The organism is Roseivirga sp., assembly GCF_049099775.1.
Classification (GTDB): Bacteria; Bacteroidota; Bacteroidia; order Cytophagales; family Cyclobacteriaceae; genus Roseivirga.
This window is the reverse complement of sequence record NZ_JAGDZM010000005.1, coordinates 116,692-198,533: the sequence shown is the minus strand read 5'-3', so window position 1 is coordinate 198,533 and position 81,842 is coordinate 116,692. Positions and strand designations below refer to the sequence as shown.

The window sequence follows — 81,842 nt, the reverse complement described above, 5'->3', positions numbered from 1 at the left end:
TCTCGTAAATCAGGCCTAGTTCATAAATGTCTACAGGTATTTCTGGGTCGTAAACCGTTTTTATTGCGGCAACCACTTCATCTCTCAAGTTCTCTTTAATTCCTTCAGCCATAAGACTTTAAACTTTTAATTACTCTGACTTTCCCTTTTAGCAGAATAGGCCAGACCATATATTTTCATTTGTTTCATCATAGCACCTAGACCATTCGAGCGCTGCGTGCCAATGAAACGATTTAAGCCAATTTTCTCAATAAAAAACAAATCAGCATCAACTACTTCTTGTGGTGTTCTATTAGACAAAATTCTAACCAGAATACTTACTAGGCCTTTGGTAATTGCGGTATTACTATCCGCTGCAAAGGCAATTTTGTCACCGTCTATTTTTGCATCCAACCACACTTTCGATTGACAACCTTTGACAATGTTGTCTTCAGTTTTTAATGTCTCTGGCATTGTCGGCAATTGATTACCAAGTTCCATGATGTATTCGATAGTCATTTCTAAATTTCCATCGAGCATAGAAAATTCTTCGGCTATCTCATCTTGTATGTCATTGACTGACTGACTCATGGCTATTTGAATTTACTAATAATGACTTTTAGTGCTTCAACAAAAGCATCAATTTCCTCTTTGGTATTGTAAACCGAAAATGAGGCCCTTGCAGTTCCTTCTATACAGTAATGATCCATTAGAGGTTGAGTACAGTGGTGCCCAGTTCTAACAGCAATTCCTTTTGCATCGAGCCACATACCTAAATCGAAGTGATGAATTCCTTCTACCTCGAATGAAATAACGCTTACTTTTTCTTTGGCCGTTCCTACAATGCGAACACCTTCAATTTGATTGAGTTTTTCAGTGCCATAAGTAAGTAATTCATGTTCGTAGGCCGCAATATTTTCTTTTCCGAGCTCATCAATAAACTCTATGGCTTTTTTTAAGGCAATTACGTTTGCAATATCAGGTGTGCCTGCTTCAAACTTGTAAGGAATATCGTTATAGGTAGTCTTTCCAAAGGATACATCCTTAATCATTTCTCCACCGCCCTGATAAGGTGGCATTTTCTCTAAAATAGATCGTTTGCCATATAAAACTCCCAAACCAGTTGGTCCGTACATCTTATGAGCAGAGAAGGCAAAGAAATCGACATCTAAGTCACGTACATCAACATTTAAATGTGAAGTTGATTGTGCACCATCCACCAGAACTTTGGCTCCAACTTTATGTGCAGCTTGGGTTAAAATCTTTACTGGGTTTACCGTGCCCAATGTATTAGAAGCGTGGTTGAATGCTACGAGTTTTGTTTTGTCAGACATCAGTTTTAAAGCCTGCTCTATTACAATATCACCATTTGCGTCAATCGGCATTACTTGTAGCGTAGCACCTCTTTCTTCGCAAATCATTTGCCAAGGAACAATATTGGAATGATGCTCCATGGTTGATATTAAAACTTCATCACCCGAATTCAGGAACTTTCTACCCCATGAACTGGCCACTAGATTGATGCTTTCTGAAGTCCCTTTTGTGAAAATAATTTCCTCAGCCTCGTTTGCACCGATAAACTGCTGTACAGCTTTACGGGTTTCTTCAAATGCCGAAGTTGCACGTTCAGCTAGTGTGTGAACACCACGATGAATATTGGCATTATCATGCTCGTAATAATAAGAGAGCGCATCAATTACCCTTTTCGGTTTTTGATTAGTTGCCGCATTATCAAAATAGATCAGTGGCTTACCGTTGACTTCTTGATGAAGTACAGGAAACTCTGATCTAATTTTTTGAATGTCTAATGTTTGATGCTTTACTATGCTTGACAAGGTTACACCTCCAGTCTTTTTGAAATTATATCTTCAACATATCGTTGAAGTGCTTCAATCTCTAAGTTTTCAATAACATCACTAGCAAAAGCATTAAGTAAAATAGCCCTTGCGTGTTCTTTTCTGATGCCTCGTGCTTGTAAATAGAACAAAGCATCTTTATCAAGTTGACCTGTTGTACAACCATGGGAACACTTTACATCATCAGCCCAAATTTCAAGCTGTGGCTTAGTGTTAACTGTCGCATCGTTGGTCAAAAGTATATTCTTATTCGACTGGAAAGCGTTTGTTTTTTGTGCTTCCTGTCTTACAAATATTTTACCGTTAAAAACACCTTTTGATTTATCGTTTAAGATGCCTTTATAGAGCTCGTTAGAATAAGAATTAGGCTCAATGTGATCTACAACGGTATGGTTATCTACATGGGTTTTTCCATTCAGTAGGTAGAGACCATTCATATATGCTTCACATCCCTCTCCATTCAATTTGATTTCAAGGTTGTTACGAACCATGGCACCATCAAGGGCTATTGTGTTCGCCGTAAAAGTGCTGTCTCTTTCTTGAGCAACAGCAACGTTAGACATGTGATAAGCGCCCTTCGTATCGTTCTCAATCTTGAAATACTTGGCATTTGCATTTTTGTCAACGAAGATTTCATTTACCACATTGGTGAATGATTTCTCATCACCTATAGTATCAAATTTTTCTATGATGGTGACTTGCGCTGACTTGCCAACAACTACAACATTTCTAACATTGTATATGGATTGGTTTTGGCTACTGTCGCCTAGAAAATGTAGTGCTATAGGTTTGTCGATTACAGCATTGTCTTCTACTTGAATAAAGAATCCATTTTGACTAAATGCCGTGTTTAACGCTATAAAAGCATCTTTTTCAGCATCTGCTTGCTTGCCAAAGTAACCTGAAAGCGTTTCGGTGTTGTCTTTAGTAGCGGTTTCGAAAGTACTTACTGTTAAACCTTTCTCATCAATTTTATCAGATAAATCTGCAATAAACTGACCATTTATAAACACACAATTGTAGGCATCGAGGTTTTCAATTTTAACACTCGAAATTGAATCTGCACTTACAGAATTAGCTTTATCAGGTGTATTAAAATTGATGTTTTTCTCTATAGCCTTAGTGAAGTTCGTAAACTTATACTCTTCGTCTTTAGGTGCTGGAAATCCATTCCCTTTTAAAATTTCAAATGCGTTTCTTCTAACACTATGGATAGAAGATTTACTTTGACCATTTAACCCCTTTTCGAAGTCGTTGAATTGCTCAAGTAGCGCATCAATAATTGACTGGCCTGCTAATTTATCCATGTCTTAAACAGTTGCGTCAGCTTCTTCTTTAATCCAGTCGTATCCTTTCGCCTCAAGTTCAAGTGCTAAGCTCTTATCACCGGACTTCACGATTCGACCGTTATATAATACGTGCACATGATCTGGCACTATGTAATCCAATAATCTTTGGTAATGCGTCACTACAATCGTGGCATTGTCTTGAGATTTTAATGCATTGACACCATTGGCAACAATTTTCAAAGCGTCAATGTCAAGACCAGAATCAGTTTCATCCAGAATGGCCAATTTTGGTTCTAGCATTGCCATTTGAAAGATTTCATTTCTCTTCTTCTCTCCACCTGAGAATCCTTCATTCAAAGACCTGCTTAAAAGAGACTGATCAATTTCAACCAATTTCATTTTCTCTTTCATCAATTTCAAGAAAGAAACAGCGTCTAAAGCTTTTTCGCCATGATGCTCGCGTACCTGATTAATCGCTGTTTTCATGAAGTTGGTAGTCGATACGCCAGGAATTTCTACAGGATATTGAAATGCTAAGAAAACACCTTCTCTGGCCCTCTCATCAGCATCCATATCTAATAGGTCATTACCCAAGAAATCTACATTGCCACCAGTAACTTCGTAATCCTCTCTGCCAGCTAAAACAGATGCGAGTGTACTTTTACCAGAACCATTTGGTCCCATGATAGCGTGAACCTCTCCAGGTTTAACTTCAAGGTTAATACCTCTCAGTATTTCCTTTTCTTCAATTCTTGCTTGTAAATTTTTTATGCTTAGCATCGCGATTGTAATTTCTAATTTTTTGATTTTGACTTTCTGATTAGTGAAGAGTGGGGAGCCAATCTCACTAGTGCTAGGAAGATATTAACCTACAGATCCTTCAAGAGTTAAGGCTAACAATTTTTGAGCCTCTACGGCGAACTCCATTGGCAACTGGTTTAATACTTCTTTTGCATATCCATTGACGATCAGCGCAACAGCTGATTCTTCATCTATACCTCTTTGCTGGCAATAGAAGATCTGATCTTCGCCAATTTTGGAAGTCGTAGCTTCATGTTCTACATGAGCCGTTTGGTTTTCAATATCTATATAAGGGAAAGTATGTGCACCACATTTATTACCCATTAATAAGGAGTCGCATTGAGAGAAGTTACGGGCATTTTCAGCGCGTTTCATAACTTTTACTTGTCCTCGGTAACTGTTTTGTGAAAAGCCAGCCGATATGCCTTTGGAAACGATTCTAGACTTGGTGTTTTTACCAATGTGAATCATTTTAGTTCCTGTATCTGCTTGCTGATGATTATTAGTGACAGCTACAGAATAAAACTCGCCTTGAGAATTATCTCCTTTCAATATACATGAAGGGTATTTCCAAGTAACAGCTGATCCTGTTTCAACTTGTGTCCAAGAGATTTTAGAATTGTCTCCTTCGCAAATACCTCTTTTGGTTACAAAGTTGTAAATACCGCCTTTACCATCTTTATCACCAGGGTACCAGTTCTGAACCGTTGAATATTTTACTTCTGCATCTTTTGCAGTTTTAATTTCTACCACTGCCGCATGCAATTGATTTTCATCACGCTGAGGTGCTGTACAACCCTCTAAGTAGCTTACATAAGATCCTTCGTCCGCTACAATCAGCGTTCTTTCGAATTGACCTGTATTGGCAGCATTTATTCTGAAATAAGTAGAAAGCTCCATCGGACACCTTACTCCTTTAGGGATGTAAGCGAAGGAACCATCGGAAAAAACTGCTGAATTAAGTGCCGCAAAGTAGTTGTCTGTCACAGGCACTACAGTACCCATGTGTTTTTTTACCAGTTCTGGGTGTTCTTTCACCGCTTCAGAGAACGAGCAAAAAATGATTCCCAGTTTACCGAGTGTATCTTTAAAAGTAGTGGCTACCGATACCGAATCGATAACAGCATCTACTGCTACTCCTGTAAGTCTTTTTTGTTCTGTAAGTGAAATTCCTAACTTCTCGAATGTTGCTAGTAATTCTGGATCTACTTCATCTAATGATTTGGGAGATGCGCCTTTTTTAGGGGCAGAATAATAGATCAAATCTTGGTAGTCGACCTTTGGGTATTTGACGTTAGGCCATTCTGGCTCCTCCATCTTTAACCAAGCTCTATAGGCATCTAAACGCCAATTAAGCAACCATTCTGGCTCTTCTTTTTTTGCCGAAATAAATCGAACAATCTCTTCGCTCAAACCTTTCGGAGCTTCATCAGCCTCAAGGTCTACAGTCCAGCCAAATTCATACTCTTTATTTGTGAATTCCTCTAAAATCTGGTCGTCGGTACTCATTAATTCTTATTTAGAATGATTTCAAATACAAAGGTACAACCTAAAACCTTAACTAAAGGTTTCAGCTTTCTTTTTTATTATGAAAGGCGTTTAAAAGGCGCTAGTATTTGGTGAGTGATTTCACTCCTGAAGGCTTATGCTTCGGTTCATTGTTTCCTCTAAAATCACAAAAGTTTCAGTGCGTTCTATGCCATCTACTTTTTGGATTTTATCATGTAAAATATCCTTCAGGTGATCTGTGCTCTTGGCATAGATTCTAACGAACATGCTATAATTACCAGTGGTGTAATGAATGGAAGTTATTTCTGCAATTTTAGCCAGTTGAGCGGCTACCTTATCGTATAGCGAACTTTTAGAAAGGAAGATGCCAAGAAATGAGCCTACAGTATAACCGAGTGCAGTGAGGTTTAGATCAAGCGAAGCCCCTTTAACCACACCCATTTTTTCAAGCTTATTCATTCTTACATGAACTGTTCCGCTAGAGACGAAAGCCTTTTTGGCTACTTCTGTATAAGGCTTTTTCGCGTTATGCTGTAAAAGAGAGAGGATTTTTAAATCAACGTTGTCAATTTCGTAATTATCGGGCATATCTTAAGATATAAAATATTGAATTCATAACAAAAATACCTAATAATTAATTAATCACTAATTATTAGCTTATATACTTAACGATATTTTAAAGAATGCGTTAGTTCTATTACATTTGAAACAGTTTCAAACGAGAAACAATTGAATAAGAACATAATGTAGGGTGATGAAACAGGCAGCCATGCCCTCCTTTCCCGGGGGTGGAGAAATAGAAATAAATCTAAACTACCGTTATGACTAATCTCTCTTTGAAGGTTCGACTCCTTCTCCTACAGCAAGCGCAATCATTTTTTTCGAGAACTTCACATGTTGGAGTTCTCGTTTTTTTTGAGCGCTCCTATAAAGCCCTAGGTTTGAAAATATCGAACAAGAGGATGTCCTCTTCTTCAGATGTCTTTCGAATTAATAAACCGTTAGGGGTGACTATTATTGAATTCATATCATAGACTGCTGACTTTTCGAAAGTCTTTTCACCGATGTAATTGAATTCATCATCGTATATCATTATTGAGAAGTCGAGGCCTTCGTATTTGGCACCGTTTTGTACATTTCTGAATTCATTAATTGAGTAAGGTAGTTTAGCTATTCTGTAGATGAGTTGGTTATAAGGGTCGGATATAATAGAATGATATTTAGATGTTGTGAAATTGTATTCATGAAATTCATTTGAGGCATAGATTTCTGCATTAACCTTCTTACCGAAACCTTTTAGTATGCCTACTTTTGGGTTTTTTAATTCGATGTAATTGATGTTTAAGTCTTGATCAACGGTCATTATTCTATGGTCAAGTGGGTAGCTGATTAGTAAAGTTCCATCTTGAGTAACTGTATTTGACGCTCGAAAAGAGTTGGCGTCTCCGAGTAAGGAAACATTGTGCTCACCATAAAGCTTAAACTCTTTTGGGATTCTTTTAGTCTTTTTGGTCTTGTCTAAAGGCAGTACTAACAAAGGTGAAGGGCCGTTGGGATACCATGAAATACGGCTAGTGAATAAAATTTTGTTTTCACGAATGACTAGTGAGCAAAGCGTAGTAAATTCAGCCACAGGGTACTCAGGTCCAAGTGACTCGATAGGTGCCTTCCAATAATTACGAATTTCGGCTTTTGAGTTGATTAAAAAGATTTTTTCTTGAACAATAGAGTAGATGAAAATCGAGTCTGGGCTAATAATTTTAAAGTTCTTTGGCGATCCGTCCATATCAATTAAAGCATCAGGTCCGTAGGTGTTTAATTTAATGGTTTGGGTCAAAGCCTTCTGATCAAGGGAAAGAATTTTTATGGAGTTATCAGGTTGGTTATAGTGGGCCAAAAAGTTTTCCTCTAGATATCGGAAGTATTGAAACTGAGGGCTTCTTTGGACACTCATTTTGTCTAAAGGCAATTCAATTGTTTTGGTAAAAGCCAACGACAGTCGACCAGGTTCTTCAATTTTATTTTCAGGCTGATTTTGGCAGGATAAGACTAAAAGAAATAGTAGAAGTAAAGAATTGCGCATGGTGTGTTTTTTAGTTGAATATCGGTTTAATCATTTACACTTTTTACCGTTAGGATGGATTTTTGAATTTCTAATCAATTCGAGGGGTAGTTAGACTGAAATAGCATAGCAGATCTCCTGATTATCTCTAGGTTCTTTTATATTTGGTGTTAGCCAAATTTAACTTCATGAGTACTACCCCTTGGATCGAAAACTACCCGAAAGGTATTCCATCAGAAATCGAGGCAGGACAGCCTGAAAATTTACTAGAACTTTTCAATCAAGCCTTTAAAAGCTTTGGCAGCCGAGAGGCTTTTGAGAATATGGGGAAGGTCTTGACCTACCAGGAAATAAATCTTCAATCGGAGTTTTTTGCCGCTTATTTGCAAAATGAGGTAGGTGTAGAAAAAGGGGATAGAATTGCGATTCAGATGCCCAACTGCTTACAATACCCAATTGCCTTAATAGGTGCCCTCAAAGCAGGTTGTGTTGTGGTAAATACCAACCCACTGTACACGCCTCGTGAAATGGAACATCAGTTCAATGATGCCGGGGTAAAGGCCATCGTAATCATTGCCAATTTTGCGCATAGCCTAGAGGAGGTATTACCGAAAACTAAAATTGAGCATGTTATTATTACAGAACTTGGTGACTTACTTGGTGGTATGAAGGGTAAGTTGGTGAATTTCGTGGTGAAACGTGTGAAGAAAATGGTGCCATCTTATTCGCTTCCTACTGCTAAGAAATTTAATGCCGTGTTAAAGGCCGGTGCTCGCATGAAGTATACTAAGCCTAGTGTGAGTTCTTCAGACACAGCCTTTTTACAATATACGGGTGGAACAACGGGCGTTTCTAAAGGTGCAACGCTTTCTCACGGGAATGTGGTTTCCCATACCATGATAATTACCAACTGGTTTACCCCTTTATTAAAAGAAGGTCAGACAGAACTGATGATTACGGCTATCCCGTTATATCACATTTTTGCATTGAATGTGAACGGTACTTTCATGATGCATATTGGGGCTAAGAATGTGCTAATCACCAACCCGAGAGATATGCCTGGGTTTATCAAGGAATTGAAAAAGCACAAGTTTACACTCTTTACAGGTGTTAATACGCTATTCAATGGCTTACTAAACCAACCGAATTTCAATGAAGTAGATTGGAGTCATTTAAAAGGGTCGATTGGTGGTGGAATGGCCGTTCAAGATTTTGTGGCTAAGAAATGGGAAGAGCAAACAAATTCTCCTTTGGTTGAAGGGTACGGACTTTCAGAAACTGCACCTGTAGCGAGTTGTAATCCGTTGGACGGTACGCATCGCATGGGTACAATTGGCTTACCATTGCCATCTACTGCGTTGTCGATATGCAATGACGAGGGCGAGCACTTGGCGCAAGGCGAAGTAGGGGAGATCTGTATCAAAGGCCCCCAAGTAATGAGCGGATATTGGAACAAAGACAATGAAGGTGTCTTCTTTGAAGGCGGATGGTTCAGAACCGGAGATATTGGTGTGATGGAGCCTGATGGCTTCTTCAAAATTGTCGATCGGAAAAAGGATATGATCAACGTGTCAGGGTTCAATGTATTCCCTAATGAGGTTGAGAATGTAATTGCCGATCATGCAAAAGTTCTAGAAGTAGCTGTTATTGGTATTCCAGATAAGCGATCTACGGAGTGCGTAAAAGCCTTTGTAGTAAAAAGTGACGAATCTTTAACTGAAGACATGCTTAAGGCTTTTTGCGAAGAGGAACTAACGGGTTATAAAAAACCGAAGCACATTGAGTTTGTATCTGAATTGCCAAAATCAAATGTTGGTAAAATCTTGAGAAGAAAGTTGAAGGAAATGGAAGAAGAAAGAGCAAGCTCCGAGTAGAGGCTTGCTTTATATATAGACCGACCTTTAATGTTTAAGTGCTGCTTGAGGCTCAGAATATTTACTTATTGTGGCCTTATAAGATTTTATTTAAAACGCAGATGCTATTCTCTGGTCGTTTAGCCTGAATACTGTTCTCAATTGCATTCTAGTTTTTACGGTTTTTCCTCCCTGCTGACCAGGTGTCCAATTAGGACCTTCCATTAAAACTCTTAGTGCCTCATCGCCACAACCGGCACCAACGCTTCGGACTAGCTCGAAATCTGTTAGCTCTCCAGTTTCTTGCACGATAAACGACACGTAAACATTGCCTTCTATGCCCATTCTTTTAGCCTCTTCCGGGTATTTAAGATTCTCCTTTAAATACTTATGATAGGCTTTCATTCCTCCGGGAAACTCAGGGCTTTGCTCCACAACCATGAAAACCTGGTCACTGTCAGAATTATCGTCGGAAACTACCCCTGCCACCTGAATATCAGTGCCATCGGGTTTTACATAAAGGTCCTCATCGGCACAAGCTGCAACGAGAGCAATTACTAGTAGTAAGCTTAGTTTTTTCATTGTATGTTGTTTTTTAACTAATTTATTAAATGTAAAACTAATATATTAGTTAATTATCGAATAAAAAAGGGTGTTGATAGAAAACACCCTGATATTCAGTGAAATATATTCTATGTTTTGCATGTCTTTACGCCAAAAATGGCATAGATAGGGCAGAAACTTATTAGACTTGTCACTGTAAATATACCTGCCGCAACAAGGGCAACTGTTCCCCAAAGACTCGTAACAGTGCCGGTAGCATACAAGGCTACCAATGCCGCTACAATGATGACTCTTACTACGCGATCTGTAGTTCCCATATTCTTTTTCATAGCAATTATTTTATGTTCTCGATTAAAATTGAAATTCCGAAAATGATGACTGCGCAAACCAGACATACTAGCAATAGCTTGATTACTTTGCTTTTCATAAGTCAAATTTCTGCGATAAAGCGGGAGAAAACAGTGACTTAAGTCACATTAGAGAAATTTTTTCCTTTCGGTTTAAAATGAAGCCTTCATTATCGAGCTTTTTCAGAACCCTAGAGATTACTTCTCGCGCTGTGCCTAAATCATTGGCAATTTGTTGATGGGTGACATGGACAGTGTTGCTATCGCTTAGTCTTGCCTTTTCTTTGAGGTAGTTCAAAAGTCTTGTGTCCAAGTTGTCGAAAAAGACCGCATTTATGGTGGACAGCAGATCTGTGTAGCGCTGGTTAGCTAGTTGATGGAAAAGTTGATTGAATTCAGGCGATGTGCTTATCAAACTTTCTAGGGCCGTACTTGGGATTAACAAGGCTGAAGTTGGTTCTTCTACGATGGCATAAACGGTACTTGGGTTTTGATGAAGTGCATGTATGAAGGACATCATGCAGCTTTCGCCCGGTTTAATGTAATAGAGTAAAAGGTCTTTGTATTCTCCTCGCGTTACCACTTTTACAAGGCCGGAAAGTAAAATGGGAACGGACTTTACATATTGTTCCTCTTTCAAGACTTCAAAGCCAATGGGTAAGTCTACTAATTGCCCAACTTTTGCTAGTTCTTCAGCCAGCAGAGTAAGGTTTTTAGGAAGCTGATTTTGCAATCTCTCGATGTTGATTTCCACGGATCAGTCTATGAATAGTTCCATCAATTCGTACTGTAAACCGTTGTAGTTTAAAGGATCCATATTCCCAGTTATGGCTAAGACAGTTTGAGATGGTTGATGTATTAGGAAGAATGTAATTCCTCCAACTGATCCACCGCTGTGTCCATAAAATGTTTTTCCGCTTGGTCGTTTGAATGTTCTCCAACCGATGCCATAATTCGTAGCTTTGCCATCGGTTGTTGTCTGAGATTTTTGCCATTCCTCAATAGTCGATGCCTTTAAATAACCCGCTTCCATATGCGCCTGACCGAATTTACAAAGGTCTTCAGTAGTGCCCACAAAACCACCTCCAGCCCATTTGTAGCTATTGTCTACATACGGTGCTTCAACAACTTCACCATTTTGATACTGATAGAACTTAGTGCGGTTTTCAATTTTTCTATCAGCATGATCGGGCACCGTATTCGTCATACTAAGCGGCTCGAAAACTTCTGTTTGCACGACTGTTAGAAAACTTTTGGCCGTAAGGAAGCCGCCCTGTGGGGCTGCTGCGTTTTCCATGGCTGAAGAAATCAGATTCCAGCCATATGACGAGTAGGCATATTTAGTACCTGGTTTATTGATAAGCCGATCGTTTATAAAAATGACCAAACCATCTGAAACCGTCTCATACTTAACGTTGCTGTAGAATTCATTGCCCCTATAATGTCTAATTCCGGCAATATGTCCGGCTAACAAGCGAAGTGTTATCTGATGCTCTTTGTCTGGCCAAATCGGTACGTATCGTTCAATTGGAGCGTCTAAGTCAATTTTTCCATCATCGTATAACCGAGCCAATGCAGCGGCTGTGAGCGTCTTTGAAACACTACCTATCCTAAATTTTGTTTTTGAAGGCGACACTGGGATTTGATTTTCTAAGTCTGCAAAACCATAGCCTTTTGAATAGACTAATTCACCTTTCTGACTGATAGATATACTTAGCCCAGGAACTTTACTTTGATCAACAAAAGCTTGAAGTTTTTGGTTGGCTATCTCAGATTTCGATTGACCAAATAGTGCTAATGGTACACTTATGAGGATAATCAGGATAATTCTCTTCATGGTATTCCGTATTAATGACAGTTTCAATTTACAATCATTTTGCCATTATTGCTGCAATGATACTGGTAAGTTGGAATTTTAAGCAACGTCAAAAATCATCTCTACGACCTTTCTCTTAAGCTTAGTTTAGAGAACTCATTCCATTGAATGCTACAGGTACTTTATCATAGTCATACACTTTATTTAGTGTAGTGGTAAAGTTGTTATCTCCCATACTCATATCCACATCTGTCATGGTCATTTGACAAGGGTGTTCATAACCTGCGGCATGTGTAATTTCTAAAATTTCTTTCCGAAGGGTCTTTACATAGTTTGCAAACCGTTCTGACTTTAAGGTGGGATCAATCCCGTTTTGCAACCATCTCTTTTGCGTTGCTATGCCTGCTGGGCAGGTGTTGGTATGGCATACTTGGGCTTGAATACAACCAATGGACATCATGGCCTCGCGAGCTACGTTTATCACATCGGCACCCATGGCAAAGGCCATTAAAGCGCTCGAAGGGAACCCTAGTTTTCCAGAGGCAACAAATACTACACGATCGCAAAGTCCCTTTCTTTCAAATATTTTATACACCGCTGCAAAGCCATAGTTAAAGGGTAGCGCTACATGATTGGCAAAAGCGGGTGGGGCAGCTCCTGTTCCTCCTTCACCACCGTCGATCGTGATAAAGTCTGGACCCGTTTTACGTTCTATCATTAAATCCGTTAGCTCTTCCCACATTTCTAATTTTCCAACGGCTGATTTAAAACCGACAGGCAAACCAGTTTCATGGGCAATAGACTCAATAAAATCGAGCATTTCTGGAATGTTGGAAAAGGCCGTGTGACTGGAAGGGGAGAGCACATCCTCACCCATTTTTACGTGCCTAATTTCTGCGATTTCTTTGGTGATTTTAGAAGCAGGCAATACGCCACCTTTACCTGGTTTTGCGCCTTGCGACAGTTTGACCTCTATGGCTCGAATCCGATCATGTTGCTTAGTAAGGTTTACCATCTTTTCCATAGAAAAATTACCCTCTTCATCTCTAACGCCAAAATAGCCGGTGCCAAAATGAAAGACAATGTCTGAGCCATGCTGGTGATGTTTGGAAAGGGATCCTTCCCCGGTATTATGATAACAGTTGGCCTTGGCGGCTCCTTTATTTAAAGATTCTATGGCTTTAGCGGATAAGGACCCGTAACTCATGGCAGAAACATTGACAATCGATTGGGGTCGGAAAGGTCTCTTGCGACCATTGTAGGCACCCATTACTTTAGCACATGGCAAAAGGCTTTTGTCTTTTAAATTGAGGTGGTTTTTAGGTAACTTAAAAGGAATCATGGTTGGGTTAATGAAGATAAAACCCGGTGCGCTTTGATCTTGATCAGTACCAAAGCCTTGGTAGTTGTTTTCTTTCTTCGATGATGCGTAAATCCACGACCTTTGACTTCTGTTAAAAGGAAGCTCTTCTCTGTTATTAGCTACTATATATTGCCGAAGTTCTGGGCCAATCTTCTCCAACATAAACCTTAAATGACCGACTATTGGAAAGTTATGGCTTATGGCATGTTTGCGCTGAATGATATCGCGCAATGCTATAATCACTAAAATGGCGAGTACCCAAGCCCACCAAGGTATAGTTGCAAGAAATTCCATGAGACTAATTAGTTATCGGTTTGATGAACTACACTTAAAAAAAGATTAAGACAATATAGAGCATTCAAACACTAATACCTTCGAGAATAGTCAATGGTTGCGTTAAAACTGATCCGTTAAATTGGAATTAGTTTTTGTAGGTGTTTATAGACCTTTTGATTTCTCTTAAGTCCATTATTTGAATGCCAAGGATAGAAACAATACAGTAAGCCGTGAAATAGTAGAACCCTTCAAAAATTTCGGCTGAAATACTCTCTTCTGAGGAGGTAGCCAAATAAGCTAATAAAACGCCTACAACAAAAACATCGGCCATTGACCATTTGCCAATAGCAGCGATAAATTTATAAGTGTGAGTTCTATATCTCCATTTTTTTGCAGCCAATACTACTAAGAGGAGCAAGGCTTTTAGGATAGGGATTACTACAGAGAAAAGTAAAATAAGCGTAGCCACTAAATTGTTCTTGTTCTCAAACAATGCCCTGATTACCTCTACAACACTTTGTGTTCTTTCAAACAATTCAAAATCGCCAATCAGTGGAATTTTGGCAGCCACCCGAATGCTCAACATTGGTTCGGTAAGCCCGGGGTACAGACAAATGAGTGATCCAATAATCAGAATAAAGGCAATGATGTTTCTTGGGTTCATAAATAAGGATTCAATACGTTCATGACGCGAGAAGCGACTAAAATGTAACGTGAAAATAAAAAAAGACCACACAAGGCGGCCTTTTTAAGTAGATTTTATCTGTTAGTGCCAAACGAACACCAATCTTGTAGATCACTTCCAATAGGAGAGCCATCAGGTGGCGAAAGTGCATTTTGAATCTTTAAATCTCCCGGATTCTCGAAAAACCTCACGATCATATTCGAAATGTAAAACTTATGAGCTTCTTCTGCCCCGTTGGTTGTCATATCTGGAGACATCGCTGCGGCTACTCTCCTCAGAGCCTCGCTCACATCAAAGTTCTTAAGGCCTGAAATATTGGCTACCATCATACGTAAACCATGAGCTGCTTCTGCTCGAGCTTGAGCGCTAGCACTATTGCTATTATAGAGGTTCATCAGCCCATGCATGAGTTGTTTTTCGACAGATCTTTTCAGTTCTGCATGGTATCCGTTTTTGGTTTCTATATCATTGATTTCTTGCAAGAGCTTGTTAATGACATCAATTAGGCCTAACTGTTCGGAGTCGATTGCTTTTTGTTGAACCAAGCGTGTTGCACGTTGAGGGTTGAAGATAAAACTCATCACAGCACTAGCAATTGTTTCACCTGGCGCTACGGGATCGAAATTGACACCAGTTCTTGCTTTGAAAGTTTCTCTCGATCTACGATTTCCCGGAGGGCGTGGAGGTATCATGGCAATAACATGCTCAGGAAAGGCCAAATTTTCTGGTTTCAATACATTGATTAATGCATTTAGCGCCCCTTCTTGTTCTTCTAAAGGCACTACTTTTTGCTCTGGCTGAGCATCTCCTCTCAATTTGTAATTATAATAAGTACCACCAAGAACTTTTACAGCACCTTCCAATTGGTAGCGGTGAATCATATACATAGGTACAAGTACTTCTTCCAGTTTTGCCATAGGGGTGCCCATCGGAATATTCTTTTCGGAAATATTCTCAAGCACTTTTGTTCTCACTTCCATCAGATGATTCAGTTCATCGACAGGGCTTCCTCCATTGTCCCACAAATGGGCTTCTGGATGACTACTGCCAATCGGTCTGGAATCTGAGTCTGTAATAAAATAAAGTTGCTTCTCGATCTGGTCATTGATCAATGCATCAAGAGCTTCCTCTTCGTTAACCTTTTCAGGAAAATCTTGATATCCCCAAGTCACGGCTGCTTTATCCCAATCACCGATTCCAACATCGTAGGCATTGTCCAGTGAGATTTCACCATTCTTTAATTCTATTAGCGGATGGGGGTAGTCCATTACCGATGCTCTATCATTTACACTAGAAGCATAATTGTGCATTAAACCTATTGTATGGCCTACCTCATGTGCTGAAAGCTGTCTCAATCTAGCCAGTGCCATTTTCAATAAGGCCGGATCAGGAGTTGTTCCATTTTCATATGGCGTTAATAAACCTTGAGCTATCAGGAAATCTTGTCTTACCCTTAGTGAACCTAAACTAACATGCCCTTTAATGATTTCTCCAGTTCTAGGATCGGTAACAGAAGATCCATAAGACCAACCACGAGTTGATCGATGAACCCATTGGATTACATTGTAGCGCACATCTAGTGGGTCAGCGCCTTCTGGCATTTCTTCTACAATAAAGGCATTGCGATAACCAGCAGCCTCAAATGCTTGGTTCCACCATCTTGCGCCTTCTATTAGAGCTGATTTGATTGGTTCAGGAGCACCTCTATCTACATAATATCTGATCGGTTCAACAGGATCGCTAATTTTTGCATTTGGCTTCTTTTTCTCAAGTCTATGCCTTCTGCTGAATTGCTTTACGATGTTCTCCTGGATCGGCGTAGCATAATCCATAAAACTAATGGTGCCATATCCTGAGCGAGGATCAGCCTTACGGGTTTCATAATTAGCATCTGGGAGTTCGATGAATGAGTGATGCATACGAACAGTAACGGCACTTGAAGTAGGCGTTACACTTCGTATAAAACCACCAGATGCATTTCCTGTAAATGTAATTGTAGCCTCAAATTCTGAGTTTTGAGGAAAATTCTTAAGCATAGGAGGGTATATGGCCGACCTATTACTATCCATTCGGTAACTTCCTTGTCCCCTGAGTCTACCGGCAACGCCATGAGCGTCGCTTAACAGCATGGAAGTAATATCAATTAAAATTTTGCCATTGCTTTCAGCACCAACCTTAAAACCATGTAATACAGATTCGGCAAAAGCTTCTTTAACAGCCCTTCTTTCATCTGCATTATCAGAGACTGCACGATAGCTATAATTAGGTTGAACGAGCATTATTTTTGGCCCTACTCGTCTGAATTCCACTATTCTAGTACTGCCAAGTTGGCCTCTGTCCAGCCCAATGTCATTGGAGCCTATACCCGCAGACAGTGAGTTTACATAAAGAAATTCTTTGTTGAGTTCGTCAATCTCCAACCAGACTTTACCTGATTTTTCATCCCAATAATAGTCGAAGTAGCCCTCTTTTTTGACCATGCCTTTGGTCATACTGGAAATAGTTTTCTGAGCGAAAACAGTTGAGGCCATAAGACACAGTAGTGTCAGGGTAAGCGTTTTTCTGAGCATATCTCTATTTAATTATCATTTATCTGATGCCATCAATATAAGAACTCTTTGCAAAGAGGGCCATAGAATTATATTTGTAAGGTCACTTAATCAAAATTTAGACTTATGTTTTTAAGAAAATCCTCAATGCTGCTTGGCCTTATGTGTCTAGTGTCGGTAGCTTTTGGTCAGAAGAAGCCACTAACACATGATGTTTATGATGGCTGGAAAAGCCTTACATCGACTAGCTTGAGTAGCGATGGTGTATGGGCAGGTTACAGAATCAATCCACAGGTGGGCGATGCTGTGCTAGAACTCACTAATTTAAATACCAATGATAAAATAATTGTCGATCGTGTTTCACGATACAGCTTTTCTGCTGATGGTAAGTTTGTGGCAGCCGTAGTAAAGCCTGCTTATGACGATGTTCGAGCACTTAAGTTAAAAAAGACTGCAGCATCTAAGATGCCTAAAGATTCTCTTTATGTGATCAACTTGAGCTCTGGAGAGATGAATAAAATTGCAAGAGTAAAAAACTTTCAATTGCCAACTGAATCTGAAGAATGGATTGCCTTTTTACATGAGAAACCTTTAAAAGCGAAGAAAGCGCCTAAGAAGAAAGTGGAGGAAGCGCCAAAAGAAGAACCTGTAGTAGAAGGGAAGAAGAAAAAGAGAAGAAAAAAGAAAAAGAATAAAGAAGAGGAGTCAGAGCCTGAAAAGAAAGAACCTGAAGCGCCAAAGGAACCCAAAGATCCTCGCGCAAAGTCTAAAGGCACGGAGTTAGTACTTCACAACATGAAGACGGGAGAACAAAAGAGGTTCTCTGGTGTAATGGAGTATAGGCTTACAGAAGAAGGGAATAACCTCTTTTACGAATATGATAAAGTGGATTCTTTAAACCCTTCAGGTGTTTATGCTTACAACACGGCTAACGGAAATGTGGTTACACTAAGCGAAGGCATGACTGAATACAAGAAAATGTCTGCGGATAAGTCGGGTGAGCAAATCGCATTTTTTGCAAGTGCTAATACTAAAGATGATGATGACAAGTATTTCAGCTTGATGCATTGGAAGGAAGGCAATAGTAGCGCTTCTATTGTGGCTGATACTACAACTTCTGGAGTTCCAGAAAACTGGATGGTCAGTGATAATAGTAGAATCATTTTCTCTGAGTCTGGAAAGCGCGTTTATTTCGGTACAGCGCCACGACCATTTGAGTATGCATATGAAGCCGATACTACCTTATTAAAAGAAGATCGTCCTCAAGTGGACGTTTGGTCCTATAATGATCCCTATATCCAGCCGATGCAGAAACTTCAGGCGGGTAGAGAAAAGAACCGTACGTATGATGCCGTGATCAATACTGAAACAGGGAAAATGGTTCAGCTAGCAGGACCCGACCTCGAATCTATAACAATTGATTATAGAAACGATCGCGATTTTGTTTTGGCTATGAACGATCAGCCATACAGAACTCAACTTACATGGGATACTCAAATGCCGAGAGACTTTTACAAGATCAGCACTACCACAGGAGAGGCTGAGCTAATCATAAAAGGCGCTAAAGGTTTTCCTTCCCTTTCTCCTGGTGGAAACTATCTTACTTGGCATAATATCGAAGATGGACACTGGTATATGATGACTTTGTCTTCTGGCGAAATCAGGAATTTAACAGCTGGAATGGCAGTATCTTTCGCCAATGAGTTACATGATTCTCCTTCTTTAGCAGGGAGTTATGGTGGCCCAGGATGGTCTGACGATGATGAGTCATTTTTCCTTTACGATCGATATGATATTTGGAAGTTTACACCAAAAGGAAGTCCCGTTAATGTAACTAATGGCTATGGTAGAGACAACAAGATTACAATGCGCTACCAAAGATTAGATCGTGAGCAGCGAACAATCCCTACTAATGAAAAATCTGTTGTTTCGGCCTTCAATGAATGGACAAAGGCTTCTGGATTTATGACTGTGGATATGGGAGCATCTGCCAATCCAGAATTAGTAGTAATGGAAGATATGAGCATTTATGGGCTGACTAAAGCTAAAAATGCTGACCGCGTTTTAGTAAGAAAGTCTACCTATGAAGAGTATGGTGAACTTTATGCTGCAATTGATGTAAGCATGGCAGGTTTAAAGAAACTGACCAATGTTGGTGCTCAAGAAGAACCTTATACTTGGGGTACTGCAGAGCTAGTCGAGTTTGATAATACCTATGACGGTGAAACGATGCAGGCTATTCTTTATAAACCTGAGAATTTCGATCCGAATAAGAAATACCCAATGCTTGTGTATTTCTATGAAAGAAGATCTAATTCACTTCACAGTCACCCAAGCCCAGCGCCGAGTGCTAGTACGATTAATATACCTTACTATGTGAGTAATGATTATTTAGTCTTGGTTCCAGACATCAAGTATGAAGTAGGTTACCCAGGTCGAAGTGCCATGAACCACGTAGTGCCAGCCACAAAGGCTGTAATGGCTAAGGGATTTGTTGATGAAGACAATATGGCTATTCAAGGACAGAGTTGGGGAGGTTACCAAGTAGCTTACATGGTAACAAGAACAAATATGTATAAAGCAGCAGGTGCTGGCGCACCAGTTGTAAACATGACATCTGCGTATGGTGGTGTAAGATGGGCGAGCGGTATGAGTCGAATGTTCCAATATGAAAAAACACAAACAAGACTAGGTGCTACACTTTGGGATAGACAAGATTTATACATTGAAAACTCTCCATTATTCAAAGTGCCTGATATTGAAACGCCATTATTCATCATGCATAATGATGCCGATGGTGCTGTGCCTTGGTACCAAGGAATAGAATTCTATATGTCTTTAAGAAGGCTGCAGAAGCCTGCATGGATGGTGTCTTATAATAACGAAGCGCATAACTTAAGGCAGCGTAAAAACCGAAAAGATTTGTCTGTTAGAATGACACAGTTCTTTGATCATTACCTGAAAGGTGCACCAATGCCAGAATGGATGGCTTATGGGTTGCCTGCCACTTTGAAAGGAAGAACATTACGTTATGACCTTGTTGACGAAACAAAAGAAAAGGTAGATGAGGGTAGTAGCCTTAAACTTGAAAAAGGAAAAGGACAGAATAAGTAGCCTTATTTAAAACGATTAGAACGCCAGATTTAGAAATAAGTCTGGCGTTTTTGATTTAAGCGGACAGGGATAAAAAGACAGTTCAAGCATGTCGCCAAAAAGACCTTTTTAGTAGTAAGGATTACCTGGTTTGAATCTATTCTAAAGGGTAAGCGTTGCAGTGAGCAAACCCAGACTCATGAGAAGCTTTACCGCCTATTTTTTCAGTATTTCACTATTCTTTTTGACTCAAATTTCTTTCGGTCAATCTTCCGACCAGAAGGCACAGAACGTTGTCGATAAGGCCATAGAAGTGCATGGAGGAGATCTTTTCAAACAAGTCAAAGTTAGTTTTGGCTTTCGTGGCAAAAGTCACACAGTCGATCAGGACGAAAAAGGCTACATCTATGACAGAACTTTTGAAGAAGATGGTGATAGGATTAGGGATGTATTAGATAATGGTGTTTTCAAGCGTTTTGTTAATGGCGTAGATTCTGAGAAATCTGAACGCCAGTTGAGTCGTGCATTCGAAGATGTAAATGCCGTTTCTTACTTCGCTTTACTCCCTTATAAATTGAACGACCAAGCAGTTCTGAAAGCTTATATCGGGGAGGTTGAAATTAAAGGAGTTCTGTACCATAAAATCAAAGTCACATTTGCAGGTGAAGGCTCAGGAGACAGTCCTGACAATGTGTTTTACTATTGGTTTAATGTGGAAACAGGCTTTATGGATTACCTAGCTTACGACAAGGGAGGCAATAGATTCCGAGCAGCCTATAATCAAAGGGTGATAAATGGAATTCGATTCGCTGATTATATTAATTATTCTGGTGGAACATCTGCTTCGACAAGTATAGACGCATACGACAAACTCTATGATGCTGATAAGCTGAAGGAGCTTTCTCGAATTGTCCTAGATGACGTAGTTGTCGAGAAAAAGCACTAGTCTTCGTCGAAAAACCACATGTCGCACCTGTCTTGATTCCAATTCCTTAAGTCTTTTTCAAATTCATCTAAGAAAGAGTCAATGGCCGCTGTGCCAGTTACTTTATGCTGATTTTCTTTCAGTATAGGCATGGGTTTATTGGATGCTATCAATAGATGCGGAACTGTCATCCGTTCAAGTCTTTCTTTCCATCTTTCCGCATTAGCGTCTTTTGGCGGGTGGCTTATTAATATCATCCTTCAGGCTTTAATTCTTCCAAAAGTTCAGGGTGTTGTTTTACTAAGTCTTTCATCTGTTCTATGGTAAACTTAGGCGTAATGTGTTGTGGGCAGTTCCAATCAAATCCCTTGATATGCATTACGATAATACGATCTACTTTTGCTTTATAATTTGGATCGGAGACAATCTCTAATAGGTCCGGGTTTTTTTCTGGGTCAAGTATCTCCGTTTCGGCCCATATCTTCAATCGTGTTCTAGTAGAATAGTCTAACAGGATTAGTGCTGCTTTTTTAGTCGCATTAAGATTGCCTGTGCTTATATATTGCATATTTCCACTGAAGTCGGCATAGGCGAGGGCTTGGTTGTCTATTACCTTTAAAAAGCCAGTTGGTCCACCTCTAAATTGGACATAAGGCCAGCCATTTTCTCCTACAGTCGAAAGGTAAAAGCCATGCTGCTTATTGATGAAAGAAGTCTCTCTATGCGAAAGTTTAAACTGCTCTTTTTCTTCCATTCGTGCATAAGAAACCCTTGAACCTCGGATCTCCTGTTCTGCTTTAACGCTTTCTGTAAATGCGTATTTTGTAAAGTTTTGTGACATTGCCTCATTTTGTTTATCGACGTGTAAAAACAATGAAGCATTGAGAATGATTCAATTAGTCTATCCTTAGATCATGTTTAGAAAGAAGACCGCGCAGGTCGGTAGAGGATACTCTCATTTTACTAATTTGATTTATCTCAGGATCAATGTCATAGCCAAAAGCATTTCTTAAATCTGCTTTAGTAAGTACTGCGTTCTCAAAAGTAGCACCGGACAAGTCACAGTCATTAAATTTTGCTTCCGTTAGATCCGTTTCAACAAAGTCTACTTCTTTGACACTGCAATTATTAAAAACGGTCTGCTTTAAAATTAATTGATAGAAGGAAGAAAGGTCTAATTGACAAGAATTGAAGCCCATAGCCAAAAGAAATGTATTGCATTGGTCGAAATGAATTCCCAAGAGTTTACAATTATTGAATGATACTTCTTTCAGGCTGGTATGTAGAAGTTTAGCAGAAGACATGTCACAGTTAGCAAATTCACATTCCGTGAAACTATAATTTGAAAGTTCGACACCGGCAAAGTTGCAATTCCTGAAAACACAGTATTCGTAATCAGCTTTTTTTAGTTGCTCGGCCTTAAAATTGATTCCTTTAAATTCCTGTTCCTCAATAATTTCATTCATAATAAAATGGAAATAATTATTTGCTTATTCTAAAGTACCCAAAGAAGGGGACGTATTCACAATACGAGGCTAGATTTTATAAAGTTTCTAATGACTTGTCAGCTTGATTTATCCGTGGCTAAACGGCATATTTTTTTATGGTTAATCGTTGATTATTGGATTCGAAAAAAAGTCTGAAAAAAAGGTAACCCTTAGGCTATTAAGCCGTTAAAGAAAGTGTTGATAGTAATACTATTACTCATATAAGTAAGACAATTAAACAGAGGCATATATTCATAGTGTTAGTTTGGTAGAATAGAAGATTAATTTGCTTGAAACATCTTCAAAATTGCTTCAAAATAGAATTGTTAGTTTTTAGTTAAGTAGATAGAAAAAGAGAGCCTCGGCTCTCTTTTTTATTGTAATGAATAATAGGTATTTCCATTTATTGACTAAGTCTATGCATTATAGAAAAGCAAAATATTGCTTTTCTTAGTTCATCTCATCTCTTTTATTACCTTCGCGGCACATTGAATTATTAACCAGATTTAAACGAAAAAATCGTTAAAGAAAAATGAGTTACGTAGGTAAAAAATTCCCTAATCTTTCAGTAAACGCCATGAACGAAATGGGCGATACTATTCAGGTCAACGTATTAGAGGAGGCTGTTCAAAACAAGAAAAAAGTGTTGCTATTTTGGTACCCAAAAGACTTCACTTTTGTATGCCCAACTGAGCTTCATGCTTTCCAGGAAGCGCTTCCAGAGTTTGAGAAAAGAAACACAATTGTTATCGGTGCATCTTGTGATACGGCTGAAGTACACTTTGCTTGGTTGAACACTTCTAAAGATGACGGTGGAATCGAAGGTGTTACTTATAACCTACTTGCAGATACGAACAGAAACTTATCTAGAGTACTTGATATTCTTGATATTACTGAGGTTACGTATGATGAAGAAACTGGCCTAGACATGGTAGTTGGCGATAGTGTAACCTACAGAGCTACTTACCTAATCGACGAAACAGGAACAGTATTCCACGAAGGAATCAATCATATGCCAATCGGACGTAATGTGAATGAGTATATCAGACTTATTGATGCTATGAGTCATTTACAAGAGCACGGTGAGGTTTGTCCTGCAAACTGGGAAGAGGGTAAAGAGGCAATGAATGCCAACAGAGAAGCTACTGCTGCTTATTTGAGCAACAACTAAAAATAAAATTATGGTAACTGAGTTGAGTCAAGACAATTTACAAGAGATCATCGATAGTAATGATAAAGTAGTGGTTCAGTATTCGGCCTCTTGGTGTGGCAATTGTCGTATTATGAAGCCTAAGTTTAAAAAGCTCTCAAATGAAACAGAGCAGGCTACTTTTGTTTTAGTAGATGCGGAGAAATACCCAGACTCAAGAAAGTTGGCCGATGTTAGCAATTTGCCAACATTTGCTGCATTCGAGAAAGGACAATTCGTGAAGCAGGTACAGACTAACAAGTTTGAATCTTTAAAAAGTCTAGTCGATGAGGTTGCCGCTAATTAAACACCTGACTGACTTTGTTGAACAAAACGATCAGGACTACCTTTTGGAGACGCTCGAGACTTTAGAGAATTTAACAGAATCTGAAGCCCTGAAAGACGAGGAATTGGATGTGTTGGGAGAAATGATTTCGAATATGTATGGGGCTTTAGAAGTCCATTCCATGATGAAAGAAGGAACTCCAAAGAAAGAAGCACTCAACAGTTTTATGAAGCGCGTGATGGGCTCTGTCGATAAAGGATAGTACAAGCTGATTTAAATTAAAAAGCCCTTCTCGATATTCGAGAAGGGCTTTTTTGTTGCTTTAACGCGTTAGTCTTAAAGGTTGCCGCCTTTTTTTTCTTTTGCCTTTACCTCTATGATTTCAGGGAGAATCTTTTTTACTTCTTTTTCATCATTCAATTGAATATAGTGAGGATAATTAAAAGTTAGCCACTCACCTTCAGGCTTCACTGATTTGACCGTTGAGATGTCTAATTGATAGTCATACTTTCCAAAGTTTCGAGCGTTTTTACCCAATTTGGATTTAAGGTAGTGGTGCAAGTCTTCTAGCCTGTACTTTTTCAAGTCTTCATTTTCGATTTGTTTTCCATCTAGCCAAATTCGATACTTTTTAGTGTCTAAGAATTCATTCAATAGGCTTTGATCAATTTTCATTTTTACCGGCGCTGGTCGAAAGTATTCTGGATTAGATCCCTTTTTGAAAAAGACTTTTCTTTCCTCTTTCGTAAGTTCGGTAAAGTTTTTGGCGATAATTTTTCCATTCGCACCTTTATACCTAACTAATTTGACTAGGAAAGGGGGAGCGGGAAGACGCTGTTCATCTTTTTCGTCTTGAATTGGTAAAGTGGCTAGGGCCATTTTATTGGCGCTTGCCTTAATGTTCACCCAAGAGCCGTTGGTATTATTACCATTTTCAAATCCTATGTTCGTTGTTAGATTCACTTGAAAGGAGTAGTCTTTAGATACTTTTGCCCTACCTAAAAGTCTACTTTTAGTGAAATGGTGAAAGTCTTTTGGCGTGAAATTCTTGAGTTCAGCGTTTTTGATTTTTTTATTATCGAGCCATACCCCATAGACCTTTTCGTCTAAGAATTCGTTGAGTTCTGACTGGCTGATGGACTTTTTAGGGGTAGGCTCCATAAAATATTTGCCGCCTGATCCCGCCTTCCAAAACTGCTTTTTTTCTTCATCAGTGAGTTTATTGTAGACCTTTTCTATGGTTTCACCGATGTCATTTTTGAAGCTGACTTTAGCCTTGGTGGGTACAAGTTGTATGCTTTCAAAGTGACCAATAGTGTCTTTTACGTCAAGATTGATCAGTAATGGCTTCAGTATTTTCTTATACTTGATGTCTTTTTCTTGTTCTACTTCCACGTTGGTTTTCAAGTCTACCTTAATTTCAGCTTTATCCGAGTTATCAACTTTATCCTTTTGTACTTTTTTACCGTCTTGTACAATTTCTAAAGTTGGAGTTTCTACAATTTTTGCAACGGTATCAGTGACACCTAGCGCCATGAATGAGCCGAATATGATAAGCCCGGCTGCAACCGGTTTTATCAAAGACAGCATCTTGTTTGTGTTTTTAGTCATCATATTTAATCGTTTTTTAGTAAAACCATAATTTAAATTACTCGCGAAAGCAGGTGCGTTTAACATTTGCTTCTCGGTGTATTCCAATAGAATTTTCTGGTAATCATATGCCGATGTTTTTTGATTGATCACATAGGCATCAGCAAGGAATTCGTGGTTCAGTTTGATGGCTTTCTTGATAAAATAAACCATAGGGTTGAACCAAAAGGCACATTGTAACAGCTCTATAAGAATGATATCTATGCTATGTCTGTCTTTGATATGAAACTTCTCATGTTCAATTATTTCAAGTGGTAAGTTTCCTTGCTCAAACCGCTCTTTATTCGTGAACATGCAATTCAAGAAACTAAAAGAAGTAGACACATCTGATCTGAGTGCGATCTTGATCCCATGAGCAGGTTTAATATATGAGCCTCTTTTTAACCATAAGATTGCGACTATATTTCTAGAGAATCTCAGCAGAAATAGACCCGCTATAAGCAGATAGCCTGCCCAAAGTAGGTCATTTGATGAAATATCGAATCGAGCTGATGTCTCTTCATTAAGTGGTGTGATTGCTTGATATGGTAAGCTCGAAGCTTCTGCTATTTGGCTACTATAATCAGTGGTTTCAATAAATTCATCCCTGGGCACTTCAACGTAATGGGTGCGTACGGTGGTAACTGGTATTATCAGTGATAAAAAGAGAATGGCCAATAGGTAAAATCGATTGAACTTGAAGAGCCTGTCTTTTTGTAGCCCTAGGTGATAAAAAAGCAATAGAATTCCACTGCAGATTATGAATTTGATTAGATAGACAATCATTGCTTGCGGTTTTTAATTTGAGCATCTACTATCTTGCGTAACTCCTCCAGTTCTTCATCAGTTAAGTTTTCCTTAGATGTAAAGAAGGATGCGAACTGTGAAACTGAATCGTTGAAGAAGCTTTTCATTACGCCATCGAATTGCTTGGACGAGTAATCTTCTTTTTTGATAATAGGATAGTATTCACGAACACTACCGTACTTATTAAAACCAATGGCTCCTTTGTCTTGAAGTCTTTTAAGTAATGTGGCAATGGTTGTAGAAGCAGGCTTAGGATCCGGATAGGCTTCTACTAAGTCTTTCATAAATGCTTTTCCGAGTTGCCAAAGGTGCTGCATTACTTGTTCTTCTGATTTAGGTAAGTTCATTCTACTTTTGTCAATTATATTCTACAAATGTAGAATTAATATTTAAAACTACAACATTAGTTAATTAAAATCTTTGTTCAATATTCAGAAAATGCTGTTTAATGCTGTTGTTGACTGACTTTTTAGGACTAAAGGCACTTTCTAAAACGCATAAAAAAAGCCCAGTGACCAACTGGGCTTTTAAGAATATGCTTTCTCAGGCACTTAGTTGCCATTCGATTTTCTAGCAGTTCCAATTACAATATGATCGGTTGCTTCTGGGGCAGTTTGATAAACTACTCCTGGGAAATTGTGCGAACCTTGGCTGAAAGTACTTGCGCTAAGCTTCTTGATTTCTATTTCTTTTTTCAGTTGACTAATAGTTTTACTTCCTCTTGAGAATTCTTCAATCTGACTTTTTGAAACCTGAAGTCTTACTGCCTTTGGGAGTTTAGTCTTTCTGAATGAAGAACCGAAGTTGATATTGAAAATCACTACTTCGTCACTTTTTACACTTCTTAGTGTTCTACCGTAGGTAATCAAGCTTTCTTTTACCATGTCGATAAGCTTATCGAAACTTTCTTCTGCGAGTTTGTCGCTATCAGCTCTTTCCTTAGAAGCTTTAGTGCGTAGTGTTGATGTGTTTTCGCCAGCAACTGCATAACCGATCAAGTTGCCATAGCTTCCACGTATGTTTAGATCATACATCAAACCAAAACCTTCGAAGTAAGTCCAACCTGTTTTGCCACTTCGTCTGAAAGCACCTTCAAAATTTGATTGAAACAAGTCATCAAGAATTCCTGCCATTATTTTGGCGTCTTGCATTTCATTGTTCACTCGGTTTACAATGTCGAAGTCTACTTTTCTAGTTGCAGCTTCTAAAGATGACTTCCCACTCAAGTAGCTATTGATGGTTGAATAGTCTATTGAGCTAACCATTCTTTTTTGATCTAACCTACTTCCTCCTCTATAGACGATGTTCATACCATTGTGAATAGTGGTACTAGCACTTTGGTTCTTATCATCTTTCTTCAATGCATCATAATTCACATTTAGCATTACTTTTTCACCTGCTTTTAAATCACTGAGTATGCTACCATAGTTCACAAGAAAGTCACCTGATAGGGATTTTAACCTTGCTTCAGTTTCCTCATTGTTAGCATCATTGAGTTTACCGTCTACTACCACCGCTTCATTATTTGGACTTTTAGCTGCGGCTAGCTGTTCTACTAAAATAGTTTCAGTTGGACTGTTTCGGGAAGCGATGTTGAAAATGACGCCTTTACCAGGTACATACATACCTTTGGCACCTCTTGTAGAAGAATAAAAACTCCCCTTATTACCATTAAAGAGGCCATTAAGAACGTTTTGTAATATTATAATGTCACGTTCCATTTTTGGCAATTTGGAAAGATCTTGCTCTTCTCTTCCAAAAAAGTCTAGTGAGCCTGTCACGGTTTGGGCATCTTGTGCACTTACACTTATACTAAGTAGTAAGGCTATAGAGGCTAAAATCCACTTATTCATTGTTGTTTTTTTCATAATTCAGATACTTAATATTATTCCTTTTCAATTGTTATTTTTTCGTTGAACTGGTCAGCACTGAGCTTACCATTTTTTAAATCTTTTAAATCTTCCATTGCCCATTTCGCGATCAGTTTATAGGATCTTTTTTCTGACCCTTTAGCCGGTGGGAGTACTTTACCATTCTGGACTAATTCGTCATCTTTCACCTCAAAAATCACTCTGAACTGCTCATTGTCTGATAAGTGAGGCAAGTAACTGTTGAAGTCTTCTAGAAACTTTTCGAGTGCGGTTAAAAGCCTTTCCTGTTGAAGGTTAATTATGTCTTGGGAATAGAAAGTTTCCATCACCTTTGCATCTCCACTTCTGAAAACTCCACCTTGAGTATTCATGAGAATACTTGCATTTGGCGCGGATATCTTAAAAGTGATGCCTTCTCCTTCTTTGTGAGATACCTCCGTCTTCTTTATCTTGTTCATTAAAGGATCGCCGTCCCATTTTTTCAAAAAGTTATCTAACGTAACCTTTGAGATTTCCATGTCTCGTTTTACAGCGTCAAATGTCTGACCTGACACGTATCCACTGATTAGGAGGCAGATGGTAATTAATATATATTTTGAGTTTTTGACCATTCTATTTGTTGTTTGAATTATTCGCAATCACAGTGTTGACCTTTTCTTCCAATTCTGAGAGTGCACCTTCTAGCTGATATTGTTTTCCGATAGTTGCATCTTCTAAGTCAATAAAAGCAGCTTGGATACCTCTTAAATCTTCGATGCGCTGCGATTCTATATTGTTTGAAAAGTTGACAACTATTTCTCTTAGAATGTCTCGATAATCGCCACTGAGCTTGTCATTTAATCCAACCATTTGATTCAAAAGAGTCTCTTTTTCGGACTCGAAGATTTCTCTAATCAGTCCTTCACTGTCATTATTTGCTCGAAGGGTCTCAAATTTTATGTTGAGACTATCTTTATTTGCTTGTAAGCCTGTTTCTACAAATTCTGAAATAGAAATGTTGTTATCATTGATCATACTAGCTACCTGTTCTTCGCTCAAACCTTTTTGAACTTCTCCATAGCCGATGTAAAAGCCTTCACTATCATAATTAATTTTAAAACCAGATAGCCAGCCGAAAGTCATAATTAGTAGGAGTGTAGCAGCAATGGCAGCGTATTTTCTCCAATAGAGCCATTCTTCGTTGCGCGCAGGAGACATAAATGCGAGCTGACCTGGAATTTCTTCATCGTCAAGTTCATTTAAAAGTACCCTTGTGTCACTTAATCCAGCTAACCTGTTTTTCTCTTCGGGGTTGGATGCTAGGTAAGCTTCCACCTGAAAAGATTGGTCTTGATCGAGCTCACCGTATAGGTAAGCGATCAATGTTTCGTCGGTAGGTTTATATTTCATATTGCACCGTTTCTCTATTAACATTCCACTGATCTAGTAGCTTTTTAAGGCTACCCAATGCGTAGTAAAGCCTCGACTTTACTGTGTTTTCCGAAATCTCCATGATTTCAGCAATTTCTCTGATTTTAAGGCCTTCGTATTCTTTCATTATTACCACCATACGCTGTTCTTCTGGTAGAGTAGCAAGGGCCTTTTTTAGAACAGTTTTTAGCTCTTTGCTTCCGTAAACTTGTTCTGGATTTTCATGAGTACTCCGGCTCACCGTATTTTCAATGTCCTTGTTATCGTGTTGACCTTGAACTTTCATGAATGGAAATACCCAACGCTTTTGCTGTTTCCTTACTTCTTCATGACAATAGTTTGCGGCTATTCGATAAAGCCAAGACTTGAACAGAGCATCTTCTTTTAACTTCCTCAGATTCTTATTCATAGAAATGAAGGTTTTCTGAGTTACTTCCATGGCCAAGTCATAGTCATTGAAGTATTTATAGCTGAAGTTGTAAATCCTTTTCTGCCATTGTTTTACCAATTGGTTCATAGCCAGCACATCTCCGGACTTGGCTGCATTTACTAAGAAATTGGTATGTGGCATCAAGTTGACTTCCTTCATTAGTTTTCCGTTCCGGGTTTATGATGTTAGGGGACTGAAAAAAGTTTGAAGAAAGGTAAGAAAAGAAAAATGATCTTAGTTTTTGAGTTTATTAACGATGCGTCTTGCCTCTTCAATAACATCTTGAGGGAAGCCATTGACTTGAAGAATTTTTATGGCGTTGGTCTTTTGAAGGCCACCAGTTTTGATTTTATAATCAAAAACGATTTCCCCATTTTCAATTTGTTCTGAAAAGTGATAGGTATCGAACTCATCTTTCAAGAGATCTGAAAGCTCAAGATCATGGGAGGCCACAAACACCATATTGCCTTGTTGTGCCAGACGGCTTAAAACGGCTTTTCCAGAAGCAATTCTTTCTAATGTATTAGTTCCTTTAAAAAGCTCGTCAAGTAAGAATAGATTTGGGGTTGATTGCTCACTGGCTTCTATAAGCTTTTTAATGGCGGTAACTTCTTGGAAATAGTAGCTGGTATCGGTCATTAAATCATCTGCAATCCTAATGGCTGATGATACGTGCATTTTAGGCATAGTAAACTCTTCCGCAAAACAGATGTTCAGGGATTGGCCAATAATGGCGTTTATGCCTAGTGTGCGTATAAATGTAGATTTACCCGACATGTTTGAACCTGTCAGTAAGATGGACTTATTATTGGAGTTTAGCGAATTGTCTATGGGTTGAGGTATTAGGGGGTGATATCCCTTAACCATATTCAACGAGCTTGTTTCATCTGTCAATTGAAGTTGGCAGTTAGCGTCAACAGAATTTCTTATGCTCTCGATATTGATGCAGAGATCTAACTCCCCTACATATTTAAATAGCTCATGAATATGTTCTTTTTGACTTTCTAGTTTTTTAAGAATTCTAAAGAGAAGCAAAGGTTCTATCACAAATAATGCCTTCATTAATTCCAACAGGTAGTCAGCCAGTTCTCCAACATCAGATTTAGGTGCTGGATTGAACTTGAAAATAGATATCAGTGATTTTATTTTTTCAATTTCCGCAATTGCCCTACTGATCTTTGGATCATTTTCGCCAATGAAATCCGAGGTGTTTTTTACCACATTTACAAGTGTGATTAGTTCTGGTAGGGACACTGCATATTGATACAGATTCTTTTTATTCCAATAGTGGATAATGAAGTTCCCCATCAGAAGAAATACCAGCACAATCCAAAGAAATGGAAAGAAGAATGCGCTAATAAAGGTAGTAGCACTAATTATTCCCGATAACTTGATCAGCCAGAACCAATTTGGTTTTTGAATTTGATCTTCAAGAAAGAGGGATGTGATGTAATGTGTTTCGTAATCTGATAATTTCGAAAGCGCAACGATACATTGCTCTTTTGTTTCAAGATTGCCTTTCAGTTGTTGAATTCGTTTTTCTCTTCTTATGGTTTGACTGTTGTCCTTCGGGATAATTTGAAATGTACTATAAAGGTATTGCTGTCCTATTTTAGAGATGCTCCTATCTAGAAACATAAAAACTTCATCAAAGTCTAGGTCATTGTAAGTGGCATCAGAGATTCGAAAATCTCCCTCGGTATTTTTAGTAGCTGAAGCATATTTTTTAATGATGTCGAAGTTAAAAACCTCCTTTTTTAGCTGGGCATAATGCTCCAGAAGTTCTGCCTTTCTTTTCTTCGCCCGATTAAACATCATGCTACTTTGCGTACTAGATAACTGATCTTTGGATTAGATCTACAGGAGGAATAATGATCGGTTGTTATGTAGCTTGAACGTTTTGAACCCATGACGAGTCTGCTTACTATCGTCGATTTTGGGATAGAACTTTACGACTAGCCATGTCATATTTTCGTCCTGCCCTTAGTAAATGGAAGCGTTCTTGGCCTGCCTTATTCTTAACATATTGGTTTTGTTTTTGGTCCCAATGTGTACCATCGTAAATCAATGCATAACTTTGTCCTATTACTTCGAATTGATTTCCATTTACCAATATAGCCGTGTTTTCGTCAAGCGAAATACCAAGTAGTTTTGGGTAGACGTCTAGCACTTCAAACATATCGAACTGCCTGTTTCGAGCTAGGGTGTGCTGATCAATCGCTATGTTTTTAACAAAGCCAAATCCTTCTTCATGATCGCCAACCATAATTGTATTAGTCTTACTATCTCCACGGGCAAGATAGGATCCTTGTATTGTTGCTCCAGCTGAACTACCACCAATAACACCACCTCTTGCTAATAGGGCAAAGAGGTTCTTTTGAACACGGGTATTGAGATATGAATCCGCAAAACGCCATTGTCTTCCACCGGGCAACCATACGCCAGTGGCATTATTCAAAATATCTGCAAACTCTTTAGTATCGGCCTCTTTCGGGTCAATTGTGTGCAGAATGGATACTTTTTTTGCGCCTCTGGCTTTCCAAGACGATATGAGTCGGTCTTCGATATTCTTCGATATTTCCATTCCGCTGGCTGTAGGTATTACCACAATATGAGCGTCGTTGCCCCCAGCAAGTTCAATAAACTTAGCAAAAACTGCCGGATCCCTGAGGGCACCACCTGCAATTATTAAGTGACCTTTTTCAGGTCCTGTAGTGGTTTGTGCAGACAGACTAATGCTAATGATTAGTGCAATTGATAATAAAAGTGATTTCATTTTTTGATGAGTTTGGCAACATCTTCGATCATTAGTTCTACCCATTCGGTATACATGATACCGGAAGGATGTAATTGATCATTTGCGACTAATTCTGGACGTTTTTTTGCTTTTCGTGAGATTGGGGTAATGTTAAAATACTTCACTTTATAACGTTTGCTGATTTTCTTACCTATACGATTATAAATGTCGATTTCCTTTCGAATAATGTCTTCCTTTTCTTGGCCGAAGGGGGTTTTACCGTAATCTGGAATAGAAACTACAAAAACATGATCTTTATTTCCGCCTGCTAAATCGATAGCTGTTTTTAATAGTTTCTCGAAATCAGATTCATAGTCAGCTAATGGCCTATCTTGATATTGATTATTTACACCAATAAGAAGGGAAACCATATCGTATGAGGAGGCGAGGTTGAAATCATCAATGATAGCTTTCTTTAAATCATCCGTTCGCCAGCCTGTTTTGGCTATTATTTTTGGGGACTTTACGTTTAGCCCCATTTCAGTCAATTTCTTGGCTAATTGTACTGGCCATCTATCATTTTCCGACACGCTTTCTCCAATAGTGTAAGAATCGCCAAGCGCTAAAAATGTCTTTGAGTTGTCGTTTTGGGCCATAGTTCTAAATGGAATTATACTTAGTGCTAATCCAATGAAAAGCGTTTTTAAGTATTGCATAGCTCGTTATAAGTTGCTTTAATTTAATCAGTTAACTCTCTTAAATCAACTGGAACAACTCTCGATACACCTTGTTCTATCATTGTAATGCCATAGATGATATCGGTTGCTGCCATTGTACGTTTGTTATGTGTAACGATAATGAACTGCGATTCGGTTGAAAACTTTTGTATGATGTTGTTAAACTTATCAATATTTGCATCATCCAGCGGTGCATCTACTTCATCGAAAATACAGAATGGTGCCGGTTTAAGCAGATATATGGCAAAGAGGAGCGAGGTAGCCGTTAATGTTTTTTCTCCACCAGAAAGTTGATTAATGGTAAGTGGCCGCTTTCCTTTTGGCTTGGCCATAATCTCAATGGGAGACTCTAAAGGTCTATCAGGATCAACAAGTTTAAGATCACAATCATCTTCTTCAGTAAAAAGAGATCTGAAAACATTGATGAAGTTAGTTTTAATGTTGTCGAAGGCTTCTAGGAACGTTTCTTTGGCAACAGCGTCAATTTCCTCAATTGTATCGAGCAGAGATGTTTTGGCGGAAGTTAAATCATCTCGTTGTTCGGAAATAAAGGTATGGCGTTGCTTTATCTCGTCATAAGCTTCCATAGCCATAGGGTTAACTGGCCCCATTCTCTCTATTTTCTCCCTAAGTCTTAAAACCTGTGTTTCTAATTCTTCTACCGTTTTGTCAGACGATTCTGTTTCTTCAGTTTTTAATAGCTCATCCAAATCGACATTAAATTCGACCGAAAGTCTTTCTTTGACTGAACTGAGTTCAAGCTTAGTTTCATTGAGCTTGTTTTGAAGCTCCATCATCAAGGTGTCAGAATGCTCACGCTTTCTCTGTAGTTCTCTCAGTGTTTTGTCTGATACATCTATTTCACCTCGCTGAGCATAATATTCCTTTTCGGCCTCATTTACCCCTTTTTCAATCGTCTCCTTTTCATCATACATTCCAATGAGTTCATCCTCATTAGATTCTGAATTGGTGATAAGCTTTTTGATTTCGCCTTCATTTGCTTCAAGTTCAGCTTGATTCTTTTCTATCCTTGCTTTACTGCCCTCGAAAGCAGTTTGTTTGTAGCTTATTTCTTGCGTAACAGCATTTACTCTACTTTGCTTCTGATGAAAGAGTATATTCCTTTCATTGAATGATTGCGATTTTACCGAAAGCTGTTCGTTTTCAAGTTTTGCTTTCGCTTCTAGCTCACCGATTGTGGCTTCTATCTTGGCGAAAGCTACCTGTTCTTCTCCGACTTCAGGAACGAGTTGATCTAAAGAGTTGCTAAGCTTTTCAATATTCGCTAGAATATCCTCTTTTCTATTGGCTCTGCTGGTAAGCATTTGTGCCAACTGTTCTTTTTTTGTTTTTAGTGATATATATTCTTCGTTGACTTTTCCAAAATCTGATTGAAGCTGCTCTATTTCAGATTTGAAAGTATCTGATTTTAGCCTTGCTAATTCTTGCTGCCTTTGGTCAAGCCGATCTTTTATATCAACAGACTTTGTTTCGAGCGATTTAATATCTTTCTCGAGCTTTTCTAAGTTTTTAGCTCGGCCAATTCGTTTTCCTTCAAACAAGCCAACTGATCCACCTGAAACACTAAACTTGCGCTTAGTATACTTGCCAGTTTCTGTAATGAAAACGGCTTCGTTATCCATTGGGATCTCGCCAGGACCACCGTTAATGATAAATACATTTTCCAGAATGTGGCCGATGAGTTTTCTATACTTCGGCTCAAATTCAACGATTTCAGTAGCCGGAGTTGCATTCTCAAATAGCTTCGGTTCAAGTGGTTCGTATTTTTCTAAGGCATCTAAAACGAAGAAATTAGCCTTCCCTTTTGAGGCGTCACTAAGAATGTTAACTGCCTCAAAAGCCTGTCGCTCTGTATCGACAATGTAGTAGTTCATGTAATTTTCGAGATAGTTCTCGATTGTTACACGGTACTTTTCATCACAAGTGATAATATCAGAAAGTAGAGGAGCTGTTTTATTCCAATTGGCTTTCTTTTTAAGGAATTTGATCGCCTCAGGAAAGCCTTCTAAATTTTCAACTAAAGATTTTGTAAGATTGAATTCATTCCTTCTCGAATCGAGTTTTCTGCTCACAGTAGTTAGTTCATCTCGAATGATATCTATCGTTTCTGTCGTTTTCTGAACCGCATTGGTGTGTTTTTCCTCTTGGGCTTTTCTTGTTTCTAAGGCCTTCTTTTTTTCTTGAAGCTCTTTTTCAACGGAAGCAAGCTTTTCATCAAACTGTGCTAGCGTTTCAGATTGCTCAGAGGTGTCAGATTCCGTTTTGGAAAACTCACTCTTAAGTGTTTCCAGCTGAATCTGTTTAATCTCTATTTCTTTTTTGAGTGTATAAAGGCGTTCTCTTTTTTCTGTAAAACTTTGCCTGTTTCCTTCAAAAGCTTCTTGCGCTTCTTGGGCTAAGGCTTTTTGTTCGTTATAAATCTTTTCAAGAGAATTTACCTCTTTTGTAATCGTAGCTAATTCTTTATCGGCCTGTTCTAATTCGTTTCTTAGGCTGTCTAGACTAAAAGAAGCACGCTCATTGCTCTTTTTATCAGATTCAAGTTGTTGTCGTAAGTTGTCACTTTTGTCTTCTAAGAAAGTGAGCCGTTCATTCTTGATTTTTCTATCACTTTCGAACTGTCGTATTTTATTCACATGTTCGTTAAGGGACTTTTGTCGCGATGCGAGTAGCTTTTCTTTTGTAATCAGATCAGTCTTACCTTTTTCAATGTTCGCTTCTTGGTTTGCGATCATTTGACTGATTTCTATTTTTAGATCGGCCTCTTTTTTAATATTACCTTCAATACTTTTGAATTTGGCGGATTTTTCGGAAACGGCGCTACGAGAAAGTGCAATGCTTTCAACTTTATATTCTTCTTTAAGCTTGTAATAGCGTTCCGCTTGTCTGGCCTGTTTTTCTAAAGATTTAAGGTTCTTTTCGATTTCAAATAGCAAATCTTCAACACGATCTAAATCATCGTCGGTATCCTTGAGCTTTTTTAAGGTTTCCTTTTTTCTGGTTTTGAATTTTGAAATACCTGCAGCTTCTTCAAAAAGCGATCTTCTCGAATTGTCTTTATCGTTTAAAAGATCATCTACCATTCTCAATTCAATAATGGCATAGCTATTAGAGGCTATTCCAGTATCCATAAAGAGGTTATTGATGTCTTTAAGTCTACAGCTTACTCCATTGAGTAAATATTCACTTTCTCCTGATCGGTAATAGCGTCTAGTAATAGTGACTTCTGTGTATTCTGTTGGGAGTAGGTTTTTCGTGTTGTTGAATGTTAGCGAAACTTCAGCCAATTGTGTGGGCTTCCTTTTCTTAGTGCCATTGAAAATGATGTTTTCCATTTTCTCAGACCGTAGCATTCTTGTTTTTTGCTCACCAAGCACCCATCTTATCGCATCTACCACGTTGGATTTGCCACATCCGTTAGGGCCAACAATACCCGTAATTCCCTCATCAAAATTGATAACGACTTTGTCACCGAAGCTTTTAAATCCTTTTATCTCAAGTTTGGTAAGCTGCATTAATGAGGTCTGCTAAAAAATGGGTGTAGCTAGCAAAATTAGAATTAATTCTTAGATTTGCTAATGTCATGGAGTTCGATTTCACTACCATTCTATATGTTGTTTTCGGGATTATTTATTTTGTTTTCACCAACATGAATAAGAACAAAAAGAAAGCCCGTCAGCAATCAGCTGAACCAAGGGATTTCGATGGGCCAGAGACTGTAGGACCACCACCAATAAAACGAAATCCTACGTTCGAAGAATTGCTTGAAGAGTTCACAGGGAATAAGCCGAAAGAAGAGCCAAAGCCAATTCCAGTCCCAGTTCCGAAACTTAAAGAAGTTATTCAGTCTAAATCATATCCTGATCGTCTTCCAAAGGTCATAGAAGTAGAACCTAAATCAAATGAGCATGAGCTTGATAGTTTTACTGTTGCTGAAGAGTATGAGGTGGTAGAGGAAGAACGAGAGGATTACGCTGCTATGTTTTCTGATCTTGATGGTGCTAAGAGAGCATTTATTGCCTCAGAAATTTTCCAAAGAAAGTATTAAGATCTTTTGAATTCAATTGGAAGCTTTACTCTCGCTTCGGTTGGTTGGCCGTCGATCATGGCCGGTTTCCACTTTCCAGTTCTAGCAAGGGCATTTAAAACTTCTTTTTCACAGTCGTAACCTACTTTGCTATCAAATTTTAAGTCTTCAATAGTACCCTTAGTATTTACTGTAAAAGAAACTAAGACTTCGCCTTCTATGTTGGCCGCAATTGCTTTCTGAGGATAAAGGATACTTTCTTCTAAAGACGCAATGCCTTCTAATGGAAGAGGGGACTCGTCCTCGCCAGAAATTAAGTGATTTTCGATGGTAACGTTTTTGATCTTTACGTTACTAGGGATTTTAGCTTCAAAAGAAAAAATAAAGAACAAAATAGCAATAAGAGGAAGTGGCAATAAAAGCTTGAAGAAATTTACTTTCTTCTTACTAGTTAACATATTCACTCTTTTCACTGTCTGATTTTTTCCGAAGTAACTTCCGTACTCAAGACCCATTTTTCTAAAAACTGTCTTAACCAAAAGTTGGGTATAAAGTGCACTACCAGTTTTAGCAGCAACCTTTCGATCTGCTAAATATTCATGACACTCTTCTAATAATATTTTGAATAGGTATAAGAATGGATTAAACCAAAAAATAATCTTTAGTACCTCAATAAACATTATATCATAAGAGTGTTTCTCTCGAATGTGAACCTTCTCATGGGCAAGAATTTGAGTTTTTTCACGCTCTGTAAGGTCTAATGTGTTATCCCAAAAAAGGTAATTGAAAAAGGAGAAAGTCGGCATAGATCCGTCGGTATTGACATGGAAATATGAACCTTTGATTTTGTATCGGGTATTATGCCTTTTGAACCAAACAATCTCTTTGAATGACCTGATTCTGAGTAATAATTTGAAAATTCCTAAGGCTACGCCGATGATATATAGGGCTAGAATTATCTCCCACCAAAGTAAGAAAGGTCTTTCCGATTGAGCAGTTATGGTATAGGAATAAGCCTTATTGGCTTCAATTATAGGTTCACTACCTACTTCATTGCCAACTTGGTGTATTGAATTTAATACTGATGGGGTAGTAGCTGGGTTGTAATCTATTTCTATTAAAGGAAAAGCGACAGCAAAAAGTACCGCAGCCAGTAAATAGAATCTATTGTACCTGAAGCTTTTCTCTTTTCTAAGTAAAAAGTAATAAGCCAGGTACAGAATAGCCAGACAAGTCGCAGATTCTAATGCATAGATCAACGACTCGTTTAACCTTTCTAATAATTCTATGGTTGGATGCTTTCCCATATGTCTGTTAGACTACTTGTCTTCGTCTTTAAGATCATCTCCTACATGCTCCATAAGCGATTGAAAGTCCGTCATATCCATATCGTTCTCCTTAGCGAAAAATGAGACAAGTTTCTGGAATGATCCTCCGAAATACCCTCCAATGAAATTCTTCAGGTAAAAATTGCTGTAAGATGTTTTATCTACTATAGGGAAGTACTCGTGAGTTTTTCCATATGCTTTATATCCGACGAAACCCTTTTTCTCTAAAATTCGGATGATAGTAGAAACGGTATTGTAAGCAGGTTTTGGTTCTGGAATTTTAGCTAATACATCTTTAACAAACCCTTTTTCGATTTGCCACAAGATTTGCATTACCTGTTCTTCCGCTTTAGTCAATTCCTTCATATTCCTAATTTTAATTCTTATCAATCAATGATACAACTATCTGGCTAGTTTTCAAACTAACCTGTTAGTTTATTTTGAATTTTACCCTAATATTGAGTCAGTGCAAACGAGATGATATTAGCACCCATGCGCAAAGCATTTTGTCTAACTTCTTCCGGATCGTTATGGATTCTTTTGTCTTCCCAACCATTGCCCAAATCGGACTCATAAGAGTAATAACACAATAGTCTACCTTCATAAATCAGGCCAAAACCTTGTGGTGGTTTGTTATCATGCTCATGAATTTTGGGAAGCCCTTTTTCGAACTTGAATTTTTGGTTGTAAATGGGATGATCTATTGGTAATTCTACAAATTCAAGCTCAGGAAACACCTTTTTCATTTCAAGCCTGATATAAGCATCAAGTCCATAATTGTCATCTATATGGAGAAAACCTCCTGAGACTAGATAGTTTCTTAGATTTTCAGCTTCGGAACTACTGAAAACAACATTCCCATGCCCTGTCATATAAATGAAAGAATAATCAAAGAGTTCGGGACTACCGACTTCTACCACTGCGTCTTCTTCATCGAAAGATGTTCTTAAGTACTGATTGCAGAACTTAGCAAGGTTCGGTAAGGCTGTTTTGTTGGCATACCAATCGCCGCCTCCGTTATATCTTAACTTGGCCATCTTGAGCTTCTCGCTCTGTCCAACAACGGTTAGCGAAGTAAAAAGCAAAAGGAATATAACTAGACTCTTATACCTCATGATTTAAAATGAAATTCAACATATGAATTGGAACGACAGTTAACCTTTTCAAGTTTATAATTTTATCAATGTTAATAAAGTATATTTTTACCAAGTGACCTCAGAATCTTTTCAATTGTTTACCGATCGTTTAAGCGATAGGCTTCGCGAACCACTTCCTGGTCGCTATGCTCAAGAACTGATGGCGCCTAGGCCCATTAGCGAAAGTCGTTTTAAAGAAAATCCTGCACAACCAGCTCGGCCGGGAGGGGTTATGGTGCTGCTTTATCCAAAAGATGGAGATATTTATCTACCACTGATGAAAAGACCGGTGTATGAAGGTGCTCATAGCGGTCAAGTTAGTTTTCCTGGTGGCAAGGTAGAAAAGCAGGATAAAAACTTAGTAGATACGGCTCTGCGCGAAACACACGAAGAGATAGGGGTATTACCTCATGATATTCAAGTGATAGGACAGCTTTCTGAGTTGTTTATCATCGCTAGTAATTTTAAGGTTTTTCCTACCGTAGGTATTCTAAAAAATGAACCTGATTTTATACCTGACGAAAGAGAGGTGGATAGAGTGCTACTTCCAAATTTGAGTCATCTGAAAGATTCAAACAACCGTGGTATGAAAACCATGAAATTTCCTCCTTACACAATTAACTCACCTTATTTCGATGTGGAAGGGGAAATTGTTTGGGGTGCCACAGCAATGATTCTTTCTGAATTGATTCATATTGTTGAAGATCTTGGAAGCTGAAATACTAAACTCACTTCTTTGTTTGAGGAACAGCGGTCAGTTTCTGAAAGAGTTCTTCAGGGTCGAATGGTTTATGTACAAAATCAACATAGCCTGATTCCTTGTACTCAATTTCAAAATCGAGTGGATTATGAGCACTCATGGCAATAATAGGAGTTTGCTTGTTCTTAGAAGTTTTGGAGATTTTAATCGCCGTATCAAAACCGTTCATGGGCCTCATTTCTAAATCTGTAAGAATCAAATCGAATGCATTCTCTTCACAAATCTTGAGCGCATCTATGCCATTATCTACTTCCGTGAATTCACCATTCCATATTTGAAGCAGCCTTTTCAAAACCAAACGATTCATATGATTGTCGTCAATCACTAAAATGTTTAAGCCCTTGAGGTCTTTATCTCGATCTTTTTGCTGGAGATCAATCATTTGAAACTCTGGACCTAGGCCAAAGTCAATATCAAATTCAAAACAGGAACCTTCAGTTTCTTTACTATTCAGCTCAATGGTACTCCCCATCATTTTCAACAAATTCTTCACAATGGATAACCCTAGTCCTGTGCCACCATATTCTCTGGTTACTTCATTACTAGCTTGTTCAAAATCTTCAAAAATAGATTTAAGCTTATCTTCAGGAATACCAATCCCTGTATCGGAAATGGAGAAAGATACAGTTGAAATATCATCTTTAATGCCGGCGAGGGAGGCTTTAATATGAACATAGCCTTCCCCAGTGAACTTAATAGCATTAGAGATCAGGTTAGTAAGAATCTGAGTAAGTCTGGTTGGATCACCAAGCAATCGGTCTGGCAAATGCTCTCCAATTTCAATTCGAAGTTCGATGCCTTTATTGTTAGCCTTATACTTAAATAATTCACCGAGATTTCTTAAGAGATCGATTAAGGAGAATTCAATATGTTCTAGCCTTAATTTACCCGCCTCCATTTTGTTATGATCAAGAATATCATTGACTAAAGAATGCAGGCCTTCCGCTGAAAACTTGAGCGCATCAATGTATTCATTCATTTCATCGTCTTTATTATCCATTTCCATGATATGGGAAAGACTGATGATAGCATTTAAAGGCGTACGTATTTCATGGCTCATTACAGAAAGGAAATCGGATTTTTCCTTGGTGGCTTTTTCTGCTACTCTATGAGCTTTTTCAAGTGCTACGTTTTGTTTCTTTATCTGCTGAGTTCTATCCGCCACTATTTCTTCTAACTCCTGATTGGCGTTAAGTTGGAATTCCTCATTCTTCGTCATCTGAAGAATTAATGAACGTTGGGTAATGTTATGATCTTCAAATTGACGCTTGAGTTTGTGACTTACGCCAAGGCTAAAGATTGCTATTTCAAATAGCATTCCTATTTGAACTATAATTGGTAGGTCATGCGATGGCGCTGAAAGTTGCTTCGCCAGAAAGAACAGCAATGAGGCAACAAAAAACAGAGTTCCATAGGCATAGTATTTGGCAATAATATTCTTGCTTAGGCCTGCCTGAACCATAAACGCCACGGCTAACAAGATAAAGAGCAATAAGGTAACTCTGGTTCCTAATAGACTATGATAAAAGTCTCTAGTTATCACCAAAAAGATAGACCCAATTACAAAAAGTATAACTGCTAAAGGGGAGAGTTTTCTGAAAAGAAGATCCCATTTTGGAAGTTCTGTTTTGGTGCTTAAAAAGTGTCGAGTAAAAGTTATATATGCAGCAGCGCTTAACAATGGAAGAAGCCATAAAACAGGAATGGGGTCTACAAAACTAGGTAGGAAATAAAATTCAATGAGACCATGCAGATGAGAAAAGTAAATGAGGTTGACAAATGTGTAAAGCCCGAAGTATAAAAAGACACGTTCTTTTGTAAACCCATAAATAAAAAGGGCCACAATTGAGAATATCAGTAAAACACCAGAAAAAACACCTTGAAAGAGGTTATCGTTTTCAAATTTTACATTCCACTCTTTAATTGGGACAAGCTGTAAACTTATATTGATCGGCGAATTATCGGTTGACTCAATTTTTACGAACAGGTGAACCGTTTTTTCTTTTGGTATTGTTACTTTGACCCTTGTTTGATGACCTCTTTTAATATCTCTAGATGCAATATTGAAATGATAGCCAGTCTTTTTAATGTCCGTTAACTCATTATCAACTATCGTATAATAAGTCTCCTTTGAATTAATACCACCTTTAATTACATACTCAAGGTCTGTATTAAATTGACTTTTTAGCTGAATATAAGCCCAATATGAAGCGTTGCGATCAAAACGCCGAATCTTATTTAATTCAATATAGTCGTCAGTAGAAAGGTCTTTGATTTTATCAATATCTAACGAATTTGAAGCATCCTTGAAGACAAGAATTTTACCTTGCTCTATTTCAGTCTGCTTTGCATCCGATAAATACTGAATGTTCTTGTAAAAACTCTGCTGCCCAAAAATAGGGAAGGTTCCGAGTGAGAGTATTAGAAAAAAGAGTAGTCTATTCCGGTGCATTATGGCACTTTTCAGAGTGAAATTTCAGCATTTTTAGCCTTTTAGCAAATCATAAATGAAAATTGCTTTTAAAAAGCTGGAGGACACAGCTGAAAATTGAGATTTAAAGATCATCTAAATAGTTACACTTGCGCAAAATTTATTGCATCGCTAGACCAAGGCGTACTATTCATAATAGCTTCAATTACTTTGGCAGGATCGCTAAAAACTGTCCAAATGGGTCTGTGTTTTTCGCTTAGAAAGCCTTCAGAAATCGCTCTATCGAGCATTTTTAGCAAGTCGTCGTAGTAACCATCCAAATTTAGGATAAGGATTGGTTTAGTGAAAATTCCTAAACGTTTTAGTGTGATGGCCTCCATAAGCTCTTCGAAAGTACCACAACCACCCGGGAGGGTAATTAAAGCATCTACACCAACCATAAACTGCTTTTTTCTTTCGTGCATATCGGCAGTAAATATGAACTCATTAACGTCTTTATGGTGGAACTCAACCTCTTTCATGAAATGAGGCATTATGCCAATGATTCTTCCTTTTTCTTCTAGAACGGTATCGGCCAATGTGCCCATTAACCCCCTGGCACCGCCCCCATAAACCACAGTAGTGTTATTCTTGACTAACGCTCTGGCGATAGTTTGAGTGGCCTCGAAGTACTTTTCATCAATTTTATCACTCGATGCACAGTAAATGCATACTTTTTTGATTCTCTGCATGGTAGGAAACATTCAGTTGAGTAGTTATGAAGCTAGTTAAAAATGTTTGAAAAATTGCTTTTGCCACTAAAATGAATCTCTCTATTCCTAAGGTTGATTTTTTTATATCTTGATGGCGATAAACTCCTTAACCATGAAAAATAATCGCATTACTATTTTACTACTCTTTGTGCTTTTTGTCTTCCCATTTGAAGCATTGTCGCAAGGAACCATGCTCCTGAGGCAACCAACCGTTTCAAATAGCCAAATAGCCTTTGTCTATGCCAATGATTTATGGATAGTTGATAAAGAAGGAGGAAGTGCTAGAAGGCTAACGTCTAACAATGGTGCTGAAACAAGTCCGCATTTCTCAAAAGACGGTACTATGATTGCTTTTTCAGGCCAGTATGATGGTAACACAGATGTTTTTGTGGTACCTGCAGCCGGTGGAGAACCTAAGAGACTAACATGGCATCCTTCTGCCGATAATGTAACAGGCTGGACACCAAAAGGTGAGGTCTTATTTAGTTCAGGACGCAAAAGTCATCCGACAAAAGAATCGAAGTTTTATAGTGTGTCAACAGATGGAGGCCACCCAACAGAATTAGTTATACCAAGAGCAGTAGATGGTCAGTTATCGGCTGATGGTAGACATATGGCCTATCAACAAATTTCATTCTGGGACCCAGAGTGGAGGAATCATAGAGGAGGTCAGGCTAAGCCAATTTGGATTGTTGATATGAAAAACCATAACCTGATAGAAACGCCTCAAACTGATGGAGAAAGACAAACAAGTCCGGTATGGTTAGGAGATAAGGTTTACTATCTATCTGAAAGAGACTATGCGAACAATGTTTGGAGTTTCGATCCCAAAACAAAAACGGAAAAGCAAGAGACGTTTCATGCCGATTTTGATGTAAAGAATATAGATGCAGGTGGCGGAAGTATAGTGTACGAACAAGGAGGTCATCTGCACCTGTTAAATCCAAATTCGGGTAATACAAAGCAATTGAACATTACGGTAGCTGGGGATATGAACTGGGGAAGACCTCGATGGGTGAACGCATCAGCGAGACAACTTCAAAATGCCCAGATATCGCCAACAGGAAAGAGAGCTATTTTCGAATTTAGAGGCGATGTTTTTACGGTACCAAAAAAAGAAGGGAATTGGAGAAATCTGACAAACTCAAGCAGCAGTGCAGAAAGAAGCCCTCTTTGGTCTCCAAAAGGAGATAAAGTAGCTTGGTTTTCTGATCAATCAGGAGAATATGAATTGATGATTACTGATCAAATCGCGTCAGAGGCACCGAAGGCCATATCTCTGCCTAGTAAGAATTTCTATTTCAGGCCACAATGGTCGCCAGATGGTAATTTTATAGCCTATACCGATACTGATTATGTCCTCTGGTATGTAAATGTCAATTCCGGAGAAGTTAAAAAGGTAGAATCAGACTTATTCGCTCACCCGAATCGTTCATTAAATCCAGAATGGTCGCCAGATAGCAAATGGATTGCATACGTGCGACAACAAGAAAATCAGTTTAAATCCGTCAAAGTACATCATATAGAAACTGGAGAAACACATCAGTTAACTGATCATATGGCCGATGCTATCTCTCCTGTATGGGACGAAAGTGGCGAGTATTTGTATTTCTTGGCCAGTACTGATTATGGAATGGCGAGTGGTTGGCTCGATATGAGCTCTTTCAATATGCCCGTGACTCGAGTCCCCTATTTGATTGTATTAAGCGAGAATGGAAAATCACCATTTTTACCAAAAAGCGATGAGGAAGAGACAAAAGACAAGGAGAATAAAAAAACTGACCAAGTAGTTGTCAATATTGATGTCGATGGAATCCAAAATAGAATCATACCTATTAGAGTTCCCGCAAGAAATTACACACAAATGATGCCCGCTCAAAAAGGCCAGTTTTTCTACACCGAAGCCGTACCAAATGTTGGCACTAAACTTTGGAGATATAGCATTAGCGAATCTAAAGCCATTCCGTTTTTGCCAAGTATAAGCTCAGGTATAGTATCGGCTGACCGTAAAAACCTTTTATACAATAGCGGAGGAAATTGGGGGATTATTTCAACTTCAGGAGGCCCTAAAAAGGCTGGCGACGGTAGGTTAAATGTTAGCGGAATAAGAGTAAAAGTTGATCCAAAAAAAGAAGCCAAACAAATTCTGAAAGAAGGCTGGCGATATATGCGTGACTTCCTCTACGTAGACAATACCCACGGTGCGCCATGGGATGACGTATGGGAATGGTATTCACCATGGGTAGACCATGTAAGACATCGTTCCGACTTAAACTATATCGTAGATATTATCAGTGGAGAAATAGCGGTAGGGCATTCTTATGTTTCAGGTGGAGATTACCCAAGGCTCACCAGTGATAGAGTAGGCCTTTTAGGAGCCGATATCGCTAAAACTAAAAATGGGTTTAGAATAGCTAAAGTTTATACTGCTGAAAGCTGGAACCCTAACTTAACCGCTCCACTAGCTGTACCAGGAATAAACGTTAAAACAGGAGACTACATTCTAGAAATTGACGGAGAGACCGTCTCAACTGATCGAAATTTCTATAGTTATTTCGAAGGAACAGCCAACAGGCAAGTGAGGCTTTTGGTAAACGACAAGCCAAAAATGGATGGTGCCAGAAGTATTGTAGTAAGAGCAATTGGAAGTGAAAATGGACTTAGACAGCGCGAATGGATCGAAAGTAACCGGAGATTAGTCGATAAGCTCTCTGATGGCAAGTTGGCCTATGTCTATGTGCCGAATACTGGAAACGGAGGCTACACCTCTTTTAATCGATATTACTTTACACAACAACACAAGAAAGGTGCTGTAATAGATGAACGAAACAATGGTGGAGGATCCGCGGCCGATCATATGGTTGATGTAATGTCACGAGAATTACATGGGTATTTCAATAGTAGAATAGAAGGTAATACTCCTTTCCCATCTCCGGGTGCAGGAATTTGGGGGCCTAAAGTGATGATAATAAATGAAAGAGCAGGTTCTGGAGGAGATCTTTTGCCATTTATGTTCAAACAGATGAAAATCGGGCCATTAATTGGTACTAAGACTTGGGGTGGACTTGTTGGTACTTGGGATACACCTCCATTTATCGATAATGGTAGAATGGTAGCCCCAAGAGGTGGTTTCTATAATATTGACGGTGAATGGGATGTTGAGGGACTAGGCGTAGCGCCAGATATTGAAGTCGAACAATTGCCGAAATTGGTTGTCTCGGGTAAAGATCCACAGTTAGAAGCTGCTATCAAAGAGGCTTTAAGGTTATTAGAATCACAGGAAGTAGTACTGAAGCCAGAACCTAAAGCACCGATTCGATGGAAAAGACCTGTGAAAAAAGGCAACTAAGTTTGCAATGAATTCGCGTAAGTGCTTACGTATTTATAAATAAAAGCCTATTTTAATGCTGATAGAGTGACTTTTTTAAAAAACTACCCCGATAGGGTAGGTTGTACCCCATATATTTTTTGGATTTTTGTATTGAAATAAAACTGTTGTAAAAGCAGTCTCAAAGATCATAGCAGGGGAGTCATTAGTCAGTAGTGTCAGTCAGAAAAACACTTCCCTCAATAAGGCCTCCAAGAAGTGGAGGCCTTTTATTTAATACGCTTAGTATATATGTTTAAACATATACTTTGTGTCCCCATTCTAAGTGGCTATATTGTGTTTTAACCAAAACCTGATTCTACTTAGTAGTGAATAATCCATTATTCGCGTTCGAGCTCAATATCAACCAATTTGTCAAAGGAACGCTTATTCTAGTGTTTACCCTTTTGGCCAATTTTTCTGCCTCGGCTTTTCAAGGTCAGCAAGGCGTAGAAATCAAAGAGATTGGTTCCCCCTTTATCAAAAACTATTTACATACGGATTATGGTGCGCATGAGCAGAGTTATAGAATTGCCCAAAATCAAAACGGCCTGCTTTACTTCACCAATGTTACCGGTGTCATAGAATTTGATGGAAAGCAATGGGCAGTAGATGGAAATCTCTCAGACGATTCGTTTAGAGGTATATCTATCGCCGAAAATGGAAGAATATATACGGCTAGTAAAAGCTTGCTAGGATACCTTGAAGCTGATTCAATTGGTCTTTTACAATTCCATTCTCTAAACGAACTTCTACCGGTTGACGAACAAAGGTCAACTGACATTTGGGATGTCCAAATCGTAGATGATAAAGTAATTTATAGATCAACATTCGAACTGCTCATTTATAACACAACCACTGAAACCTTCAATTCAATTAAAGGTGAAGAACGTTATGGGCAATCTGATGTTATTGATGGTCAATATTACGTTCATGGTTCTGTGTCAGGCCTGATGGTTTTTAAGGGAGATCGATTAGAAATTCTACCTAATTCGGCAGAACTCAAGAAATATACTTTTCGAAAAATTCTTAAGTTTTCCGATAATGAACTGCTTTTAGTTTCGCAGAACAATGGGCTTTTAAAGTACGATTTTAACTCCGTATCAGCTTGGAATACAGAAGTAACGAATTTTTTAAAAGATAAAAAAGCGTTTTCAGGAGAGCGAATAGGACATAACTATTTTGCCTTTGGTACCATAACAGGTGGCGTAGTTATCATAGATAAAAGTGGTAAACTCATTCAAAAGTTCGATGAAAGTACTGGCCTACCGAGTAATGCCCTTGTTCAAGATGTTTTTCATGATAAAGATGGAAACCTTTGGATCGCTCAGCACGGTTCAATATCTCATCTTATAATCAACACCCCTTTTACAGTTATTGACGGTAGGCAAGGCGTAGAAGGCTATGTGCTCTATACTCAGAAATGGCGCGGTAAAACTTACGTTTCTACAGCCACTGGTTTGGTAGAAAAAAGCGATAATAGTCCTTGGCAGAGCCTAAAAGATGGTTATAAACCGTTTACTCCGGTTTGGGACTCAAACGAGCGTGTATGGATGACGTTAAAACATAAGGATGATTTTTTTGCAGCAGGAAACTCAGGTCTTGTACAGATAATGGATACAGGTGTAAAGCCCCTTTATCGAGGCGAACGCCTTTGGGCCGCTGTTGCCCTTAAGAATTCAAACTACATGGTGTTAGGCAGTATTGCTGGTAACCTATTTACATTTCAGAAGAAGAATGGGGAATGGCAGTTTAACGGAAAAATTAAGGGCTTTAATAAGCAAATGGATTTCTTGGAACAAACTGAAGGTGGAGACATTTGGATGACCGATTCGGGCACTGGTGTTTTTAAAATTCACTTAAATGAAAGGAAAGACAGTGTTTTATCAGTCAAGACATATGGAATAGAGGAAGGCTTACCTCAGCAAGAAAAAAATAGAGTCTTTAGACATAGAAGAGGTCTATATTTCGCGACCGCCAACGGCATATATACTTATAATAGATCTTTAGATAGATTTGAAAGTACTGGTCAATTCAATCCTTTGCTAAAAGATCAGTACGTATTCCGATTTATAGAAATGGCGAATGGGGATATATTTACCTCACTTAATCCTGGAGGTAAAGCCATTCTAAAAAAAGGAACGGAAGGTTATTCAATTCAATATTCTCCTTTCGAAAAAATTTCCAGCCATAATTCAGAATATGTAACAGGGTTGGGCGGTAATGATGTTTGGATAGCTGGATCAGGCATTAGACATTTTGATTGGGATTTTAATCAAGCAAAAGCAAAAGACTTTAAAGCATTAATTAGAACCGTAAAAGTTACTACTAAAGGGGATTCCTTGATTTATGCTGGTTTGGAAAATCAACCTACTGTCAATCTAGGTTCTAGAGAAAACGCCCTTCACTTTGAGTATACTTCAAATTATTATGAAGAGATAGAAAAACTAGACTTTGAAAGCTATTTAGAAGGAACCGAAGATACTTGGGCACCATGGACCAGCAAGGCAGATAGGAACTATACCAATCTGCCGTCTGGTGATTACACGTTTCATGTTAGGGCAAGAAATCTTTATGGCCAATTAAGTGAAGAAGCCAAGTTCACCTTCACTATAGCTACACCATGGTACCTTACCTATTGGGCCTTAGCTTTTTACCTTATATTCTTAGTGCTAATTATTTGGTTTATTGTAAGACTGAATATCAAGCGCTTAGAAAATGAGAAAGTTAAACTTGAGCAGATTGTAAATGAACGGACCGAAGAGATTAGGAATCAAAAAGACCAAGCCGAACAAGATAAAGAGCTCATTCAAAAACAAGCCGATCGTCTTAAGGAATTAGATAAAGTAAAGTCTAGGTTCTTTGCCAATATTTCGCATGAATTAAGAACGCCTCTTACCCTTATCAATGCCCCGCTAGAATCGTTAGTGAATAGTGGTAAAATCGACAATGAGGAAGTAAAAGAAACCCTAATTGTTGCCAAGAAAAACGGTATTAACCTTTTATCTCTAGTAGAAGAGATATTGGATTTGGCGAAGCTGGATGCCGGTAAATTATCTTTGGTTGAAAACCCAGTTCGCCTTCATGAGTTTATGGGCGACATGCTCAAAGAGTATAGTGCTACGGCCAAAGCGAGGAATATAGCTTTCGAATTTGATTTTGAACCTTCAGATGACCTTACACTCGTATTAGATGAGAAAAAATCGGGGAAAATCATTCGAAACCTCCTATCGAATGCATTAAAATTCACGCAGACTAAAATAATTGTAAAGGTTAAGGAAAATCACGGTGCTGATGGAATTGAAGTGCTGGTGGAAGATGATGGGGTCGGAATAGATATTAGTGATCTACCGCATATTTTTGATCGCTATTATCAGTCAGAGTTACCAGGGAAGAAAGCAGAAGGTGGCACTGGTATTGGTCTAGCTTTAGCAAAAGAGCTGGCAGAACTACAAAAAGGGGAACTGATAGTAGAGAGTAAATTAGAGCAAGGGTCAAAATTCACCTTCCGTTTCCCTAAGAAAGAAGCTAAGCCTGAGCACATAAAGCCGCTGATAAGCACAGATAATGAAGGCTTAGATATTGCTCTTAATGATGTGCTTTCAAAATACGCTGAGGTTTTTTCTGTTGACAAACCAGTCTTGCTGATCACTGAAGATCATCCAGATATGAGAAACTTCGTTGCCCAAACACTTAAACCATATTTTGAGATATTGACTGCGGAAAATGGAAAAGTGGCGTTACATCAGTTGAAAACTAATGAAGTAGATATAGTGATTTCTGACGTGATGATGCCTGAAATGGACGGATTTGAGTTACTGGCTGCTATAAAAGCTGATAAAACATTACATCATGTATCAGTGGTGATGTTAACGGCAAGGGCGGAAATGGAAGACAGACTCCATGCCCTTACACTTGGCATCGATGATTATTTGACTAAGCCTTTTAGTTCGGCCGTATTCTTAGCAAGAATAAAGAACATACTAGAAAACAGAATTAAAGTAATAAGAGCTTTTAAAGAGCTCAATAAAGTGGTTGACGATAACGCCGTTGATTTCGTGAATGACATGTCAGAAGAATATGGCTTGTCGAACCGTGAATTAGAGGTAATGCAATTAATTGCTAAGCGCTATACCAATGCTGAAATTGCAGAAAAACTCTATGTATCAAATAATACAGTGAAATTCCATTTGAAAAATCTATATAACAAGATTGGCGTGAAAAACAGAGCTGAAGTGCTCGGCTTTTTAGAGGTCAACTAACTCAATTATCAAGCAGCCTTTCCAATTCAAACTATATATACCCAAAATTAGGTATTGATGGTCGGGATAATTTACATGAACTTTGTTTTCCTTAGTTACTAAGGCGTTAATAGGTTTAGTCTATTATTGAAAAAGAAGAAATCTGGAGAGGTGATTTGCGAAAAATCTTTCTTCGGTGTTTAGGTGAATGTGGACCTTCTGTTTGGCAGAGGGTCTACTTTTTTATAGTCCATTTGGTCACTTACGTTTTGAATCCATAGTCCATCCTTTTTGGTATCTTGTTAATTGAATGGACCAAATGATTACCTTGTTAGCGGCTTTTATCGCTTTGCTATGGTCAAGGAAAGCGAAAAAGAGTACAACACTTTGGGCAACGGTGTTATTAGCTATCAGCAGTGCTGTGGACTATTTACCGTTTCTAAAAGAATATGATGTTGGCTATTACCTTTTTGCGTTTTTTTCGGTTTTCGCTGGAATAGAAAGTCAAAATAGCTTAAGACTCAATAAAGCACATAGGCTATTATTTGCCGCAACGCCATTAGTCATTGCCTTCTTCTTGCTCATTCAGTTAATAGCACTACCATACTACATTCCAAAATATCCATTTGCCATTATTTACATTTTGGCCCTTTTATATTTCTGGTTTTCTTCTAGACGAAAGATATTTAGCCGTTTTGGAATACTTGTAGTCTGGCTGGCCTTAGCAATGAAATGGCTATTGCCAGTTCTGCGTTGACTTGAAGTTTATTTTTTAAGAATCCTTTTCACTAACGGCCCGAGTGTTAAGCCTTGGCCAATAATAGAGAACACTACTATTACATAAGTTACGGTTAGGAAAAGCTCGCGTTCCATCTCTGGCTGAAGCGAAAGTGCAAGTGCAATAGAAATCCCACCTCTTATTCCGCCCCATGTCATGATTAAATTTGTTTTTGGGATAAACTCCAACTTCTTCTTGAACAAATAGATAGGTCCTGCTAAGGCAATGTATCTGGCCAAAAGACTAATAGGAATAGCCAAAAGGCCAAGTAGAATAAATTCCCCACTATTGTCTACGATCAGCAGTTCAAGGCCAATTAGAACGAAAAGAATGGCGTTCAGAAGAACATCAATAAGCTCCCAAAACTTATTCACATAATTGTGCGTGGTTTCCGACCAAGCAATCTCAGGAGACTTGTTTCCGATGAAAATTCCAGCAACGACAACGGCCAAAGGACCTGAGAAGTGGAAATAGCTTGCCACACCATAGATGCCCATTACTAAAGCAAGTGTAATCATTACTTCAGTCTCATAATGATCGATCGATTTCATGAGTTTAAAACCAACCCACCCTAATAAAAAGCCCAGTGCAATGCCACCGAAAACTTCTTCAAAAAAGAGTAAGCCAACTTCTTGTGCTTCTACTGAAGCAATTCCTTTCTGAGCAATCGATAGGATCACTAGAAATATGACAACGCCTACACCATCGTTAAATAGCGACTCGCCAACGATTTTAATCTCCAGTTTTTTAGGCGCATTAGCATCCTTCAATATGCCGAGAACCGCTATAGGGTCGGTAGGAGAGATCAACGCTCCAAAAAGCAGGCAATAGATGAATTCTATTTCATGACCGACAAGTTGAGCAGTATAATAAAACATACCACCTACTAAGAATGTGGAGATTAGAACTCCAATTGTAGAGAACATTAAAATAGGAGCCTTATGTTTAGCCAGTCCATCGAGTTTGGTATGTAAAGCCCCTGCAAAGAGCAAGAAACTGAGCATTACCTCGAGTAAGGCAGTCTTGAAATCTATGGATTCTATGAGCAGTTTAGCTTCATCGAGAATTCGATGTTCAAATTGCCCAAAACCGATAATGATCAACGTAAAACAGATCGCAATGATCATTAATCCAATGGTAAATGGAAGCTTTAAAAACTTAGTATTTACAAAGGCAAAAAGTGCCGATAGCACTATTAAAATGGTAATGATAGTAAAGATGTCCATAGACTAACTGTCAATTTCTACAGATCAAAAATAATCTGATTCTGTAATTTAATGTCGATTTAAGTACTTATTTATTTGGTCTTAGAATTGTAATCTAAACGTAGACCCTGCACCACTTTCGGATTTAACAGTGAGGTCTCCTTTATGCTTTTTCATTATTTGTTTCGAAAGGCTTAAGCCAATGCCCGATCCTTGTTCTTTTGTAGAATAAAAAGGCACGAAAATTTCCTCCTGTTTGTCAATGTCTATTCCAGTACCATTGTCTATAACTTCAATCATTTGACTTGTACCATCTTCACGAGCTCTAATTTCTATTACCCCATTTTCAGTAGTTTCTAATGCATGCCTTGCATTAGTTATCAAATTGATCAGGACTTGTTCGATGAGTTTTCGATCCATATTGATTATTAAAAACTCTGGGCAAGAAATAGTAATTGCGACAGCAGATTTTTCTGCTTCCGACTTTAAAAGCATAGCAATTTCTTCAAGCACGCCTTTCACTTTTACTTCTTCTAATTCAAGCGCTTTGATTCTTGTAAGTCTTCTATAGTCGTCTACAAAATGTAAAAGTCCTTCGCTTCGCTTTTGGATCGTTTTCATAGAGAACCTAAGGTCCTCTAAAGTTTCCTCCGTAATCTCTGAAAGTGGTAGCGGTACGCCTTCTTTCTCGGTTAGCATAAGCATGGTTTCCGTCAGTGAGGTCACTGGCGTAACTGAGTTCATTATTTCATGTGTAAGCACTCTGATTAACTTATGCCAAGCCTCAATCTCCTTTTGCTCAATCTCGCTCTTGATATCCTGAAAAGTAACGATGGTATAGCGGTAACCCAGTATTTTTAATCTATTAACCTGAGCCGAAACTTGGAGCCTTTCATCTTTTATACTCAACTCAATTAATTGTTTTTCGCCGTCGTCCATATGCTCAATTTCCTGTGCAAAATGGGGTAGTAGTTGTTCGAATTGCTTCCAATAGTTTGGCGTCGAAATTTTTAGCATTTCCTGAGCACCTTCGTTCATTAACTCAACTGAATACTCTTCTTTTATAGCTATTACCCCAACTTTTATGTTGTCGACTATTACTTTAAGGAATCTAAATTGAGCTTCTTTTTCTACGCTTACTTTCTTAAAAGCTTCTATTATTTCCACGAACGCTTCTTGAAGTTCTTTGAATGATTTTCCTCTTTTTCCACCCTTAAAGGAGATAGAAAAATCAGAATAGCGAATGGCTAGCAGTAGCTTGGCAAGTTCCCTATTGGTATGAGTAACAAAACGAATAAGTTCTGAAACCTGAAGAATGATGACCCCTAAAAGAATTATCTGGTTGAAGAAAAGCTCTGTTCTGGCAAAAATGAATGCCAATGCAGTTAAACTGAGCATCAGAAGTATAATTCTGATGATGACAAGTAAGGCGAACCGCTTAGATACCATAATAACTATTCCTTAAAGTCCGTATTTCTGAAGTCTTCTATATAATGCGAGCCTATCTAGCCCTAGCGCTTTGGCTGCTCTGGTAACATTTCCATTGTTTTGATCTAAAGCTTTTAGAATAAGCCTTTTCTCCATTTCTGTAAGGTTTAAAGTCTCTTCGGTATTTGCCTCGTTACTATTAGATGTTTGGAGTAAGAAGTCATTCGAAGTCAGCTTATTATCATCGGAAAGAATAATTGCTCTTTCAATAGCATGTTGTAACTCTCTGATATTACCCGGCCAATTATATCTTTTTAGCTTGTTGAGGGTTGCAGTATCTATACGCATATTGGGCTTCTTGTATTTTTTTCCATACATAGCCATAAAGTGCTTCACCAAAAGCTCCATATCTTCTTTGCGCTCAACTAATGAAGGCATTCGGAGTTCCACCGTATTAATTCTATAGAGAAGATCTTGTCGGAAGGTACCCTCTTTTACCATTTCATAAAGTGGCATGTTGGTAGCACATACAAGCCGAATGTCTATAGAAACTTCTTTGTTGGAACCTACACGGCTAACTTTCCTTTGCTGAAGTACCGACAGTAGTTTTGCTTGTAAAGGCAAAGAAAGGTTTCCAATTTCATCTAGGAAGAGCGTTCCGCCAGAAGCAACTTCAAACCTTCCTGGCTTATCCTCTTTAGCATCAGTAAACGCCCCTTTTTTATGACCAAAAAGCTCACTTTCGAAAAGGGTTTCGCTTATCGCACCTAGGTCAACATTTATGAACACTTCGCTAGCACGATTTGACTGCCGGTGTAAGGCCCTTGCGGCCAGTTCTTTTCCGGTTCCGTTTTCTCCTAAAACCAGAACATTAGCATCTGTTGGGCCAACTTTTTTCAAAAGCGAGAATACCCTTTCCATGGGTTCAGATTCCCCTAAGAAGTTTTCAAATTTCTGATCAATATCGCTTGAAATAGTCTTTTGTGTAGTTTTGAGCTTATCTACTTCAAGTTTGGATTGCCTTAGTTTTAAGGCAGAGGTAATCGTACCGAAGAGTTTTTCATTCTTCCAGGGTTTTGTTATAAAGTCTGTAGCACCGGCTTTAATGGCCTTAACAGCCAGGTCAAACTCTCCATATGCCGTGATTAGAATAACGATGGCGTTAGGGTCGATATTTAAGATGACATTCAACCATTTTAGACCGTCAGATCCATCATTTTCTCCTTTTCTAAAGTTCATGTCTAACAGCACCAAGTCAAACGACTCTCTGTTAAAATGAAGTGGTATATTTTCAGGATCATTTTCAATCTGAACTAGCGTAAATTGCTGTTTTAAATACATGCGTGCAGTATTTAAAATATCAACATCATCGTCGACAACAAGGATTTTAGCTTCGGTTTTCGCCATAAATAAACTGTATCAAAAACAAACACTTAAATGTATTGAAAACAAACGAATATTTTACTTGACTACGTCTAAAAATTGTATAATACACTGATAATCAATTAGATAAATTTCTGGCATCAGATTGGTTATAGTTCTCCCAAATATTAACAAATGCTTAGGAATTACATCGTCACAGCAATAAGAAATCTAAAAAGGAATAAGTCGTTTGTGCTTATTAATATTCTAGGGTTGATTCTCGGAATTTCTTCTACGATTATCATCTACCGTATCGTTTCTTATGAAAAGAGTTTCGACACTTACCACCCCAATGCCGAAAGTATGTATCGGGTGAATATTCTATATGAAAACAATGGGGAAGAAGCACGCTCAATTTCTGTGATGCATCCGCTGCGAAAGGCATTAAAAAATGATTTCCCAGATTGGAAGGTAGCAGGTGTTCACTGGTGGGGTGTTGGCGTAGTTGCTACAGAGAATGATCAGGGCGTAGAGGTTAAGATAAGAGAAAACAATCCTATCGCTTTTGTAGGGCCGGATTTCTTAGAAATGTTCGACTATAACATTATAGCGGGTAAAACTTCCGGTTTATTAGTCAACCCAAATACAGTGGCCATTTCAGTGACTTCCGCGGAGAAACTTTTCGATCTAGACGGCAATGGTTATCAATCTGTTATCGGCAAAACTATCAAATTTGAGAACCAATTGACCTTACAAATTGAGGCGGTATATCAAGATCCACCAAAAAACACAGACTTTGGAATGGACTATATGATGTTCTATGAAGGAGCGAAAATCTACCCTTATGCTAATAACTTAACCAGCTGGCAAACCATTAATGGAGACGCTCGCCTATGGGTAGAGCTTCCAAAAGGTCATGATATTGAGGCTGCCAATGCGCAATTAGAGCAGGCATCTCAAAAGTATTTAGAAGAGTTACAGAGTTTTGCCGTCAATGGTTATATGGAATTGCAGCCGCTAGTAGGTATGCATTTAAGTGGTGATTATGGGTCGGGGGGCGTAATTGATGAAAGCATCATTGCAAGCCTTCAAATATTAGGTTTAATACTGATTATAACGGCGGCTATCAATTTTGTGAATTTGGCAACAGCTCAGTCAGTAAAGCGAGCTAAAGAGATTGGTATTCGTAAAGTGCTTGGCAGTAAAAAATCGTACTTGATATTTCAGTTTTTATCCGAAGTATTTGTCATTACAATCATTGCATTGGTCATTTCCTTAGGTATTAGCGAAGCTGTTCTGATGAAATTAGACCCAATTTTGGGTTATAATTTAGGGTTGAATCTTTTTTCTGAACCTAAAATCTTCTTGTTCCTTTTCTTATTAACAATAACGGTCACACTGCTTTCTGGATTCTATCCATCGATCGTGCTGTCGAATTATAATCCTCTAGTCACTATCAAATCGAACAATAGTTCCCTTAATAGTAGAGGAACAGCAATGTCTTTGAGGAGAGTTTTGGTAGTGATTCAATTCTTAATTTCTCAAACACTTGTGATTGCTACTTTGGTACTAGTTTATCAGATGAATTATATGATAAAACAGCCATTAGGATATGATACGGAATCCATTGTGACGTTTTCTATCCCAGAGCGGTCTGAGGAAAAATTGAACCTCTTGAGGGGAAGAATACAAGAGATAGCCGGAGTCGGCGAGGTAAGCTTTTATGTGGGTTCACCTGGAGTGGCAAGAATTAATAACATAGATCAGATTAAGAACCCTAATGGAAATGGTACTGAAACGGTAAGGGCAAACCGTAAGAACACGGATGAGCACTACGGAGAATTGTTTGGCTTAGAACTACTCGCCGGTGTGTTTTTCACAGAAACATCACCAGCTGAATCTTCAGTAATTAATAGGAAACTGGCTGAAAGCTTAGGCTTTGATTCTCCATCGACAGCAATTGGTCAGCGTTATGAAACAGCTTATAATGAAAGCTTTATTATAACAGGTGTTGTCGAGGATTTCCATAACAATTCGTTTAGAGGAACAATTGACCCTGTCTTCATGATGAAGGGTATGTCTCAGTATTTTGAAGGAGGAGTGAAACTAAATCTAGATCAAGGTTTTGATAATGCGCTTAGTAAAATTGAAGCCGTTTGGGCCGATATCTTTACGGAGGATGTCTTCACTTATAGCTTTGTAGATGAAAGAATTGTAAGCCAGTATGCTGGCGAGGAAAGATTTAATACTTTATTAAAAATATTCGCTGGTATAGCAGTATTTATAGGCTGTCTGGGTTTATACGGCCTTGTATCGTTTATGGCCAACCAGAAGACCAAGGAAATAGGGATTAGAAAAGTTCTTGGGGCATCTATATTTAAAATTCTGAGTATGTTTTCTCGAGAAGTGATTCTACTCGTTTTAGTCGCATTCGTTTTAGCAGTTCCAATAGGTTATTATGTAATGGATGGATGGCTTAATGGCTATGAATACAGAATAGATTTTGGGCCAAAGATATTCTTAATAGCTATTAGTTCTACTTTGATAATAGCGGCCCTTACTGTAGGTTTTAGAGCACTCAAAACTGCTCAAGCCAACCCAATAAATTCACTTAGAGACGAATAAATCGGCAGGATATGATAAGAAATTACTTTATCACAGCAATAAGAAACTTGATTAGAAATAAGAGTTTCACTTTTATAAATGTCTTTGGTTTAGCCCTTGGCATAAGTGCGGCCTTAGTACTTTTTAAGATTGTCTTGTTCGAGAAAGGATTTGATTCCTTCTATACCAATTCAGACCGTATATACAGGTTTGTTAAAAAGGTGGAAAACCCCAACCTAGTTGAGTTAGAAGCAGGAATTCAGAACCCATTTGCCAAAGCATTTAAAACAGATTATCCTGATTTGGGTACACCTGTTCGAGCTTTCTATATAGGTGAGAATCAGATAAGTATTAAGAATAGAAATAATAATAATTGGACGCATTATGAGCAAAGTGAGGGCATCGGTTTTGCTGATCCTGATTTCTTTAAAGTATTTGATTACGATTGGCTAATTGGTGATAGTGAGACTGCTTTGACCAAGCCAAAATCTGTAGTGATTACCGCCTCCTTAGCCGAAAAGTTTTTTGGAATTACCGATGGAGGTTATGATCGAATTATTGGCGAGGAAATAAAATTGAATGTAGAACTTTCAACCTTTGTAACAGGTGTTATCGCTGATCCTCCAAAGAATACGTCTGTTCCTTTCGAGATATTCATCGAATATGAGTCGATTGAAGAGATTTTTGATTTCTATCAGCCAGAATCTTGGACATCTACATCTTCCAACGCGCAAGTTTACTTCTTGGCCAATGAAAATGTGGGTAAACAAGAGATCAATAATGTATTGCCAGGTTTTGGAAAGAAGTATATTCCAGATTCTGAAAACAGAACAACTTTTAGTGCTCAAGCACTAAAGGATATTCATTTTCAGCCAGAATACAATACGTTCGGTAGCACCGCAGAGGCTCCGGAAACGAATATGTTCAGAATAGCCATAGCACTTTTCTTGGTGCTAACAGCGTGCATAAACTTTGTCAACCTGTCGACAGGCTTGGCCATAAAACGCTCTAAAGAAGTAGGTATTCGTAAAGTGCTTGGAGGTCATAAAGGCCAACTGATTTTTCAGTTTTTAGGGGAAACATTTCTGATTACACTTACTTCCACCATTCTATCAATGGGCATTGCCGAACTGGTCATGACAAACTTTGCGTCTGTTATAGGAAATGAGCTCTCATTGGATCTTTTCGCTGATCAGCAATTGTTGCTTATAGTTTCCGCAATTATAGTGGGAGTTACTGTTTTAGCAGGGCTTTATCCGTCTTTAGTGCTTTCTAGGTTAAAACCTGTTGCGGTTTTAAGAGGCAAAGGCCAATCATCGTTGATCGGAAGCATTAACACCAAGCGAGGCTTAGTCGTATTTCAATTCTTTATATCTCAAGTTCTTGTGATTTGCACACTTGTTGTGATTTCGCAAATGCGCTATTTCTCAACGCAAGATTTGGGTTTTAAGCAGTCTTCAATTTTAACTTTTCCGTTGCCTTCTAGTGAAGAGGCTAAGCTGGCGCCTATGAGAAATGAGTTAATGAAGTTCCCAGGTGTAGAAGTGGTTAGCTATAATTTTGCAAGTCCACTGCATGACTCTAATGCAGGCTCAAACTTCAATTATGCGCCTTTAGGGCTAAGCGATAACTACGATGTAGCCTTTAAAATAATTGACGATAACTACTTAGATGTATATGAAATAGAGCTTTTAGCAGGCCGAGACATTAATAAGTATGATACCCTTTCAGAGGCTCTTGTTTCTACTGATATTTTAACGCTTATGGAATTGGAAAATCCTCAAGATGCCATTGGCTTAACTATTGAAACAGGTTTTGGAGGAGATAAAAAGATTGTTGGTGTTTTTAAAGGCTTCCACAACAAGAGCCTTAGAGAGAAAAAAGATCCACTGATTATGGTACGTTTTCCAGGCTATTTTTATGAAGGTGCCGTAAAATATAACGTTTCAGATGAACAATTTACAGCAATGCTTAAAGCAGTGGAAACAGCCTGGACTGCTCAATTTCCTGATGTGCTTTTTGACTACACGTTAGTGACTGACGATATTATGACTAATTATCAGAGAGAGGCTGATACGATGATCATCTTTCAAGTTTTTTCAGGGATAGCCATCATGATCGGTTGCTTGGGCTTATATGGCTTAGTTTCCTTTATGGCAGATCAAAAGAAGAAGGAAATTGGAATTAGGAAAGTTCTTGGAGCCACCGTTTCGCAGATTCTAAATATATTCTCTAAAGAGCTGATAATCTTAATCATTGTCGCTTTTCTGATTGCTGCACCAGTTGGCTATTACTTTATGTCTGATTGGCTTACAACTTTTGAATATCGAGTAGATATTAATTTCTGGACATTCTTTATCTCTATTGGCTTTACGCTGGTGATCGGTATGATAACGACCGGGGTTAGGTCAGTTAAAGCAGCTCAGTCTAACCCTGTAGATTCACTCAGAAGCGAATAATATGCTCAAGAACCATTTAATATCAATTTTAAGAAATCTTAAGAGGAGTAAAGGGTATACCGCTATTAATATTAGCGGTTTGGCCATTGGCTTTGCAGCAGCCATTCTGATCGGTATTTATGTAAGCCAAGAATTCTCTTACGATCAACATATTAAAGATCATGAACGTGTTTATCGTTTGAGCAATAGAAATTTTGCTTTTGCCTCCATAGCGCACATGGATATGTTGCAAGAAAACGTAGCCGGGGTAGAAGCAACGGTTAATATTATGCCGCATAGCAGCGGCACTATTAAATACAAACAAGGCGAAAGTATAATCGAACCTTCTGTATTCTATAGCACGCAAGAGTATTTAGGCGTTTTTGAAATTCCTTTTGTCTATGGTAATCCTGAGACTGCTTTTGATAAACCAAGTTCAATCTTGATTACAAAATCGATGTCTGAGAAGATGTTTGGTGAAGAAAACCCACTGGGAGAAAGTATTTCTTTATCGACGTTGGTGTCAAAAGATGTTTATGAGGTGACAGGTGTAGTTGAAGATTTGCCCTCAAATACACATTTAAGGTTTGAGGTACTTGCCCGTTATCCTGTTAGCTATGAAAAGGTGTTAAAGGAACAAGGCTTTAACGGTACAGTAGGCTATACCTATTTCAAACTTGAGAATCCAATCGATAATATTCAAAATCTCTCCGATAGAGTATTTGCAAAGCCGCAATATGATATGACAGATAAAGCTCAAGATTTTGAGTCTTATTTGGCCTCTTATCAGCTTCAGTTACCAATGATTATGAATATTGCAGACGTTCATTTAAAGTCCAATATTCAATTTGAAGCCTCTCCTCCCGGCAATGGCCAATACCTATTTGTGTTTATCGGGATAGCAATTTTTATCATTATTCTGGCCGGAATCAACTATGTAAATCTGTCTACAGCTCAAGCATCCAAAAGAGCGAAAGAGGTAGGGGTACGGAAGGTTCTGGGCTCTCAGAAAAAGGATTTAATCGTCCGTTTTATCTTAGAATCATTTTTACTCACATTTGGCGCTGCACTTTTAGCAATGGGGCTCGCCGAGGTTGCATTGCAAGTAATGGGTGGTTTTGGTTTTGAAAATTTCAATGTAAATGTTTTAGATTATCCTTATCTGTTGTCTATCGTACTGCTAACGGCAGTTATGACAGGTGTTTTAGCAGGGGTTTATCCAGCATTTATACTTACCTCCTTCAAGCCTTCGGTGGTCTTAAAAGGCAATCATAAGGTAGGAAGTAGCAGTAAGGTTTTTAGAAATGGTTTGGTTGTATTTCAGTTTGTTGTTTCGTTGTCTTTAGCCACGTTTTCGGTTTTCGTTTATCAACAATTGAACTATGGGTTGACCAAGGATTTGGGCTTCGACAAAGAAGGAGTAATTGTGGTCGATAACAGCAAAGGGCAGTTAAGTGAAAATGTAGACCCTTTCAAAAACGAACTATTACAACTGCCTGAAATCACTAATATTTCCTCTAGTGCATTTAGCATGATTGGCAATTTAGTTCTTACGGGTTTGACTGAGGTAGGTGGAAATGGCGACTATTACCGGGCACAATACAAATATGCTGATTCAGATTTTGTGCCAACTATGGGCTTAAACGTAGTAGAAGGTAGAAACTTTAACGATGAAATTGATGGATATGAAGCCATTTTGATCAATGAGTCTTTTGCAAAGGTACTTGGTGAAGAATTCTATGAAAAACAATTTACAACTGGCTATGGCGACGATAAATACAAAATAGTCGGCGTTGTTGAAGACTTTCATTATGCTGATTTTAGCATTCCAATTGCTCCAACGTTGTTTTTTAAAGGAGACGAACACAGACAGTTTAATATTAAGATTCGCCTTGATGAGATTGATGAAACCATCGATGAAATCGATGCGCTTTATGCAGGCTTTACGGATGAGCCTTTCGACTATTACTTTTTTGATCAAAAGTTTGACCAGCTCTTTCGTGCTGAAAAGCGCATGAGCAGAATCATAACAATTTTCACAGGTTTAAGCCTCTTTGTAGCCTTTCTAGGCTTAGTCGGACTGATAAGTTATAAGATAGATCAGCGCACAAAGGAAATTGGAATTAGAAAAGTGCTCGGTGCCTCAATCAGTCAAATTTTATCAATGTTAAGCAAGGAAATGGTCTGGTTGATTGGGTTGTCTTTCATCATATCAATACCATTAGCGTACTATGGGGTTCAAACTTGGATGAACGATTTTGCTTACCATGTTTCTCTTTCGGCAAAGCCTTTCATTGCGATCGGTTTGCTTACCATAATGTTTGTGGTTTTAGTGGTTCTCGTCAGGTCAATAAAAACAGCAATGTTAAACCCAACTCAGGTACTCAGGAACGAATAAACTCAAAGTCATGCTCAAAAATTATATTCTAGTAGCTTATAGGTCTTTAATACGAGATAAGTTTTTCTCTCTTCTTAACCTTTTCGGATTAACGATAGGAATTACGGCATTTCTGTTGATTGGTTTGTATGTGAAGTATGAATTAAGTTTTGACAAATTCCACTCTAAAAGGGATCGAATTTATGCCTATAAAACCCTCTATTATACCCCTGAGGGTACTTCGGGTAGTGATAAATTCTCCTTGCCGGCAGGTAGTATTCTAAAAGAAAACGTACCTGAAATTGAAGAAATAGTTCAGTTAACAGGAGGCTATAAGGCTTTGATAAATGTAGGTAACGAGACTTTCTACGATGAGAATTGGTACTACTCGAATAACAGTTTGTTTAAAACTTTTGATTTTGAGGTAATTACAGGCGCCCCAAATTTAGAAGCTGCTAGTTCTGTTGTGATTACTGAATCAATGGCTCTAAAGCTTTTTGGTGATAAAAACCCTATCGGTGAATTGATTCAATTGAATAAAACGGAACAGTATTATGTGTCTGCAATAGCGGCTGACCCACCTAAGAATTCTTATATCCAGTTTTCAATGATTTTCTCAAATATTAATTTGTTGAACGACTTGAATCAGTTTGAAAACGAAGATCAGAGCAAATGGGGTACAACTGCGAATACTTATTTTTTAAAGGCCGAAGGAGCATCTGAGGAGCAGATGATTGATAAAATGAGATCTGTTGGTCGTGAGTTTTTTGGTAGTCGATTTTTCAAGGATGAGGATGGTACTCCAAACTTCGAGCCTAGCATTATACCCTACGAAGACATATACCTGAAATCAAAGTTTACCAGCGGTATAAGCCCGACAGGTGATATTCGATATGTCTATTTATTTTCATCCATAGCTGTTTTAATCTTACTGATTGCGTGTGTCAATTATATCAACTTGGCAACGGCTAAATCTTTGAAAAGGGCCAAAGAAACTGGTCTCAGAAAAGTTATTGGTGCCGATAAGAACCAATTGCTAGGACTGTACTTAACTGAATCGATAGTATTAACAACCATTTCTGTCTTTATAGCTTTCGCATTGGCGGAGCGCATCCTTCCTGCATATAATGATTTGATCGACAGAAGTATTGAGTTGAGTTATGGTAGTATTGAGTTCTTATTTACCATTATAGTCATTAACCTATCCATAGGCGTATTAGCAGGTTTATACCCTTCCATTAAACTTAGCCGATTTAAACCAGTTGATGCTATAAGAGGTGCAAGAACAGCTGGGGGTAAGAAGTCTGTAAGAAGAGGACTCGTATTCTTTCAGTTTTTAATTGCTCAAATGCTTATTGTGGTGACCATTGTGATTCAAAGTCAACTTAGTTATCTGCAAAATAAGGACTTGGGTTATAATCGAGAACAAGCGCTTTACATCAATACTTATGAAGAATTTGGTAGTGATGGCGAAGTTTTTAAAACTGCTGTAGATCAAATTCCGACGGTTGAATCTTCCTCTTATTCAAGCGGAGTTTTTACAAGGGCTGCCATTACCTTTTTCCAACTAAAAGAAGTGGAAGGGAATGAAGACGATAAGTCTGAAGAATATATTATTTCAGACCTTTTCGAGGCGGATGAAGACTTTATTGATATGATGGAGATTGAAATGGTTTTGGGACGAAAACTCGATAAATCTGTATCAGCAGATGTGGATGGTGCCATTATTATTAATGAAGCGGCGGTTAAAAAATTTGGATGGGAAGAAAATCCATTGGGTAAAAAACTGAAAACCTGGGGGCGACAAGATCGAATCGTTGTAGGCGTGATGAAAGACTTCCATAACGAATCTTTAAAGGCTGAAATAACCCCAACTTTCGTAGTCTTGAACAATAAATCTACTCAGTATTTAAATATCAGAATCTTGCCTGATGACATGTCAGAAACGATTGCAAAAGTAGAAAGTATTTGGAGTGAACTAGTGCCAGATAGACCATTAGAATATACGTTTTATGACGATAAATTTGACCAACATTACCAATCTGAACGGCGTTTAGGAAAGGTATTCTTCATCTTTGCATCATTAGCCATTGGTATATCACTTTTAGGTCTAATAGGGTTAACAGCGTTTACAGCAGAACAACGTTTAAAAGAGATAGGAATTCGAAAAGTATTGGGAGCATCGGTCAAGCAATTGATTCTATTGCTTTCTAAAGAGTTTGTTATCTTGAGTTTAGTCGCCTTCTTCGTAGCGGTGCCTATTTCATATTATATAATGGATGGTTGGCTAACAGAATTTAAGTATAGAATTGACATTACACTTACGGTTTATGCCATTGCCATTGTCGCTTCAATTGGAGTATCATGGTTAGTAGTTTGTTTCCAATCGATTAAAGTGGCTAGAAATAACCCAACGAACATTCTCAGAATGGAGTAAAATATTGTATCAAAAACAAACACTAAAGTGTTATGAAAACAAACGTTTCTAAGTCTATAAGAAACGTTTTTTTATTGTATATAATTGATATACAGGTTTTTATATATTTGGCATTCTAATTGGATAGAGTTTTTCTAATAACTCAAAACAAAACGGCATGTTTAAGAACTACTTCAAAATACTCTGGCGCAATTTTATTCGAAATAGAGCTTTTACCATTATTAATATTTCGGGCCTTACTTTAGGCATCACTTGTAGCCTAATTATGTTCCTTATTGTAAAAGAGGAGCTTAGTTTTAACAGATATCACAAGAATTTAGATACACTCTATAGGCTGGGGCATATTGATTATGTGGATGGCAATGACTACCCTTCAGGAGGGGCACCTCTTCCATTAGTTGAAGAAGTAAGAGATCAGATTGTTGGTCTGGCCAATGCTACTTTAATTTCACACGAAGGGTATGGCCTTATATCTATCACAGAGAAAAATGGCGAAATAAAGTATTACGAGGAAGCTCCAGATGTGGTCTATGTGGAGCCGAACTTCTTTGAAATGTTTGATTGGGAAATTTTAGAAGGAGCCGTAGAAGAGGCCTTTAAAAACCCTAACAATGTAGCACTGAGTAAAGAATTAGCAGAAAAGTATTTTCCGAACGAGTCTGCAATTGGTAAAACGATTAGGATTAATAAAGACAAAGATCTTTTGGTGACTGCTGTTCTAGAGAATGCGCCAAAGAATTCTGACTTTCCATTTGGTTTGTTCATGTCAATGGAAACCAAAAAGGCCGATAGAGAATTCACACAATGGGGAAGCATAAGTAGTAATGATGTTGTTTTTCTTCAATTAGACCCGGCCACAACTGCTGAAGATGTGGAAGCCCAGTTTCCTGCATTAGTGGAAAAGAACTGGAATAACATGACGCGTGATGATAGAAAGTTTGTTTTGTCAGATTTTGCTAACTATCACTTCGACGATAGGTTTAACACTTTTGGTGGTAGTTCTTCCAAACAGCTTTTGTGGACTTATTCGGCAATAGGAATCTTCCTTATTGTTACGGCATGCTTCAATTTTATCAATATGTCTACTGCCATGGCTGTGAAAAGGGCCAAGGAAGTAGGTATGCGAAAAGTTTTAGGGAGTAGTAGAAAGCAATTAGTATTGAGGTTTTTAGGTGAGACATTTATGATAACCTTTATCTCACTGTTGTTATCCATCGGTCTTACTGAAAGGTTATTGCCATTGGTTGTAAACGACTTCTTTAACCTAGAAATAGAACTCGCGCTTTTATCCGATGGTTTGTTAGCGAGCTATTTATTGGGTGTATTGGTTTTGGTTTCATTATTAGCTGGACTATACCCTGCATTTGTACTCTCCAGTGCCAAGCCGATAACCGCTTTGAAAGGAGCTTTAGATTCTAAAGGTGGCAATATGTTTATGAGAAGGTTCTTGGTAGTATTTCAGTTCTTTTTATGTCAAGTTTTAATCTTCGGAACCATCGTGGCAGTTCGTCAAATGAATTATTTCAGCTCGGTGGATATGGGCTATGAAAAGGAGCATATTATCTTCTTTAATATGGCCGAGAATGAACTTGAAAAGCAGAAACTCTGGAGATCGAGAGTAGGAGAAATTCCAGGGGTAAAGTCAGTATCTGTTGCTTCTCATCCACCATTTTCAGGCTCTATTATGGGCACCAATAGTTATTATAACACAAGCGATACCAGTAGGACAGAAATAAACATTCAATTCAAAAGAGTAGATAATAGCTATGCGGATACATATGGTTTGAGACTTGTGGCCGGAGATTGGGTAGTGCAAAGTGATACTATGAGTCAATTCGTGGTCAACGAGACTTTTCTTACTAAAGCAGGAATAACAAATCCTCAAGATGCTATCGGAGAGATAGCGACCGTTTGGGGGCGGAAGTTCCCAATTGTTGGTGTAGTATCAGACTTTCATTCAACAACCTTATCAGATGCCATAGAGCCAATGATGATGTTTGCTGATGCAAGACAAAATAGAACAGTTGGACTTAAAATAAACGGGGCTAGAACTAAGGAAATCATTACAGAACTGGAAGATATCTGGTACGACATGCACGAGGAATATGAGTTCGACTATGACTTTATAGACGCCCAAATCAAGGAATTCTACGAAACAGAAGAGAAAATGTCTCAATCACTCACCGTATTTGCAGGTATTTCAATTTTTATAGGCTGCCTAGGGCTTTACGGATTGGTGGCTTTTATGGCAAACCAAAAGTCGAAGGAAATTGGTATCAGAAAAGTTTTAGGTGCTTCTGTTTCTAGCCTTGTTTCGAATTTCTCGTTGGAGTTTTTAAAACTTGTATTTATTGCTTTCCTTTTTGCGGGACCCTTTGCCTATTTATTAATGGATTTTTGGCTCCAAGAGTACAAATATAGCATCAGCATTGGTCCTCTGATCTTTATTTCAAGCATTGTTTTATCAGTTATTATCGCTGTATTGACTACTGGTTTTAGATCGTTAAGAGCAGCTACAGCAAACCCAGTGAATTCACTCAGAAACGATAATTGAATTAAAGGGACAAGCTTAAACTGATTAAAATGAACTTCAGGTTATTTAAAATCATGTATCAGTCTTTTCGCAGGAGTCCGCTGCTATCAAGCCTGAATGTATTGGGCTTAAGTATTGGTCTGGGGAGCTTTTTAGTCATAACACTCTTCTTGTTTCAAGAGAATAGTTATGAAAAAGATGTGGTAGATCATGAAAGGATCTACAGGGTAGAAGAGGAGTTTATGAATATGGGGAGAGTAGCTTCTAGTTCTCCCAATTTACCCCATCGGCTTGCGAATTTTCCGCAAATAGAGTTACAAACAAGGATTGGCGGACTTGGTTCTGAAACCAAAGTAATTATCGATGGTCAAACATTTAAGGTCAATAAGGCACTTACCGCAGATAGTTCGTTTTTCAAGCTTTTCGGTCACGAGTTTATAGTAAGGGCAAGTGAAACGCTGCTGTCAGCCCCTCGTGAAATAGTCCTTTCCGAAAAGTCTGCCATGAAGTTCTTTGGTAAAACTGACGTGCTTGGCGAAATGATAGGTTTCCTTGATTTTCCACCGCATAAAGTCGTAGGAGTCATAAAAGAGGGTACCCTTAAATCGCATTTAGACTTTGATTTTGTCATAACGGGTCAAAAAACAGTCTATGAGCCGAATAGATGGTGGGGGTTGTCGGGCTACTCTTATGTGAAATTGACAAAAGGAACTTCGGTGGAAGTATTTACGAAAGAATTGGATAAGCTTACGAAGAACGATGTATTCCCAGTTTTAAGTGCGGCATTTCAAGTGCCTTTCGAAGAATGGATACAGAGTGAGGATAAGTTGAAGTTCTATGCCAAGCCGGTTCGTGATATTTACCTGAACTCGAATTTAGATTTCGAGATCAGTGAGAATGGAGACAAACAAACGCGCATGACGTTGGGTATAATCGCAGTTTTCATTCTGCTGGTAGCATCAATCAACTTTATGAACTTAACCACTGCAAATTCTTCTAAACGGACAAAAGAAATAGGAGTGCGCAAAGTTTTAGGTGCTACAAAATTAAAATTAGTAAGGTACTTTTTAAGTGAGGCTCTCTTAATCACGTTTATTGCTACGCTATTAGGCGCAGGCATGTCGGAGCTCTTCATTAGGATGATTAACCTTTCACTTGGTGATGTTATCAGTATTTCTTTAGTCAATTATCCCGTGCTGTTGACTTACTTGATGCTTTTCGTTTTTGTTCTAGGGGTTCTGTCAGGTATTTATCCAGCTTTCTTTTTAGCATCGGCACAAATGATTCCTTTACTGAAAGGGATGAAAATCAATAGAGTACTTAATTTAGATGCGGCAAAAATTTTGCGTAATGGATTGGTGGTTGTTCAATTCGCCATTTCGTCAACACTCATTATCGCGAGCATTATCATTTATAGTCAACTAAAACATTTACAAAATGTGAAGTTGGGTTTTGCAGAAGATCAAGTCGTAGTAATTAAGCAGACTTTTCCATTAAGGGAGTCTAAACAGGCAATGAGAAATGAGCTACTTAGACTACCAAGTATTTCACAGGCCAGTTTCACACACAAGTTACCGGGCGATGGTTCCGATGCCACAACATCTACCAAAATAGACGATAAAACATCTATCACTTTAACTCACTTTTATACTGATGAATACTTAGGTGAAACCCTGGGTTTAGATTTGACCGCAGGGTCTTGGTTCGAACCAGAAAAGAATCAATATGATTCAGTCATTGTCATTAACAATGCTGCGGCAAAAGCATTGGGGTATGAAAATCCAGTTGGAGAGATTTTTGGCGACTATTGGACTGTATTAGGCGTTGTCGATGATTTTTATTTCGATGGTCTTCGTGAAGAAATAGGTCCAGCTATGTTCATTTTTTCTAAAGAAAGACAAACTAATTTAGCGGTGAGATTCAAACCGGAATCTTTCTCTATTGATGATGTAGAAGAGGTTTGGTCTCAGTTTACGAATATACCTTTTGAGTACTATTACTTAGATCAGAACTTTGAGGGTCAACTGATTAAGGAAGAACAAAACGCCAATGCCATACTGATATTTACCGGTCTGGCTATTCTTATTTCTTGCTTGGGCTTATTTGGCTTAGCTGCATTTACTGCTGACCAGCGATTACATGAATTTGGTATACGTAAAGTTTTAGGTGCAAATGTTAGAGACATTATAAGGCTGTTTAGTTTCGATTTTGTTAAACTGATTGTGCTAGCATTTTTCATCTCCATTCCACTAGCCTTTTACGGTATTGATCTGTGGTTGCAAAGTTTTGCTAATCGCATAACGATCAGTACCTGGCCGTTTGCCTTGGCAGGCGTGCTTTCTGTGGCGATTGCACTAGCTACTATACTATTTCAGTCTATTAAAACGGGGAGACTCAATCCAACAGAAACGTTGAGAAGCGAATAAATACATAGCTTATGTTTAAAAATCATTTCCGACAGACCCTTAGACGACTCAAAAGAGAAAAGCTTTATACCATAGTTAACATCTTTGGTCTTACCGTTGGTTTAACTGCATTTCTTTTAATATCACTCTATGTGAGAGATGAATTAAGCTATGATTCATTTCATACAGATGGCGACCAGATTTACCTTCTGACAGACTATGATGATGTTCGAGGTTCGGAAAGTACTCAAGCACCAGTCGATTTTGTAGAATATGTTAAAAGAGGAGTGCCAGAGGTCGAATCGTTCACAAGAATGAAAGATCCAAGTTGGAAGTCTACAGATCTTATTCAGTCTGACGGCTCTGATTTTTATTCTGAAAGAATATTCCATGTGGATGAGAATTTCTTCGATTTTTTTGATTTTGAAGTAATCGATGGAAATAGGAGTACTGTATTATCTAAAATCGGTAATGTCGTATTAACGGAAAGCTTCGCTATGAAGCTTTTTAATCACTTAGATATTATAGGGGAAGAATTAATTCTTAATAAGAAAGCGAAGTACTACATCTCTGGTATCTGTAAAGATGCTCCAGGGAATAGTTCTCTTCAGTTTGATTTAATAGCTCGTGCTCCAGAAGATGTTTTTAAGGACAAGTTCTCGGAAAAGCATTATTTGGACGGCGCAACGAGTTTTGTGAAGCTTTCAAAGCAGGCAAAAGTTAAGGCTGTATTGACCCCTATTAATAATGAAATAAGAAGGATACCAGCATATTTTAAGGTAAGAGAGAACACTAAATATCAGCTTCACGGCTTAGAAGATATTCACACGAAGGCAGGTTTGTCGTCCAATGAGTTTGAGACAGCCGATTTTCAATCCGTACTCGTATTTTCCACAATTGCTCTAATCATCCTTTTCTTAGCGATTATTAACTATGTGAACTTGGTAACGGCGCAATCGATGAATAGGGTAAAGGAGATTGGCTTACGGAAAGTTATCGGTGCCGGTAGAGTTCATTTGTTGAAGTATCAGCTGCTTGAATCAATCTTAATCTCAATGATCTCTTTGGGGCTTTCATTTGGCATTACTGAACGACTGATGCCTTTGTTTAATAGCTATTTGAAGAAAGATATTGCTTTGAATTATTTCAGTCTGGATTTCTTGTTCTGGGTGATTATTATAGGTGTTATTTTAGGTTTGGTAGCTGGCGTTTACCCTGCATTTTATATTACACGCGTACGTCCATTATCGCTGATGAATAAGTCTGCCGAAGCTGGTAACGGTAAAGGTTATTTAAGGAAAGGATTAGTTCTTTTCCAGTTTATAGTATCAGGAGTCATAATTTTGATTTTGTTAATCATGTCTCAACAGATGAGTTTCCTTGATCAACAAAATATGGGTTTTGAAAAGGACAACCTCATAACAATTCCACTTTATGCTGGTGATAAAAGCGATTTTGGCAAATTGAAGTCTGAGGTTTTGCGACTACCCGGTGTACAATCAGCAAGTATCAATACTTGGCGTTTTGGCGGCATGACGTCTTCAGGTTATACCGATAGGGCTCCTGTAAAAGGAGAAGAATTCATTGAGTCTTGGTCTGATATTGTTCAAGCAGATGAAGATTTTATCAAAACTATGTCTTTGAAGTTAGTCGCGACGTCGGCAAAATTCAAAAATGGAAGGCTTTCTGATCATCAGGTGATTATTTCTGAGTCTGTTGCAGAGAAATTTGGTTGGGGAGATGATGCTTTGGAAAAGAATGTGTTTAAATATGGTAGGGAAAGTAAGGAAGTAGTGGCTATTGCAGCTGATTTTCACAGTTACTCTTTTAAGGATCAGATTAAACCAATGGTAATTGAAAAAGAGGATATGAATAGGTCAAGTCGACTCATTATAAAAATTGATAGAATAGAGGAGAAGCGCATCTTGGCAGCGCTAGACGAGGTTTATACAGCCTTAACTGATCGACCTTTAGCTTATTACTACCTGAATGACCAAGTCGAAGACTATTATGCGTCTGAAGTCAATCAATACAGACTTTTTCAAATCTTTTCAGCTTTAGCTGTTTCCATTTCTTTCCTAGGACTTATGGCTATCACGATTTACATGGCGGCGCAGCGTCGTAAAGAGGTCAGTATTAGAAAGGTACTTGGAGCTTCTGTTCGAAACCTCATTCTTATGCTAAATAAAGAGTTCACTATTTTAGTGGTTATCTCATTTTTAATAGCAACGCCAATCACTTATTATGTTATGCAAGGCTGGCTCGCATCGTTTAGCTATCGTACAGCGTTGAGTCCACTATTGTTTATCGGAGCTTTCGTGTTATTCTTATCTGTGAGTTGGATGATCACCTTTGGGCAATTCTTGACTGTAACGAGAGAAAACCCTGCTAAAGTTTTACGAGAAGAATAGGAGGGAATTCCCCCCGTTTACTTCTTTCACTATTTCTTTTTGTAAATACCATCAAAACTTGGGGTCCATGTTTTGCCCTCGTCTCTAGAGTTTTCAAAGAGTTGTTTTACGGTACCATTCTCTTTCAAGGTAAACGTTAGCCTAGAAAGGCTAATGTTGCCATTGGGTCCCATGAATTTGCTTTCAAATTGGAGCAATCCTTCTTCTCTTTTAGTTTCTAGATAATTGTAGACATCTCCACCACTGCCTACCCAATGTTGATGCCACTTTTTATCGATCGGATCATAGAAGTTGATGCTCTGACCAGCATAGTTTCCAACTGTTTTATAGTTTTCGTGAATTGCACAACCTCCTTGCGCCATGGTGATGGAGTTTTCTCCTACTTTTCTATTCCCCACAAACACATCCCATTCACCTAGCCAAAAATCAAAATGCCTATAATTCGGCTGACTTAAACACGGGTAAGCATTAAGCGATACCTTTTCTAGTATGGCTTTGAAATCAGGGTATTTAAGATATGGCTCAAAGACAGGGTCAGATTTTAAGAGCGCATAAGCAGCAAGGCCATTTTCAGCCGCTTCTGAAAGTGTTGTTAAAAGTGCTTTGCTGTCATTTAACTTCGCATATGACCTACTGATTCCAATAAAAATATTTGGAGCGGCAAAGTTTCTGTCCTTCGCCTCTCGAAAGTACTTAATCGCATTTTTATACTTCGATAGATGGTATTGACTAATGGCTAAATTGTACCAATCTGATGAATCAGTAGCATCAGTTTTTAAATGTGCTAAATAGTCTTTTGAGGCAGCCTGCCAAGATTGCTCCTGGAAGTTTTTCTGGGCTGACTGTTTTAAATCCTGTGCAATAGAAAGGGGTGAGAGAAGTGCTATCAGCACTAGCGTTAAAATTTGTTTCATAGTTGTTCTGAGTTTGCTATGAAACTATTGATTAGAAGATTGATGCAGGAAAAATCCGATAGAATTTGTCTTACTAGAAGGGACTAGGTACAATTCAGGACTTAACTATCTTTTAGTTTTTAATAGGTTCATTTAAATGAATCAGTCGGTTCGACTAAAAACTTGTGGTGATTTCGAAGGGCTCATCATAAATAGAGGCATATTTTATTAGCACATCTACGCCATAGATCTTTCGATTTTCAGGGTCGCCCTTGAGTTGAAGGTAAACTATCTCCTTATCTGTTTTGAAGGGTGAGTTTATGCCTAGGTTAATTGAGTTTACACGCTGACCTCGAATGCCAACAGCATCTAATAGCTCATCCCAATGACTATAAACTTGTCCTTTATAAGTCAAAGATACAGACTTGATAACTGCAGGTCCGATTCCTTCATTCTGTAGTTTAAGTGCCCAACTATCTTCAGTTGCCCAGCCTGAAAAGAAATTTAAATAAGGCCTTACAATTAATTTATTATGCCTTTGAGCAATTTCGACTTGCCAAGCAGAAACGACTACTGCGCAAACGGCAATAATAACTACTGAAACTTGAGTAATTTTCTCTCCTTTTGACATTGACATATTCGAAGATAAATGTATTCGGGATATAAAAAAAGCCCTGATGCAGGCATCAGGGCTTTTAACTTCTTCAAATAATAATTTTACTTTTCTTCTTCGGCGCTTGGTCCTTTTTTGAAAAGTTTTTCAAATGCTTTTCCAATTTCTTCTCCAGCGATCTTCAAATGATGCTTAGCTTCATCAATTTTAGGCTCGTTTTTAGTTTTGAAATCGGTCATCTTTTCTTCAAGCTTCTCTCTTTGCTTTTTTAAAGATTCGATAGTGTCTTCCATTTCTTCACGAACATCTTCGCTCGCATTTTTGGCTTGACCCACAAGCTCGTCGATTTTTTCCTTTAGGTCCTTGAGAATTCTATCAGTATCCATTAGTTCTTTCTCACTTTTATGGTAGTACCTACATTGATCCAACATCCAACTCTAATCGCTTCTCCTTCTTCTTGGTTGGCGGTGAAAACATCAGAGACTGTAGGGAACTGTTTTTTTGCTTCAGCCATTCCTTCTGTGTTTCCGGCTTTTTGATATAAATCATAAGCTGCCATGAATATGGACCTATCAGCAATCATGCTCTCCTTTTTAGAACAATCATCGAAACTATTCATATACATGTTGGCCACATACGTATAAGCTTCACTTGCTTTTTCAGGGTCAATGTTAGCAGCGTCTAATGCCGCTTTTCTTGCTTCATTTTTCTTGCCTTGGGCTAATTTAAGTTGCGCAATGTTCATTAATAGATCGGCTTTCTTTTGATTATCTGTAGATAGCTCCATTGCTTCAGTGTAATACTTTTCAGCGTTTTCATAATCTTTGTTACCAAAGGCCCGCTGAGCAAGTACTTTTGCAATTCCTTCTGTCGGCTCTGCATTTTGAATAATCTTAGCTGAAACTTCAATATAAGGACTGTCACCACAACCTCTTTCTAATAAAAGGCCAAATACCTTTTTAGCTAGGGTTAAGTCATCACCCTGATCTAGTCCTGGGGCGAGGTTTTCATTAATGAAGTCGCAGTTCAAGTCATCGCCCATCACTTGAGTTAATAGACCATTAACCACTGACTTGTATCGTTCTAGTTTTGCAGCATCTTCTCCCGCCGCAGCTTTCATATCGATAACATTCATTACTTGAGTATAGATCTCAATTACTTCATCATTTGAAATGTCATTTCCATAAGCTTTATACCTTCTGGCCATGTCCATATAGGAAACCACATTATTGTTAATCACTTTAGCTGGATCTTCATAGGCAGCTTTATAAGCGTCCATTCCGTTTTTAATTCTTGTTTTATCAGACTTCCAGTATTTATAATAGCGGTATGCTTTATTGTTTTTTTCTCGTGTAGTTAAACCATATATCTCTTTCTTTTTATTGAAAGAGAGCATCATAGAGTCCAAAAACATATTTTTCTGAGTATCATCACTGGCAGTTTTGGCCAATTCTTCATACGCTTTATATGAATTGATGTAAAGTCCGTCGTAAAGATCTGGGACATTTTTCATTAACCAGTTCAAAGAGTTAGCGGCATCTCTATATCTGTCTATAGAAATAGCATCAACGGAAAGGGCAAACCTTCTAGAGGCTTCAGAAGCCAACTCTGGGTTTTCAGGTAATTTTAATGATTGACCCGTTGCCTGAAAAGAGAGGGTTAGTAGTGCTCCTAAAAATATGGTTGTTACATTTTTCATTTTTCTGTTTTTAAACCTTGTTTGACCAATTTCAAATTGTTGACCAAAAAAATATCGGATGCAAAGGTACTGTTTATTCAGTAATTCATTCTTTGCCAACTTATTATCAAATTGTTGCGATCTCAAGGTGAAACGACTTAGAGATGCATGTTGTTTCAGAACCTTTTAGAAATGCTCATGCATCGTCGTTAATCAGTTGTTTGACCTTGTTTTTACTTTCGTCTTCAAATTTATCCAACAGCCTATTTCGATAACATCGTTTTCATAATGTCCGCCTGAAAAAGCATTACTAGTTGATGGGAATTGAAGACTTATTTCTTTCATCATGCTCTGGTTATTCGCTTTCTTGAACATATCATAAGCTGCAAAATATACAGCTCTATTCAGTACATCATCATCCGATTCTGAACATTCGTTATAGCTATTTGCATACAAGTTACCTACGAAAGTGTAAACGGCTGGCCCCTTACCCTCGTCAAGTTTTGCGGCAGAAAGTGCAAATTTTCTTGCCGCTGGCTTGTTCATATTTAAGTCATACAGTTGTGCGATGCTTAATTGAATACTAGCTTTTTTGCTATTATCCGATTCTAAATCCATGGCTTTTTCGTAAAGGTTAATGGCTTCTTCATAATTTTTCGCGGCAGCTTCAGATTGAGCCAATATTTTAAATATACCTGCTGTTGGCTCATTTCTAGAAAGTATATCTAGTGCTTTCTCAAATTGAGCAGTTCTTCCGCATTTGGCATCAAAAGACAAGCCCATCACTCGTTTTGACACTTTTACACTATCTGCTCTATTAAGCCCATTCGAAATTTTTTCAATAATCCCACAGTTCATGTTTTCGGATGTCATCCTCACGAGAATATCATCTACCTGTCCCATGTATTTATCGTATTTCGCTTTAGCATCACCCATTACTTTTTTACGAGCTATTACATTTGAAATGCCATCATACACATGTAGAATTTCTTCCTCCGATAAAGTCTTTATTTGCTTGCTATAACGTTGAGCCATATACATGTAAGTGACCAAGTTATTGTTGATAACGGATTGCGGGTCATCAAAAACTTCCTTATACATTTTAAACGCATCGGCATATTTGCTTTTGTCTTCTCTGAAGTATTTGAAATACCTAAACGCAAGTTTATTCTTATCTAAAGCGTTTAAACCGAAGTGCACTCTTTTATTCTTATATGCTATCAACAATGAGTCTAGCAAGGTCTGCTTCTGCGCAGCTTCACTTTTTAAAGCTTGTTTTTCGAATGCCTCAATCGCGAAAGTATATGTATTCTTATTAAAAGATGGAGCATTTTTGAGTAACCAATGTAGTGGAGGTATCGCCTGATCGAAGTAATCATACTCCATAGCATCACTGGCTCTAACGAATTCTCGTTCTATATCTTTTTGAGTGATCTCTTGTGCTGAAATATGCGTAAGCGATATTGCAAGACACAAAAGCACTGTTACGGTAACTTTCATATCGTTCTGTTTAAGGTTCGAATTAAGTTAGCCAAAAAATGTGCCAAGATGAAACTAGATTGTTAGTTTAATCTTCAGAAAGAGATGTGAACTTGAACATTTTCCCATCAAATAAACCTAAATCACTGAGCTTTAAATTTGGTATAACAAGCAATCCCATGAAGGAGAGGGTCATAAACGGGGAGTTCAGTGTACTACCCATTGTCTTGGTCATTTTATCAATTGCTGTGTAGTTTTCTGCGATTTTATAACCATCATCATTCGACATTATACCTGCTACAGGTAAAGGAAGTATAGCTTCATCAGAATTTGACACAGCACTAACTCCTCCTTTTTCTTTTATAATAAGGTTTATCGCTTTGCAAATACTCTTATCATTTACTCCAACAGCAATGATGTTATGAGAATCATGTCCCACAGAAGAAGCAATAGCGCCTTCTTTGAGTTTAAAGTTCTTAATGAAGGCTAGAGCTGGGGCTGCATTCTTATACCTGTTAACGACAACCATTTTCAATACATCTTTGCTTGTGTCTGACTGTAGATAGCCATGTTCATCTGTAGCAGCCTGTTCTATGATACAATTAGTGATCAACTGCCCATCCAATGCCTCTATCACTTTTATGTTTGAAGCGTTGACTTTTACTTTAATCGTATCAACGTTAATAGGGTCACAATTGAATTGATTTACAACTTCGCTCTGTTGAACCTCAATCATCGACTGATTAGTTTTAGCTACTTGTATACCGTTAATATATGTCGCTTGTACTTTAAACCTTTCTAGGTCATCCACTATGATAAAATCTGCATAGTCACCTTCTTGAAGTGCACCAACATCGAGATTATAATGATCGATGGGTGTAATACAAGCCGCTTGAAGTACATCGAATAGCTCATATCCTCTTTTAAGCGTTCGCCTAACGAGTTCGTCAATATGTCCTTCCACTAGGTTATCTGGATGTTTGTCATCTGAGCAAAACATGAGCATTTCAGGAGCTTCGGAGAAAAGCTCTACCAAAGCCTCGAAATTTTTAGCTGCTGAACCTTCTCGAATCGCGATTTTCATTCCATGCTTCAGTTTATCACGTGCTTCGTCAGCAGTAAAACATTCATGATCGGTAGAAATTCCTGCTTTTACATAAGCCTCAGCTTGTTCTCCTCTCAGTCCAGGTGCATGTCCATCGATAGGTTTATTGAGCGCTTTGGCAATGTTTAATTTTTCATAGACCGTTTGGTCATTAAAAAGTACACCTGGCCAATTCATCATTTCGGCGAGATACTTTATCTCGGGTTTCTTTAATAAGTACTCTACTTCTTTAGGCGTAATTTCTGCACCTGCGGTTTCAAATGTAGTGGCTGGCACACATGATGGTGCACCGAAGGCAAATTTGAAGTTTACTTTTTTGCCATCAGCAATCATATACTCAACACCTTTTACGCCCAATACATTACCGATTTCATGTGGGTCGGAAACTGTAGCAACAGTTCCGTGAACTACGGCCAAGCGGGCAAATTCAGATGGGACAAGCATCGAGCTTTCTATATGAATATGTGCATCTATAAATCCTGGGAGAATATATTGATCTTCTACCTTTTCAGTTGGTATGATCTGCGTTATCCTATCATGTTCAAAGTGTACTTCCCCTTTGAAAATCCTTCTATTTCTAACATCAACAATGTTTCCCGATATCATATTCATATTCGCAATTTGAAAGATTCTAAACACTTGACAAAAGACTTACATCAAGATATCTTTAGTAGTAAAGAATTTTTGTCGCTGCCTAGCTCCTGTATTCCTCATGGTGTACCTTTGTTCAAAATTTGATAATGAAAAAAATCAATATCGCCATAGATGGACTTTCAGGCTGTGGAAAAAGTAGTACCGCTAAGGCAGTTGCCAAAATACTACACTATAAGTTCATTGATACCGGAGCGATGTATCGCGCTGTTACTCTTTACTTTTTACAAGAACAGGTTAATCTAACTTCAGATAAAGAGGTGACGAACGCATTAGATGAAATTTCAATTGATTTTACGTTCAACAAAGAATCTCAGAAAAACGAAACCATTTTGAATAAACAAAATGTTGAAAATGAGATTCGTAAAATGTACGTATCGGAAAAGGTAAGTGCCGTTTCAGCTATAAAAGCAGTGCGTGTTGCCATGGTGGCACAGCAGCAAGAAATGGGTAAAGACAAAGGTGTAGTAATGGATGGGCGAGATATTGGTTCTGTTGTTTTTCCTGATGCTGAGTTGAAAGTATTCATGACGGCCTCTACGGAAGTAAGGGCAAAAAGGCGGCAAGAAGAATTAGCAGCAAAAGGTGAGCAAGTATCCTTGGATGAAATTATAGAAAACCTAGAATCGAGGGATCATCAAGACTCAACACGAAAAGAAAGTCCTTTATTAAAAGTCGCCGATGCGATAGAAATTGATACATCGAATCTGAGATTTGATGACCAAGTTCAAAAAGTGTTAGATTTGGCTGATCATCGGATAACTGAGGCAAAAATTCTATAAGAATGGAAGTGAAGATTGACGAAAATTCTGGGTATTGTTTTGGAGTGGAATTCGCTATTCAAATGGCAGAAGATGAAATGGTTGATAGCCAACTTTACTGTCTAGGCGATATTGTTCATAATAGCATGGAGGTAAAACGTCTCAATAAAAAAGGCCTCCAAATCATTGATAGAGAAGAATTAAAAAACCTTAAAGACGCCAAGGTATTGATTAGGGCTCATGGTGAACCACCTGAGACATATCAAATGGCACTTGAGAATAATATAGAATTAATTGACGCTTCTTGTCCTGTAGTATTAAAGCTTCAGAATAGGGTGAAGCTAGCCCACGATAAGATGAATCGGGTGGATGGCCAGATTGTTATTTATGGAAAACCAGGGCATGCTGAAGTAATTGGGCTCACTGGCCAGACAAACAATAAGGCTATAGTAGTAATGGAAGATGAGGACCTTGATATGATTGACTTTAGCAAGCCAGTTACACTGTTCTCACAGACTACTAAAAGCACTAAAGGATTTTATAGAATTCGAGATATGATGGAAGCAAGGGCTAAGGCAACCAATAGTTCAATAGAAGAACTTGACTTTACTGCCAATGATAGCATTTGTCGCCAGGTCTCTAATAGAGAGCCGCAATTACAAGTTTTTTCCCAATCAGTTGATGTTATTATTTTTGTCAGCGGAAAGAAAAGCTCTAATGGCAAGGCCCTTTATGGAGTATGTAAGCAGCAAAATGACAGAAGTTATTTTGTCGAGAACAAGGATGAAGTGAATTTGGATTGGTTTTCTGCAGACGATAAAGTTGGAATTTGCGGCGCTACTTCTACACCAATGTGGTTAATGAAAGAGGTCGCAGAACACATAGAAAATTCCTTTTCAGAAACCGTGTCGGTGCATTAATTTAAAACACCATTCATTCTCAAAACAATTTGGTTTAAATTTGCTTCTATAAAGGAAAGAATTAACCTTTTATTTGAGTGCAAAAGTATTATTTTTGCCTCGATTTTGATCAACCTTAGTGATTCGCAACTAAAAGAGTATGTCTAAAACT

Annotated in this window: 63 protein-coding genes (1 of these 63 running past the window's edge); 21 read left to right on the top strand and 42 right to left on the bottom strand. The window is 38.3% G+C overall.

Features of this window, described 5'->3' with window-relative positions:
- From JXQ92_RS10490 to JXQ92_RS10455, 8 genes are all read right to left on the bottom strand, one after another.
- Window positions 1-112 (bottom strand): iron-sulfur cluster assembly protein (locus JXQ92_RS10490; protein ID WP_421986573.1); only part of this gene is annotated, 112 nt, incomplete at its 3' end.
- Between the two features lie 14 nt (window positions 113-126).
- On the bottom strand, window positions 127-570 hold the full coding sequence (locus JXQ92_RS10485) for a SufE family protein (RefSeq protein ID WP_421986570.1): 444 nt from the start codon (window positions 568-570) through the stop codon (window positions 127-129).
- A gap of 2 nt (window positions 571-572) precedes the next feature.
- The gene (locus JXQ92_RS10480) at window positions 573-1,814 is read right to left on the bottom strand and encodes an aminotransferase class V-fold PLP-dependent enzyme (protein WP_421986569.1); all 1,242 of its coding nucleotides are present in this window, start codon (window positions 1,812-1,814) and stop codon (window positions 573-575) included.
- A gap of 2 nt (window positions 1,815-1,816) precedes the next feature.
- Window positions 1,817-3,142: a Fe-S cluster assembly protein SufD gene (sufD, locus tag JXQ92_RS10475; protein WP_421986568.1), complete on the bottom strand. Its 1,326-nt coding sequence runs from the start codon at window positions 3,140-3,142 to the stop codon at window positions 1,817-1,819.
- 3 nt (window positions 3,143-3,145) lie between these two features.
- Window positions 3,146-3,904, bottom strand: coding sequence for a Fe-S cluster assembly ATPase SufC (gene sufC, locus JXQ92_RS10470; protein ID WP_421986567.1), 759 nt, complete (start codon window positions 3,902-3,904; stop codon window positions 3,146-3,148).
- An 84-nt stretch (window positions 3,905-3,988) separates the two neighbouring features.
- On the bottom strand, window positions 3,989-5,434 hold the full coding sequence (gene sufB, locus JXQ92_RS10465; protein ID WP_421986566.1) for a Fe-S cluster assembly protein SufB: 1,446 nt from the start codon (window positions 5,432-5,434) through the stop codon (window positions 3,989-3,991).
- Between the two features lie 120 nt (window positions 5,435-5,554).
- Window positions 5,555-6,022 (bottom strand): Lrp/AsnC ligand binding domain-containing protein, encoded by a 468-nt coding sequence (locus tag JXQ92_RS10460; protein WP_421986565.1) that lies wholly within the window; start codon window positions 6,020-6,022, stop codon window positions 5,555-5,557.
- A gap of 337 nt (window positions 6,023-6,359) precedes the next feature.
- Entirely contained in the window at window positions 6,360-7,517 is a 1,158-nt protein-coding gene (locus JXQ92_RS10455) for a DUF4221 family protein (protein ID WP_421986564.1), read from the bottom strand.
- Window positions 7,518-7,684: 167 nt separating this feature from the next.
- Here JXQ92_RS10455 and JXQ92_RS10450 point away from each other — a divergent pair, with 167 nt between their 5' ends.
- Window positions 7,685-9,370, top strand: coding sequence for an AMP-binding protein (locus JXQ92_RS10450; RefSeq protein ID WP_421986563.1), 1,686 nt, complete (start codon window positions 7,685-7,687; stop codon window positions 9,368-9,370).
- A gap of 90 nt (window positions 9,371-9,460) precedes the next feature.
- Here JXQ92_RS10450 and JXQ92_RS10445 read toward each other — a convergent pair whose 3' ends face one another.
- From JXQ92_RS10445 to JXQ92_RS10415, 7 genes are all read right to left on the bottom strand, one after another.
- On the bottom strand, window positions 9,461-9,931 hold the full coding sequence (locus tag JXQ92_RS10445; RefSeq protein WP_421986562.1) for a TonB family protein: 471 nt from the start codon (window positions 9,929-9,931) through the stop codon (window positions 9,461-9,463).
- A gap of 110 nt (window positions 9,932-10,041) precedes the next feature.
- Window positions 10,042-10,242 carry a YgaP family membrane protein gene (locus JXQ92_RS10440; RefSeq protein ID WP_421986561.1) on the bottom strand — a complete coding sequence of 67 codons (201 nt, stop codon included), beginning with the start codon at window positions 10,240-10,242 and terminating at the stop codon, window positions 10,042-10,044.
- A 142-nt stretch (window positions 10,243-10,384) separates the two neighbouring features.
- Window positions 10,385-10,993, bottom strand: coding sequence for a Crp/Fnr family transcriptional regulator (locus JXQ92_RS10435; RefSeq protein WP_421986560.1), 609 nt, complete (start codon window positions 10,991-10,993; stop codon window positions 10,385-10,387).
- A 24-nt stretch (window positions 10,994-11,017) separates the two neighbouring features.
- Window positions 11,018-12,097: a serine hydrolase domain-containing protein gene (locus tag JXQ92_RS10430; RefSeq protein WP_421986559.1), complete on the bottom strand. Its 1,080-nt coding sequence runs from the start codon at window positions 12,095-12,097 to the stop codon at window positions 11,018-11,020.
- 121 nt (window positions 12,098-12,218) lie between these two features.
- Window positions 12,219-13,733: an FMN-binding glutamate synthase family protein gene (locus JXQ92_RS10425; RefSeq protein ID WP_421986558.1), complete on the bottom strand. Its 1,515-nt coding sequence runs from the start codon at window positions 13,731-13,733 to the stop codon at window positions 12,219-12,221.
- 127 nt (window positions 13,734-13,860) lie between these two features.
- Window positions 13,861-14,379 (bottom strand): paraquat-inducible protein A, encoded by a 519-nt coding sequence (locus tag JXQ92_RS10420; protein ID WP_421986557.1) that lies wholly within the window; start codon window positions 14,377-14,379, stop codon window positions 13,861-13,863.
- A gap of 95 nt (window positions 14,380-14,474) precedes the next feature.
- The gene (locus JXQ92_RS10415; RefSeq protein WP_421986556.1) at window positions 14,475-16,970 is read right to left on the bottom strand and encodes a zinc-dependent metalloprotease; all 2,496 of its coding nucleotides are present in this window, start codon (window positions 16,968-16,970) and stop codon (window positions 14,475-14,477) included.
- 105 nt (window positions 16,971-17,075) lie between these two features.
- On the opposite strand from JXQ92_RS10415, the gene JXQ92_RS10410 reads away from it, so the two are divergent.
- Entirely contained in the window at window positions 17,076-20,063 is a 2,988-nt protein-coding gene (locus tag JXQ92_RS10410) for a S9 family peptidase (RefSeq protein ID WP_421986555.1), read from the top strand.
- 178 nt (window positions 20,064-20,241) lie between these two features.
- A complete protein-coding gene (locus tag JXQ92_RS10405) occupies window positions 20,242-20,988 on the top strand; it encodes a DUF6503 family protein (protein ID WP_421986554.1) in 747 nt (248 codons plus the stop codon).
- Here JXQ92_RS10405 and JXQ92_RS10400 read toward each other — a convergent pair.
- Genes JXQ92_RS10400 through JXQ92_RS10390 form a run of 3 tightly spaced genes read right to left on the bottom strand, consistent with a single transcriptional unit; the run spans window position 20,985 to window position 22,433 of the window.
- The gene (locus JXQ92_RS10400; protein ID WP_421986553.1) at window positions 20,985-21,224 is read right to left on the bottom strand and encodes a hypothetical protein; all 240 of its coding nucleotides are present in this window, start codon (window positions 21,222-21,224) and stop codon (window positions 20,985-20,987) included. The genes JXQ92_RS10405 and JXQ92_RS10400 overlap by 4 nt on opposite strands.
- Complete coding sequence (locus tag JXQ92_RS10395) at window positions 21,221-21,808, bottom strand: pyridoxamine 5'-phosphate oxidase family protein (RefSeq protein ID WP_421986552.1); 588 nt, start codon at window positions 21,806-21,808, stop codon at window positions 21,221-21,223. The genes JXQ92_RS10400 and JXQ92_RS10395 overlap by 4 nt, the downstream gene beginning before the upstream one ends.
- A gap of 55 nt (window positions 21,809-21,863) precedes the next feature.
- Entirely contained in the window at window positions 21,864-22,433 is a 570-nt protein-coding gene (locus tag JXQ92_RS10390; RefSeq protein ID WP_421986551.1) for a pentapeptide repeat-containing protein, read from the bottom strand.
- 553 nt (window positions 22,434-22,986) lie between these two features.
- Here JXQ92_RS10390 and JXQ92_RS10385 point away from each other — a divergent pair.
- The 3 genes from JXQ92_RS10385 to JXQ92_RS10375 are packed head-to-tail and all read left to right on the top strand — an operon-like array spanning window position 22,987 to window position 24,191.
- On the top strand, window positions 22,987-23,625 hold the full coding sequence (locus JXQ92_RS10385) for a peroxiredoxin (protein ID WP_421986550.1): 639 nt from the start codon (window positions 22,987-22,989) through the stop codon (window positions 23,623-23,625).
- A gap of 10 nt (window positions 23,626-23,635) precedes the next feature.
- Window positions 23,636-23,950, top strand: coding sequence for a thioredoxin family protein (locus tag JXQ92_RS10380; protein ID WP_421986549.1), 315 nt, complete (start codon window positions 23,636-23,638; stop codon window positions 23,948-23,950).
- Window positions 23,931-24,191, top strand: a complete 261-nt coding sequence (locus JXQ92_RS10375) for a DUF6952 family protein (RefSeq protein ID WP_421986548.1) — start codon at window positions 23,931-23,933, stop codon at window positions 24,189-24,191. Before JXQ92_RS10380 ends, JXQ92_RS10375 begins: the two co-directional genes overlap by 20 nt.
- A 74-nt stretch (window positions 24,192-24,265) precedes the next feature.
- Here the strand turns inward: JXQ92_RS10375 and JXQ92_RS10370 are convergent, their stop codons facing one another.
- The 10 genes from JXQ92_RS10370 to smc form a co-directional block, all read right to left on the bottom strand.
- Window positions 24,266-26,344, bottom strand: coding sequence for a M56 family metallopeptidase (locus tag JXQ92_RS10370; RefSeq protein ID WP_421986547.1), 2,079 nt, complete (start codon window positions 26,342-26,344; stop codon window positions 24,266-24,268).
- A complete protein-coding gene (locus tag JXQ92_RS10365; protein ID WP_421986546.1) occupies window positions 26,341-26,712 on the bottom strand; it encodes a BlaI/MecI/CopY family transcriptional regulator in 372 nt (123 codons plus the stop codon). The genes JXQ92_RS10370 and JXQ92_RS10365 overlap by 4 nt, the downstream gene beginning before the upstream one ends.
- Window positions 26,713-26,916: 204 nt before the next feature.
- Window positions 26,917-28,233, bottom strand: a complete 1,317-nt coding sequence (locus JXQ92_RS10360) for a hypothetical protein (protein ID WP_421986545.1) — start codon at window positions 28,231-28,233, stop codon at window positions 26,917-26,919.
- Between the two features lie 17 nt (window positions 28,234-28,250).
- Window positions 28,251-28,847, bottom strand: coding sequence for a hypothetical protein (locus JXQ92_RS10355; protein WP_421986544.1), 597 nt, complete (start codon window positions 28,845-28,847; stop codon window positions 28,251-28,253).
- A 1-nt stretch (window position 28,848) separates the two neighbouring features.
- Entirely contained in the window at window positions 28,849-29,625 is a 777-nt protein-coding gene (locus JXQ92_RS10350; protein ID WP_421986543.1) for a hypothetical protein, read from the bottom strand.
- Window positions 29,615-30,235: an RNA polymerase sigma factor gene (locus tag JXQ92_RS10345; RefSeq protein ID WP_421986542.1), complete on the bottom strand. Its 621-nt coding sequence runs from the start codon at window positions 30,233-30,235 to the stop codon at window positions 29,615-29,617. The genes JXQ92_RS10350 and JXQ92_RS10345 overlap by 11 nt, the downstream gene beginning before the upstream one ends.
- A gap of 75 nt (window positions 30,236-30,310) precedes the next feature.
- Window positions 30,311-31,894, bottom strand: a complete 1,584-nt coding sequence (locus tag JXQ92_RS10340; protein WP_421986541.1) for a MutS-related protein — start codon at window positions 31,892-31,894, stop codon at window positions 30,311-30,313.
- A 106-nt stretch (window positions 31,895-32,000) separates the two neighbouring features.
- Window positions 32,001-32,852 carry a cyanophycinase gene (locus tag JXQ92_RS10335; protein WP_421986540.1) on the bottom strand — a complete coding sequence of 284 codons (852 nt, stop codon included), beginning with the start codon at window positions 32,850-32,852 and terminating at the stop codon, window positions 32,001-32,003.
- A complete protein-coding gene (locus tag JXQ92_RS10330; protein WP_421986539.1) occupies window positions 32,849-33,529 on the bottom strand; it encodes an SGNH/GDSL hydrolase family protein in 681 nt (226 codons plus the stop codon). The genes JXQ92_RS10335 and JXQ92_RS10330 overlap by 4 nt, the downstream gene beginning before the upstream one ends.
- 23 nt (window positions 33,530-33,552) lie before the next feature.
- Window positions 33,553-37,086, bottom strand: a complete 3,534-nt coding sequence (gene smc / locus JXQ92_RS10325) for a chromosome segregation protein SMC (RefSeq protein WP_421986538.1) — start codon at window positions 37,084-37,086, stop codon at window positions 33,553-33,555.
- 68 nt (window positions 37,087-37,154) lie between these two features.
- Here smc and JXQ92_RS10320 point away from each other — a divergent pair, with 68 nt between their 5' ends.
- Window positions 37,155-37,619: a hypothetical protein gene (locus JXQ92_RS10320; protein ID WP_421986537.1), complete on the top strand. Its 465-nt coding sequence runs from the start codon at window positions 37,155-37,157 to the stop codon at window positions 37,617-37,619.
- On the opposite strand, the gene JXQ92_RS10315 is transcribed toward JXQ92_RS10320, so the two are convergent.
- The 3 genes from JXQ92_RS10315 to JXQ92_RS10305 all read right to left on the bottom strand — a co-directional run bounded on the left by JXQ92_RS10315 (window position 37,616) and on the right by JXQ92_RS10305 (window position 40,041).
- On the bottom strand, window positions 37,616-38,905 hold the full coding sequence (locus JXQ92_RS10315; RefSeq protein WP_421986536.1) for a TonB family protein: 1,290 nt from the start codon (window positions 38,903-38,905) through the stop codon (window positions 37,616-37,618). The two genes, JXQ92_RS10320 and JXQ92_RS10315, sit on opposite strands and share 4 nt — an antisense overlap.
- A gap of 12 nt (window positions 38,906-38,917) precedes the next feature.
- Window positions 38,918-39,259, bottom strand: coding sequence for a BlaI/MecI/CopY family transcriptional regulator (locus JXQ92_RS10310; RefSeq protein ID WP_421986572.1), 342 nt, complete (start codon window positions 39,257-39,259; stop codon window positions 38,918-38,920).
- 119 nt (window positions 39,260-39,378) lie between these two features.
- Entirely contained in the window at window positions 39,379-40,041 is a 663-nt protein-coding gene (locus tag JXQ92_RS10305; RefSeq protein WP_421986535.1) for a DUF4159 domain-containing protein, read from the bottom strand.
- A gap of 94 nt (window positions 40,042-40,135) precedes the next feature.
- On the opposite strand from JXQ92_RS10305, the gene JXQ92_RS10300 reads away from it, so the two are divergent.
- Complete coding sequence (locus JXQ92_RS10300; RefSeq protein WP_421986534.1) at window positions 40,136-40,780, top strand: NUDIX hydrolase; 645 nt, start codon at window positions 40,136-40,138, stop codon at window positions 40,778-40,780.
- Between the two features lie 10 nt (window positions 40,781-40,790).
- Here the strand turns inward: JXQ92_RS10300 and JXQ92_RS10295 are convergent, their stop codons facing one another.
- A complete protein-coding gene (locus JXQ92_RS10295; protein ID WP_421986533.1) occupies window positions 40,791-43,274 on the bottom strand; it encodes an ATP-binding protein in 2,484 nt (827 codons plus the stop codon).
- A gap of 122 nt (window positions 43,275-43,396) precedes the next feature.
- Window positions 43,397-43,984: a TIGR00730 family Rossman fold protein gene (locus JXQ92_RS10290; protein WP_421986532.1), complete on the bottom strand. Its 588-nt coding sequence runs from the start codon at window positions 43,982-43,984 to the stop codon at window positions 43,397-43,399.
- A gap of 133 nt (window positions 43,985-44,117) precedes the next feature.
- Here JXQ92_RS10290 and JXQ92_RS10285 point away from each other — a divergent pair, with 133 nt between their 5' ends.
- The 3 genes from JXQ92_RS10285 (at window position 44,118) to JXQ92_RS10275 (ending at window position 52,370) form a co-directional block, all read left to right on the top strand.
- Window positions 44,118-47,354 (top strand): S41 family peptidase, encoded by a 3,237-nt coding sequence (locus JXQ92_RS10285; protein ID WP_421986531.1) that lies wholly within the window; start codon window positions 44,118-44,120, stop codon window positions 47,352-47,354.
- Window positions 47,355-47,701: 347 nt separating this feature from the next.
- Window positions 47,702-51,634 (top strand): response regulator, encoded by a 3,933-nt coding sequence (locus tag JXQ92_RS10280; RefSeq protein ID WP_421986530.1) that lies wholly within the window; start codon window positions 47,702-47,704, stop codon window positions 51,632-51,634.
- A gap of 298 nt (window positions 51,635-51,932) precedes the next feature.
- Window positions 51,933-52,370, top strand: a complete 438-nt coding sequence (locus JXQ92_RS10275; RefSeq protein ID WP_421986529.1) for a hypothetical protein — start codon at window positions 51,933-51,935, stop codon at window positions 52,368-52,370.
- Between the two features lie 8 nt (window positions 52,371-52,378).
- On the opposite strand, the gene JXQ92_RS10270 is transcribed toward JXQ92_RS10275, so the two are convergent.
- From JXQ92_RS10270 to JXQ92_RS10260, 3 genes are all read right to left on the bottom strand, one after another.
- On the bottom strand, window positions 52,379-53,617 hold the full coding sequence (locus tag JXQ92_RS10270) for a cation:proton antiporter (RefSeq protein ID WP_421986528.1): 1,239 nt from the start codon (window positions 53,615-53,617) through the stop codon (window positions 52,379-52,381).
- 81 nt (window positions 53,618-53,698) lie between these two features.
- Window positions 53,699-54,994 carry a sensor histidine kinase gene (locus tag JXQ92_RS10265; protein ID WP_421986527.1) on the bottom strand — a complete coding sequence of 432 codons (1,296 nt, stop codon included), beginning with the start codon at window positions 54,992-54,994 and terminating at the stop codon, window positions 53,699-53,701.
- Window positions 54,995-55,057: 63 nt separating this feature from the next.
- Window positions 55,058-56,431 carry a sigma-54-dependent transcriptional regulator gene (locus JXQ92_RS10260; RefSeq protein ID WP_421986526.1) on the bottom strand — a complete coding sequence of 458 codons (1,374 nt, stop codon included), beginning with the start codon at window positions 56,429-56,431 and terminating at the stop codon, window positions 55,058-55,060.
- 150 nt (window positions 56,432-56,581) lie between these two features.
- On the opposite strand from JXQ92_RS10260, the gene JXQ92_RS10255 reads away from it, so the two are divergent.
- From JXQ92_RS10255 to JXQ92_RS10225, 7 genes are all read left to right on the top strand, one after another.
- Window positions 56,582-59,011, top strand: coding sequence for an ABC transporter permease (locus JXQ92_RS10255; protein WP_421986525.1), 2,430 nt, complete (start codon window positions 56,582-56,584; stop codon window positions 59,009-59,011).
- Between the two features lie 11 nt (window positions 59,012-59,022).
- The gene (locus tag JXQ92_RS10250; RefSeq protein ID WP_421986524.1) at window positions 59,023-61,449 is read left to right on the top strand and encodes an ABC transporter permease; all 2,427 of its coding nucleotides are present in this window, start codon (window positions 59,023-59,025) and stop codon (window positions 61,447-61,449) included.
- Between the two features lies 1 nt (window position 61,450).
- Entirely contained in the window at window positions 61,451-63,826 is a 2,376-nt protein-coding gene (locus JXQ92_RS10245) for an FtsX-like permease family protein (protein WP_421986523.1), read from the top strand.
- 10 nt (window positions 63,827-63,836) lie between these two features.
- Window positions 63,837-66,242, top strand: a complete 2,406-nt coding sequence (locus JXQ92_RS10240) for an ABC transporter permease (protein ID WP_421986522.1) — start codon at window positions 63,837-63,839, stop codon at window positions 66,240-66,242.
- Window positions 66,243-66,399: 157 nt separating this feature from the next.
- Window positions 66,400-68,796 carry an ABC transporter permease gene (locus JXQ92_RS10235; protein WP_421986521.1) on the top strand — a complete coding sequence of 799 codons (2,397 nt, stop codon included), beginning with the start codon at window positions 66,400-66,402 and terminating at the stop codon, window positions 68,794-68,796.
- 29 nt (window positions 68,797-68,825) lie between these two features.
- Entirely contained in the window at window positions 68,826-71,201 is a 2,376-nt protein-coding gene (locus tag JXQ92_RS10230; protein ID WP_421986520.1) for an FtsX-like permease family protein, read from the top strand.
- Between the two features lie 11 nt (window positions 71,202-71,212).
- Window positions 71,213-73,591, top strand: a complete 2,379-nt coding sequence (locus tag JXQ92_RS10225; protein ID WP_421986519.1) for an FtsX-like permease family protein — start codon at window positions 71,213-71,215, stop codon at window positions 73,589-73,591.
- A gap of 29 nt (window positions 73,592-73,620) precedes the next feature.
- Here the strand turns inward: JXQ92_RS10225 and JXQ92_RS10220 are convergent, their stop codons facing one another.
- The 6 genes from JXQ92_RS10220 to ade form a co-directional block, all read right to left on the bottom strand.
- Window positions 73,621-74,505 (bottom strand): tetratricopeptide repeat protein, encoded by an 885-nt coding sequence (locus JXQ92_RS10220; RefSeq protein ID WP_421986518.1) that lies wholly within the window; start codon window positions 74,503-74,505, stop codon window positions 73,621-73,623.
- A gap of 154 nt (window positions 74,506-74,659) precedes the next feature.
- Window positions 74,660-75,121, bottom strand: a complete 462-nt coding sequence (locus tag JXQ92_RS10215; protein ID WP_421986517.1) for a hypothetical protein — start codon at window positions 75,119-75,121, stop codon at window positions 74,660-74,662.
- A gap of 80 nt (window positions 75,122-75,201) precedes the next feature.
- Window positions 75,202-75,483, bottom strand: coding sequence for a hypothetical protein (locus JXQ92_RS10210; RefSeq protein ID WP_421986516.1), 282 nt, complete (start codon window positions 75,481-75,483; stop codon window positions 75,202-75,204).
- Complete coding sequence (locus JXQ92_RS10205) at window positions 75,483-76,796, bottom strand: tetratricopeptide repeat protein (protein ID WP_421986515.1); 1,314 nt, start codon at window positions 76,794-76,796, stop codon at window positions 75,483-75,485. Before JXQ92_RS10205 ends, JXQ92_RS10210 begins: the two co-directional genes overlap by 1 nt.
- A 192-nt stretch (window positions 76,797-76,988) precedes the next feature.
- Entirely contained in the window at window positions 76,989-78,275 is a 1,287-nt protein-coding gene (locus JXQ92_RS10200; RefSeq protein ID WP_421986514.1) for a hypothetical protein, read from the bottom strand.
- 67 nt (window positions 78,276-78,342) lie between these two features.
- Window positions 78,343-79,971, bottom strand: a complete 1,629-nt coding sequence (ade, locus tag JXQ92_RS10195; protein ID WP_421986513.1) for an adenine deaminase — start codon at window positions 79,969-79,971, stop codon at window positions 78,343-78,345.
- Between the two features lie 128 nt (window positions 79,972-80,099).
- Here ade and cmk point away from each other — a divergent pair, with 128 nt between their 5' ends.
- From cmk to JXQ92_RS10180, 3 genes are all read left to right on the top strand, one after another.
- Entirely contained in the window at window positions 80,100-80,792 is a 693-nt protein-coding gene (gene cmk / locus JXQ92_RS10190; RefSeq protein WP_421986512.1) for a (d)CMP kinase, read from the top strand.
- 2 nt (window positions 80,793-80,794) lie between these two features.
- Complete coding sequence (locus JXQ92_RS10185; RefSeq protein ID WP_421986511.1) at window positions 80,795-81,691, top strand: 4-hydroxy-3-methylbut-2-enyl diphosphate reductase; 897 nt, start codon at window positions 80,795-80,797, stop codon at window positions 81,689-81,691.
- Between the two features lie 139 nt (window positions 81,692-81,830).
- Window positions 81,831-81,842, top strand: partial view of a Na(+)-translocating NADH-quinone reductase subunit A gene (locus JXQ92_RS10180; RefSeq protein WP_421986510.1) — the 5' end (the start) only. Its footprint extends 1,356 nt past the window's final position; 12 of the gene's 1,368 nt are visible here — the first part of the coding sequence; it begins with the start codon at window positions 81,831-81,833; its stop codon lies off the right edge, out of view.

Coding starts and splice junctions, on each gene's coding strand:
- JXQ92_RS10485 (WP_421986570.1), bottom strand. CDS start 570: ATGAGTCAGTCAGTCAATGACATACAAGATGAGATAGCCGAAGAATTT.
- sufD (WP_421986568.1), bottom strand. CDS start 3,142: ATGGATAAATTAGCAGGCCAGTCAATTATTGATGCGCTACTTGAGCAA.
- sufC (WP_421986567.1), bottom strand. CDS start 3,904: ATGCTAAGCATAAAAAATTTACAAGCAAGAATTGAAGAAAAGGAAATA.
- sufB (WP_421986566.1), bottom strand. CDS start 5,434: ATGAGTACCGACGACCAGATTTTAGAGGAATTCACAAATAAAGAGTAT.
- JXQ92_RS10460 (WP_421986565.1), bottom strand. CDS start 6,022: ATGCCCGATAATTACGAAATTGACAACGTTGATTTAAAAATCCTCTCT.
- JXQ92_RS10455 (WP_421986564.1), bottom strand. CDS start 7,517: ATGCGCAATTCTTTACTTCTACTATTTCTTTTAGTCTTATCCTGCCAA.
- JXQ92_RS10450 (WP_421986563.1), top strand. CDS start 7,685: ATGAGTACTACCCCTTGGATCGAAAACTACCCGAAAGGTATTCCATCA.
- JXQ92_RS10445 (WP_421986562.1), bottom strand. CDS start 9,931: ATGAAAAAACTAAGCTTACTACTAGTAATTGCTCTCGTTGCAGCTTGT.
- JXQ92_RS10440 (WP_421986561.1), bottom strand. CDS start 10,242: ATGAAAAAGAATATGGGAACTACAGATCGCGTAGTAAGAGTCATCATT.
- JXQ92_RS10430 (WP_421986559.1), bottom strand. CDS start 12,097: ATGAAGAGAATTATCCTGATTATCCTCATAAGTGTACCATTAGCACTA.
- JXQ92_RS10425 (WP_421986558.1), bottom strand. CDS start 13,733: ATGGAATTTCTTGCAACTATACCTTGGTGGGCTTGGGTACTCGCCATT.
- JXQ92_RS10420 (WP_421986557.1), bottom strand. CDS start 14,379: ATGAACCCAAGAAACATCATTGCCTTTATTCTGATTATTGGATCACTC.
- JXQ92_RS10415 (WP_421986556.1), bottom strand. CDS start 16,970: ATGCTCAGAAAAACGCTTACCCTGACACTACTGTGTCTTATGGCCTCA.
- JXQ92_RS10410 (WP_421986555.1), top strand. CDS start 17,076: ATGTTTTTAAGAAAATCCTCAATGCTGCTTGGCCTTATGTGTCTAGTG.
- JXQ92_RS10405 (WP_421986554.1), top strand. CDS start 20,242: ATGAGAAGCTTTACCGCCTATTTTTTCAGTATTTCACTATTCTTTTTG.
- JXQ92_RS10400 (WP_421986553.1), bottom strand. CDS start 21,224: ATGATATTAATAAGCCACCCGCCAAAAGACGCTAATGCGGAAAGATGG.
- JXQ92_RS10395 (WP_421986552.1), bottom strand. CDS start 21,808: ATGTCACAAAACTTTACAAAATACGCATTTACAGAAAGCGTTAAAGCA.
- JXQ92_RS10390 (WP_421986551.1), bottom strand. CDS start 22,433: ATGAATGAAATTATTGAGGAACAGGAATTTAAAGGAATCAATTTTAAG.
- JXQ92_RS10385 (WP_421986550.1), top strand. CDS start 22,987: ATGAGTTACGTAGGTAAAAAATTCCCTAATCTTTCAGTAAACGCCATG.
- JXQ92_RS10380 (WP_421986549.1), top strand. CDS start 23,636: ATGGTAACTGAGTTGAGTCAAGACAATTTACAAGAGATCATCGATAGT.
- JXQ92_RS10375 (WP_421986548.1), top strand. CDS start 23,931: ATGAGGTTGCCGCTAATTAAACACCTGACTGACTTTGTTGAACAAAAC.
- JXQ92_RS10370 (WP_421986547.1), bottom strand. CDS start 26,344: ATGATTGTCTATCTAATCAAATTCATAATCTGCAGTGGAATTCTATTG.
- JXQ92_RS10365 (WP_421986546.1), bottom strand. CDS start 26,712: ATGAACTTACCTAAATCAGAAGAACAAGTAATGCAGCACCTTTGGCAA.
- JXQ92_RS10360 (WP_421986545.1), bottom strand. CDS start 28,233: ATGAAAAAAACAACAATGAATAAGTGGATTTTAGCCTCTATAGCCTTA.
- JXQ92_RS10355 (WP_421986544.1), bottom strand. CDS start 28,847: ATGGTCAAAAACTCAAAATATATATTAATTACCATCTGCCTCCTAATC.
- JXQ92_RS10350 (WP_421986543.1), bottom strand. CDS start 29,625: ATGAAATATAAACCTACCGACGAAACATTGATCGCTTACCTATACGGT.
- JXQ92_RS10345 (WP_421986542.1), bottom strand. CDS start 30,235: ATGAAGGAAGTCAACTTGATGCCACATACCAATTTCTTAGTAAATGCA.
- JXQ92_RS10340 (WP_421986541.1), bottom strand. CDS start 31,894: ATGATGTTTAATCGGGCGAAGAAAAGAAAGGCAGAACTTCTGGAGCAT.
- JXQ92_RS10335 (WP_421986540.1), bottom strand. CDS start 32,852: ATGAAATCACTTTTATTATCAATTGCACTAATCATTAGCATTAGTCTG.
- JXQ92_RS10330 (WP_421986539.1), bottom strand. CDS start 33,529: ATGCAATACTTAAAAACGCTTTTCATTGGATTAGCACTAAGTATAATT.
- smc (WP_421986538.1), bottom strand. CDS start 37,086: ATGCAGCTTACCAAACTTGAGATAAAAGGATTTAAAAGCTTCGGTGAC.
- JXQ92_RS10320 (WP_421986537.1), top strand. CDS start 37,155: ATGGAGTTCGATTTCACTACCATTCTATATGTTGTTTTCGGGATTATT.
- JXQ92_RS10315 (WP_421986536.1), bottom strand. CDS start 38,905: ATGGGAAAGCATCCAACCATAGAATTATTAGAAAGGTTAAACGAGTCG.
- JXQ92_RS10310 (WP_421986572.1), bottom strand. CDS start 39,259: ATGCAAATCTTGTGGCAAATCGAAAAAGGGTTTGTTAAAGATGTATTA.
- JXQ92_RS10305 (WP_421986535.1), bottom strand. CDS start 40,041: ATGAGGTATAAGAGTCTAGTTATATTCCTTTTGCTTTTTACTTCGCTA.
- JXQ92_RS10295 (WP_421986533.1), bottom strand. CDS start 43,274: ATGCACCGGAATAGACTACTCTTTTTTCTAATACTCTCACTCGGAACC.
- JXQ92_RS10290 (WP_421986532.1), bottom strand. CDS start 43,984: ATGCAGAGAATCAAAAAAGTATGCATTTACTGTGCATCGAGTGATAAA.
- JXQ92_RS10285 (WP_421986531.1), top strand. CDS start 44,118: ATGAAAAATAATCGCATTACTATTTTACTACTCTTTGTGCTTTTTGTC.
- JXQ92_RS10275 (WP_421986529.1), top strand. CDS start 51,933: ATGATTACCTTGTTAGCGGCTTTTATCGCTTTGCTATGGTCAAGGAAA.
- JXQ92_RS10270 (WP_421986528.1), bottom strand. CDS start 53,617: ATGGACATCTTTACTATCATTACCATTTTAATAGTGCTATCGGCACTT.
- JXQ92_RS10265 (WP_421986527.1), bottom strand. CDS start 54,994: ATGCTCAGTTTAACTGCATTGGCATTCATTTTTGCCAGAACAGAGCTT.
- JXQ92_RS10260 (WP_421986526.1), bottom strand. CDS start 56,431: ATGGCGAAAACCGAAGCTAAAATCCTTGTTGTCGACGATGATGTTGAT.
- JXQ92_RS10255 (WP_421986525.1), top strand. CDS start 56,582: ATGCTTAGGAATTACATCGTCACAGCAATAAGAAATCTAAAAAGGAAT.
- JXQ92_RS10250 (WP_421986524.1), top strand. CDS start 59,023: ATGATAAGAAATTACTTTATCACAGCAATAAGAAACTTGATTAGAAAT.
- JXQ92_RS10245 (WP_421986523.1), top strand. CDS start 61,451: ATGCTCAAGAACCATTTAATATCAATTTTAAGAAATCTTAAGAGGAGT.
- JXQ92_RS10240 (WP_421986522.1), top strand. CDS start 63,837: ATGCTCAAAAATTATATTCTAGTAGCTTATAGGTCTTTAATACGAGAT.
- JXQ92_RS10235 (WP_421986521.1), top strand. CDS start 66,400: ATGTTTAAGAACTACTTCAAAATACTCTGGCGCAATTTTATTCGAAAT.
- JXQ92_RS10230 (WP_421986520.1), top strand. CDS start 68,826: ATGAACTTCAGGTTATTTAAAATCATGTATCAGTCTTTTCGCAGGAGT.
- JXQ92_RS10225 (WP_421986519.1), top strand. CDS start 71,213: ATGTTTAAAAATCATTTCCGACAGACCCTTAGACGACTCAAAAGAGAA.
- JXQ92_RS10220 (WP_421986518.1), bottom strand. CDS start 74,505: ATGAAACAAATTTTAACGCTAGTGCTGATAGCACTTCTCTCACCCCTT.
- JXQ92_RS10215 (WP_421986517.1), bottom strand. CDS start 75,121: ATGTCAATGTCAAAAGGAGAGAAAATTACTCAAGTTTCAGTAGTTATT.
- JXQ92_RS10210 (WP_421986516.1), bottom strand. CDS start 75,483: ATGGATACTGATAGAATTCTCAAGGACCTAAAGGAAAAAATCGACGAG.
- JXQ92_RS10205 (WP_421986515.1), bottom strand. CDS start 76,796: ATGAAAAATGTAACAACCATATTTTTAGGAGCACTACTAACCCTCTCT.
- JXQ92_RS10200 (WP_421986514.1), bottom strand. CDS start 78,275: ATGAAAGTTACCGTAACAGTGCTTTTGTGTCTTGCAATATCGCTTACG.
- ade (WP_421986513.1), bottom strand. CDS start 79,971: ATGAATATGATATCGGGAAACATTGTTGATGTTAGAAATAGAAGGATT.
- cmk (WP_421986512.1), top strand. CDS start 80,100: ATGAAAAAAATCAATATCGCCATAGATGGACTTTCAGGCTGTGGAAAA.
- JXQ92_RS10185 (WP_421986511.1), top strand. CDS start 80,795: ATGGAAGTGAAGATTGACGAAAATTCTGGGTATTGTTTTGGAGTGGAA.